Origin of the sequence: Paenibacillus sp. FSL L8-0663 (assembly GCF_038008125.1) — a bacterium.
GTDB classification, from domain to species: domain Bacteria; phylum Bacillota; class Bacilli; order Paenibacillales; family Paenibacillaceae; genus Paenibacillus; species Paenibacillus polymyxa_D.
The window spans coordinates 300,344-415,686 of sequence record NZ_JBBOYM010000001.1 but is presented as its reverse complement, the minus strand read 5'-3'; the positions used below and the strand labels follow the sequence as shown (position 1 = coordinate 415,686).

Sequence of the window (115,343 nt, the reverse complement as noted above, 5' to 3'; positions counted from 1 at the left end):
TTCCACAGGCATGGGAATTACCATCATTCCAGACGCTGGCTTGGGACAAGAATACGGGGACAGATTTCGCACACTCTCCATTAAGGAGCCGTTCCCCTTCACACGGCCTGCCGTCGTATGGCGCAAGGATCGTTATTTATCCAATGCAGCTCGCAAATTGGTTGAACTGCTACAAGCTGAAAACACAAAAAAGACTGTTCCCGAGTAGATGCTCTACCGCTCTACTCCTGAAACAGTCTGATGCTGGATAAACTTCCTTCATTCGGTCGTTGATATCGCCTTACTTGACTCCCTGATGTCGATACTCGGTTGGAGTCATTCCACATTTGCGCCGGAATACCTGTGTAAAATGCCGCATATCCTGATAGCCGATCCGCTCTGAAATATCAGCCAGCCGCAAATGAGGATCACTGAGCAACCGCTTCGCCTCCTCCATACGCAAGGAAATGACGTAATCCTTATAGCCTTGTCCCGTCTTTTGCTTAAATAACTGGCTAAAATACACCGGATTTAAAAATACAATTGAGGCCACTTTTTCAAGTGACAGCTCCTCTGTAAAGTGAGCCCGAATGTATTGCAACGCCACATCTACCGTATGCATGCCTTTGCGGAGACATTCTCCTGTATCCGTTGCTGCGGCTGCAATCTCCTCTGGCGTACGTCTTAGCCGCGCCACCTCTTCAGGTATGGAAGCAAAATTGTGATGAACACCCGAACGTGTAATTTGTAGGGGCACCTTCACATAACGCTTCAAATGGGATTCGAGCAACGTCTCTAGCCGTGCGGCCTCTGCCTCACTCCTTAGCCTTGCAATGCCCAGCAGACTATGGCGGTCTAGACTAACGACAAAGCCGCTGCCCCCTGCCTCAACGAGTTCGGACAGTACATTTTCAATCATAAAATGCTCCAGATGTGTCTGCTTGTGATCAGGTTCCATACGAACCATGAAGAGATGGAATTCCGGATAATTTTCGACAAAAGGCTGTATATCCAGCTTACCTGTATCCAGTCCAAGGGCATAGCGTTGGAAAACGGCTTCACGCAAATAAACCATATTGGATTTGAGAAGCCTACCCTCGTTCGCCTGCTGCGAGGCCACAAGTGCCTCGGCTGCCAACATTTCAATGCATTCCAGCAGCTTTCTTTTACCAATCGGCTTTAACAGGTAGTCTTTGGCACCCAGCTTTACTGCTCTTTGTGCATAATGGAAGTCGGAATGGGCCGAAATGACAACCCACTGCAGATGAGGATGCTTTCGCTTAGAAATACGCATGAATTCCAGACCATCCATGCCAGGCATCAGGATATCAGTTAATACAATATCTACAGGATGCTCCGCCAGAATGCCTGCTGCTTCCTCGGTGGAAGCAGCGAGATGAATGCCGCAGGTGGGTAGAGCTTGGCCAATGGTACGCCGAATCCCCTGCCGTATCATACTTTCATCGTCAGCTATCAGAATATTCATGTTTCTCCTCCTTCTGTGGCAGAGGCACACTTACAGTGGCTGTTGTTCCGGCCCCAGGTGCGCTAGAGATCCGTAGGCCGTATTCTTCTCCGAACATGTGCCGTAGCCGTAAATTTAGGTTTTGCAGGCCGATGCCTCCCGCCTGCCCGCTGCCCGCCTGTTTGCCGGGTTCTGCCAAAGCGACCTGGACCACCTCCCATCGTTCGTACTCCATCCCTGCACCGTTGTCGATGATGTGCAGGCTCAATACACCCTCATATTCCTCCGCTCTGACGAGCAGCTTGCCACCTGTATTCGCATGAAGAGGCTCCAGTCCGTGCTTCACCGCATTTTCAATCAAGGGCTGTAAGGTCATTTTTGGCAAGCGGATATCCATCCATCGTTCATTAATGCTAATGTCTACAGATACCCTGCCCTCCAGCCGAGCTTGAATAATGGTGAGATAGTGGCCAACCTGCTCCACTTCTTCACGAAGGCTTACATCAGCCCCCTCTTCCCAATAGCTACTGTAACGGAACATATGGGATAAGGAGAGAATCACCTCTCCGAGCTGATCCTGTCCCTCTTCGTCCAGCATCCAATAGATCATATCCAGCGTATTATACAGAAAATGTGGATTGACCTGCGTCTGTAGCGCGTGTAGCTCCGCATTTTTTTCACTGACCGATGATATACGCACCAGTTCGATTAGCTCTGCAATTCGTCTTACCATATGGTTAAAGGAAGTAGCTAACTGATTGATTTCTTCATAGGATTTGGTGTTTACCGTATGGCGGAAATTCCCTGTCTCTACTCGCTTCATCTCCCGAATGACTCGCTTGAGCGGAAGGGAAATGCTTCTGGAGACGATGGACGCAATTAACGCCGACACAATAATAAGTATAGGTGCCACGATAAATAGGTACCTTTGATTTTGCACCAGCTCCACGTTCAGATCCTCACTAGGTGTCACACTAATCACAGACCAGTCGGCAAACGGCAACTTGGAAGCGATTACAACATTCTCATTACTTCGATTTACAATAACTTCCCCCTCTGGCACCTGCTGCTCTAGATTTCGCAAATCCGGTGGCGGATCAGGGGAAGTGGCCGACACAATTCGATTTTCATGACCCAGCAGATATACCTGACTATTGGTACCTAACCGCAAATTGTGGAGAGCCGACAAAACAGAACCCGGCTCAGCCTCAAACAGGACAATACCAATCGGCTTGTGCTCATCCAAATCATAGAGCTGCCGTCCAAACGCAAACACGGGTCTGGTTTCCACCTGATCAATGACAGAGTGAGGATACACGCCCAGCCATGCAATTTTTCCCGCCGACTTTCGAATTTCCTTATACCATTCCGTCTGTTCGTAATGAGTATCAATGACATTCATATAATTGCCATAGTTATATACCTTGCCTGTGTCTGTGATGACATGGATGCCAATCAGATCTTCACGCGAATAATAGATAGCCCCCAGAATATTCGTAATCGTACGTTCGTTGATGTAATTGACAGCAGGTAAATCACTATTATCCGTCGTCAACAGACGAACCAAATCCATATTGTTGCTGATTGATTTGGAGAGACTATTATAGCTGCCGAGCAGCAATTCGAACAGTCCTGCCGTCTGGGATACATTTTTACGCGCCAGCTCGCTGACCTTATCATGGAACTGCACCGTAGTACGATTGTAAAATAATAGACTGACCGCCAGCACAATGCCCGACATGCTTAATAGGAACAGAACAAACAAGCGGTATTGAATGGATTGAAAACGGCGCATCATACCTCCCTGCGCTCCTTTCGCATCGGCCGCCTATCCTTTAACCGCTCCCGCAACCATGCCCTTGGTGATATTTTCGGACAGAACAAAATAAATAATAATGACCGGTAAGGCACCCATGACTAGAAAAGCACCAATATTACCGTAGTTCACAGAATACTGGCTGACGAACGTATATACGCCGAAAGGGAGAGTTTTGAGCTTCTCGGACGAGATAAAGGTGGCAGCCATAATGTATTCATTCCAGATATTAATGAAAGTTAAAATACATACCGTCATGGTAGGCGGAATCGAGATGGGTAAGATTACACTGCGGAAAATACGATAAATGCTCGCTCCGTCAATGTAAGCGGACTCTTCAATTTCGTGGGGAATGGACCGCATAAAGCCGGATAGGATGAAGACCGCAATCGGTGTCTGAAAAGCAATGTAGGGTAAAATCAGTGAGAAATACGTATTCAGAATATGGACGTTTTTAAACATCACCATCAGCGGCAGCAGTGTAGCTTGCATCGGGATCATCATCCCGATCAGAAACATGGTCAGCACAACAGCCCCGAAGCGCCAACGAAAACGTGTAATCGCATAAGCAGTCATCGAGCTTAATAAAATGACGAAAAGCATCGTAACCCCGGTTACCAGCACACTGTTTCCTAAATAACGCAAGTAGCTCCCTGATTCATAGGCTTCCTGATAGTTGTGCCACTGAGGCACTTGAGGGAGTGCAAAGAAGCTTGAGCTCAATATCTCTTCATTTGTCTTCAACGAATAGGTCAGAAGCCAAAAGAGTGGATACAGCTGCGTGACCATTAAGATTGCCAATAAGGAAAAGACTCCCGTTTTTTTCAAGGCATTCAACAGTTCCATCTCCTTTAGCTTACCTTATTTTCGATTCGTTTGAAAACAAAATTTATCACAATTGTAAATGACAAGCAAATCACTACGAGAATTGAAGCCAATGCACTGCCATATCCGTATTTCATCGATAAAAAGGACATATTGTACATATACGTAGATACTGTATCCGTCGCATGGGCTGGTCCTCCCCCCGTCATCACCCAAATCAAATCAAACGATTGCAGGGAGCCGATAAATGCTAATACAATTGATATCTTGAAAATTGGTACAATGAGCGGCAGCGTAATATAGCGGTCTGCTTTGAATCCTTCAGCTCCATCAATTTTGGCTGCTTCGTACAGCTCATTCGGTATATTTTGTACCCCGGTAAACTGGATAAGCAAATGATAGCCAAAATACTGCCATAACGATACAAAATAGAGGGCGTACATCGCGATCTGCGGTTCCGTCAGCCATGAGCGTGTCCAGCTTTCCAGCCCAATCGCCAGCAAAATACCGTTCAGCATTCCACCCATCGAGGCTGGATTATAGATCGTCTTCCACAGCTGCCCGATAATGACCACCGACAGAATAACCGGCAGAAAATACATCGTTACCAGCGTATTGGCCTTACGCACATAGCGATTAAGCAAGATCGCCAGCAGCAGACAGAACGGAATTTCCAGCATGGAAAACACAGCGAACATCATAGTCCGTTTCACGGACGGCCAGAACACTGAATCTGATGTGAAAATCCGCTCAAAATTAGCCACCCCCACAAACTTTGCCTCGGCGATTCCGTTCCAATCCAGCAATCCGCAATATACCGACACCAAAATTGGAACAAATACCATACAGGTATACAACAACAGGCAGGGTAGCACGAAAACGGCAATGGTACGTGCTGGCACCTTCAGTACATTCATGCTCTAATCTCCTTTATGTTGATTCTGAACATCTTCTGAGGATGTACAACCTACATGATTTCCAATCAGGGAAGAAGCATTCCGCCCCCTCCCTAGTGCCTGCTACTTCGGGATTTTGCAAAATTCCATTCCAGTCACTCCAAAGTGCAATATCTAGATGAACTGGGCCATTTCGATCTATATACTGTTCATCGGAAGTCGCTTACTGGATTTTTGTAAAATCCTCACTTATTTATTCGCTTCAAAAGTGTTTTGATGTTCCTTGGCAACTTGTGCGGAGTCTTCTTTTTGTACGAACAGGTTTTGAATGCTACTCAGATGCGCCTGCGCAATAGCCGGATTCATCGTATTATCAAAAGCGAGATCGCCCCCTTTTACATTCTTGAACAGCTCATTAAGACTAATCGCTAACTCGGAGTAGCCCGCTTCCTTCAGATCACCTTTCATTTTCTGACCGCTGCCAATCGCATTTTTCAGATCAAACTGAATTTTGGGCATCTCCTTAACAAAATAATGCAGAAAATCCTTCGTCTCCTGTAAATGTTCACTGTTCGCAGATACCGCAAATGCGCTGCCCGGCGCAATTACATACTCATTCACATCACCCTTGCCATTCACCGTAGGGAATTGAAACGCTCCTACCTTACCCGCTACTGAAGAAGCATCAATTGACCCCGTTTCCCATGTACCCATGATATACATCGCGGCTTTTCCTGTTTTAAAAATATTACCACCTGCATTGTAGTCAATAGACGTAGCTCCATCCGGGAAAGCTCCTGCCTGCACCAATTCCTGAAATGCATCCACCGCTTCCACAAAAGCCGGGTCGTTAAACGTCTTCTTACCGTCCAGTACATCATTGAGAAAATTTGGTCCTTCATTCGTACGTAACAAAATGTTCATAAAAAGGAGGGACCCCGTCCATGAATCCTTTTCCCCAATGGCAATCGGGGTAATTCCCTTCGCCTTCAGCGTTTTGACCGTCGTAATCAGCTCGTCAAAGGTGGTCGGCAACTTCTGGATTCCCGCCTGCTTGAACAGTTCCTTATTGTAAAACACCACTTCTAAATTGTTGCCGTCCGGAAAAGCGTAGAGCTTATCATCGAAGCTATAGTAATTAAGAAGTCCATTCTGGAACGTATCTTTTAACCCCTCTTTATCAGCCACATCGTTTAATGGAGCTAGCAGCCCGGCATCTACGAATGGCTTCATCTGTGCAGCAGGGTTTACAATCGTGATATCAGGCACTTCCTTCGCCGCTGCCTGTGTTTTCAGCTTAAGCTTTTGTTGATCTGTATTTAGCGAATCCAATTCAATTTTGACATGAGGATGATCCTGCTCGTATTGACCTACAATTTGCTTAATCATTTTGTACGAAGGGGTGCTCGGATCAGGATTGATGTTCTGAAAGGTAATCGTAACATCTTTCGTTGCGGTGCCTTTGCTCGGTTCTCCTGAATTTCCCGGACTTGCGCTTTGTCCGTTATTACAAGCTGCCAGCGTCAATGCCAAGGCGCTCGCCATCATAATAGCAAACGCTTTCATTTTTGTTCTGCTCATGGTCCTTTTCCTCCTCTTGTTGAAGCATTGCGCAATTTGCCCTCCTTATTGGTGGACACTCAATGCCCGCTTGTTCTTTTCATTATGTTCCATAGAAAAGACGTGAACAATGCGTGAACTTAAGGAGAAGGGTTTGTTTTTTCAAGCCCTCATTTGCGTGCTTCAAAATTCATTCATATCATAACTTGCAATTTATCTAGAACACAGGCATAATATGAATAAGATTGTTTTTTGATAATGATTATCATTATTAAATGATAAATACACATAGACTTTAAAGGAGGCAGGACCACAGTGAAAGAAACTTTTAGTAAAACCTCCCTGCATATTGATGATTATTTGGACCTTCTCAATCTTGCCGTACAAGTCGGAGATACCAAGTGGCAAAAAGAAATTACCCGTAAACTTCAAGCCTTGAGTGTCCTTCAGACAGAACAGGTTGAAATAGATTAACTGCCCCAGTTAATACTGTCCTCAGTTAAAAATGCTGACTAGGCACCACTATATAAAGGACAACCAAGATACCATAAAACTTTTGACCGAATCCATAATGGTGATCTTTCAGGTGAATGATAAATAAATCGGTTATAGGAAAAAGAGCACAGCCTTAACGGGCTGTGCTCTTTTTATCGTGCTTGGCGACGTCCTACTCTCCCAGGACCCTGCGGTCCAAGTACCATCGGCGCTGGAGGACTTAACGGTCGTGTTCGGGATGGGTACGTGTGGAACCCCTCCGCTATCGCCACCAAACATGAATTTGCTACGCAAATTCTTCCGTAAGGTTATTCGGTTCATCACTTATTGTGTGAATGAATAGCCATGCGCTTGTCGTATGTCACTTGTACATACCTTCAAGGTTACACCCTGAAAACTGGATCCGAAACTCATTGCGCTTTATCTTTAGGATAAGCCCTCGACCGATTAGTATTGGTCAGCTCCATGCATTACTGCACTTCCACCCCCAACCTATCTACCTCGTCGTCTTCAAGGGGTCTTACTAATTGGGAAATCTCATCTTGAGGGGGGCTTCACGCTTAGATGCTTTCAGCGCTTATCCCTTCCGTACATAGCTACCCAGCGGTGCTCCTGGCGGAACAACTGGTACACCAGCGGTACGTCCATCCCGGTCCTCTCGTACTAAGGACAGCTCCTCTCAAATTTCCTACGCCCACGACAGATAGGGACCGAACTGTCTCACGACGTTCTGAACCCAGCTCGCGTACCGCTTTAATGGGCGAACAGCCCAACCCTTGGGACCTACTTCAGCCCCAGGATGCGATGAGCCGACATCGAGGTGCCAAACCTCCCCGTCGATGTGGACTCTTGGGGGAGATAAGCCTGTTATCCCCAGGGTAGCTTTTATCCGTTGAGCGATGGCCCTTCCATGCGGTACCACCGGATCACTAAGCCCGACTTTCGTCCCTGCTCGACTTGTAGGTCTCGCAGTCAAGCTCCCTTCTGCCTTTGCACTCTTCGAATGATTTCCAACCATTCTGAGGGAACCTTGGGGCGCCTCCGTTACTCTTTAGGAGGCGACCGCCCCAGTCAAACTGCCCACCTGACACTGTCCTCGCACCGGATTACGGTACCAAGTTAGAACCTAGATACGATCAGGGTGGTATCCCAAGGATGCCTCCCTTCAAGCTGGCGCTCAAAGTTCGACGGCTCCCACCTATCCTGTACAGATCGTACCCAAATTCAATATCAAGCTGCAGTAAAGCTCCATGGGGTCTTTCCGTCTTGTCGCGGGTAACCTGCATCTTCACAGGTATTAAAATTTCACCGGATCTCTCGTTGAGACAGCGCCCAAGTCGTTACGCCATTCGTGCGGGTCAGAATTTACCTGACAAGGAATTTCGCTACCTTAGGACCGTTATAGTTACGGCCGCCGTTTACTGGGGCTTCGGTTCATAGCTTCGCCCGAAGGCTTACCACTCCCCTTAACCTTCCAGCACCGGGCAGGCGTCAGCCCGTATACTTCGCCTTGCGGCTTCGCACAGACCTGTGTTTTTGCTAAACAGTCGCTTGGGCCTTTTCACTGCGGCCCCCTCGGGCTATTCACCCTACCGAGGCACCCCTTCTCCCGAAGTTACGGGGTCATTTTGCCGAGTTCCTTAACGAGAGTTCTTCCGCGCGCCTTAGAATTCTCTTCTCGCCTACCTGTGTCGGTTTGCGGTACGGGCACCTTCTCCTGGCTAGAGGCTTTTCTTGGCAGTCTGAGATCATGACCTTCGCTACTATAATTTTCGCTCCCCATCACAGCCCAGCCTTAACGATGTGCGGATTTGCCTACACATCAGCCTCACTGCTTAGACGGACATCCATCAGTCCGCGTCACTACCCTACTGCGTCACCCCATCGCTCATAACGGATTACGGTGGTACAGGAATTTCGACCTGTTGTCCTTCGACTACGCCTATCGGCCTCGCCTTAGGTCCCGACTTACCCTGAGCGGACGAACCTTCCTCAGGAACCCTTAGGCTTTCGGCGGATCTGATTCTCACAGATCTTTTCGTTACTCATACCGGCATTCTCACTTGAATGCAGTCCAGCGCTCCTTACGGTACACCTTCAACCCGCATTCAACGCTCCCCTACCCCTGATGCAAGCATCAAGCCATAGCTTCGGTGGTGTGTTTAGCCCCGTTACATTTTCGGCGCAGAGTCACTCGACCAGTGAGCTATTACGCACTCTTTCAATGGTGGCTGCTTCTAAGCCAACATCCTGGTTGTCTGTGCAACTCCACATCCTTTCCCACTTAACACACACTTGGGGACCTTAGCTGATGGTCTGGGCTGTTTCCCTTTCGACAATGGATCTTAGCACTCACTGTCTGACTCCCGGAACTAAATCTATGGCATTCGGAGTTTGACTGAGCTTGGTAACCCTTGCGGGCCCCGCACCCAATCAGTGCTCTACCTCCACGATTCTTCTTTCCGAGGCTAGCCCTAAAGCTATTTCGGGGAGAACCAGCTATCTCCGGGTTCGATTGGAATTTCTCCGCTACCCCCACCTCATCCCCGCATTTTTCAACATGCGTGGGTTCGGGCCTCCAGTGCGTGTTACCGCACCTTCACCCTGGACAGGGGTAGATCACCCGGTTTCGGGTCTACGTCCACGTACTCATTCGCCCTATTCAGACTCGCTTTCGCTGCGGCTTCAGCTCTTCACCTTAACCTTGCACGGGAACGTAACTCGCCGGTTCATTCTACAAAAGGCACGCCATCACCCATAGATCGGGCTCTGACTTCTTGTAAGCACACGGTTTCAGGATCTATTTCACTCCCCTTCCGGGGTGCTTTTCACCTTTCCCTCACGGTACTGCTTCACTATCGGTCGCCAGGGAGTATTTAGCCTTGGCAGATGGTCCTGCCGGATTCATACGGGGTTTCACGTGCCCCGCACTACTCGGGATCCGTCTCGGAGAGAACAAGTTTTGAACTACAGGGCTTTTACCTTCTCTGGCGGGCCTTTCCAGACCTCTTCATCTAACCGGTTCCTTTGTAACTCCATGTGAGACGTCCCACAACCCCAAGGAGCAAGCTCCTTGGTTTGGGCTAATCCGCGTTCGCTCGCCGCTACTGACGGAATCACTATTGTTTTCTCTTCCTCAGGGTACTTAGATGTTTCAGTTCCCCTGGTCTGCCTCTCACTCACCTATGAATTCAGTGAGTAGTGACTGTCGATGAAGACAGCCGGGTTTCCCCATTCGGACATCCCCGGATCAAAGCTTGCTTACAGCTCCCCGAGGCCTTATCGTTGTTCGCCACGTCCTTCGTCGGCTCCTGGCGCCTAGGCATCCTCCGTGTGCTCTTTGTAGCTTAACCTAGACTTTTCTTTCACAGAAAGAAAATGTCGATGTTCGATAAAGAATGATTTTTGCCAAAAGCAAAAGATCTTTCCTTACCTGCTACCTTTATTTCACTTGTTTACACAAGATCATCTTAAAGGAATATTCTAAAACGCAATTTCGTTTCGGTATCCAGTTTTCAAGGTGCAATTCGCTTCATCGAAGCGAAACCCGATGAATATTTCGGTTCCACACGGATGTGTGAATGAAGTATTCGTCGAAGTTTGAGAGTTTGAGCTCTCAAAACTGAGCAACGAGTGAGTAACAGGCCTAAACCTGAGTTTTGAAGCTAATGCTTCATATTTGAATGTTTCCATTACAGGAAACGATTCTCCATAGAAAGGAGGTGATCCAGCCGCACCTTCCGATACGGCTACCTTGTTACGACTTCACCCCAATCATCTACCCCACCTTCGGCGGCTGGCTCCCTTGCGGGTTACCCCACCGACTTCGGGTGTTGTAAACTCTCGTGGTGTGACGGGCGGTGTGTACAAGACCCGGGAACGTATTCACCGCGGCATGCTGATCCGCGATTACTAGCAATTCCGACTTCATGTAGGCGAGTTGCAGCCTACAATCCGAACTGAGACCGGCTTTTCTAGGATTGGCTCCACCTCGCGATTTCGCTTCCCGTTGTACCGGCCATTGTAGTACGTGTGTAGCCCAGGTCATAAGGGGCATGATGATTTGACGTCATCCCCACCTTCCTCCGGTTTGTCACCGGCAGTCTGCTTAGAGTGCCCAGCTTGACCTGCTGGCAACTAAGCATAAGGGTTGCGCTCGTTGCGGGACTTAACCCAACATCTCACGACACGAGCTGACGACAACCATGCACCACCTGTCTCCTCTGTCCCGAAGGAAAGCCATATCTCTACAGCGGTCAGAGGGATGTCAAGACCTGGTAAGGTTCTTCGCGTTGCTTCGAATTAAACCACATACTCCACTGCTTGTGCGGGTCCCCGTCAATTCCTTTGAGTTTCAGTCTTGCGACCGTACTCCCCAGGCGGAATGCTTAATGTGTTAACTTCGGCACCAAGGGTATCGAAACCCCTAACACCTAGCATTCATCGTTTACGGCGTGGACTACCAGGGTATCTAATCCTGTTTGCTCCCCACGCTTTCGCGCCTCAGCGTCAGTTACAGCCCAGAGAGTCGCCTTCGCCACTGGTGTTCCTCCACATCTCTACGCATTTCACCGCTACACGTGGAATTCCACTCTCCTCTTCTGCACTCAAGCTCCCCAGTTTCCAGTGCGACCCGAAGTTGAGCCTCGGGATTAAACACCAGACTTAAAGAGCCGCCTGCGCGCGCTTTACGCCCAATAATTCCGGACAACGCTTGCCCCCTACGTATTACCGCGGCTGCTGGCACGTAGTTAGCCGGGGCTTTCTTCTCAGGTACCGTCACTCTTGTAGCAGTTACTCTACAAGACGTTCTTCCCTGGCAACAGAGCTTTACGATCCGAAAACCTTCATCACTCACGCGGCGTTGCTCCGTCAGGCTTTCGCCCATTGCGGAAGATTCCCTACTGCTGCCTCCCGTAGGAGTCTGGGCCGTGTCTCAGTCCCAGTGTGGCCGATCACCCTCTCAGGTCGGCTACGCATCGTCGCCTTGGTAGGCCATTACCCCACCAACTAGCTAATGCGCCGCAGGCCCATCCACAAGTGACAGATTGCTCCGTCTTTCCTCCTTCGCCCATGCAGGAAAAGGATGTATCGGGTATTAGCTACCGTTTCCGGTAGTTATCCCTGTCTTGTGGGCAGGTTGCCTACGTGTTACTCACCCGTCCGCCGCTAGGTTATGTAGAAGCAAGCTTCTACATAACCCCGCTCGACTTGCATGTATTAGGCACGCCGCCAGCGTTCGTCCTGAGCCAGGATCAAACTCTCCATTAAAGACCAACCGAAGCTGGTTTATAGAAAGAGCGATAAGCTCATGTTGAAACTGACGAGATAAAAAATATCTCTTGTTTGATTTTGCGAACAAAATCGTTTTACTCACTCGTTGTTCAGTTTTCAAAGATCAAACATTTCTCTTTCGCTGCGTTTTTCAGCAGCTATAAGATCATATCATGTTCGTTTCAAAAATGCAAGGGCTATTTTTTTAAAAAAGATCATTTCACCCAAGCTTTTCGCTTTTGAAACTGCTGTTTTGTTGTCAGCTCAAATAATATATCATTTTCAGCCAGAGAAAGCAACTTGTAAAAATACCCTTTTTTTTAAAAAAAACATGGGCTCCCTTCCTCCTTTTATTCAACCATTATTAGAATTAGCTCCACTGTTACTTCAAAACGGTTGGTTCATAAAATGTCATGCATTCAGTTCCATTTAATATATATACCTTATTGCTAATTAGCCGCTATACGACGTTAATTAGTTATTTGGTAATCTATGTTGTTCGTACCCCATGCGCTAGATTGCTATAAGACCTGCGGCAAGGCGAAGTCTCTTGGACCCCGCCTAATGGTATTCATATATTAGAGGCGACAAATTTCATGGGCACATTGGCCGTACGAAGGACAGCAGCACATGCCACGTAATACCTTGAGATCGTGAATGACAATCTTTCCATCCCTTGTATCTAGGGTTCCCTGCTCTTTCAGCGCGCTCAGCATCCGGTTCACGCTCTCGCGCGTCGCTCCAATCATCTCACCTAATTCGGAGTGACTTAGCTTCATATTTAATAAAATGCCATCCTTCACAGCCACGCCACATGTATTGCTAGCACGGATCAATGTAGACGCTAACGCTCCAGTTTTACCATACAACAGTAAGTCCCGAAAACGCGATTGCATAATGCGTTGCTTCATCGCCATCCACTGGATGAACTGAAGCGCCATTTCCCCATTTTTGGACAAGAGCGACTCCAGATCCTTAACAAGCACGACGCCTAACTCACACACATCGGCTGTTTCCGCAGTGCAACTATACTCTTCTCCATCTATTCCGCTAAATTCCCCAATTAAGTCGCCTTGATGCTGAATGGTCAGAATCAGTTCTTTACCATCTTCTGTCGATTTACGAAGTTTGACATGACCTGAATGTATATAATAAAGCTGCTCTGCATCATCGCCCTCTCGGAAAAGCATAACGCCTGCCTTTACCTTCTTCCAGGACATAATATCTTTTAGCAGATCAAAATGCTCATCTGTCAAATAAATCTGAATTCCCGTGCGTTCCGCTTCGTCCCCAAACCGTTCCATACAAGTGGCTTGCATGTTAGCGTCCTCCTCGTGTTTACCTGATATCTATATCATAATGTTTTAACGCCTGGGTTGTTATCGGGAGAACACCTGATTTTATACCTTCCTACTCCCTGATTTGCTGTGATAAATATCACTTCTGAAGTAAGCTAACGCCCCATTTATCGACCATTTCCCTACTCCTTATCCGACCAGATGAAAAGTCAGTGTTTCCTGCGCCTATAGATCAGGGGGTTCCCCGATCTACTTTTGCAACTGTCGAAACTACAATGAACTAGAGATATAGTTTGGTTATGAAAAAGGATGTGTCTTCTATGCTACAAATAACGGATGAAATGCGAAAAGAACTGAACCAGTTGAGAGATACTATTTATGGTGATCTCACTGCCCTTGCATTTATGTCCAAGTCAGGTGGTAAGTTGCATTGGTATTACGCCTCTGGTAGCCGAAGCAATCGCTATCGCCTTATTTCTTTTAAGATTGGCCATGGTATTGCCGGTATGGCTGTTCGCTTGGGGCGTACCGTAACTGTAAGTGCTTTGCTATCAGGTAGTATACGTCTGCGTCAGGAATGTGCACTAATGCTGGCCGAGCAGCTTCACTCTGCTGTTGCCATTCCCTTTTCCAGCACAGGAGATCTGCCCAACGGTGTGCTGCTTCTTGGTAATCGTGATGTGAGGATGTTCACAGAGTCTGATATAGCCGAGGCTACTCAAGTAGCTCAACGCCTTAGCCAACTATGTGCTTACCCTCTCACTCCATAGCTCAACAATGTTTCTATAGATAATGATCCTCATCAGATACTTGATATAGCTGTCCCTAACTATCTTTGTTGATTGAAATCCCTAAAATTTGCTATGATTATGACAAAACGTACGGTTTTTTACCGTTCGAGGGGATGACAAATTGATTCGTATACTAGTAGTGGATGATCACGTTGTCGTACGTTCTGGCCTCATGGCCCTATTGGACGGCAAAAACGGTATTAAGGTAGTAGGAGATGCAGCAGACGGGGATGAGGCAATCCGCAAGGCAGTGGAGCTACAACCTCATGTTGTGCTCATGGATTTTAGCATGCCACCTGGAAAAGATGGTCTCACAGCAACCACTGAATTAAAAAAACAGCTGCCCGATACAGAAGTCCTTATTTTAACGATGCATGACGATGAAGAATATCTGTTCCGAGCCATTCAAGCTGGAGCATCCGGATATATTTTAAAAAGCGCACCTCACGAGGAGTTACTCGCTGCCATCCAGTCTGTGGCCGAAGGTAGTGCCTATTTGTACCCGAATGCAACCAAACGACTGATGAGTGAATATCTGGACAAAATCAAACAGGAAGGCATAGCCGGACCCTATGAATCCTTGTCTGAGCGGGAGAAAGAGATTCTATCCTGGGTAGCCAAAGGTTATGCCAACAAGGAAATTGCCGAGCATCTGGTGATTAGTGTCAAAACCGTAGAGTCCCATAAAAGCAATCTTATGGAGAAGCTTAACTTGAAAACACGACCTGAGCTAGTCAAATTTGCACTAAAAAAGGGGCTGCTCCATTATGAATGAACCTTCTAACCCTTTACTGCAGCATGCCTTTGGTGAATCAACCGATAAACTGCTGAATGATCTGGAAATTTATATACCAGAATCCCCTTTTCTTCATGCGCTGCGTAACTCACTCCACCAATTATCCAATCTGAAATTTGCTCTAGATACGTCTTCCATCGTTGCTTTGACCGATCATCGAGGTATTATTCAGTACGTAAACGACAAGTTCTGTGAGATTTCGCAATACAGCCGTGAAGAGCTGATCGGTCAGGATCATCGTCTCATTAATTCAGGCTATCATACCCCCGCCTTCATGAAAAACCTGTGGACTACGATCCGTTCAGGTGAGGTATGGCAAGGAGAAATACGTAATCGTGCTAAAGATAACAGCTACTACTGGGTGAATACTACGATCGTTCCGTTTATGGACGAGGAAGGTAAACCCTATCAGTACTTAGCGATCCGCAATGAGGTCACTAAACTGAAGAGAGTAGAAGCTGAACTTCAGTCTATGATGACACAAGTCATGCAAATACAGGAAGAAGAACGTAAACGCTTTTCAAGAGAGCTGCATGATGGGATAGGGCAAAGCTTGTTTTCACTTATTATCCAATTGGATAGCCAACTTGCCGAACAACCTAGTGCAACTCTGGAGAATCTTCGTTCGCAGGTGACCGACATCATCAAAGATGTTCGTGGTCTAGCGTGGGAACTTCGTCCCTCAGTTCTGGATGATCTGGGTGTCGTCCCAGCCATAAGAACCTATATTGAAAACTTCTGTTCTCATTACGGGATTGAGGTGCATTTTCAATGCAATCTACGTAAACGGGTTGATATTCGCAAGGAAATTGCAATTTATCGGATTGTACAAGAGGCATTAACGAATGTAGCCAAATACGCAGATGTAGCAGAGGCATATGTCGACGTTGAGGATCAAAATGAAATGATACAAGTGACCATTCGGGATAAAGGCATTGGATTCTCTGGAAAGTCCCAAGGAGAGGGAGTTGGATTGTTCAGTATGGAAGAACGAGCTAGAGGGGTAGGGGGATTTATGAGCATAACCTCTGCTCCAGACGAGGGAACCTCCATCCAGCTGACCATTCCCGTGTAAAAACTGTCCACTAGATCGGTTATCGGTGTATACCAGTTGCATGATCAGAACGATATACACCGATACCGAAGATTATGGATAATCAACACATTGTGGATTACATGAGGATAAATACAAAAAAAGAGAGAGCTCTGTCCCCAGACAGGCTCTCTTTATTTATAAGGTGTCACCACTGAGGCAACAAGAATCCGCTATAGCAAAAAGCGGGTGATGGGAATCGAACCCACGCTACCAGCTTGGAAGGCTGGAGTTCTACCATTGAACTACACCCGCAAAACAGTATCGGGATGACACGATTTGAACATGCGACCCCCTGGTCCCAAACCAGGTGCTCTACCAAGCTGAGCTACATCCCGACATTATACATTTTTTTAAGAAATGGCGCGCCCTGAGAGATTCGAACTCCCGACCTTTTGATTCGTAGTCAAACGCTCTATCCAGCTGAGCTAAGGGCGCATATTAAATTCCATAATGAGTAGTCAAGGCGCCACCCAGATTTGAACTGGGGATGAAGCTTTTGCAGAGCTTTGCCTTACCACTTGGCTATGGCGCCGTATGGATAATGGAGCGGACGACGGGAATCGAACCCGCGACCCTCGCCTTGGCAAGGCGATGCTCTACCGCTGAGCCACGTCCGCAAAATATGGTGCGGTCGAGAGGACTCGAACCTCCACGGGGGGTTAGCCCACACGGACCTGAACCGTGCGCGTCTGCCAATTCCGCCACGACCGCAAAATAATTATAAATGGTGAGCCATGAAGGACTCGAACCTTCGACACCCTGATTAAAAGTCAGGTGCTCTACCAACTGAGCTAATGGCTCTTAATGGCTGGGGATATAGGATTTGAACCTATGCATGACGGAGTCAAAGTCCGTTGCCTTACCGCTTGGCTAATCCCCAATAAATTAAGAATAAAGGGCGGCCGATGGGGCTTGAACCCACGAATGCCGGAGTCACAGTCCGGTGCGTTAACCACTTCGCCACGACCGCCATATGATTATGAAAAGACTGGTGGAGGATGATGGATTCGAACCACCGAACCCGTAAGGGAGCAGATTTACAGTCTGATGCGTTTGGCCACTTCGCTAATCCTCCAAAATGGTGCCGGCGAGAGGACTTGAACCCCCAACCTACTGATTACAAGTCAGTTGCTCTACCAGTTGAGCTACACCGGCACATTACTCATTTCCCACTTGAAAGGTGGCTCGGGACGGAATCGAACCGCCGACACGAGGATTTTCAGTCCTCTGCTCTACCGACTGAGCTACCGAGCCATATTAAATTTTATTACTACATCATATAATCCGCACTATATATGCCAATTATATATGAAGCTAAAATGGCGGAACTGACGGGATTCGAACCCGCGATCTCCTGCGTGACAGGCAGGCATGTTAGGCCTCTACACCACAGTTCCAGAGGCATTTCCAATAGGAAATTAATTGCGGGGGCAGGATTTGAACCTACGACCTTCGGGTTATGAGCCCGACGAGCTACCGAACTGCTCCACCCCGCGACATTAAAAAGCATTTCTCAAATTTTCTTATGGTGGAGGCTGAGGGGATCGAACCCCCGACCCTCTGCTTGTAAGGCAGATGCTCTCCCAGCTGAGCTAAGCCTCCATATTATGACCCGTAGGGGATTCGAACCCCTGTTACCTCCGTGAAAGGGAGGTGTCTTAACCCCTTGACCAACGGGCCTTGCAAAATAAGTTCTGGTCTCAATAAATTTATGGCGGAGAGAGAGGGATTCGAACCCTCGCACCACTTTCGCAGTCTAACCCCTTAGCAGAGGGTCCCCTTATAGCCACTTGGGTATCTCTCCGAGTAGCGGCAGAGGGGATCGAACCCCCGACCTCACGGGTATGAACCGTACGCTCTAGCCAGCTGAGCTACGCCGCCACCTTAATATATAAAAGTCAGAAATATTCAAAATATGGCTCCCCGAACAGGACTCGAACCTGTGACAACTCGATTAACAGTCGAGTGCTCTACCAACTGAGCTATCAGGGAATATTGGTGGAGCCAAGCGGGATCGAACCGCTGACCTCCTGCGTGCAAGGCAGGCGCTCTCCCAGCTGAGCTATGGCCCCAATCTTTTTGTTATTCTAGAAGTGGTGGGCCTTAGTGGACTCGAACCACCGACCTCACCCTTATCAGGGGTGCGCTCTAACCAGCTGAGCTAAAGGCCCTAACATGTAAAAATTTATCATCCTCTAAAGGATATCGCTTGGCGACGTCCTACTCTCCCAGGACCCTGCGGTCCAAGTACCATCGGCGCTGGAGGGCTTAACGGTCGTGTTCGGGATGGGTACGTGTGGAACCCCTCCGCTATCGCCACCAAACATGAATTTGCTACGCAAATTCTACCGTATTGAAACTCGGTTCATCACAGCTGTGTGAATGAATTTCAATGCGTATTTCGTATGTATTTCTACATACGTTCAAGGTTACACCCTGAAAACTGGATCCGAAACTCTTTTGCGTTTTATCTTAGGATAAGCCCTCGACCGATTAGTATTGGTCAGCTCCATGCATTACTGCACTTCCACCCCCAACCTATCTACCTCGTCGTCTTCAAGGGGTCTTACTAATTGGGAAATCTCATCTTGAGGGGGGCTTCACGCTTAGATGCTTTCAGCGCTTATCCCTTCCGTACATAGCTACCCAGCGGTGCTCCTGGCGGAACAACTGGTACACCAGCGGTACGTCCATCCCGGTCCTCTCGTACTAAGGACAGCTCCTCTCAAATTTCCTACGCCCACGACAGATAGGGACCGAACTGTCTCACGACGTTCTGAACCCAGCTCGCGTACCGCTTTAATGGGCGAACAGCCCAACCCTTGGGACCTACTTCAGCCCCAGGATGCGATGAGCCGACATCGAGGTGCCAAACCTCCCCGTCGATGTGGACTCTTGGGGGAGATAAGCCTGTTATCCCCAGGGTAGCTTTTATCCGTTGAGCGATGGCCCTTCCATGCGGTACCACCGGATCACTAAGCCCGACTTTCGTCCCTGCTCGACTTGTAGGTCTCGCAGTCAAGCTCCCTTCTGCCTTTGCACTCTTCGAATGATTTCCAACCATTCTGAGGGAACCTTGGGGCGCCTCCGTTACTCTTTAGGAGGCGACCGCCCCAGTCAAACTGCCCACCTGACACTGTCCTCGCACCGGTTCACGGTACCAAGTTAGAACCTAGATACGATCAGGGTGGTATCCCAAGGATGCCTCCCTTCAAGCTGGCGCTCAAAGTTCTACGGCTCCCACCTATCCTGTACAGATCGTACCCAAATTCAATATCAAGCTGCAGTAAAGCTCCATGGGGTCTTTCCGTCTTGTCGCGGGTAACCTGCATCTTCACAGGTATTAAAATTTCACCGGATCTCTCGTTGAGACAGCGCCCAAGTCGTTACGCCATTCGTGCGGGTCAGAATTTACCTGACAAGGAATTTCGCTACCTTAGGACCGTTATAGTTACGGCCGCCGTTTACTGGGGCTTCGGTTCATAGCTTCGCCCGAAGGCTTACCACTCCCCTTAACCTTCCAGCACCGGGCAGGCGTCAGCCCGTATACTTCGCCTTGCGGCTTCGCACAGACCTGTGTTTTTGCTAAACAGTCGCTTGGGCCTTTTCACTGCGGCCCCCTCGGGCTATTCACCCTACCGAGGCACCCCTTCTCCCGAAGTTACGGGGTCATTTTGCCGAGTTCCTTAACGAGAGTTCTTCCGCGCGCCTTAGAATTCTCTTCTCGCCTACCTGTGTCGGTTTGCGGTACGGGCACCTTCTCCTGGCTAGAGGCTTTTCTTGGCAGTCTGAGATCATGACCTTCGCTACTACAATTTTCGCTCCCCATCACAGCCCAGCCTTAACGATGTGCGGATTTGCCTACACACCAGCCTCACTGCTTAGACGGACATCCATCAGTCCGCGTCACTACCCTACTGCGTCACCCCATCGCTCATAACGGATTACGGTGGTACAGGAATTTCGACCTGTTGTCCTTCGACTACGCCTATCGGCCTCGCCTTAGGTCCCGACTTACCCTGAGCGGACGAACCTTCCTCAGGAACCCTTAGGCTTTCGGCGGATCTGATTCTCACAGATCTTTTCGTTACTCATACCGGCATTCTCACTTGAATGCAGTCCAGCGCTCCTTACGGTACACCTTCAACCCGCATTCAACGCTCCCCTACCCCTGATGCAAGCATCAAGCCATAGCTTCGGTGGTGTGTTTAGCCCCGTTACATTTTCGGCGCAGAGTCACTCGACCAGTGAGCTATTACGCACTCTTTCAATGGTGGCTGCTTCTAAGCCAACATCCTGGTTGTCTGTGCAACTCCACATCCTTTCCCACTTAACACACACTTGGGGACCTTAGCTGATGGTCTGGGCTGTTTCCCTTTCGACAATGGATCTTAGCACTCACTGTCTGACTCCCGGAACTAAATCTATGGCATTCGGAGTTTGACTGAGCTTGGTAACCCTTGCGGGCCCCGCACCCAATCAGTGCTCTACCTCCACGATTCTTCTTTCCGAGGCTAGCCCTAAAGCTATTTCGGGGAGAACCAGCTATCTCCGGGTTCGATTGGAATTTCTCCGCTACCCCCACCTCATCCCCGCATTTTTCAACATGCGTGGGTTCGGGCCTCCAGTGCGTGTTACCGCACCTTCACCCTGGACAGGGGTAGATCACCCGGTTTCGGGTCTACGTCCACGTACTCATTCGCCCTATTCAGACTCGCTTTCGCTGCGGCTTCAGCTCTTCACCTTAACCTTGCACGGGAACGTAACTCGCCGGTTCATTCTACAAAAGGCACGCCATCACCCCTAGATCGGGCTCTGACTTCTTGTAAGCACACGGTTTCAGGATCTATTTCACTCCCCTTCCGGGGTGCTTTTCACCTTTCCCTCACGGTACTGCTTCACTATCGGTCGCCAGGGAGTATTTAGCCTTGGCAGATGGTCCTGCCGGATTCATACGGGGTTTCACGTGCCCCGCACTACTCGGGATCCGTCTCGGAGAGAACAAGTTTTGAACTACAGGGCTTTTACCTTCTCTGGCGGGCCTTTCCAGACCTCTTCATCTAACCGGTTCCTTTGTAACTCCATATGAGACGTCCCACAACCCCAAGGAGCAAGCTCCTTGGTTTGGGCTAATCCGCGTTCGCTCGCCGCTACTGACGGAATCACTATTGTTTTCTCTTCCTCAGGGTACTTAGATGTTTCAGTTCCCCTGGTCTGCCTCTATTCTGCCTATGTATTCAGCAGAAAGTGACTGTCGATGAAGACAGCCGGGTTTCCCCATTCGGACATCCCCGGATCAAAGCTTGCTTACAGCTCCCCGAGGCTTTATCGTTGTTCGCCACGTCCTTCGTCGGCTCCTGGCGCCTAGGCATCCTCCGTGTGCTCTTTGTAGCTTAACCTAGTATTTACATCGTAAATACGATTTGCTTTGAATTTCGGTTCAACACTTACGTGTGAATGAAATTCAAGGCAGCTACCTTTATTTCACTTGTTTACACAAGATCAGCTTAAAGGAATATTCTAAAACGCAATTTCGTTTCGGTATCCAGTTTTCAAGGTGCAATTCGCTTCATCGAAGCGAAACCCGATGAATATTTCGGTTCCACACGAATGTGTGAATGAAGTATTCGTCGAAGCTTGAGAGTTTGAGCTCTCAAAACTGAGCAACGAGTGAGTAAGTTCGGGATATTCATTTCATTCACACGAATGTGATGAACCGAATTGAATATCCGGTCGCAGGTACGTTATACCTGCTAATTTGAATGTTTCCGTTGCAGGAAACGATTCTCCATAGAAAGGAGGTGATCCAGCCGCACCTTCCGATACGGCTACCTTGTTACGACTTCACCCCAATCATCTACCCCACCTTCGGCGGCTGGCTCCCTTGCGGGTTACCCCACCGACTTCGGGTGTTGTAAACTCTCGTGGTGTGACGGGCGGTGTGTACAAGACCCGGGAACGTATTCACCGCGGCATGCTGATCCGCGATTACTAGCAATTCCGACTTCATGTAGGCGAGTTGCAGCCTACAATCCGAACTGAGACCGGCTTTTCTAGGATTGGCTCCACCTCGCGATTTCGCTTCCCGTTGTACCGGCCATTGTAGTACGTGTGTAGCCCAGGTCATAAGGGGCATGATGATTTGACGTCATCCCCACCTTCCTCCGGTTTGTCACCGGCAGTCTGCTTAGAGTGCCCAGCTTGACCTGCTGGCAACTAAGCATAAGGGTTGCGCTCGTTGCGGGACTTAACCCAACATCTCACGACACGAGCTGACGACAACCATGCACCACCTGTCTCCTCTGTCCCGAAGGAAAGCCATATCTCTACAGCGGTCAGAGGGATGTCAAGACCTGGTAAGGTTCTTCGCGTTGCTTCGAATTAAACCACATACTCCACTGCTTGTGCGGGTCCCCGTCAATTCCTTTGAGTTTCAGTCTTGCGACCGTACTCCCCAGGCGGAATGCTTAATGTGTTAACTTCGGCACCAAGGGTATCGAAACCCCTAACACCTAGCATTCATCGTTTACGGCGTGGACTACCAGGGTATCTAATCCTGTTTGCTCCCCACGCTTTCGCGCCTCAGCGTCAGTTACAGCCCAGAGAGTCGCCTTCGCCACTGGTGTTCCTCCACATCTCTACGCATTTCACCGCTACACGTGGAATTCCACTCTCCTCTTCTGCACTCAAGCTCCCCAGTTTCCAGTGCGACCCGAAGTTGAGCCTCGGGATTAAACACCAGACTTAAAGAGCCGCCTGCGCGCGCTTTACGCCCAATAATTCCGGACAACGCTTGCCCCCTACGTATTACCGCGGCTGCTGGCACGTAGTTAGCCGGGGCTTTCTTCTCAGGTACCGTCACTCTTGTAGCAGTTACTCTACAAGACGTTCTTCCCTGGCAACAGAGCTTTACGATCCGAAAACCTTCATCACTCACGCGGCGTTGCTCCGTCAGGCTTTCGCCCATTGCGGAAGATTCCCTACTGCTGCCTCCCGTAGGAGTCTGGGCCGTGTCTCAGTCCCAGTGTGGCCGATCACCCTCTCAGGTCGGCTACGCATCGTCGCCTTGGTAGGCCTTTACCCCACCAACTAGCTAATGCGCCGCAGGCCCATCCACAAGTGACAGATTGCTCCGTCTTTCCTCCCACTCCCATGCAGGAAAAGGATATATCGGGTATTAGCTACCGTTTCCGGTAGTTATCCCTGTCTTGTGGGCAGGTTGCCTACGTGTTACTCACCCGTCCGCCGCTAGGTTATGTAGAAGCAAGCTTCTACATAACCCCGCTCGACTTGCATGTATTAGGCACGCCGCCAGCGTTCGTCCTGAGCCAGGATCAAACTCTCCATTAAAGACCAACCGAAGCTGGTTTATAGAAAGAGCGATAAGCTCATTTTGAAACTGACGAGATAAAATATCTCTTGTTTTGATTTTGCGAACAAAATCGTTTTACTCACTCGTTGTTCAGTTTTCAAAGATCAAACATTTCTCTTTCGCTGCGTTTTTCAGCAGCTATAAGATCATATCATGTTCGTTCCAAAAATGCAAGGGTTATTTTTTTCTTTTTTTTAAAAAATCATTTCACCCAAGCTTTTCGCTTTTGAAACTGCTGTTTTGTTGTCAGCTCAAATAATATATCATAAACCCCAGCAACTTAGCAAGCACTTTTTTTGTTTTTTTTATTTTAGAATAAATCCACTCATCTTTCAGCTCATTTAAAATCAGTCGAGGGGCTAGTTGCCCCTTCATTAGCTGATGACTTCCTCTGGCTCAAATACCTCTGCAGGCCAGTGCAGTTCCACACCTTGGCGAAGAAGAACATTTTGAAAACATCCAAGATGCTCTGCTGATCGGCTCACTTCAATGGGATATACTTCGTTGGAGACACAGTAAGCCGCTAGACTTCCTGATGATTCTCCTATATTCCATTCTGTAGGATGCAATCGATAGCAGCCATTGGCTATTTGGGTCATCCCTATATTTTTGCAGGCAGGAAGTAAATTGCGCACCCTCACCGGAATAAGTGAGCCCAATGGAATTTCATAAGGATAGTTAGGGATGTAGAATGTTCGCTGAGATACCGTAGTTGGATGAAGATCCAAATGATAGCTACCTACACCTACACTATCTATATATCGCTTGGGTCCCTCTTCTCCCCGAAGCTCACGACTTACATCAAACTCAGATATCATATACTTGGCCTGAATTCGGCGTGACTCGCGAATATAAGCCGTTTTAGCCAGACCGTCAGATGTGCCGAGAACATCACCCCGTAGTCGAATTCCCGGATAGCCGAACCCTCCATCTAACCGGGGCGCTTCGGTTTGAAGCCAATATATTAATGAACGAGTCAACTCACGCGCTCCTTCTCGATGTTTTGCCTGCTCCTGAGCAGTGACACCGATCAATGGCCCAAGGTAATAATCATTTTGCGCCCAGTTTAAAAGAGTTACCTCACCATCATTTAGCGGTTTGCTCCATATCGAGGGATCTACAATACGACGATAATCCCATAAGGATACAATGCCCTGATCGTTAGGAAACAATGTGAACTGTTTTAGTTTACTGGTATCATCCGCGTCAGTAGCAAACCAGCTCAAAATCGGAAAACGGGAAAAGGAAGGAATATAATTTCTCCAGAAATCATATTGTTGCGGCCGCTCTATAATGAAGCTTTCCTGGGGAATATAGTCTACGGCAGCCACATGTGTGATAGATTGCATATCAAAAGGGTTAGCACACTCCAGTGCATGAGGCTCACCCGTAGCAGCCCGCGACTCCGCTCCACTCGTATGCTCCACTCCTGCCATTGGAAGGAGATCACCACACTCTGTTGCATCCAGATAAAACGCTCCGTGCAGCACTCTAAATCCACACTTATGATCAGCGCTATTCGAGGTACGGACAGTTACAGAAGTAATACAGTCCCCATCCGTCTGAACGGCAATAGGCACGGTGTGATAGTATACATGAACGCGCCCCGTATTCAAATAGGGAGCGAGCATATCTTCAAGCACCCGCAGAGCTACCCGTGGTTCATGGGCCAGACGGCTTACCCAACCGTTCCCAGGGTTGAGAATGGGATTATTTCGAGCTTCTTCGGTTAACGGATAGTTCTGACGGTAATAGTCACGTACACGATTACGGAACTCACGGTATGTTGCTGTGCAACCAAATTGTTCGATCCATCGATGCTCATCTGGGGGAACCGCCTGTGAAGTTAACTGCCCCCCTAACCAGTCCGTCTCCTCTGTCACGATGACTCTCATGCCAGCCTTCGCCGCCGCGAGAGCTGCCGATGTCCCCCCCAGGCCTCCGCCAATCACAACAATGTCGGTATCAAGCCGTTTTTGCGTCATGGTTCGTTCCCCTTTCATTCTTGTACTAGGACTCGGTCATTTCGAAGGCAAGCCGTGCAGCACCGATAATTCCAGCGCGATTGCCCAACAATGCCCGACTTACTTCCGTTTGAACTCTAAATTGGTGCAGATGCTTTTCCAGCATGGGCCACCAGACCTCTCCCGTGTCCGATACTCCTCCGCCTACAATGATCCTCTCAGGATCAAGAGTCACTGAGATGTTAGCTAGAAGTACAGCTAAATCTGCGGTGTAATCATCCAGCACCTGAATTGCCTCCTGGTTACCGTGAACGGCCTCTTTCACAATCTCGTTTCCCGAGCGGTACAATTTACCGACGTGTTCCCTACCTCGACGTAAGAGGGCGCTCCCCGATACATATTGCTCGGCGCACCCTTTTCTTCCGCAATTACAGGGGTGTCCTCCGGGGAATAGAATACTGTGCCCCCAATCACCGCCGCTCCAATGAGCCCCTCTGCACAAGAGGCCATTTTCCATATATGCACCTCCGACACCTGTTCCCAACGTGAGCATCACCAAGCGTCGCTTGCCCTTCCCCGCTCCCTGCCACGCTTCTCCAAGTAAAGCGGCGTTCGCATCATTATCAGCAACCGCTCGTAAAGCCAGTTTTTCCCTAGCCCATGTTACTAAGGATGTACCTTGCCAGCCAGGTAGGTTATCTGTGGCATACACAACTTCGCCGCTCTCCACATTTACTCTGCCAGCAGTAGCAATGCCAAGAGCGCCTACATCTATATGGGCACCGAGGCTGGTATCTCCAAAAGAACGCAACAGTCCGAGCACAGATTCTGACACCTGCGACAATACCCATTCACGTCCCCGGGAAGCGTCCGTATCCAGCCGGATTTCATCAAGCACCGATCCGTCCCGTGCCACTATGGCGGCCTTCACCGATGTGCCCCCAATGTCGATTCCAATGACTCTGTTCACAGCAGCTGCCACCACACCAACCTCCTTGTTACCCTACATAAAAGCTTACTAGCTCTTTGTACAAACCTTCTATTAATAGCAATACATGAAATAGCCATTCATAAGCACCACAAACACAAGTCATTGAACCTGTCGAAACGCACAGTTTTCAATTCACAACTGAAAAATCTCAATAGCTTCGTTCAATAACGGCCCTCGCTGTTTTTTCCTTCATCTGTTTGGTGTGACTCGTGTGCTTGCGAGCAAGCCCTTCGCAGATGAGGTCAATCACGAATAGTTGTGAGATTTTAGCACCGATTGAACCACCTTCTATCGGCGCTTCTTTGCCCGCTGTTAGCAACACGATATCTGCAATGGAGGTAATGGGTGATTTCGCATAATTTGTAATTGCGATAACAGTTGCACCGTTTTGCTTGGCTTTATACAGCATATCGTTCGTATCCAGCGTACTTCCTGATACACTAATGCCGATAGCCACATCACCCGGGTTCATGGACACCGCCATCATCGACTGAATATGTCCGTCTGCCACAGCCTCGGCGCGACGCCCGATGCGTAAGAAACGGTTTTTAGCATCCTGCGCGGAAATCCCCGAAGCACCTACGCCGAAAAATTGAACATAGCCCGCTTGATCGAGACACGCAATCGCACGACCAAGCTCTGAATGGTCCAGCAGCCCCATACTGGAGTGCAAAATATCGAGCATGTTGTGATACACCGTACGCGTAATATCTTGTTCGTCATCTGGGTCGATGTTCTCCTCGCCCATATCAGTTTTACGATAAGTCTGGTTTTGCGCTAGGGACAGTCGGAAATCCTGATAACCTTTGAAACCAATCTTCCGACAAAAGCGCATGACGGTCGTTTCGCCTGTACCTGCAAAATCCGCCAGCTCCGTCACAGAGAAATATATGATGTCTGCGGGATGCTCCAGTACGCACAAGGCAACTTTCTGCTCCGATTTCGTTAATGAAGGATAATACGTTCTAATTCGGTCGTTCATCTCCATAGATGCATTTCACTGCCTTCCTTGCGGCATCGGCAAACCGCTGCGTAATCAATTGGGGTCTGGTAATCGCCGAGCCTACAACCACTGCATGTGCTCCCATTCGGAATGCTTCCTCAACCTGCGCTGGATCATAGATTTTGCCCTCTGCAATTAAAGGAACGGGAACCAGTTCCGACGCTCTCCGAACCAGCTCCAGATCAGGACCCTCAATCTGAGCAGAGTACGGCGTATACCCGGATAACGTGGTGGATACGCAGTCTGCGCCAAGGGAGGCCGCATGAAGTGCCTCCTCCAGTGTCGATATATCTGCCATGGAAGTGACTCCCTGCTCATGGGCATAATCTATGAGCCTCTTCAGCTTGCATCCCGCTGGGCGCGGTCGTAATGTGGCATCCAGCGCAATGATATCCGCGCCTGCCTCCACCAGTTCCTCCATTTCACGAAGGGTAGGCGTAATGTAAATATCAGAATCATCATAATCCCGCTTAACCAAGCCAATCACTGGTAGAGAAATTGCCTGTTTAATCGCACGTACATCCGATGCGCCATTGGCGCGTATCGCCACAGCTCCACCCTGCTGTGCGGCAAGCGCCATTTTGACCATAGAATCTGCTCCATGTAACGGTTCGCCTGGTAGCGCCTGACAGGACACGATCAGTCCGTGCTGAACTTTGGATAATACACCTTCCATTCCCATAGGAATCACCCTCTCTTCTCAGCATGATGCCGTACGGTTAATGCGACTTCAAAGGTGCGGTTCCACGGCATGTAGCAATCTATAATTTCCACGCGGCCTTCCGGCCCGTTCACATATTCATTGAGCGCCTGCTCCAGCCGTCCGCGAATAACCGCAGCTACCGAGCCTCTCGGTCCATCGAGCATAAACTTGGTAAAACCCATCTGCTCCACAATTCCGTTATTCATAGCCGTACGTACCACAGCGCAATAACAGGCATCCTCGGCGTAGCGCAGCGACAGAAAATCCAAATGTTCCTCCGTAGAGCCATAGTGGGTATACAGCATGGACTGGGCAATGACGGTGCCCAGCGTGTTAGAACTGGTATTCCAGCCTGCATAACCCGCCAGCTTAAAAAGCAGTCCTTTTTGCTTCAATAGTCTAAGTAGCTTGAGATCTGCGCCGTTGGCGTAGCCCACATCAGCAACTGCAACATTTTGACCTGCATATTGCAGCATATAAGAACCGTACTCAACCAGCTCTACTACATTCCGATGCACATCATATCCGGTCATTGCACGCTGCTGGGATGAAGCCTCTGCCATCGTGTCACCAGGTGTGTTAGCCAACAAAATCAAATCAGCCTCCGTTGCTGAGGAAGCGATCAGCCCACCTGCCGCCATAATCTGATATTTTAAGGTTTCGTAAAAATAGCGATCTTCAAAAAGCGGTACTACGAATGCCCCCTGCAAAGCAGACAATCGGGGATACACCAGTGGGACTACATTATTCATCTTGTTAACCCAACGAGCCAGCAACGTACAACCCACTTCATCTGCCCCCGGGTACATGTATACATTCAAATCCAGCCCAAGCTCAGAAATACGACTTCTTAGCCGCTGCTGATCCTTGGCGGTATAGCCGTAGGGAGCCGAATCATCCTGTGGGATGATCATAAAATCAATGATACCTTCTGCTACGAGATCCAGCGCAACTTCATTGGCCTCCAAATTCACATGGCGACGCCCTAGGTAATCATCCAATATTTCCATTGGCAGACGCTCGTTGATATCAGCTAATTCGAGTAACTCTTCTGCGGTAGCAATCCCCAGCTCCTGACGATGCTCAATGAAGCCCTTTCTGAATATCTCACGACCCCAATCGGCATAGTAATCCGGTTCTTCATCAGCCAAAGAATATTGCGGACAGCGCATAATCAGTTGAAATGCATACAGGGTCAGTTGCGGATATAGCTGTTTTAGCCTGCGAAGCCGATTCACTCTATCTTTGACCTGCTCGCTCGACATACTGTGTAGTCGAGAAGGTACGATTCCTCCGTACAGCAACGTATCCATCGCAACAATGGCTCCATCAGCCGCCGCTGCGCGTTCTTCGAGCCATGCCCATAGTCTGGTCGTATCGCCAGGGGTTTTCTTTTGTCCCATCCATTCTAATGGGGGCCGCTCCATCTCAAAGTCTGTACCCTGTGCCAGTAAATAAGGAAATTGATAATTACAGGGCCGCTCATCCAGCGGTATAAAAAGTAATCGGGTTTTGGGCTTCACCATACGTTCCACCTCTCCTGAAAATTACCGTTATCCTAACGGCAAATGATTATTTTCAGGGCAGCTATGCTGCCTTGGTTGCTTAATCCAGCACAAATACTCACAAAATCAGCCGATATTTTCCTTGTTCGTCCTGATCGACATAACCCCACTGCGCAGCAGCACGGATCGCCGGATTGCTACCCAGCCGAGCCTCCGCTTCTAAGCAAGCAGTGATACCGCTTCGCAGTTCTCCTACGATTTCGTCTGTCAGAGGTGACGGCTCTTGCTCGTCAACAGCTTCCCTCGGCGTGCCGCTCTCCCCCGACTGTGCATCGTCCTGTCGCTCGCTGCTGAGTGCAGCTTGACGCAGCACCTGCCACAGGCTCGCATCCAGCTCGGCACGTTCCAGCCACGGTGCGGCCTGGGACACGAATCCTGCTGCTGGATCACCGGCAGGCACGCTCCGTAGGACGCTCACGGCCTGAAGCAGCCGCTCAAAGTACATATCCAGCGCAGGGATATCGCGCATTTGCAAAGCAAGGTCCACGTCCTCATACGCGTTGCCGCCTAGTCGGCTGTTCCTGTTTTGACGACAAAAAAACATCAATTCATCCGCACGCTCTCCCACTAACTCCTGCGCAGCCCATTCCCAAGATCGCTCAGGCATATACCGTTCACTGTTCCACATAAAGTGGGACATCGTAATGAGCGTCACTTTGGAGCATTCCCACTGATTCATCGGGTTGGCCACCATACCGGTATGTCCACAGTCTGGTAGCCCGGAATATCGTCCGCGCAGCGGATCAAGGAATAACCGATCATGGTCACAATCATTCACCGGGATGTTATCCCACAGCCACAGCTCATGCCCGAAGAATACATGATTATCAGCGGCGTGCTCGCGACTAATCTGTGGAGCAAAAACAAAGTACCCGGTCCAGAACACCTTAATCTCCGGATGCAGCCGCTCACGGAAATCCTTTTTGTATTCGGTATCCCAATATGACCAATATTCCGAAGGACAGACCGTCAGCGTAAATTCAGGCAGTCGTTCAGCTAGCCATGCATGCACCTTGTTCGTCAAAAAGACATGAGCGTGACCCGAGCGGCCCAGCAAATGTCGATTTCCCCCTTTGAGTACGTAGTCAATGTCATCCATTAACACAGAAAAATGACGTACGCCAATCGCAATCACGGCCGCCAGCTTTTCAGTCAATTTAAGGAAGTCTTCATCACTGCCAAAGCTCAGGTCGTTCCCTGGGCTGATACAATAATGGAAATCAACCTCATGCCGTTCGCAGGCTTCCTTTAATTCGCAAATCTGGGCAAACGTATCCTCAGGGTACGGCTCTCTCCATAGCTCACGATGATATGGATCATCCTTGGGGGCATACATGAATGTGTTCATCCGATGCGTAGCCATAAACCGAACGGCATCCAGCCGATCCGCGAAACTCCACGGTTTCCCGTAAAAGCCCTCAATAATTCCTCTGACCGGGAAGGAAGGCTCATCCCGAATAGACATCACCGGCAAAGTACATCGCTCCTGTTCCACTTGAAGCAGGAGATGCAGGGCATCCATACCGTATTTGAGCCCTCTTTTATTGGAAGCATGAATTTCAATCCGCCCGTCCTTCTGAATGTCCAACCGATATCCGTCTGCAGCAAGCATTCCGTCATATTCGAGCACCAACTGCACGCTTCCCCGTGTTTCAGTCGGTACACCCGGCCCTGGAGGCACAATAAGCTTGATCGGTCCCTCAGGGTCCAGCACACCTTCATACTCCTGATTCATTGCAAAGCGAGAGGACAGTTCACAGATCAGTCGCGGTTCGGAGATAACCAGCCTTTCCCCGCTGTCATACACATCACGAAAATAATATTGAATCTCCTGCGGTGCTAGCCCTACACTCGAATAAGGCCCCGTTCCTTCGGACAGTTCCATCGCAATCGTCTCCTTCCATTCACAGGCTCTTCGTAGCCGTGACTACTGGCTATCCTTTTACCGCTCCCGCCAAACCTTCCATATAGTAGCGCTGTGTAAACAGGAACAATATAATGATCGGCAGTACCGAAATCATTGTGCCGGCAGCAATCCAGCCGAAGTTATAGGCAAATTGACCGTTGAGATACGTGAGCGCAGCTGCTAGCGGATATAGCTCCGTATCGTTCAAAATAACGATAGGCCACAGAAAGCTGTTCCAGAACGACATCGCCTCCAACAGAGAAATTACAGCAAGCGCTGGCTTGACCAGCGGAAGCACCAGCTGCCACCAAATTCGAAACTCCGAAGCGCCGTCCATTTTACCGGAATCACGTACATCGGTGGGAATATGAATAAACGTCTGTCGCATCAGAAAAATGTTGAACACGGAGACTGCCCCAGGCAACACTACACCCAAATATGTATTGCCCAGATGAAGCCCTTGAATGGTCAGATAATGCACAATAAATGCGGTGTAGGAAGGAATAATCATCGTGGCAATCAGCAGCGTAAACACCAGATTTTTACCCTTAAAACGAAACACAGCCAAGGGATATCCTGTCAGACTGGCGAGTACCACATTGAGCACAACGCCCAACACCGTAATGATGACCGTATTCAGCATATATTTCGGGAAATTCATGAACTGCCACACCTGAACATAGTTGTCGAAATTAATAAAGGTCGGAAAAATAGCGGGCGGCGTTGAAAAAATGTTACGGCCTGGCATGAGGGATACGCTGAGCAGCCAGAGGAACGGTCCCATTAAAAAGAGGGCGAGTAGCACTAGAAGCATGTAGATGACCGTCATTCTCAGCATTCGGGCGAGACTGCGCATGCTGCGGCTACTTTCCTTTTTAGGAAGAGATGAGCATAGCAATTTGTCATCCTTTAGATTCATCAATAGGGATTGACACCACCTTTCCTATTGAATCGGAATACGATAATACTAAGTACGGCAATCATTGCACCGACAATTAAGCCAAGCGCCGAAGCATACCCAAAATTAAACTGCTCCATCCCCTTTTGAAAAATATACAAGCTCGATGTCAACGTGGCCGTTCCCGGTCCACCCTTGGTTAGTACATATACTTCATCAAATACGCGGATAGCTGACATGAGTGATATAAGGGTACAGAACAGAACGTAAGGTCTTAGCAGTGGAAGAGTAATATGAACAATCAGACGCCATCGGCTTGCACCGTCGACTCTAGCGGCTTCGTACAGATCTTGAGGAATGTTTTGTAATCCAGCCAGATAGAGCATCATATAATACCCGAGTCCCTTCCACATTGTGATGAACATCAGTACATACAAGGCCAAGTTGCTGTCCGATAACCAGTGTATGTCTTTGCTAATCAGGCCGATCTGTATGAGCAAGTAGTTCACTACGCTGTTATTGCCCAACAGCCAGCTCCAAATTAAGGCTACCGCTACCATTGAAGTCACAACAGGGATGTAGTAGGTCGTGCGGAATATTTTGATTCCCGGGATACGGCTATTCACAAGCACAGCCATCAGGATGGAGAAAATTTGGAGAAAGGGGACAATGAGCACGTACAACAATGAGTTCCAAATCGAAATAAGAAAGTTACGGTCCTTAAACGCCGCTTCAAAATTATCCAAACCGACAAAATGGGTATCTGATATGACAGAGTAGTCTGTCAATGCCAGCGGAATGCTGTAAATAATAGGCCAAAATACAAAGACGGCAAGCAATAACAGTCCCGGCGTCATAAAAGCCCAGGCCGTAAAAGACTCCGACCTCAACCATTTGATCATGCTGCATCACCACCTGATTTCGATAAATGAACAGGGGAGTATTCACTCCCCCCTGTCAAACCTATTGCTTTAAAATATCGTTTACTTCCTGCTCCAGAGCAGTTAGCGTCTCCTTCGTATCTCTTCCGTTCAATAAAATATTTTGCAAGGCTCGCGCGATGGCACTATTCACATCTTTGGCATTGGGCACACCAACCATATAATCTGTCGCCTTATCCAAACTTTGCGCGGATACTACCTTGGCTTGTGCTTCTAATGATTTGTCAGACTGAGTAAAATATGGATCCTTAATGGAGTCTTTCGTGGAAGGTAGTGTATTCGCCGCTTTAGAAAAAGCAGTTTGACTCTCTGCGTTTGTCAAGAAAACAGCAAATTTCACTGCTTCGTCCACATGTACAGACTTAGCAGGTACGACCAAGTCCATAGAGTTGGAGAGCCGCACATCGGCTTTGCCAGTTGGGACAGGGACAGCAATTGTGTTCTTATAAACGTCTGGCGCTGCCGTTTTGATAAAATTGATGAACGTGGGGCCTGCCAGCTCGAAAGCAACCTGCTCGCCGGCATAATATTTCACTTGTTGTGAGAAGTCAGCGTCTTCCTTGAGTACAACGCCATCTTCCATCTGTTTTTTTAGATTATCAATCATGGTGACTGCTTCTGGTGTATTGAACGCCGCCGCTGTCTTTTCTTTATTTAGGATAGGAATGCCGTCCACAGCGAAAAGCTTGGATACAAGCTGCTGAGCATAGCCTGCCTTGCCAATTTTTCTATTGATCTGACGGCCCCATTCAGACAATTCCTCCCGGGTTTTGGGCGGATGAGCAGGGTCCAATCCGGCGGCTTTGACCAGCTTTGTATTCATGTAAAGTACTTCTGTACCGGTATACCAGGGCAGCGCATAAGCTTTACCGTTAATGACTGTGGAATTATAAATACCCTCGAAATAAGCAGCCTTTTCCTCGGGCGACAAATGCTCATTCATATCAACAACAGCACCCTTGGAGCCCATTTGGCTAGCAAATTCTGTATTGAGATTAACTACATCCGGACTGCTGTTGCTAGCGATACTTGTCAACAGCTTGTTGGTTACTGCGTCATAAGGGTAATCCTTCCAGTCAATTTTGACATTGGGGTTCTTCTGCTCATAATCGGCAATCACCCGATTGAAATACGGGGTAAATGTAGGTTGTAGTGCAATGGTCCAAAATTGCAGTGTTACTTTCCCTCCGTCAACCTTTTCCGACTTTGATCCTCCACCACCGCAGCTGCTCAGCAGTACAACCAGCGCCAGCATAGATACAAGCAACCGTAACCTGCCTTTCGCTTTCTTTGTCACATGGTGACCCCCTTGTTCTTAGTTGATTAAGGCAAATTATAGCAGAAATACCGTTATAGAAGGAACGTTTTTTTAATAAAATAAATTTAGAAGGAATAATTTTTCTTTTATTGGATACAAAAAAGACGCCTCTTCAGCAGAGACGCCATTTCCCTAAATCAACCCATCAAAGGGTTCACATCTATTAATAGTATGGGGCCATGAAAACGTACACCAGTACCCCGGTCAAGCTCACATATAGCCAAATTGGCATCGTCCAGCGCGCAATCTTACGATGTTTTGCTACCTGCATCGTCCATCCCCATACAACCGTGAACAGTGCCAGCGGTACAATAATTGCAGCCAGTATGCTATGCGAAATCAACAATGTAAAGTAAATCGGACGAAGGATACCCACACCGCCATATTTTGCAGTTTCCGGCGAAATGTAGTGAAAGGTCAGGTAGGAAAATAAAAATAAAACGGTACTGGCAAAGGCCAGCAGAATAAAGGTTTTATGCACCTTGATGTTCTTCTTGAAAATAGCAACCAATGCAGCCACCAGGAAAATAAACGTGAAGCTGTTAAAAATCGCATTCAACCTTGGGAAAATAGTGAGATCAAAACTGACACTCCCCTGGTATCCGATCGGCGAAAAGAATAGCAGCAAAATAATCACGTTGGCTATAATGGAAACGGTGATAATCAAGGTTGTAAAATTACGATTGCTCGTTGGAACGTACTGCTTGTCCTCACTCGCTTTATTCATCATGAGCGTCTCCTTCGTTTAAATTCAGGTTTTCATTATTTTTGCGGTCATAACCATAATATATTATATAGAACTCATAGTTAGCCTGTGAAGTGACAACAGTATGAACAATTTCACAGCCATCCGGCAAGAAATGTGCTTCAACATTTGAGGATAGCCCTTTGTTTCCCTATATCAACGGTAGAATGCATTCTTTTTAAAAGCTTTATGCACACAAAAAAAACACCGGAAGAGTCTGATTACCCGCTCCGGTGTTGTGTCGGTTATGCAGTTAAGCAGCCTTGATGATCCATATTCATTGCTGCCACACGTCACTGTATTCTTTATGGCGCTTGAACAGAGCAAGTGCGTACGAGCAAGCAGGGATAACCTTTTTATGCTGATTTCTTGCCATCTCAACCACTCTGTCGATGAGCTCCTTGCCAATTTTTTGACCCCGTAACTGCTCGGATACAAATGTATGGTCAATGACCAATGAGTGGTCATCTACGGATTTATAACCTACTTCTGCAACTACCTGTCCATCATCCACCATGACTACTGCATGGTCCTCCTCGCGAATTTGTCTCATGAGACCAATCCCCTTTCTGACTGAAGAAAATCCCGTAAAACTCATGCTAACGAATTAATGCAATCACTTCATGCCGACGCTAGATATTCTTATCATTCCCCTATTTAGGGATCAGAGAAACATCACATACGAGGATTTTGCAAAAATCCCATAAGCGACTTCCAATGAACAAGATATAGATCGAAATGGTTTAGTTCGTCTATATCTTGCACTTCGGAGCGACTGGAATCAAATTTTGCAAAATCCTGATACATAAAATAAGATCTATCGTCGACACTATATTTATTCATATAAAGGCAAGGGAGGTGCTGCGTTGCGTACAGAAATAAAACCCGTCATCCCGTTTGAACCGGAACTGAGCGAAAAAGTACCTGTAGATGCAACAGGCCTTTGGCGTTACGAAATAAAATGGGACGGTACGAGAATTTTGACGTATCACAACCAGGGCAGCACACGCCTGTTCAACCGCAAACAGCACGAACGAACGCTTTTATACCCGGAGCTTGCTCTCTTCCCCTCCTACTGCAAGGCTGATTCGGTCATATTGGACGGGGAAATGATCGCACTCGGTGCCGACGGTAAACCATCGTTCCATGAAATTATGCGACGGGATCTGATTCGTCGGACGGATCGAATTCAGTCAGCCTATGAAGCTGTGCCTGCTACTTACATGTTGTTTGATATTATTTATCTGAACGGGGAGTGGGTTCATCTTAAACCGTTACAGGAAAGGCTTGAACTGCTGCATCAGATCATCATACCGAATGAACGGATTCAACTGGCTCCCGCTCATCCTGATGGACAAGCTCTATTTCAGGTTATGTGCAGCCAAGGAATGGAAGGTATTGTGTGTAAAAAGCTAGATAGTCCGTACACATTGGGCGGAAAGGACGGACGATGGCTCAAGGTCAAAAATTATGGCGATATCATTGCCGTTATCGGTGGCTATACCCTGAACGGAGGCATTATCAACGCTGTGTTGCTGGGCCAATATGATAAACAAGGAATGCTGCGCTATATCGGGCATGTGGGTACGGGCAAGCTGACTCGGGAAGATTGGCGTCAGCTTACCGAGCGCCTGCTACCACATACCATATCGGAACGACCCTTTAGCAATAAACCGGATCGGCATCAAGATGCGTTTTGGGTGCAACCCATGTATACCGCCAAGGTTCAATATAGTGAGTGGCGGTGGCAAGAAGGACGTACCCTGCGTCAGCCCTCCATACAAGCCTTTGTGAATCAGGACCTCGATCAGTGTATCGGCCCCTGGATGTGACGTTTTACAGATATATTTTCAAAAAATGCGGAACAAAGTTTGTATAAATCATTGCAACCAGTGGTTAATTAAATTACAGTTAACTAATTAACTACATCGAGGTGGATCGCATGTTCTTTTTTTTGGACTCCGAAATTCGTCAACTGGCCTATAATCTCTTTCCAGGTGGCAATAAACCAATTGGTGTTTTGGTAGATTTATTTTCCATAACTTATGAAATACGTAAAAACATGGAGAAGCGTTCACGTGAATTTGGTCTCTCCTACGGGCAATATATCGCGCTTTGTGTACTTTCAGCACAAAGAGATGAAATGTCTTCTCCTTCTGCTTTGGCTGAAAAGATGGGTGTAAGCCGGGCAGCAATCAGTTCCATGGTTATTTCTCTCGAACAAGAGGGATTCATTAATAAATATGACGATCCCAATGACAAGCGGGGAGTGTTCGTGTCCCTGAACGATAAAGGAAAAAGTAAAATTCAACAGATGGATCCCTTTTTCGTAGGGCTGGCTTCACGTCTGATGTCAGACTTTAGTGAGTCGGAAATCTGTCAGTTCCAAACCTATTTGTCACGCGTACGTTCTGCGTTTGAAGATGTCAAAGGTTCGCGTCTAACCGACTCCAGAGAGAAGAGAGAAAAATGGTGCGAAGACTGAGGCAAAAACTGTTCGTCAAACTTGCCCGCATATCTGCTGGCAGAATGGGTGCTGCGTCCGATTTCAAACCTTCGTATTCTCCCAAAGTACATCGGAAAGAAAGGATCATCCACTCCCTGTATTCTTCATTTTTCATGGTAGCGGTTTCATGATGGGCAGCGCTGAAGTTGAAATTGGCATTTGAGTTCCGCATCGGAACGTCTGGCAGAACTGAAGAAATAAAAATAAGCCTCCTGCTGCCACTGCCATTATGCAGTCGGATTCAGGAGGCTTATTATATATCCTTACAAACTGTTAAAAGCGTCAGTCAATACAGGTACAATTTGTGATTTGCGCGATACAACACCTTTTAGAACGGCCTTGTTGTCGTCCAACTGAACATTATAGGCTTTCTCAACCGCTTGTGCTTGGCTTCCTAGGGCAATACCAACGGAATCACTGTTCACAATGTCTGTTACGACGAACAGAAACAGATCGAGATTTTTGGCCTCAATGGTTTGGGATAATGCAGCTTCTAGATCAGCTTGACGCGATAACACGTCGTTGACGTCTACTGCGTTAACTTGAGCAATTTCCACTTTGCGACCATTCATCTGGAATTCTTTGGCATCCAGACTTACTAACTGTTCAATGGTATGACCACTCAAATCAGCCCCCGCTTTCAGCAAGTCAAATCCGTAGCGATCTGCATCCACACCAGCAATTTCAGCCAGTTCACGAGCAGCAGCTACGTCTTGATCCGTGCAGGTTGGAGATTTGAACAACAGGGAATCGGAAATAATCGCGGACAACATTAGACCTGCGATTTCTTTCGGAATCGCTACACCATTTTCCTTGTAGAGCTTGTTCAAAATGGTGGCTGTGCAACCCACTGGCTCAGCGCGGAAGTATAGCGGCTGGCTTGTTTCAAAGTTAGCGATCCGGTGATGATCGATGACTTCAGTTACACGTACCTTGTCGATATCAGCGGCGCTTTGCTGACGTTCATTATGATCAACCAGAATGACGTTGTCCGTTTCAGCAGCAACCTGCTCAACCAGACGTGGCGCGCTCACTTTGAAATAATCCAGTGCATACTGCGTTTCCCCGTTCACCTCGCCCAGACGAACCGGCTCTACGTCCGCACCCAGTTTGGTTTTTAAGTCTGCATAAGCAATAGCTGAGCAAATGGTATCCGTATCCGGATTTTTATGCCCGAAAATCAATGTTTTTGCCAACATAATCGACTCCTTTGCCTTAGGCATTTTACATGATTGTGAAACCTCAACAATTCCAATGCAGATTATATCATTAAATCTCGCATTCTCCCATTCCCCTTCGATTGATTTCAAAAATAATCTAGTAAATTCATAACATTTCCATGGAATCTATATGTGAAGTTAACCTTATTTTTTCTAAAAATATAAAAAACATATAGTAATATATCCCACCAATATGGTAAGATATGCCTCAAAACTGGCAAGTTAGTCACCAGTGGTCAATTCTATTATTTTAGATATTAAGGGAGGCGTGAGAACAACGGCAGTGGCTTCAAATCCTAGTATGTAGAGATATCATATTTTGATTGAAAAGAGGGAAATCTTTGAAAAAGCCGATCATTTTGCAAAAAATACCTGTCGTATCACTCGCTCTTGCCTTGACGGTAAGCTTATCTCTGCCGTCTTTCAGTTCTGCCGCTACTGCAGATCTGCAAATCAATTCATTTTTAAAAGCTCAGGAAGCATTAACTATTGAGGAGGCTCCGGCCTTTATCTCACCTGAGCTGAGTACAGACTCCTCCCGTCAGGTCAGAATCATCGTGCAGCTTGATGGTGAGCCCCTAGCTGTGGACAAATATGCCGCACGTTCAAGCGCCAAAGCTTTCACCGCTCAATCCGAGCAAAAAGCCGAATCTGCGATTGCCACCGAGCAAACTACGTTCGTGGACCAAGCCGCTGAGCATGGTATTTCTCTTCAGGTGAATTACCAGTACAACACGGTGCTTAACGGCTTGGAGGTCACACTGCCAGCCAATAAGATTCCAGAACTGGCTAAACTGCCAGGCGTAAAATCCATTCATGAAAACAAAACGTATTATTCCATCCCCGTGCAAGACCCTCCAACACTTACAGCCAGTGAAGCCACTTATGATAACGCACCGCTGGACCAAATTGGTGTTCCTGAAGCCTGGGCCAAAGGATTGAATGGCGCGGGAATCAAGGTCGGGGTTATTGATACCGGTATCGATTATGAGCATCCGGATTTGAAAGAAGCCTATAAAGGCGGATATGACTCTTTCGAACAAGACAACGACCCTTACGAGGAACCGTTCCTTGAAAAAGAGAATGACCCATACGGCACAGGTTTTAGCGGAACGACACATGGTACTCACGTCTCCGGCACGATTGCCGGTAAAGCCGCCAATAAATCCTCGGATATTGTGCAAAAGGGTATTGCCTATAAATCGGACTTATACGTGTATAAAGTGCTTGGACGCAATACCAAGACAGGTCGCTCCTCCGGTTCCTCCGCACAGGTTATTGACGGTATTGAACGTGCTGTCAAAGATGGTATGAACGTCATTAACCTGTCGCTGGGCTCGGATTCCGAAAAGGACCCGAACTCCCCGGATTCCATTGCTATTAATAATGCTGTACTTTCCGGCGTAGTCGCGGTCATCGCGAACGGTAACGCTGCACAACAAGGACCCTACTTTTATTCCATGGGTTCTCCTGCAACATCACAACTGGCGATTTCCGTTGGTGCAGCCACTTCACCGAGCCATAGCTATTCAAATAAAGCATCCGTCAATCTTGTAACCTATGGTGATGATGAAAAGCCTTTAACAGTTACATCAGATACCTATTACAATTTTAATACGATGGCTTGGCAAACTTTTCATGAGGATTTTTCTTCTATTTTGGGGACAGAAGCATTGGAATTGGTTTATGCCAATTTGGGATATCCAGATGATTTCACTTCTAAAGATGTAAAAGATAAGGTTGTGATCGTATCGCGTGGCGTCTTGGGCTTCGTAGACAAGATCGCAAACGCACAACAAAATGGTGCAAAGGCTATTATTATTTTTAATGGTCAAGCGAAATCTGGCGACAGCACACAAGCCAATCTGAGTGAAGCTATCCCTGGTTACGATGGCTACATTAATTCGAATCAAGGAGACAATGTAGATTATATCCCTACCTTTGACATGACAGGAAAAGAAGGTAGAGCACTGGCAAGACAAATCATTGAAAGCCAAAACCACAAACAAAAATTCTTTATTGCTTTTGGAGAAGAGTATCGTCGTACTGACAATCCTGGTAATACCATGGCCGGATTTAGCTCCCGCGGACCCAATGGCGATGAACTGCTGAGCATCAAGCCGGACGTGAGCGCACCAGGGGTTAGCATCATGTCAACGTACCCTGCTTTCGCCAAATTTTATCCGGATGCATCCTATGAGCAAGCTTACAAACGCAGCAACGGAACGAGTATGGCCTCTCCGCATGTGGCTGGACTTGCCGTGTTGCTGAAGCAGCAGCATCCGAATTGGACACCGTTTGATATCCGCGCTGCTCTGGCAAACACTTCGGTTACACTCTTTGATGAGGATAAAATCCAATATGATGTGTATTCCCAAGGTGCAGGCCTTGTAAACATCGCTAATGCGATTCAGACTCCAGCTCTGCTGGAAACTGTTGAAAAGATTACGATTCTCGACAAGAACTTTAATCGGCAGGAGGTTGTGAATTACAATCCGTCCGCCAGCTTCGGGGTGTTACGACCTGGTAGTGATGCGAAGCAGATTCAGCTTCAACTCAAAAACTTGTCGGCTAGCACTGTGCAATATGAAGCCAGCACCGTTTTACATGATAATGTAACCTCTGATCCAACTAAGCCGATTGCTACACCTGACGTGAGCAACATTGCCGTGCAATTGCAAGGTGTCGGCGCAAATGGTGCCATCTCGGCAGAACCGGGTAAATCGCAACCGTTCTTCCTGTCTGTGCAACCAAATTCGGGTGCAGCTACAGGTGTATATGAAGGAGAAGTTATTCTGAAAAGCGCCGGACAGCCGACACTTCATCTGCCGTTCGTCGTTCATGTGGGCAAAGAAAATCCAACGACAGGCTTTGGCTTGCAGGACCTGAGTGTTACCAACCCGATTATTTACCCAAGTCGGACAGGTGCTCAGCGCTCAACAGATTTGGCTTTCCGCCTGACCACAGATAAAACCAACCAGATCGCACTTTATGTATACGGTGTAGATGATAAATTGATCGGTCTGATTGATGGAATTACTACCTCCAAGGAACAAGGTGACAATGCACGCCTCAAACAAGGCGCATATTCCTTTAAGGGTATTGACGGAAGTTACGTCGAATTAGATGACAATGGCAAGCCTGTGCTGGATGCTAACGGTCAACCCGTGATTCAACACTTGAAAGATGGCGTGTACAAGCTGGAAGTCAGTTCTCCGGAACTGAATGAAAAGGGCGAAGTCGAACGCAATACCGATGGTCCTAAACTGTTCACTGCCACTAAAGCTATTCGTGTGGATAATAGCGCCGCATCCGGCGGTAGTGGTGGAGGCGGCGGTGGAGGTGGCGGCAGAAGCAATACCACACCTTCTGCTGCAACGAACACATCCACCCCTGTCGCTACATCTGCTCCTTCACTTCAAAGCGTAGTGAAGCAAGGACAGGCTGTTAAAACTGTGACTACAGCCGTTGCGTTGAACAATAATGTACAGTCACTGACAGTATACGATGCAGATTTGCAGGCTGCCGTGACAGCAGCAGGTTCCAGCCCAACAGCTATTGTACTGTCAGCTACTAGCCAAGCAGGCCAAACGACGAAAGCATCGCTCACTTCCGCACAACTGGTAGCGCTGGGTAAGGCTGCAGCAGGAAGCAGCTTGATTGTAAGCAATACAGGCTCTTCTCTGGCTTTGCCAGTATCCGCTCTGAAAAATGTTCCTGCTGGTGCAGGCATTGAAGTGGTTATCAGCAGCCAGACAGAGGCGAGCAGCACTTTTACAAGTAAGCTGAAAGGCTCCAATGTGATCGGCACCCCGGTAGGGTTTGAAGCTAACATTGTCACTGGTGGCAAGAGCCAACCGCTCAAAGTTGCGCCAGGACAGTTTATTAGCCGATCCTTTACCGTGCCTGGTCAAATTGATTCCAATACAGCCGGTGTACTCTATACGGCAAACGGAAATGTCTATCCCGTTCCATCCGTCTTCACCAAGCAGGCTGATGGATCTACCGTCGTCAAGGTAAGCCGTCCGGGCTTCTCGACGTATGCAGCGGCGACACGTCCCGTTAGCTTTGAAGATATTTCATCGTCGTATGCCCAATCCGAAATTCAATCGCTGGCGAACAAGTTGCTGATTAACGGCACGACCGACACGACTTTCTCACCGAAGAAGAACGTGACACGTGCAGAATTTGCAACCCTGGTAACCCGAGCACTCGGCTTGACACCAGGTACTGCTGCACCATTCAGTGATATCCCGGCAGGTAGCTGGTACTCCGGCGATGTAGCAGCCGCTTATGAAGCTGGATTGATTACGGGCCGCAGCAGCGACAATTTTGATCCGAACGCTAATATCAGTCGTCAAGAAATTGCTGTCGTGCTAGGTAAAGCTGTAGATCTGCTTCAAATCAAAGCAGCAGCCGATGGCCCAGCACGCACACCGTACCATGATGCTTCATCCTTTGCAGGTTATGCCAAGGACAGTATTGAAAAAGTAAGTGCAGCAGGTATCATCAACGGAGAAGCGATTAAAGGCTCCTCCTACTTTCAGCCGAATGCACCTACAACCCGTGAGGCATCTGCCAAGGTACTGCACGGGCTTTTACAAAAAGCTGCGCTGATTAACTAACAATTAAAAAGCCTCCCGAGCCGTTATTTAACCAAAGCTGCGGTTCGGGGGGCTATTTTTATGTTACGCCATAATTTGCAATACTATACGGTTCCCGCTAAAGGTAGCGTTACTTTGAATACACTCCCTGTTCCCGGTGTGCTTTCGGCCATAATGTTTCCGCCGTGTGCTTCCACGATAGACTGTGTAATGGCCAGACCAAGACCCGCCCCGCCTGAGCTACGTGTACGCGATTCATCTCCACGATAAAAACGCTCAAATATCCGCTCCAGCTGTTCTTTACTCATCCCTGGTCCGTTATCACGAATTTGGATATCCACCAACTTCTTGCCTGCAGACAGGTTTACCTGGATCACACCTCTTTCCATATCGGTATGCTGAACCGCATTATGGAACAGGTTGAGCACGACCTGCTTGATTTTATCTCCCTCTGCCAATACCCGTATACCTGCCGTCATATCAAAAACCACTTTACGTGTACCTGCCAGCATAAGAAGCTGCGGTTTCATTTCCAGCAGCAACGCATCTAGTGGTATGTCTTCCAGCTTTAACTCCGGTGTTCGATCCAGCTTAGCCAACAATAGCAAGTCAGAGACAAGCTTATTCATCCGCTTGGATTCACCATACATACTTTCTAATGCCGACTGAAGCTGTTTCGGATTAGATGCTGCCCCGCGAAGCAGCACTTCCAAGAAGCCGTGAATAGAGGTGAGCGGGGTGCGTAGTTCATGGGAAGCATCCGCAATAAATCGTCTCATCTGCATCTGCAATTCCCGTTCGGCAGCAAAAGAATGCTCCAGCCGTTCCAGCATCCCGTTAAATGAAACCGCCAGACGATCCACCTCATACTGCCCCTGCTCTGCGTCAAAGCGCTCGGCCAGATTGCCCGCATCAATACGTTTGACTGCCTCGACCATCCTGGAAAGGGGCACCAACGTGCGGCGCAGCACAGGCAACATAAGCGCTAACCCAATCGCAAGTGCAATCAGTGACAATAAAATAAAGGTGCGAAGCTGGTTAATCAACTGCTCTTGCATAGAAGTCGTGGATACGCCCATTTGAAGTAAACCGGAAGAACGGTCAGGTGGACCAAGCGGACGGAATACAACCAGTTGCTCTTTCCCCTGGGCATCCGTGATTAATTGATAGCCGTGACGCATGCGCTTACTCTGCTGCATTGCTTGATACTGCTGAGTGGTGAGACGCGGCGGTTTAAGTCCATTTTCATTGGACAAGCTCTGGAAGGTGCCGTCTATACCTATAGAAGCAAGCGACATATCCGGCCAAAACAGAAACGGTCCCGGTCGATTACTCCTTCGATTGGACTCATCTTGAGGAACGGTTACCCCAGCCCCGCTCTTTTCCTGCGAATCCTTAATCAATAAATCGGCAGGAATTGAATTCAGCTGTGTATTCATGGCTTCTGCCCGACTGCGATACAGAAAATCTTTCATCAGAAAATATTGTAGAAAACCAATCAATACAAGCAACAAAGCCAAAATGAGTAACGTTCTGGCCAAAAGCTGGGATCGGAGAGAACGGAGTGCATATTTTCTCCGACTTTTCCCGCCCGCCTTCATAGCAGATCCACCCGGTATCCCACACCGCGCAGCGTACGAATGACCCGGTGCTCCTTGTCTTTGAGTTTTTCACGCAAGGAGCGAATGTACACCTCAACAATATTATCCTCGCCTCCAAAATCGTACCCCCATACCCGGTCCAGAATACGACTTTTACTTAACACAATCCCGTGATTCAACACCAAAAACTTCAATAGTTCATATTCGGTAGGCGACAGTTCCAGCACCTGACTCTGATAACGGATTTCCTTCCGTCGATCATCCACTTGAAAGGGGCCGTGAACCACTTCTCCCAGCAGATCGGGGAACTGATTGCGCAAGCGCGCTTCAATGCGAGCCAGCAGCTCATTAAAACTGAAGGGTTTTACAACATAATCATCCGCGCCGAGTTTTAATCCCTTTACCCGATCGTCGACATCATCCTTGGCAGTCAGCATAATGACCGCGATGTTATCCTCCGTCTCCTTGAGACTTTGGCACACCTCAAAACCGTTCATTTCCGGCATCATCACATCCAGCACCGCTACATGCGGGCGAAACTCTTTTGCCAAATCGAGCGCTTGACTCCCGTTCTCGGCGGTTCTGACTTCATATCCTTCATTAATCAGTCCAAGCTCTAAAAATTGCAAAATATGAGGCTCATCATCTGCCAGCATAATTTTAACTCCGTGTATTGGATTCATTATTCATCTTCCCTTTCATGTTGCTGCATTTTTCTCATATAAAAGTCGATTCATTTTCACCTGTATCTAATATACCTGAATCCTGTCGCAAAAAAAGCACCCCTGCTCAGCTTTCAGCTAACGTTCAGGGAGCGCTCAGAACCAATTAAGGTAGGTCTGGCATGATAATAGCAAGCCGGTAGTTCACCGGGCCAAGATCAGAAGCGACTGGTCATTCCGCAGTCCTGAAGATAGCGGCTAGAACAACGGAATAAATACAAAGAAACTTTCACAGGGAGTGGAATGAACATGATTAAGAAATGGTTTAAGACCAGGGCGGACATCCCCCTGATCATCATTATGCTGATATCCGCATTTTTGAACGGATACAACATCTGGCAAGACAAATATGTAAACACCTACTACACGACGGCCGTAGCAAGCATGCTACAAAGCTTTCACAACTTCTTTTTCGCCTCACTTGATTCTGCCGGATCGGTAACGGTAGACAAACCCCCTGTGGTGTTCTGGATTCAGACACTAAGCGCCTATATATTCGGGCTTCACGGATGGAGCGTTATCTTGCCACAGACGCTGGCTCAAGTCGGATCGGTCTTGCTCGTTTACTTGCTCGTCAAACCGAGCTTCGGTACGATGGCCGCACGATTGGCCGCCTTCGCCATGGCAACGACACCGATAGCCGTAGCGGTTAGCCGCACGAATAACATCGACGCTATGTTGGTTCTCACACTGTTGCTCGCAACATGGCTATTGTTCAGAGGCCTTAGAAATAGCAAAACCGGGCTGATCCTTGCTGCTTTCGCAGTCGTAGGCATCGCCTTTAACGAAAAAATGTTACAAGCCTATATGATCGTTCCCGCATTGGGACTGTTCTATCTGCTGGCTTCCAAGTTTAACTGGAAGCGAAAAGCAGTAACACTGGTAGGATCAGCAGTTGTCCTCCTGATCGTATCACTCTCTTGGGCAGTCGTAGTGGACTCTACTCCTGCAGATGAACGCCCTTATATGGGGAGTAGCGGTACGAACTCTGTGCTGAATTTGGCCTTTGGTTATAACGGCCTGTCCCGTCTGACAGGAGATCAGGGTACAGGTGGCAATCGTGGCGGTGAACGCACGGATCGGAACAATAACGCTGCAACGAATAGCAGCAACACAAACACGGATCAGGCTCAGACGACCACATCATTGGACAGCACTACTTGTACGGATGACTCAGGTGCCAACAACATGGCAGCAGGCGGATTGGGTACAGGTGGTCAAATGCCACCGGGTGGATTTGGCGGCAACGGACAAGGTGGTCCTGGAGACGGGCAAGGTGGTCCAGGCGGTGGACCGGGAGGAAACTCCGGTGGCGGCATGTTCGGCACTGGCGAAAAAGGACCTTTACGGTTGTTCCAATCCTCCCTGTCAGGTCAAGCCAGCTGGCTGCTTCCATTTGCATTAATTGCTTCCGTCGGCCTGCTTGCAAGCATTCGACGTCGTAATATCACACAAAAACACAAAGAGGTCATCTTCTGGCTAGCCTGGTTGATTCCCGTAGCTGCATTTTTCAGCGTAGCAGGATTCTTTCATCATTATTACCTGATTATGCTCGCGCCACCAATTGCAGCGCTCTTTGGAGCAGGATTCGTAGAATTGTGGAAGCAGTATCGTGAGCGTTCCAACTGGCTCTCCTGGCTGTTACCCGCAGCAGTATTGGCAACCTCGGTATTTAGCTGGTTTGTTTTGCAAAATTACAACGATACCATTGGCAGCGGCTGGTCCATCACGGTATTGATCTTAGGGATCATCGGCACGGTGCTGCAGGTAGTGGCACGAATGAAATCTGAGAAGTTCACAAGGTTCGCCATCATTGCAAGTGTACTCGCTATGTTTATCGGTCCTGCATATTGGGCATTGACACCGATCATCTACGGAGGGAACAGCATGATTCCACAAGCCGGACCCACTCAATTTGGCGGCGGTGGCGGTGGCGGAATGCCGGGCGGCAATGATCGCAATAGAGGTCAGAGCGCCAATGGACAACAAGCCGAAGGAACTCAAACGAATAACCAGACCAATAATGCAGAGAATTCCAGTCCTGATGGAAATACTTCAAGCACACAAACAAGTACAGACACGGAGCAAAAATCTTCTACCCGTTCCAGAGGAATGGGAGGACCCAACGGTAGCCAAAGTTTAGATCAAAAAACGTTGAGCTATTTGCAAAAAAATAACACAGGTGAAACCTACCTTTTCGCAGCAAGTAATTATTCAACGGCTGCTCCTTACCTGGTCGAGGCCGGACAAAAAGTAATTATTATGAACGGTTTTGTATCCTCCGATCCAGTCTATACCGTCGATAAAATCAAGGCGCTGGTCGAAAGCGGACAAGTGAAGTACTTCATGATTTCTGGTGGAGGCGGCGGACCGGACGGCGGTAACTCTGAAGTCACTGCATGGATCAAAGAACACGGCAAGTTGATCCCTACAGATGAATGGAAAACAACAGCAGACGAAACAAGTACAGACGTTAAAGCCACCGAGAGCGGAAGCGACACGACGAACAGCAATGCGAACGCCCAGGATGGTCAAGGTGGCCCTGGCGGAGACGATCGTGGCGGAAGCGGTACTTTATACGAAATCACATTATAAATGAGGAGGAACTACGAATGAGTGAACCCATCCGTTATTCCATAGTTATTCCGATGTACAACGAGGAAGCTGTTATTACGGAAACCTACCGGAGGCTGAAACAAGTCATGGGCTCAATGGGTGAGCCCTACGAGCTGATCTTCGTAAATGATGGAAGTTCGGACCGCAGCGTCCAATTGATCAAGGAATTCAGTCTCAGAGATGACACCATTGTATTGATTGATTTCTCTCGCAATTTTGGTCATCAGCTAGCGATTACCGCCGGGATGGATTATGCGGTGGGGGAGGCGGTCGTCGTCATTGACGCCGACCTCCAAGACCCGCCGGAACTGATTGTTGAGATGGCTAACAAGTGGAAGGAAGGCTATGAAGTGGTCTACGCCAAACGGCTCAAACGCAATGGCGAAACTCGCTTCAAGAAATGGTCTGCCAGCCTCTTCTACCGTGTACTTAAAGCATCAACGGACATTAATATCCCGGTCGACACCGGGGACTTCCGCCTAATGGATCGTAAGGTCATAGAAGAATTGAAACGGCTGCCGGAAAATAACCGATTCGTTCGTGGACTGGTCAGCTGGATCGGATTCAAACAAACTGCTGTAGAATATGAGCGCGACGAGCGGCTCGCGGGCGAGACCAAGTATCCGTTGAAACGAATGATCAAGCTCAGTCTGGACGGGATCACATCCTTTTCGATTAAGCCGCTCAAGCTGGCAGGGTATATCGGTGCACTTCTCTCCATGTCCGGCTTCCTGTATCTGATGTACGTACTGTTTCTCAACTTTTTCACCGACTCCTACGTGATGAAGGGCTGGTCGTCTATGATTAGCATCAGCCTGATTTTCGACGGGGTGATCCTCATCATTCTCGGTATTATGGGTGAATATGTTGGACGGATTTATGACGAAACCAAAGCACGTCCGCTATACATTGTCCGTGAGCATCTGGGTGGACAATACGAAAACGGTCCGACACATGCTATGAAGGCCCCTGAACCACGCGAGTCCCTGTACATGCAAGGAGCCCGTGAAAGCCTGATTTCGGCAGGACGCACAGTGCGCGGCAACAGTGCGGTATATACCGGACCCAAATCCGGTCATGGAGCCTAAACTATGAAAAGTCGCATGGCCCAGCTGCTTCCTATGATTCGATTTGGCATTGTAGGTCTGGTGAATACAGGCGTAGATTATATTATTTTTATGCTGCTAGCTTGGGGCGGAGTGCCGGTCATTGTAGCGCAGATCATTTCGTACAGCTGCGGCACAGCCAACAGTTATATTTTGAACAGCAAATGGACATTCAACAAACAACTATCAAACGACACAAACAAGCGTCAATTACCCAAATTTATCGTCATCAACCTGGTCGTATTAGGGATAACCTCCCTATTACTGCAAGTGCTCCACACGGGAACCGAGTTGCCACTTGCTTTAGACAAGCTGATCGCCACCGCAGCCGGAATGATCATCAATTATATCGGGAGCCGATACTGGGTATTTGGTTCCCCATCCCGAAAGGAACGTGAGTTTCTATGAGAAAAATTACAAAAGCTGTTATTCCAGCCGCCGGATTAGGAACCCGTTTTCTACCAGCTACGAAAGCTTTACCGAAAGAGATGCTTCCCATCGTAGACAAGCCGGCTATTCAATATATCGTAGAAGAAGCTATCAAGTCCGGAATTGAGAGCATCATTATCGTAACGGGGCGTAATAAAAAAGCCATCGAGGATCATTTTGACAAGTCTGTGGAGTTGGAGCAGGTACTGGAGAGCAAAGGTAAATACGATCTTCTGCGTGAAGTTCAAAGCATCGGGGGTAAAGCAGTCATTCACTATATCCGTCAAAAAGAACCTCTCGGCTTGGGACACGCGGTAAGCTGCGCTCGTCAGTTCATCGGCGATGAACCATTTGCCGTGTTGCTGGGCGATGATATTATGAATTCCTCCACCCCGGCGATCCGTCAAATGATGGATGTCTACGAGGCGACTGGCAAGCAAGTGGTCGGCGTGCGCACGGTGGAAGAACAAGATGTGAGTAAATACGGCATTATTGACTCTACTCACCAGAACGGTCTCATCCACGAAGTCGGCGGGCTTGTTGAAAAACCTTCTCCGGCAGATGCCCCTTCGCGGCAGGCAGTCATTGGTCGGTATGTATTGGAGCCTTCCATTTTCTCTATATTGGAAAACCTGTCCACTGGGGCAGGCGGTGAATATCAATTGACAGACGCACTCCATCAGGTAGCATTGCAGAACCAACTGCTCGCATTGGAACTGGAAGGCACACGTTATGATATTGGAGATAAAGCTGGATATCTGGAAGCCGTGCTCCACATGGGTATGCAACGCGAAGATTTGCGTCCAATGCTTGACTCCATGATGCGCGAGTGGGCGCTTGCTTCAATGATAAAATAGGGAATTTCCCCTCCGAAATCCGACGGGTGCTGTGAAATCACGAGAGTAGATGGATGAACATGTAAACCTGTACAATGTAGGAGTACAGCAGCATTTGAATCTGCTCGGCCGCCCGGTCGAAACTAAGGAGGAAGAGGACCTATAATACCTGAGGGAAATCTGCAAAGCAACGTAGATCGTTTTAGCGGTTTTGCCGACAACTACGATCAGCACCGCCCGGAAGCACCGTCACTCGTCGTGGAAATCGTCAGCCGCTATCTGGAGCGAAACGTAGAGCTCGTTGCCGATATTGGCTGCGGTACAGGACTTTCAACTTTCATATGGGAAAACGCCGCTCGGCAAGTCGTCGGTATCGAGCCTAACTCGGACATGAGAGGAAAAGCGCAGCACAAGCTGGAGACAGCAGGAACGACAAAGGCAGGAACCATTTCCTTCAAAAGCGGGTTCTCCAACAACCTGCCCTTTGAGGACGGAACTGTAGACGTCATCACCTGCTCTCAATCCTTTCACTGGATGGACCCCGAGAGCACGCTTCAGGAAGCGGGCAGGGTCTTGGCTCAGGGCGGCGTGTTCGCAGCCTTTGACTGTGACTGGCCTCCGGTGCTGCAATGGCAGATAGAGCAAGCTTATACAGAGCTTATCACCAAAGCGGATACCCTTTTGGAACAGGAAGCCCCAGTAGAGCAGCAAGCTCATAAATGGAGCAAGGATCAGCATTTAGCTAATCTGCACCGCAGCGGGCAATTCCGATATACCCGGGAGATTGTTTTCCACAACCGTGAGCAGTGTGACGCAGCTCGTTATACAGGGCTCGCTCTCAGCCAAGGGGGTATTCAAAGTCTCTTAAAACTTGGCAATAGAACGCTTGACGGCGATGTAGCCCGCTTCGTGAACCTGGTAGAGAATCATTTTCAGGGCAGAACACTAGACATTCTGTTCAGCTATCGTATGCGGCTCGGCATCAAGTAGAAAGGAATCAAGGCCATCGTGGATGATACGCTCTTCGGCTTAGGGCAAAAAAGACTCTCCCTCGCCTCGTAAAAACGAGTGCGTACAGGAGAGTCTTTTTCTTCAATAAATAGCCACGCTCATATCCCTGCAAACCTTAGTTGCAGTTCCACTGTGTCTTCAACCTAGGAAGAGCGGACAGCCAATAAGTGCGCCAACCGATCAGGATAGTCCGTGATAATGCCGTTTACCCCGGCCTCTAGCAGACGCTTCATTTCTTCTGGCTCATTCACCGTCCATGGGTGGTAGACGACGCCTAATGCCAAAGCCTCTGATACAGCTTCTGGTGTAACCACTTGTTTGTAGGCATGAAGTGCGGTAACCCCGAATTGGGTGGCATACTCGGATGGGCGGACCATAATTTCGATATACAGCGCCCCCGTCTTGATTTCAGGAGCAAGCTGCGCACAGAGCGCCAGCGATTCGTGATTAAAGCTGGATATGATTACCCGCTGTTCTAATCCAAAACGCTTCACGGTAGCAATGACCTCTTCCTCCATTCCCGGATAGAGATAAATGCTATTTTTCAACTCTAAATTAATTATTGTATTCGAGGAGGACTGGGCTAGTTCCAGTAGCTCATCCAGCATAGGGACCCGCTCACCTCGGAATTTCTCACCAAACCAGCCGCCCGCATCCAATTTATTTAATTCTTCCAGCGTAATATCCCTTACATCCAGTGAGCAACCTGTCGTACGCTTCAGCGACTCATCGTGAATCAGCACCAGATGCCCATCTTGGGTACGCTGCACATCCGTTTCTATACCTGTTGCTCCCAGTTCCAAGGCGTGGCGGAATGCCGCCATCGTATTCTCAGGACATACACCTGAAGCTCCGCGGTGTGCGAAATTAATCACCTTTCCGGTTACAGTCACCACATAACCCCTCCTGTCATTTCACAGGAACATTATACCTGCTCATTGTTTGGGCAGTATAAAATATTCGTCACAGCTACACTTCTTCTATGCCGTTCGAACAATTTTCCCGATCCACTCGGAATAAAACGTATTCCCGTTCCGTCGATCAAAATCAGCCGCCGCTGACTCTGCCAGTGGCCTAAAATACGCAATGATTTCCGTCAATCTGCGCTCCTCTTTCCCCCATTCCAAGGAAGCCGGCAACCGGATCAACCGTTTTTCTCCCGAAGTATCCAACTTTTGCAGCAGACTCACCATCGTCGCGTAAAAATACATCTGCTCCAGCCCGCTCTCATAGTCTAGCGCCATATGTAGATGACGCTCTACCACTTCGATCCCTTGAACCGGATCAGCAATCGTCAAATATTCGATATGCTCTGCTATCGTTTTCAGAAAGTCACGGTCATCCCGGACTAGGCGATAGCCTTTACGATGCTGCTCCTTTGCCTGATCAACCTCGCCTTGACGATAAAGCGGCAATAGCACCTGCGAGAGCGTCACATGCGGCACTTCTGCACATCTCATACGACCCGACAAAATCGGTTTTGCCACGGCAAGCGCCTGCTCATCCTCTCCGGCCAAGTAGTAGAACCGCACCATCTGGCTCTGCTCGCAGGCTTCACAATCACTCATACTGTCCCGTTCGATCAAGCGGAAGGTATCCAGATATCGCCGTGCTTCTTCCAGATTTCCCATGTCCATCGCGATGCGGAACTTATAATAGTAATATGGACGCTCATTATACCCGTATTCGGCATAACGTCGGCGCATATCCTCCGCCAGATCTTCTATTTGAGTCTTCGATATATTGGAAAAGCTGCACACCTTCCCAAGTATCCATTTGTAATTCCACAACAGCTCATCTGCGTCGTATTCCTCTGGATTTTGATCAAATTGGCCCAACTGCCACGAAAAAGCAATCAGCGACTTCAATGGGTATCCGTTAAAAATAGCGCAGTCTACAATCTCTCCCCGAATTTCATAAGCGAGTTCCTTCAATCCGGAAGTGTCTGCCAAGCGAACAGCCTCTTCCAGAATCGCCAGCTTTGCCGCCCCTCCGGGCATATCCTGCGCCTGCTCCATCAATTCATATATTGTCTCTTCCATTTGAATCCTCCCTTAATTACGCAATTACGTATTCTGTCCGTTCCCTAATCCCCAATTGATAAAATGCAGTACACTCCGGTTCATCAGCCCTAGCTCACTGCGGTTCATCGGATAGTGACCCATCATAAGCGCATTCACATACATCATTTCTGTAGCAGCCGTAACCATCTGCGTATCGGTAGCTTCAAGAATTCGGGCCACCACCGGGTTGTTCAGATTAAAGTATAAAGTGGAGTAGCCCGAATTTTGCTGGACTCCTGCTTTCAGACTATCAAGCACATTGGAAAAAAGTGAGGTTGTCTCCTCAACCGTGTTTTCCATGGAGCGCAAGGTCAGTGCATCCTGAGAAATGGTATACAATACTGGCAAACTCGCAGGCTCAAAACGCTTCAACTCAGCGCGACAACGCATTGGCTGCAAAGCAGCATCCATGACACGTAGTACACCGTAATAATTCTCGCGCTCTTCCTGTGTTAGCCCGGTAAATGATAGAGATACTTCCTCAGGGCTAAGACGCTCTGTTTGCAGGTTAGGGTCAATCCAATGCAGCTTTTCCAAAATGTCTGAATCATAAATATAGCCGCCATTGATCACCAACATGGATTGCGCCGCCGCCACATGCGTAATCTGACGATACTCATCTACTGTCGATGTGTAATGCAACGGACGTCCGCCCGCCTCTCGGATCAGTTCACTCAGTTCACGCCGCCCAAATGTACTTTCGAAGGAAAACCAGCGATGCATAATCCGCAGAAATTCATCATCCTCGACCGCGAGCGCCTTCATGGACAGCTCGTGCAAACGAATCCAGTGTTGCAAACGGTCTGGTTCATATTCCGCCATGCGTAGCAGTTCTTCCCGAATACAGGTCCCCAATTCAGAACGAACCGCATCAAGCTGCTCATTTTCATAAAAATATTCACGTGATGCCGTTGGTTGCAATTCATCTGTCCAAATCAGGCTTTTAATGAAGAATGCCCATTCTGGCAATACATTTTCCGCCTTATCGGACACCAACATATGCTTCAAGTACACCCGGTGCAGCCGCTTGCTGTTCAGATTAACACTACGAGGCAAAATGAATGCAATCCCGCCTGTTCTGCCCGATGCCGTCCGCAACGGTATAAAATCACTGAAGCGCTCGCCCATCAGGCGATAGCCTAAATCTAGCACCTCACTACGGCGGCTCCGTAATTGTTCTGGGTCCTGCATCCAGCTCGTCGATGGAAGATTGACGCGCTTGGTCTCCCCGTCTACAGACAGTATGACCGGATACGGCAGCAACGCACCATAATAGAATAAAGACTCCTCTACATGCGCCGGCTCATAATAAAACTCACTTCCCGGCTTGCAGCGCAAATAAATTTGCGTTCCTACAGGCAGTTCGGTCTCCAATCGACGAATCGTATACGTCCCATCCGGCTTCCCTCTCCATTCCATGGAGACGCCTTCCTTCACCGAGCGGGTCAGCACCACAATTTCATCGCTCACCATAAAGCAGGATAGCAACCCAATCCCAAATCGTCCGATAAACGAAGTCTCAGAAGCCAGCAAATCGGCTCCCTTCTTGGAAGACTGACCGATAATCGATAAAAAACGGTGAATGTCTTCTTCTGACAACCCAATGCCGTTATCCTGAATCATCAATACCTGTTGCTCCCCGGCACCAGATAACTCTACGATGACTTTGCCTTCATAGTTGTTACTCTCAGAAGCTGTAGCTTCAAGGGTCTTGTCTTCTTTTAATACATTACTTTCAGTAGCAACCTTCCGCAGCTCCTTGCGAGCCGTGATCGCATCTGTTGCATTTTGCAGAACCTCACGTATAAACACTCGTGGACTGCTATATAAATGATTGGCCAAAATATCAATCATACCGCCCAAGTTCACTTGAAAACGATATTCGTCTGTTTGACTCATAGAGATCATTCCTTTCTCGAAATACTACAACCACCATTTGGATTTAAATAGACTGTCTTTTAAAGTATAACGTGGATTTAAGTCGGATTGCACACCCTGCATTTCAGATATCAGTACGTTGACAACGACATAATAGGGTCTTTTTTCACCTGGGAAGTCTGGCACTGGGTCTAATTAACTTCATAAAAATGTACGGAGTACGAGCACTTAGTGAATAAAGGTCATCTTTGTCTAGTTAAATTTAGTAATAAACATAATATTTATTTAAAATCCACCCTTCTCTCAGAACCCTATATCTATGGAGGGACAAATGGCTCATTTTACGCAAAAAGCTCGCATTGCCGCTCTTGTAATACTCTTACAAGAGAGAATGCGAGCTTATTTAGGTACAGTCGAAGCTGTACCCTTTTACAGAAGAGAATTAATGAGACTTAGCGAGACGGATAACGTTCCACGATGCTTTGCCCAAATGAGCTTTTACAATTCCGTCATCAAGCTTGGCGTTACCGCCGTTGTGAGGCGTAACTTTTTCACCGGCTGGACTGTTGGTCGCTTTAAGATCATCATGCTCCAATACAGTATGCTCGACAATGCGGTAGCCTTCAAAACTGCGTACATCTACTGTCAGCTCCAGCGATTCAGACAAATGACGGTTCACTGCAAAGACAGTCAGCGCGTCTCCCTCTTCATCATAAACTACAGCGCTGTCCAGATAAGGGATGTCTGTGAAGTCCTTGGAGTCGTATTTTTCCGAATCCACGACAGGCATCAGCGATATCCCACGACCATAACGGGAGGCATGCAGATACGGATAGAAGATCGTTTGTTTCCACGCCTTTCCGTTATTCTCGGTCATGATTGGCGCAATAACGTTGACCAGTTGGGCGAGACAAGCCATTTTCACACGATCCGCGTGGCGCAGGAACGTGATCAACATGCTGCCTACCAACAATGCATCCTCAAAGTTATAGATATCCTCAAGCTGCGGTGGTGCCACAGACCACGGATCAATTTTTTTGTCCGCATCATTGGAGTGGTACCATACGTTCCATTCGTCAAAGCTGAGCATCATTTTCTTCTTGCTGCGTTTCTTTGCTTTGATATAGTCACAAGTCGAAATGACCGTATGGATAAAATGATCCATATCCATAGAGCGTGCCAGATAATTAGCCGTATCATTGTCATGATTGCCGTAGTATTGATGCAAGGAAATATAGTCGGCTACCTCATAGGTATGATCCAATGTGGTTGCTTCCCATTCCGGGAACGTTGGCATCGTGGAACTGGAGCTGCCACAGGATACAAGCTCAATGTCAGGATCAATCAGCTTCATAGCTTTTGCAGATTCAACAGCCAGACGGCCATATTCTTCTGCTGTCTTGTGACCAATCTGCCATGGGCCATCCATCTCGTTACCAAGACACCAAGTTTTAATCTTATGTGGTTGCTCAACCCCGTGACTACGACGTAGATCACTCCAATAGGAGCCGCCTGTGTGGTTGCAATATTCCACCAGATTACGCGCAGCATCAATTCCGCGTGTACCCAGATTAACCGCCATCATGACTTCGGAACCTACATCCTTGGCCCACTTGAAAAATTCATTCGTACCCACTTCATTCGGCTCGACTGTTCTCCACGCCAGCTCCAACTGTCTAGGTCTGGACGCAACAGGACCGACACCGTCCTCCCAATTGTAACCGGATACAAAATTGCCTCCCGGATAGCGTATAATAGGAACATCAAGCTGTTTTACCAACTCTTTAACATCATTACGGAAACCGCTTTCATCACTAGTTGAATGAGTAGGCTCGTAAATGCCACCATATACGGCACGCCCGAGATGCTCTACAAAAGAGCCATAAATGCGTTTATCGACTTCAGCAATACGAAAAGATTTGTCTACAATCATCTTTGCTTTTACAGCTGCTGCCACCTAAACCATCCTCTCTGAATGCGAAAATAAAATCCTTTCTACCACCAAGATTAAGAAGCCGTTTTATTTACGGTTTTAATATAACACACCCTATTTATTATAGTCAATATTATCATTAAATACTTAATATATTCATTAACATTTATAATAAACGATAAGCAATTGGTTACGTATTTCTAAATATTTTGTTTTATAAACAAACTTATTGAGTGAATAACCACTTTACCAAATAATAATAGTTGTCCTGCTGTTCATATTTCCATTAGAGTAAACGGAGGTGCTTCTTTGAACGATAGCGTTCGTCTGAAAGCACCCTCCTAATTTCCGTACTATACACATAATAGCCCGATCAGACAGCAATGTTCACCTTCACACCTGCAGTCTTAGCTTTGTCTTTAGCTGAGTCCATATAGGCATGGAGCTCTTGTTCAGTCCACCTCCTACCAACCTCTATACTTGCTTCCTTCTCATCCTTTGGTTCATCTCGATCTGTTATCGTAGGTTCCTTATTCACTGCTTCACTAATGCGCTCGTTGATGTTCAAGGCAATCTCCATAATTTTACCATCAAGGCCTTCTGCCTTCTCACGTAAAGTAGCTGATCTTGCAGGATTAGTATTTTCCCAACCTTTAGCTTCGCTTTTCAACGTAATTTGTGCCATTTTATTGATTTTCGAATTCTTTAACTCGTTGTTTGCTGACACAATACTATGCATCGTATATGTGATTAGACTTTGCTTTTGCTCCTCTGCAGTCTTGTGCGTATATTGTTCCTTTTTACCTTCCTGAGCTTCTCTTTTACTTTCCTCATCCATGCTAAAAGCTTTTTTTTGTTCTTCCATTAACTGTTTCTGAATGTTCTCGTCAATTTGTTGAATCTGCATATCTATCTTTTCCATTTCAGCTTTTACAGCCTCCGGACCGAGGCCACGTTTTAGAGCATTACTTATATAGTCCGAACGCCTCTCCACCAAATTTTGCTTTTGCTCTGTCAATTGTTGAATAACCTTGTTTTGCGGTTTACCTATACTCTTCCTTTCAGTCTGACTAGAAAGGGGATGCCGTGATTCAAGTGGGTTGTTATCTGCGATGCGGAACGGCGATTGCTGAGATGATGTAAATGATACATTCATCCTAAAACCTCCAATTCTTTTCTGATAAGTGATTCTAGAAATATATCGGTTTATTCTGTATGTTTTTTCATTATTTTCACAAATACTTTATTCTTTCTTGTTTCACTGCTAAGCAGTACCTTATCGTTTCGTATAAGCTGTCATATATAAGCAAATTAACTTACTTTTGTAGACAACTGTTTAAAGGCCAATGAGATTTCGACAGCTGATAATATAGGGGTTGGATATATTCACTACAGGAGATATATAACGAAACTTTGATTATAGGACAAATAAGCCCTACTTCCATTAAGCAAGATGCTATACGCTCTTCAAAACAATTTTATCTAACACAACAAAACGGCGGAATCTCTTTGGTTTAAAACCAAGAAACTACGCCGTTACTATGTTCAGTCTATAGTTCGTCACTACACGATTACTTAATCCCCGAAATCGTATAGTTCTCAATAATATACTTTTGGAAAACAATGAAGATAATCATGATCGGAACGACCATGAAGGTCGAACCTGCCATTTGCAGCGCAAATTGGCTTTCGTTCTGTCCCTTAAGCAGTGACAGTCCGACGGACAAGGTGTACAGCTTCTCATCGTTCGCAATAATGAGTGGCCACAAGAAGCTGTTCCATCCGCCGATGAAGGTCAGGATGGCCTGTACTGCGATAATTGGCGTCGAAATGGGCAGCACAATTTGTAAAAAGGTGCGGAACTCCCCTGCTCCATCCAGACGTGTCGCCTCCAGCAGTTCTTCCGGGATATCGGACATGAACTGCCGGAACAGGAAGATCGCGAACGCGCCTACCAATCCAGGCAGGACAATCCCCAGCATGGAATTGGTCAATCCCATCTGGTTCAGAATCAAATAGACGGGAATCATTGTCACTTGACCTGGAATCATCATCGTTGCCAGTACCAGATAGAACAGAAACCCTTTGCCTTTAAATTGGAATTTGGCAAAGCCATAACCCGCCATGGCATTCAGGAATAATCCGAAGAAAGAAGCTAAAACAATGATCAGCGTATTCGTCAGATAGGTTCCAAAAGCCATGCTATCGAATAGTAATTTAAAATTATCCAGTGTAAAATGCTGCGGCCAGATGGTCGGGGGAATTTGGGTTACCTCGCCCTCAGTCTTAAAGGAGGATAAAATCATCCACGCAAAAGGCAGCACCATCAACAGACCTCCCACGGTCAGGAGAGTCGCCACGAACCATTGAAATGTTTTTTCACCACTGCGCGTATTGGCGCGGGCTTGCTGAACAGCTGTTTTCACGTTCATCACCTCTCTCTATCAGGACTCCGCTTTATTTTGCAAACGGAACTGAATCAGCGTCACCGCAATGATTGCGAAGAACAGAATGAACGATCCCGCCGCGGCATACCCGAATTTACTAAATTGGAAGCCGTTATTGTAAATGAACAGGGATGCCGTCAGTGTGCCATCGAGCGGTTTCCCTTTGGTCATGACAAACGGTTCCTCGAAAAATTGCAGCCAGCCGATCATCGTCGTGATGGACACGAAGAAAATAGCGTAACGAAGCTGCGGAAGCGTAATATAACGAATTTGCTGCCATGTATTGGCACCGTCAAGCTGAGCCGCTTCATAATAAGAACCCGGAATCCCTTTAATAGCCGCAATAAAGATAATCATGTTTAAGCCGATGCCCCGCCAAACTGCTAACACAATTAACGAAACTTTCGCAACTGTTGGATCGGTCAACCATGGGACGGGACCTAAATTCATCAAACCAAGTACATAGTTGAATAATCCAAGCGTCGGATTATACAAGTAGCTCCAAACGACCGCGACCGCAACTACATTCGTTACGGACGGTAGATAGAACACGACGCGGAATACTTTGAAAGCACGTGATTTACCCATGTTAATCAGAATCGCGATGCTAAGCGAAAATATCAGCACCAACGGAACACCAATGATGACGAAGAACAGGGTATTACCAAGGGACTTTATAAAGGAAGGGTCCAATAGTACGTTTGTATAATTTTCGAGACCTATAAAGCGAATACTATCATAATTAACGAGTCCGGACAGATCCATATCCGTGAAGCTGATCACGAGCGCCAGTAGTATCGGCAACAGCGAAAACAGCGTTAACAGGATGATGGAGGGACCGATAAACAAGTATGGCGCAAGCTTCTGCGAGCTTCCTTTCATGCCTTCACTCCCTTTGACAATGGCGGATATGGATCATTATTTTTTCATAATACTTGCAGCCTGCTGATTAAAGTCATCCATTTCCTTCTGTACATCGGCATGACCGCGGTAAATACGCTCGAAGCTCTTGATAAATTGTTGAGAAACCTCTTCCCATGCAGCCAGTTGCGGCAATGCTGCGGAATGATCTAGCTGTTTGCGAATCGTCCGAAGCATCGGATCACTCTTCAGTTTGGCATCTTCCCACGATTTAGTAGTCGCAGGCAAGTTACTGGACAGATCCATCCATTTCAGCTGCGTTTCTGGTTTGCTCATGTAAGCCAGGAATTTGGCTGACTCCTCTGGATGCTTGCTGAATTTCATAATTGAAAGGTTGGCTCCACCCAAAACGGACAGGTTGTTTACTTTTCCAGGAAGCTCCGCTATATTCCACTTACCTTCCAGTTCTGGTGCCTTGCTCTTGATTTCTTTAATCATGAAAGGACCGCTGATAAACATTGGAACGATCCCCTCGCCTTGCAAACCTTGAACGGAGTCAATTCCAATATCCACTGCGTTAGAGCCATTTTGGAAAAAGGTATTTACATACTTCACAGCATCTACAAACGGTGGTTGGTTGAACAGCGGATTGCCCTGCTCGTCAACCAGTTTGGAACCGTTCTGGAGAGCAAACATAAAGCCCATAGACTGCTCCTTTGCACTAAAGGAGATACCATATTTGTCTTTGCCCCGAGCCGCCAGCTTTTGGGCAGCATCGGAAAGCTCTTCCCACGTTTTAGGTGCTTCATTATATCCGACTTGTTTCAGCAGGTCAGAACGGTAGAACAGAACTCTCGTTTCAGTGTACCAAGGCACACCGACCGGTTTTCCTTCAAATTTTGTCGTACCTACAGCACCCTCGAAGAAATTCTTCGATTCCAGCTCAGGATACTTGCTGATATAAGGGGTAATATCCGTCAATGCACCCGCAGACGCAAGTTCTGGAACCCATGATGTACCTAACTGAACCACGTCCGGACCGGATTTTGAAGCAACTGCTGTCAGCAGCTTATCGTGAGCGTTATCCCAAGGCAACGCCTGTACCTCAACATGAATATCCGGATTTTCCTTTTCAAAACCTTTCACAATTTCAGGCAACAGCTTTCCTTCCGCTCCCATACCCCATAAGGTGATGGTCGTCTTGCCATTCGCATCTTTGCCAGACGAATCATCCTTGGACGAGCAGCCCACCAGCGCGCCCCCCAGTAATAAGGTACTTGCCAAAATGATCCCTAACGTTCTTTTCATCATACGAATTCCTCCCGAGATGACCGGTTTACCGATCATGCAATATGATAACGGATTCAAATACGAGGACTTTGCAAAAATTCAATAAGCATCTTCCAATGAACATTATATAGAACGAAATGGTTTAATTCGTCCATATATTGCACTTTGAAACGACAAGAATCGAATTTTGTAAAATCCTGATGCATGTAAATACCTAGCGATTAAAGCATACCGCTATAACACTTATGTTCAAAGCACAAGGACCATACCCCTCAATAGAAACGTTTCGATAGTCATTATAGAACAAATTGAAACCGTATTCAATAGGAATATTATTTTTTATTTGCTCAGAATACCGACTCTTTTTCATATATATCATCTTTATTACGTTATTTAACCTATGAAAAGACCCTGAATTGGATTTGACTCTGTATTTGAAAGCGTATATAATCCAACTGAGTTCAATAATAGAAACGTTTCGATTAATAATACGACAGAACATTATGCTTCTATACTAGCTATTAGCCTTTTTAGCACTTTTTTGAATCATCTTTATCCAAAAAATCTCATGAATCTGAAAAAGAGAGCTGTCCACCAACAATACAGCTTATGGAGGATTATGATGGAACAACACCTGAATTCCTATTTAGAAAGCATGACGCTTGAAGAAAAAGTTGATCAACTGCTACAGCTTGTAGGTGCCTTCTTTGAAGAAGCGGGAACAGATAGTCAAATTACCGGCCCTATGGCTTCTCTTGGCATCACAGAGAAAAATGTCCATAACGTCGGTTCCGTGCTTGGCATCGCAGGGGCCAAGGAAGCAATTCGTGTTCAGCAGGCTCATTTGAGTAAAAACCGTCTGGGTATTCCGCTTTTAATTATGGCAGATATTGTACATGGCTTCAAAACGATTTTCCCTATACCGCTGGCTATTGGTTGCTCATGGGATATGCAGCTGGCAGAAGAGAGCGCTACCATTGCTGCCCGCGAGGCGGCTGTATCCGGTGTTCACGTCACATTCGCCCCTATGGTCGATCTGGTGCGTGACCCGCGCTGGGGCCGTGTGATGGAATCTACTGGGGAAGACCCTCATCTCAACAGTCAATTTGCCCGTGCGTTTGTGCGCGGATTTCAGGGTAAAGATCTGACGAACGATACCGACCGGGTGGCCGCATGCGTGAAGCATTTTGCCGCATATGGAGCTGGTGAAGGCGGACGGGATTACAACACTGTAGATGTATCCGCATGGCAGCTGCGAGAGTATTATCTCCCCTCCTACAAAGCTGCCTTAGATGAAGGCTGCGAAATGGTGATGACGTCCTTCAATACCGTAGAAGGCGTAGCCGCAACGGGCAATAAGCGCCTGATGCGTGATTTGCTTCGTGATGAATGGGGCTTTGATGGTGTACTCATCTCGGATTGGGCCGCCATCAAGGAGCTTATCCCTCACGGCATCGCCGAGGATGAGCGCGAGGCAGCGAAGAAAGCACTGCTGGCTGGCGTAGATATTGAAATGATGACCTCCTGCTATAACGGGCATCTGCCTGAACTGGTTCGCAGCGGACAGCTGGATGAAGCGCTCATTGATGAAGCAGTAATGCGTATATTGAAGCTCAAGCAAAAGCTGGGCTTGTTCGAAAATCCGCTACGCGGCGCAGACCCTGAGCGTGAACGTGAAGTTGTGTTCTGTGAAGCTCACCGTACGGTTGCCAAAGAATTAGCTATTAAATCTTGCGTGTTGCTCAAAAATGATTCCATTCTTCCATTGAATCGCAATCAACATATTGCGTTGATCGGGCCTTTTGCAGAGAGTGGTGATATCTTGGGCTCTTGGTCGTGGAGCGGTTCGCAAGAGGAAGCTATTCGCGTTGTTGACGGGTTCCAATCGAAAATATCCTCCTCGCTGCTCACGGTTGCGACAGGTTGCTCTATCGACGATATAACTGAGGAGCAATATGCAGAAGCTCTGCAAGTTGCCAGCCAAGCAGAGGTTATCGTGTTGGCGCTTGGAGAGCGCTCGGATATGAGTGGTGAAGCAGGCAGCCGTTCCAATATTCGCCTGCCACAAGCCCAGTTGGAACTGGTGAAGCGCCTGAAGACGCTGAACAAGCCAATGGTAGCCGTATTATTTAATGGTCGTCCGTTGGATCTGCACGGTGTTATTGAAGAAGCAGACGCTGTACTGGAAGCCTGGTTCCCTGGTGGCGAAGGCGGCGTGGCGATTGCCGACTTGTTGTACGGTGATGCCGAACCTACGGGTCGCCTGACCATGTCATTCCCGCAATCGGTCGGACAGGTGCCCGTGTACTACAATCATTTTAATACAGGACGCCCGCAGTTAGATCCGAATACAAAAGAACGTTATGTGTCTCAATATCTAGACGTACCGAACGAACCTTTATTCCCGTTTGGCTATGGACTGAGTTATACCGATGTCGCTTATGATAGCGTACAGCTTTCCGGCGATACCCTTATACCTGGTCAGGAACTGACCGTGAAAGTGCAGGTAACGAACACAGGAACACGTCCAGTCGAAGAAACCGTCCAGTTCTATGTTCGTGATATCAGCGGTGATACGGTTCGCCCAATGAAAGAACTGAAAGATTTCTGCAAAGTCCTTCTTGCCCCAGGCGAAAGCCGGGAAGTGGAATTTGCATTGACCGAGCCTCAGCTGCGCTATCATCATGCAGATTTGAGCTTCAGCAGTGACAGCGGTGAATTTGCCGTCTTTACAGGACCTAACAGCCGAGATACCAGCGAAAGCCGTTTTCGGTTAGTGAAATAAACAAGAAAGTGAGGCGTTCCCTTTGATGAATACAAGTCTGGATCAAAATATTTTGCTGCGGGCCGGCGACCTGTCTTTTACCTTCTTGAGCAGCGGTGATGTGTATAAGATCGCCCATGGCTCAACGATGATCAACCAGCTGTTGACCAATTCAGTCGATGGTTCCCTGAACAATCTGTACTTGAGATTGTACCGTCCATCCGGTGTAAGTATCACTCCCCTGCTTGGAGTTCGCTCACCGGGAGTAATTCGACAAACAGATCAGCAGATTATTTGGGAAGGTTTCACCGCTGGTGTAGGCTATCAGGTGACCTTCACGCTAAGCCGCCTGGGAGTATGGTTCTGGGATGTAACCCTACAGGGCGATGACGTGGAAGCAGATGTCGTGTACGGTCAGGATATCGGCATTGCTGATACCGCTGCTGTACGCAGTAATGAAGCTTATTTGTCTCAATATATTGACCACACCGTCTACCATAATGAACAAAGAGGCTATACCGTTTGCTCACGTCAAAACCAGCCTCAAAGTCAGACATTCCCATACATTCAACAAGGCTCGTTAACCCGCACTGTTGGTTACTCGACTGACGGTTTTCAGTTCTTTGGACTATCGTACAAGGAAACGAATGAGCCGGAAGCACTCCGTCGCGACTCGCTCGCCAATGAAGTATACCAATACGAATTCGCCTATACCGCATTGCAGTCCGAGCGAGTGGAACTTGCCGGGGAAGCTCGCTTTACTTTTTACGGTCTTTTCCAGCCCAATCATCCAGCCGCAGTGACAAAGCTGGAGTATCAGGAACTGGTGACAAAGGCACGCGACGAAGTAACTGCCGTTCTAGCAGACGCCTCTGAGACCAGCATACCGACACACGCGGCAAGTGATCTTCAGGCAGGGCGTGTGGCTCCAGCTCAAACCATCGGTGAGCCGCTGCGTACGCTGGACTTCACCGATGCCGAAGTGAATCAACTTTTCCCCAAACGGCAGGAAGAAGAACGGGATGGCAATAAACTCCTTTCCTTTTTCACGGACAGCTATGAGCATGTTGTACTCAAATCCAAAGAGCTTCGTGTAGAGCGTCCCCACGGGCACATTTTAATGGGCGGGCATTACTCAGGAGGTAAGGAAGAAACCATTACAACCACCTCCTATATGTACGGGGTGTTCAATTCCCAGCTCGTAATCGGCAACACGAATTTCAACAAAATGATTACCAACGCGCGTAATGCGCTCAATATTCCCAAGACATCCGGTCAGCGCATTTATGTCGGAATCCAAGGGAAATACCGCCTGCTCACGATGCCTTCCCTGTTCGAGATTGGCTTTAATTATGTGCGCTGGTACTACAAAACGGCTGACGATACATTCATGATTACAAACTATACGAATGCCGATAGCCCAGAAGTACGGCTTCACATGCGTGCGGCAAGTGGCCAAACCTATCCGTTCCTCATCACTCAGCAAATGTCTATGCATGTGAACGAATATGAGCTTCCGTTTCATATGGAACGTGAAGGCGACGCCCTACTCTTCCGGGCAGACTCTGCTTCCCTGAGTGCCGAAGCCTATCCCGACCTGCTGTACCGAATGCACATAGAAGGCGCTCCATTACAGCATGTGAGCGACGCTCACGCACTGCTACAGGGTAATGCTTCCCCTGATGCATCTCTGGTTGTGCTAGAGCTGGGTGACAGCAGCGAATGGACCTGCACCGTGCAGGGTTGGCTGAATGGACTTACAGCCGGGCAAGAATCAGCGCACAAAGAGCGTCACGTTTCCTTTGAAGATGTACGCGAGCACTATCGGGCATATTTTGCCGAGCTTATGAACGGTTTCCATCTATCGCTGGGTCAACATGAAACAAGCGAGCTGTTCCGTGTGAACGCAGTGGCTTGGTGGTACACCCATAATATGCTCGTTCACTATTCTGTACCTCACGGTCTGGAGCAATACGGCGGTGCAGCCTGGGGAACACGCGATGTGTGTCAGGGGCCTGTGGAATATTTCTCAGCTGTGCAAAAGTTCGATGAGGTTCGTTCCATTCTGCTGACTGTTTTCAGCCATCAGTACGAGGACAGCGGAAACTGGCCGCAATGGTTTATGTTTGACAACTATACTCACGTGCAGCAAGAAGAAAGCCATGGGGATATTATCGTCTGGCCGCTCAAGGTACTGGGCGATTATTTGACCGCTACCCGTGATTACAGTATTCTGGAAGAAAATGCACCTTACACCCATCGACATACTTTCGATTATACCAAGCAGACCGCGACTCTCATGGAACATGCCCTGAAGGAAATCGAATACATTCGGGATAATTTCCTGCATGATACGTATTTGTCGGCCTATGGCGACGGCGATTGGGACGATACCCTCCAGCCAGCCAATGCACAGCTGAAGCAATACATGGCGAGCAGCTGGACGGTTGCACTCACCTACCAAGTTATTAGTAACTTTGCTGCAGCTTTGGAGCAGGCCCCCGCGGGTGTAGTAAGCGAAGCCGACAAGATTGCACAAGATCTACATCAGATGGCCAATGGCATCCGTAAAGACTTTAACCGCTACATGCTGGAGAGCGGAATTATTCCGGGCTTCGTGTATATGGAAGAGCCCGGTCAACCTAAGCTGATGCTCCATCCATCTGACACTGAGACGGGAATCCATTACCGCTTGCTGCCGATGACGCGCAGCATGATCAGCCAGCTGCTCACGCCTGAGCAAGCATTGGCTCATGAGCAACTCATCCGTGAACAGTTCCTCTGCCCGGATGGTGTGCGTCTGATGAACCGTCCTGCACAGTATGATGGCGGTGTGAGCTCGCACTTCAAGCGCGCAGAGCAAGCGGCCAACTTTGGACGTGAGGTCGGACTGCAATATGTGCACGCCCATATCCGCTTTGCGGAAGCGATGGCCAAATTGGGACGCAAGGATGATGCCTGGCATAGCTTGAAGCTCATCAATCCGGTCGGCATCCGTGCGTCCGTACCGAATGCCGAATGGCGCCAAAGCAACGCCTATTTCAGCAGCTCGGACGGTAAATTTAATAACCGCTATGAAGCACAGGAACGGTTTGGTGAATTGCGTGAGGGAGCTGTACCCGTCAAAGGCGGTTGGAGAATCTATTCCAGTGGTCCAGGAATCTATATGAATCAGCTTATATCGAACGTCCTTGGTGTTCGTCAGTCGGGCGAAGATCTGATCCTAGACCCCGTGCTGCCGGATCATCTCGACGGATTGGAATTTGAATTTTCCTTTGCAGGAAAACCAATTACCTTCGTCTACCGCATGCTGCAAGAGCATACTGGCGGTGAGCAGGGCCGTACAGTATTGAACGGAACACCACTGGAAAGCGTGCCAGCCGATGATAATCGCTACCGCTCCGGTGCCTTGCGCATCAAACGCGAGATTTTCGAGCAAGCCTTGGCAGAACATGACGGTGTACACCGTCTGGAGATTATTTTATAAAGCGTTTTTAATGCTAAATCTGGTATAGGCAACAAAGGGATGGCGATCTTGCGGGATCGCCCTTTGCTGCTTAGGTGTAGGACTACGACATTTGGAATAGATATGTGGTTAATAATGAATATACAATAGCAATTATAAGATGGACGACAAGGAGGTGACGATGTGGTCAGCATTAAAGATATCGCCAAACAGGCGGGCGTTTCCATATCTACCGTTTCATATGCCTTGAATGGTAGCGATAAGGTAACAGAAGAAACTTGCGCACGTATTTTAGCCATTGCCAAAGAGCTTAACTATGTGCCCAATGCCGCCGCACGTAATCTCAAGAAAAGGCAGACCAAAATTATTGGCGTTTTCCTAACTGATTTCCGTGGAGACGTTTATGGAGATTTACTGTATGGCATCAAGGAAATTTTGAACCGCAAGGGCTATGATCTCATCGTATGCAGCGGTAAGCAGTCTCACCGAATGCTGCCGGAACGCATGATCGACGGCGCCATTGTGCTGGATCAGACGTTTGATAGTCAGGAGCTACTGAACTACGCCGAGCGAGGACATAAAATTGTCGTGTTGGACCGTGAACTGAACCATCCTAACATTAACCAGGTGCTGCTGGATAACAAAGCGGGCGCCGCTCTCGCAATCGAACATTTATTGGAATTGGGACACCGTAAGCTATATGTGGTTACCGGACCAGAAGGTTCTTACGATTCATGGCAACGGATGCAGGCGGTCAAGCAGACCATTGAGCGTAGCGGCGTGGCTGAAATGATCGAAATTGACGGCGATTTTGAGAAATCGGGCGGTGAACAGGCGGCTGAGATCATTTTGCAGCAACAAGTTGGCCCGGGTTTGGAACCTGTAGCCGTATTTTGTCTCAATGATGAAATGGCAGTGGGCTTTTACAATCGAATGGCTCAGTCAGAGCTGACGATTGGCAAGGATATTCATATCGTCGGCTTTGATAATATCGAGCTGGCGCAATATATTCAGCCCCGTCTGACAACGATTGACTACTCCAAACGTAAATGGGGCGCTGTAGCTGCCGAACAAGTTCTCAAAATCATTGCCGGGGAAGACGTGGAGCATGAACGTTTATACGTTACGCTTGTCCAAAGAGAATCAGCAGGCGTAGCATTCATCACCCAAGATCAACAGAATCTGTGATGAGCAACGCAGAAGTAACCTGCTCGCCGACCTCCAAAAAAAGAACTTCCACAGTCCCAGTACACGGGTTGGAAGTTCTTTTGGTTATACTTTTTAACCTAACAAGTCCTCAATTGAATTCGACAACGACCGTAAGGGATTACCAATCGTTTGCCCCGTCTCCAGCTCCACTTGTAACGCAGCATCAACCATAGACAACTGTGCTACAGCCAGCCCTCTGCTTGGATCAGCCTCCCTTAGCTCATACAGCGAACGAACCAGCAGTTCCTTATACTCGTCTTCACGTCCCTGCATAATCAATTCAAAAGCGTCCTCCACCACCTTGACCTCTATCAAAGGAGAGATATCCGGTTTGCCTAACAGAGCAGCCGTATGATAAAGACGCTTCATCGTTCCCTCTACAGTAGCCGGATTCGTGAATACCAAGGTCCGTGGCCGCAAATCATCGCATATCTCATGAAAAAAGGGCTCATCCAGCGCAATTACTGGTGTAGACAGGGGCAATTGAGCCTTTTCTGCCAAAACAATATAATTCGTGCACGTTATCAAAATAACGTCTATATCGCTTTGGGCAATCCATCTCAGTTGCTCTTCTACCTTGCGACTGGCATCGTCCGCAGAAAAATGCGGGTCTGACGAGATCCGGCGCATAAGCCCAGGGTCCACAAAATGTATCAGCTCCACCTCATAAGAAGCAAAAGCTCGTTCCACATAGGCTATGTTCGAGTGATGTGCATGCAGGCAGCCCACACGTTGCTTCAAGCCTTCCATCGTCCAACCTCCTGTTATAAGTTTGCATCATTTTAACAGGAAGAGGACGATTAGGAAAGCATGCCAATCACGCCATACCACAAATGCACTTTCTTAAAACTTGCCGTTTGTATTTTTCCACTCTGTTTTAGCTGGAACCTCCTGAACTACGTCCCAATGTTCCGCTACCTTGCCGTTCTCTACCCGGAACAGATCATAGACAGCGGCTGAAGTTCCCTTAGACGATGTCAATTCACTCACAACCAGCACAAAGTTGCCTTCTCCAATGACCATGTGAACCTGATCATATCCAAAGGGAGAACCCTGGCTTCCCGCTGCGGAAAATGCTTGTTTCAAATTGGATACACCGTCACCAAAAAGAGGATTATGCTGAATGTAATGGTCACCGTTATAGTAGCTTTCCAATGCAGCACGATTTTTGCCAACCAGGACATCATCCACAAACTTGCGGATCAGTGTTTTGTTCGTCTCAGTTTGGTTGAGATCCGTGATCTGTGTTGTTCCGTCAATCATGGTATGTCCGCTTGGATTGGCTGGAGCCGAGTCCTGTATGTTGTCCCAATGCTCGACAATTTTACCGTTGCTATCGAAGCGGAAAATATCAAACACAATGCTCGTTTTCCCTGCAATGGACTTTTTATAATGAACCGCTACATAATTGCCATCCTGAATAACACGTTGGATTTCAACCTGTACATTGGCTCCCTTCAATTGGCTAATCCCTTGCAGCAAGGCATCTCTCCCGCTAGCAAAGCTCGGATTGTGCTGAATGTACTGATCCTTGCTGATCCAAGTCTCGACCGCTTTCGTATTTCCGGTTTCAAAGCTTTTCAGAATCTCTATAACCTTATCCTTATTACTCACCCCGATTTGCACCGTTTTGCTGGTCGGGTCCCAAATCACTTGCTTGCCCCATGCTTCTTTGATGACATCGACCGGTACATAGGTTACCCCTTGTTTAGTCAAGATGGGTGAGGTGGACAGCGGTACCTTAATCCCGTTGATTTGCGCTTCCGGGCTGCCCGACACCAGTACAACCGTCGCCTGATCATAACGAATGGTTGTGCTTTGACGCGCCGTATTGAACGTAATATGCTTGGAATCCAGTGGAATCCCCAAACTGGAAGCCAATTGTCTCAAAGGAATCAAAACCTGCTGATTTTCCACGATAGGAGCAATCTTGTAAGCCTCTTTCTTGCCATCTACCCAAACCTGGATACCTGTAGCGGGTTTTGCTTCGGCCGCCAAGGCCGGTACAGCAGAAGATAGCACGAGCAAACCAGCGAGTGCGGCAGTAACCGTATGTTTTTTCATGAATGTGAACCCCTCTCAACATGTAAAATAAAATGTGGAAAACATTTTCCTTTTATGTAACTAATATAGTTACACCTAATCGCAAGAAGCAACTTTTCCCCGCATACCTAACTTTAAACCCCATTTAAATCTTTTGAAACCTCAATACCCCCCCTTTCAAAATTTATATTTGTACTGCTACAATGCAAGCCACAAGCCTTAGAATAAAGGATATGGGGAGCAATAACAATGTGTGATAACTTGCTAATGCCGAAACTCAAAAAAGCGGCTCCTATCGGCAAGCGAATGAACGCTTTTTGAATAGTAAGCCGCTGTTAACCCCATTGCTATTGTTATACGGATAACGTTCTCCGAAACTTGATAAAGCTCCCGATTCGCCAGATCGAGATATACACCAACGCCATCGTAATTGCCAGCATGCTAATTTCGGACGTACCCAAACTACTAAGGTACTGGGTCAAAACAACGCGAATCAGGATAATAGCGATAATAATATATTTAAAATATGGGTTCGGCTTGGGATAAATAAGACCGTCAGACCGTCTTTCATACGCTGTATGCAGCAAAATAACATAGCCAAACAGAGCCCCTAATAGCCCGGCAGCCAGCAGTTCCCAAAAGGCGGGGGGCGCGTACGTTTGACCGGGAATATGCATTAATTGGTACACAGACATCATCATAAGCGGGAATACGATAAACAAGGGGAGGAGAATCCGTGTTCCGTTTCCCTTTATCGGCCCCCTTCGTCTCTTGGTTCTTAACCAGATCATCAGGCCCACCAGAACAGCTACCAATGCATATATGAATATCGTCGTCATGGTGTAACTCCTTCCTCATAGATCCTATAGATACGCTAGTCTAAATCGACAGCTTTTTGTCCAACAAATAAGCGTTCAAGCGGATTAATATATACGCAGCAATCCAACTGATCAACACCGCAACCGGGAAATGCCAGGTAAAAGAAAACCACTGTCCTGTCTGAGCATGATCAAACTGCTCATAAAGCCCATGATCGCCCGACCAATAAAAGACACTCCCGCCACCCATCAAAAGAATCCACAGTATCGGGCTAAGCGGCCGCAAGGTACTGTATTTGGTACTGGCAGTCAGAAGGCCCAGCGCAATAACAAAAGGTGTGAAAGCGATAATCATCACAAACCAGTTCAATCCAGCTACAATAAAGCACGCTGCATCCGCGAGCGTATAAGGCTGTATCGTTGATGAGATGAACAATGCGTACAGAGAACCCACCACAAACAGGAACAATATCACGACAATGGTTTGTAGAATTGCCGCAATCCATTTGGCGCTAATCAGCCACATGCGCGGATAGGGAAGGGTCAGCCACCATCCGTAGGTGTCATTTTCCCATTCTCGTCTCAAACTTCCCACACCCATGAAAATGATCATGTACGGCAAGCCCAGGGTCACATACCACAGCCTTGTCAATTCCAGTTGGTTGTGAAGCGCGAAGTACAAGGAAATAGCGAACGCCGCAATGAGAAATAGTGAGAAATACACAAGTCTCCACGATCTCGGTAGTCGATTGCGGCTCTGTTTTCTCCAGCTTCCTTTATTTCGAAATTCATGGCGTATTAAATCTTTGAACAGCCCTGATGAATTCACGCCTTCCACTCCTTTTTGTACAAATTGCGGAACACCTGATTCAGCGAGCCATGCTCTGCACGCAGATCATCCGAATCACCAGACCATAGGATCCGTCCGCGGCCCATCATGACCGTGTAGTCAAACAAGCCTTCCACTTCCTGAATATCATGCGTGCTAATGAGTATAGATTGCTGCCGACCCTCCAAATAATCAATAATCCCGGCCACAATCGCCTCTCTGGAGAGGACATCAATACCTGCGAACGGTTCATCCAGAATCATGAGTGGAACCTCACGTGCCAGACATAAAATCAGTAGCACACGCGCCTCCTGCCCGCGACTCAACCCGGCCATTTTCAACTCCAACTCCACGTCCATATGATCAGCAAGTTTATAGGCATCTTTTATATTGAAGCCAGGCAAAAAGGACTTCCCCCATTCCAGCGTCTGCTGAACTGTATGATTGGGGTACCAGCGTGCCCGGTCAGGAAGATAGGATATATCCCGGTTGGTTTCCCAACCAGGCTGTCGGCCCAACACCTGAAGCTCGCCCCCATCTGGCTGAATCAATCCAGTGATCGCTCGAAAGAAGCTGGACTTCCCACAGCCATTGGGTCCAAGCACGCCTACTATGCGTCCTGCCGGAATGACAACATCCAATTGATCCAACGCTTTTTTACTGCCATATTGCTTCACCAGATGATTCGCAACCACAACAGACTCCGTCATGCCTTATCGCCTCCTTCCTTCTCATTTCCGTCCTGTTTGCTTCGTATATACTGCTGAACATCTCCCCAGGATAGTCCCAGGCTGCTCATTTGTCCGAGAAACTGATCTATATACGTCATAGCCAGTTGTTCCCGAAAGCTGGCAATCCGCTCACTGGATGACGTAACATAAGTGCCTAGACCACGCCGTTTCTCAGTCAATCCGTCCCGCTCCAGCTCCTGATACGCTCGCATCACAGTATTCGGATTCATGCGTAATTCCTGCGCCAGATCACGAACAGACGGCATTTTGCTTCCCATTTCGATCTCCCCTTTAGCAATGGAGCTTCGTACTTGATTTAATATTTGTTCATATAATGGCTGGCTAAAATCAATTAAAAATCGGAACGAGCCAACCCGTTGCTCTTCCATGGGTGTTTCCCCCTAATCGGCTGCATCTATCGTGCCTGTAGTGTATTATATCACTTAATACACATAATACAAGTACTCTATTAGCTAAAATGTCAGTTAGTCACGCTCTCCAAATTCATTCAGTAAATGCTCAGCTTACACTCAGATAGCATTCAAGTTGATCCCTTATGATGTACCACGTACCAAACACCCCATTACTGAAAGGTGGAAAATGAAGATGAAGAGCACCAAAAAAGCAATTTTAGCTGGAACGATGGCGTTAGCATTTTTAGGAGGCGGAGCACTGTACTCCACAAGCGCAGCTCATGCTGCTTCCACTACACCTGAGAAGGCTCCCCTTGCAGACAAAGCACAGGCACCTAAGGGTAACCCAGGCGATGCTAACGGCCCTAAAATCGCAGGAGGAAACTATGCTGAGAACAAAGCTCTCCTGAAATTATTAAAATTATCCTCCAGTCAATTGGATACACAGCTGAAAGCAGGTAAATCCCTTGCTACAATCGCCAAAGCACAAGGCGTAAGTGTAAATTCTGTTATTGATGTGATGGTTTCGAATATGAAAGCGAAACTGGCTACGGAAAAACAAAACGGCAAGATTACGGCAACTGAATATAACCAACGCGTCTCTAATCTAAAACAAATGATGACAGATATGGTGAATGGCGTGAAACCATCCAAGCCACCAGTAGATGGCGGTAAAGCGGATGCAGGTAAAACTCCTGCTCAAGGAGATGCCAAGGCTCCTGCTAAAACCAATACAGCTAAAGCCTCTACTAAGCAGAAATAGCTACAGCTCCCGTTTGGGCACATCCACTCATGTATAATAAATCTCCGTCCGGCTTCCCTGTACGGATAGAGACGACAATAAGCCTGTCCCCTGCTGCGATACAACAGAAGGAGACATGCTTATTTATCATGTAAATAAGATAATATGGTAGACTAACATGATCCAGAATTCATTTTTCACTCTAATCCATAAAAAGGAGAACCTAATGAAAATAAATCAACAGGAATTTGATGTGCAAGGAATGTGCTATACGATCAGATCAGCCATGATTCAAGATGCGAAGAATTTGTCTGAAATCCGTTTGCTGATTGATGGAGAAACTGAAAATTTAGACAGAGAGAAGGGAGAAGCATTTATAAGTACATCCGGTTTTGAACAGCTCATCGAAACGGATACAGAGAATAACAGAAACCTATTTTTAGTTGCAGTAGTTCATGATAAAATCGTCGGATTTTCAAGATGTGAGGGCCATGTTCTGAGCAGATTCTCTCATAAAGTTGATTTCGGCGTATGTGTACTAAAGGATTTTTGGAGTTACGGGATCGGGACGAATCTTTTAAAAAAATCTATTTCCTGGGCTGAATCCAATGGCATCAAGAAAATGACTCTACAAGTTTTGGAAACGAATGATAAAGCCATTGAGCTTTATAAAAAACATGGTTTTGAAATCGAAGGGTTATTAAAAAACGATAAGGTTCTTTCAGATGGCAAATACTACAACACCATTATCATGGGGAGATTTCATAAATAAAAAAAGACCCTGTTCAACAGGATCTTTCATCTTCGTATCAATCACTTACCCTAGTAGCGATAATCATCATAAGGATTGCGATTACGATACTGATCACGCGGCTGCTGAGCTGCGGTAATCATCAAAAATATGCCTGAGAGCAAATGCATCAACCAGCCCACAATCGGAATCCATCCAATAACCGAGGTCACGATCCCTAAAATAGATCCATAATAAGACTCTCTATTCGTCACCGATAGTACCAACGTAACAATGTGGAAAATCAGCATAAAGAACAATATAGTATACGCGGAATTTACGACGAGCAGCCCGCCCAAAACGGGAATAGCTAAAAATAGCTCCAATCCGCCTGTAATCCATTTTAATGTTTTTGATGGTGTCATTGTTCCACTCTCCCGATGCTGTTTCATTCCATAATTATATCCTATCCCTATACAGGATGACATACATTTTTTGACATATTATATGCTTATATCGTGACAGACTCATCCCTTTTTCGAATGAGCTAAGCCCTGGCTACATATATGTGAGAGAGAATGAAATGACGTGATTTCTAGAGGGGTGAACACGATGGGATATTATATTGAGGTGGAACGCGGCGTGAAGCTGTATGTCGAGGTTATTGGAGAAGGCATCCCTGTTCTGATGGTGCACGGCTGGCCGCTGGATCACCGAATGTACGAATACCAGGTCGCCTTGTTGCCTGCTTACGGGTATCGCTGTATTCAGGTTGATCTTAGGGGGTTCGGCAAGTCTGATCGACCATGGCATGGATACAATTATGATCGATTGGCGGACGATCTGCTGGCTGTTATGCAGGCGCTTCAGTTAAACCAGGTACGGCTAATCGGGTTTTCCATGGGAGGAGCTGTGGTCACACGCTATATGAGCAGGCACCGGGGATTTGGTGTCAATCAGTTGATCTTGATCGGAGCAGCTACACCCCGGTTCACCCCAACCAGCGACTTCCCTTATGGTACTCCTGACAGAGGTAGATAAACTCATCAAACAAGCCTATACAGATCGTCCACAACTGGTAACTTCTTTTGGCGAAATGTTGTTTGCTAATCCCGTCAGCCAGAGCTTACGCGACTGGTTACGTGACCAGGGCTTTGCGTCAACAGTTCATAGCATGGCTTGTACTTTGTACTCACTACGTGACTCTGATTTGCGCCCTGATTTGCCATGTATACACGTGCCCACCTGGATTCTACACGGCAAGCTGGATCGGGTCTGTCCTTTCCCCCTGGCTTGTCCAAACTCAAAAAGGAATTGCCGGATCAAGACTTATTCCTTTCGAACGAAGCGGCCACGGTGTATTTTACGAAGCGCTACCTGAATTTAATTCTATCTTACTGAGCATACTAGCCCCATCCTCCACACCATAATTGAAAGCCTGTTCATACTTATGTATAATTTATATTTATAAAAAACAAAAAGACGCCTCAGCGCCGTTAATGGCTATGGGGCATCTTTCACTACAAACATTAATCCGCTTAGGATTGTTTGGTATGATTGAAGCTCGTATTATTTAAAACAGCCAGCTTTTTCTCGCCCTTCACCATGGCAGAACCGCAAATGGGGCATGTCGGCTCGACAGAAAAAGCGAAGTTATCTCGCATCCAGCCGTTACATGTATCGCTGGCGCAATTCCAGACAGTTGTAATTTCCTCAGGAATCTCATCCATTGGCTTTTTCCGTGAATTGTACATAAACATCCCTCTTTCTTCATGATTTATAAAGCGATAAGATGTAATCAGTTCAAAAACGGTCTTATGAACAGATAAAAACAAATGCCCCAAACGCTATGTTCGGGGCATCTGAAGTAGGCTGTAATTTAAAATTACAGTTTTACAACGTTCTCAGCTTGTGGTCCACGGTTTCCTTCAACTACGTTGAATTCTACGCGTTGGCCTTCGTCCAAAGATTTGAAACCTTCGCCTTGGATTGCGGAGAAATGTACGAATACGTCGCTTCCACCTTCAACCTCGATGAAACCGAAACCTTTTTCTGCGTTAAACCATTTAACTGTACCTGTTTGCATGGAATTACCTCCAAAATGTATTTATATGACCTTTATTTTTTACAAATAAAAATTCACATATTGCACAAGGTTATTTCAACCTAAAACAATAGCCCTCTACAATATGCGAATCTCAGGTCACAATCTCAATATACTCATATTACCATAAGTGTATTGAAAACGCAAGCACTGGTGAATTTAATTTATGCAGAGTGCTTATGTTCTCTATTGCTGCTTCAAAGCTGTGTTCATTCGGCGGGAGCGAGTCATTAACGCCTACTTAAAACATTATATCCGCAGTTGCTACCTATTATACCAGCAATCAAGAAATAAATATACAAAACATTGCGCAGGAGACGAACTTCTTAATAAAAGCCCATCTCCTGCGTTTATTTGCTTATTTTGAACTACAATTCTGCCAGTGCTTTAATTTCCTCTGCTGTCAGCGCTTTGTTATACAATTGAACTTCATCCAGGCTGCCATTGAAGTAAGCATCGGCGGCAAAGCGGCTTTTGCCGAGATAAGCCTCGCTCGTCAGCAACTCATTGGGATTAAAGGTAATACCGTCATTAACAGCTACTTCCTCACCATTTACATACAATTTCCCTGTATTCCCTTCCAGTGTAACCGCTACATGTGTCCACTGGTTTAGCGGTAATGATGATTTGGAAAGCAAGCTTTGATCCGTACCTTCATGGATTGTAAACTGGAGTACACCGCTACCTTGGGAAGGGGTAAGAAACATATGCCGGGCTTGGCCGTTGCCGAAGTCAAAAATCCGTTGCCAAGCTGCACCGCCCTTCCAGTTCACCCAAGCGGAAAAGGTAAAATCCTTCGCATCTGTTACTGTATTTGGTAGTTGCACGTAACCATCCTTACCGTTTAGGACAAGCGCACCGCCAAGCTTCCCGTCTTTATCCCATGCAGCACCACCATAGGTCTTACCATCAAATTGATTGTATGTGCTGTCGACAACCGTAGTTCCTTGATCTTCATTCCACGAATAGCGTGCGAGCTGAGGACCTTGGGCCTGCCCGGGAACAATGGCTGTAAAGCTTTTCTTAGCGGTGGCTTTGTCCTTTTTAATGGTCGCCGTCAATGTAACTTTTACAGGCTGAGAACCGGCTTCTGGACGGTATACATCACCTGTCACAGAAATATTCTCCGGGTGGGTGGACTCCCATGAAATAGTGGTATCTTGTGCTGCTTGAGTAGGTAGCGTCAGATTATAAAGAACATTGCTCGTATCGCCCAGACTAAGGTCCTTCTGCACAGCAGTTACAATCTTGCTGGCCTTCAGGTCAGGCTTTAGCGAACCCCATACCGCAACACCCTTGGAGGACAACGCGGTAAAAGCAAGCGTCTTGGCACCTGTGTCTGGATCACGGTGCCGCAGGAATACACCTTTGTACTTCGTGCCCTCTGCTGTAATTTCCAACTGATTGTCTGCCCCCAACTTCCATGTACCGTTCACTCCACCAGACAGTTTGCCACCGCGATCCAGATTGACGATAACAGCTTGCTTAATATTTGCCGAAATTTCCTTTCCATGATTTACATACGAGTATTGACCGAGGACATCCTTTTCTGACAGCCTTTTCAGTGAATCCTCATCTCCCGAATAACGATAAGGAGCAACCACAGGCCAACCGTCAGCGTTCATGAACATTTCATGTACCCGCACTTCAAACTGTTCGCCTCTCCCAGGGAAACGTGAATGAAAAATGACAAAATGCTTTTTCGTCTTGGGATCATAATAAGCCGAGTTGTGTCCGGGCGACACATAGCCTGCACCCAGTCCTGTACCCGGATCACCAATTTCTCTTGGAATCAGGTAATTACCTATCAGTTTGACACCGTATGGTTCAATGGAAGCGTCATCAAAAAGTGGTTTGTCCGGATTCGCCTTGACCTTGATCATATCGTTGCCTTCAGCATCGTAGAAAGGACCATCCGGTGTTTTGGACCGAGCCACCCGCAGGTTGTATCCGCCATCCGCTGACAATCCACCATACGATAGGAACAAGTAATAGTAGTCCGTTTGCGGACTGTATTGTATGTACGGCCCTTCCATACGAGCATGGTTGCCGCCTGTCAGCTTTTTCCCGTAGCCTTGACCTGGGAGCGGCTTCCCTGTTTTTTCATCCATCTGCATAATGAAGATGCCTCCTGAGTAGGAGCCATATACCATCCACAGCTTGCCGTTCTTATCGTAAAAGGTGTCCGGGTCCACGGCGTTCGGATGCTTGGTTGCGTCATAGATCGTCCCATCCTCACTCGGTTGGTCCCACATACCGGATTTTAGAAAAATCCCTTTATTCTTATACGGCCCTTCAATTTTATCAGCAACTGCTAGGCCCATTGCTGAACGCGGGGAGTCACCTTTACAAGCGTTATAATACATATAGAACTTGCCATCTGCCAGTTGAATGACATCAGCTGCCCACAGCGTGTCTGTCTGCGCCCAATCCAGTGCTTCCTTTAATTCTTCTTTAACGTTGGGAATTAATGCATTACCATTCGCCACTCCTGTAGCAATCGTATCCCAATTCATGAGGTCTTTGGACTTGGCAGCCGCAAGATGGGAGCCAAAAATGTAAAATGTGTCTTTCACTTTCAGGATGGATGGATCATGTACGGAAGTCTCCTTGAAGGAAACGGCCTTTTTACTTTGGATTGAAAGGTTCCCCATATCTTGAGCTTGAAGGGAAGTTTGACCCACACTTTGAGCCTCAACTGTATCTAAATTGAGTGTTTGCTCGGCGCCTACCAAAGAAGCAGGCAACAACAGCGCACCCGCAAGTGAAGCTGCCGTTACTTTACGAACAAATAAATGCTTCATAAATTAATCTCCTCTCGTTTTGAACATCCCTGATAACATAAAACAATTTTGGGAAAGCGGTCAGGATTATGTTTGTATTAACTTCTTCGCCTCGAATTTAAAGTTACTTATCCCTCCTGTCCAATTTAAAGCGCTTTCAATAGATTTGAAAAATAAAAGCACCTTCTGTTAAGAAGGCCAGAGTGTCGAGAAAGTCCAACGGACTTTCCGGCACTTTATTTTTTATTTGGGGAAACTCAACTTTTAAAACAAAAATCGATTTAAAACGATCTGAGGACCCATTTTTATTTGATCAAAGTGGCCATTTTAAACCTGATTAAAAAACAGGGGGTTTCTCGACAGCCTGACCTTCTGTTAAGAAGGCCTATTCAAACCTGACGGTTAACCGTACCTCTATATTATTCAATGGATATGGAAAATTCAATATGTATTTTTATATTTTTATAAATTATTCACTTTATTATTAACCACAATAAATGTGTTGCTTAAATACAATTTCACAATAACAAGATAAAATGCTTGCATACTTAAAAAAAACAACTTTTAGTAAGTACAAAAACCTTCTCTATCATTTTCAAATATTTTTTCCTAACTATTTACAAAATAAATCTTATATTGGTATAATGATCATTAACACCACAAAAAAGGGGATGATATTCAATTTTTGAAAAAATTATCAAGGTTATATCTGTAATACTCCTATTTTCTTATGTATTTGATTGGCATTTATACTTTCACATTAATTCAAAAGTATTAGCAGTAATTACAACAGCTCTTGTATTACTTATTTTCATTCTTGACATTAAAAATAAAAGGAGAATTAAAAAATGAAATTATGTAGAAAGCTTCTAATTCCTTTTGTCATCACTGCTATTTTTTTTAGTACTTTAGGATTTGGTAAATTTGCAATTGCAGCCCAACAAGTTCAAGCAGACAGTTCTGAAGAAAGTATAATCTTGGAAATTGTCAAATCGGACCTTGAAGAAAAAACATATGTAGTAGATGGAAAAGTATTTAATGGATTCACTAATTATAAAGAAGCAGGCGTGAGTGAAGAGGCTTTTGAAAAGTTCAAAGAAATAATTACTTTCACTAATGAAAACATAGAGCAAGGCAACATTACAGTAGGTACAAACATTAAAGATATAAAAGCAAATATTGTTGATAAAAATTGTGAATGCAGCGCTGCAAAATCTACAACAATCAATCCCGCTATCTCGACTAACAACATATTATATAGTACTTATAAAATTGATGGTAATACAGCATCTAAAATTGGAAAAGTTCTTGCTGGAGGTGGAGGAGCAGCAGCAGTGGCTTCCATGTTTGGATTACCCGCAGCAGTAGCGGCAGTTCTATCTGCACTATACGGAGCTAATGAACTGTGTAATTGGAATAACAACGGATATACTATCTACTACACTACTTTGTTGGGAGGAGTACCACAAGGATTCTGTGTACCAAATTAATATCTCTTTTAATAGAAACTGAAAGTTAGTCTATATATAGAATGTTCTCTTGTGCTAATAAACTCATTTTTGCTTCCTTTAGTTAGGTCAATTATTTTGATTGTATTCTTCTGCCAAGACAGTCAGCCTAGCGACAATAAGTATGGAAAAAACCCTAAATTGTAATGGTTGTAGATGTCTAAAACCTCTTTCACTTTTGTGAAGGAGGTTTTTTTCATATCCGGCAGAATCCAAAGGGTAAATTACTTCCATTATTCACATCCGTGAATTTTTTTAGCTTTACCTGTTTACATTCCCCTCTTTTAGTTTATTTTAAACGAGTATTAAGCTGGCGCTAAGATTGGGTGTGTATGATGTATATTAGAATCTGGTAACTACATAAGCCGGATCGGCTAAAGGCATAAACATTACTCCCGTTGGATATCCATATAAGGCTCCACTCTGTCAGAAATTGAATGAAACACAAAGGAGATTTTACACTTATGAATCGAAAACGAATGTTGGTCATCTGTACACTGTTGCTGGCGTTGTCTATTGGGCAATCTTCTACTTGGGGAAGTCGGGCTAATGCTGCTACACTGGCTCCAGAGAGAGCCCCTCAGGTACAGGATAATGAAGCTTCCAAGGATGATGAACTGTTGAAAACATTGGGCGCATCCTCGGATGAGCAATTATATGAAGCGTTGTATAACGGTCAAACCTTGGCAGATATTGCACACACCAATAATCAGGATGCACAGGCTGTCGTTGATTTACAAGTAGCTCAGTTAACGGAGCAGTTGGATCAACGACTGGCTAATAAGAGCATTACGCCTGAGCAATATCAAGCCCATAAAGCAGAATTGACACAAGTCGTTGCTAAAAGTGTGTTCGGGCTGTAAGTCAGTGACGTACGTGGCCAGCTATACGCCGTAGTTCATGACACCCTCAGAGGTGCTTCTTAATTCATGTCAAAAAGGCGCTCCCCCGACGGGATGGCGCCTTTTTGCTGTCTATATTTTGTTGTAAATTACACTTGGTATACTCGGATCAAGTTAGTGGTGCCCGCCTCAGCGACTGGAACACCCGCCGACAGGACTACAGTGTCACCTTTATGGATATATCCTGCATTCAGAGCGTTACGGATGGAGGATTCGAACATTTCATCCGTTGTAGCTACTTTATCCCCTTTGATCGGGAACACACCGGATAACAGGCAAATTTTAGCGAATACCGTATTATTCGGAGTAACCGCAATAATAGGCGCCTTCGGACGATATTTGGATACCATACGTGCCGTGAATCCACTGGCAGTCGAGGTAATAATCGCTTTGGCATCCAGCTCCAGAGACGAACTTACCGCACCCTGACTAATCACTTCGGTAATGTTGGTGCTCTGACGTGCTCTGCGCTTATCGAACTGCTCCTGATAATCCAATTGTGATTCTGCACTGGCAGCTACCGCAGCCATGGTCCGTACAGACTCGACAGGATATTTACCTGCAGCAGATTCACCTGACAGCATAACAACATCGGCTCCTTGCATAACGGCATTAAACACGTCACTAACTTCAGCTCTCGTCGGACGCGGGTTCACCTGCATGGATTCCAGCATGTGGGTAGCTACGATAACGGGCTTGCCGACCAGATTACACTTGTCGATCATTTCTTTTTGCATCACAGGCACATCTTGAATCGGCACCTCGACGCCCAGATCGCCACGGGCTACCATAATGCCATCGGAAGCTTCGATAATATCATCCAGGTTTTCCATGCCTTCAGCATTTTCAATTTTGGAATAAATTTGGACATGCTCCGCATGATGGCCCTTCAAAATCTCACGGATTTCGCGGATATCGTCGCCTTTACGCACAAAAGAAGCCGCAATAAGCTCAACGCGCTGCTCCACCCCAAATTGGATGTGTCTCACATCTCGCTCCGTCACGCCTGGAAGGGTTGTATGAATCCCTGGCAGGTTTACACCTTTTCTCGGCTTCAAAATACCGCCGCTTACAATATTACAAATCATTTCCGTACCTTCGATGGAGGTTACAGTCAGATCAACCAAACCGTCGTCAATGAGAATGCGGTCGCCTGGTTTGATGTCCTTCGGCATATCCGGGTAATTCACTGAAATACGATGCTCGTCCCCTAGAATCTCTTCTGTGGTCAGAATGAGCTGGCTACCTGGCTTCAGCAGACAAGATGCCTCTCTCAGCTTGCCAATCCGTATTTCCGGTCCTTTAATATCCATCATGACAGGGATAAAGGTATTCATTTCCTTCGCAGCCTGACGCACATTTTCGATACGTTTAACGTGATCTTCCAGCTCACCGTGAGCCATATTCAAGCGGGCTACAGTCATACCAGCCTGGATCATTTCTTTTAACAAATGAATGGAGTCACAGGCAGGTCCCATAGTACAAATAATTTTCGTTTTAAGCATAGTAATGTCATCCTCCTGAATGTCTTTACTGTATGGTTTTCTATTCCACTTTGCTTCTCTATCTACATTAAACTTATATGGCTCTATTCTACCTGTACCCGTGCACCAAGACTATGAACTATAGTATGATGAATGTACTACAGTATAATGAATGTTGAAGACATCGGGGAGTGAGTTTCGTGATTACATTGGTAGATATACGGCAGGACAACGGAGTGGACTGGTATGAAAAGGCTAGTGCAAATAGCGACAACGATGACTTACTGTTCATTTTGGTCACCTTTGGCAAATGTGTATATTGGGTGAACGATTGCAAATTCATTCTCGGTAAAGGTGAAACACTGCTTTTACCCAGTCATCTGGATTACTATGGCAAGAGCATTCCTACGCTTTTTCATACCAAGTATGTGATACATTGCCGCAAAACATGTACGAACAGCACACTTCCCATCCTGAATACTGACAAGCCGTTGTTGATCAAGCCCGGATGCTACGACATGCTGCATGAACGGATCAAATCGATGTACTATCAATGGACTGAACACCCAAGCTACTACACCATGATGGCTGACTGTCTGCTGACCGAGGCCATGATATATATGAATCAGGAATGGGACAAAGGCGCCATTTCTTGCGATCGAGAGCGACATGTGGAACATATGAAACAGTATATCCAGAACCATTACCGGGAAAAGGTAACCAAGGAGGAGCTTGGCGACGCCATCCGTAAAACCCCCAATTATGCCGCGACGCTGCTGCGTGAGGTAACACGCCAAACGATCAGCGAGCATGTACATACGCAACGTATTAAAACCGCCATCTACATGCTGACCGAGTCCCGGCTAACGATTCGTGAAATTTCGGAGTATGTGGGATATAGTGATGTGTCCTATTTCCATCGAATCTTCAAACGGTTAACAGGCTGCTCACCGTCCGAATTTCTGGATGAACGTTCCTCCATCGTTTAGAACTACAGAAATAGGATTATGGGAAGATGATACAAAGCAATTTTGAATTTGAAGCTAGAAAAAAGAACGCTCATTTTTTTGAGCGTTCCTGGGAAAATCAGTTTTCTTCCTCTTTTTTTTCGTAGGTGAAATTTCTTAAAATGACCTGTTTTGTTTTAGAAGTTATTTCTTCTCCCTTATTATCCAAATTTGCAACCTGATCACTTTGGTACTTGTTTGGAACCTTAACGGGATAAAAATCTCCGTGCTCAGTTAACAGGACATGGGGTTGTTTAGATTCAGCTAGATGAGTTAGTTCTTTCTTTCTCTCTGGTGAGAGCTGGTTAGAATCATCGGTTGCCTTAGTCTCAGTTTTGGTTACACTGGTTTTAGAATCGCCGGTTACCTTAACCTCAGTTTTAATTTCATTAGCAAAAGTTTGGCTTTGAATGACGGTTATAACCCCTCCGATAAGAACAGTTAGACCTAAGACAACAACACTTGTTCTTAATCGCTTGTTCACACGCACACACCTCCCTTCCCAAAAGATGTATTACATATTTTAGAAAATATTAGTATTATAACGAGTTCATAAAAAACATAATAATCGTTAAATAAAATAGTATTAAAACGTAACGTATCCATTTCCTGAAATCGTATAATCATTGAGGTTAAGTACCATTATCTGATATTCTCCAAAACCTGGAGCTTTAATTTGAAAATCCCTATTTTCATCTGTATATCTTCCATAAACGGCAAAAACCTCTCCCAAATAATTTTTGTTCACAAGCAGGTAACCTACTTCAGGGCTGGACCAAGAACTACCATCTGCCCATTGTACTACATGGAAATTCAGGATAGCTGCGTTATTAACCGAAAACTTATTAGAGTAAACAGCCCCATCGTCTCGAGAATGGTGACTAAATGACCATGCTCCCAATGACATAGGAGAAATCTTTTGATCGAGTTGAGTCTTTTCTTTTTCAACAGCAATTGATTCTATGGGTTTCGCATTTTTGATAACTTCATTATATTCTTCAGGCGTCAAACCGCTCAATAGTGAATTCGAATTAGCAATTGAAGAATATGGTGGGAAGTCCATTTCATTGAGATGCTCTGAAACCATTGCGTTATGAGCCGACGTTGGCCAAAGCCAAATTACGTATCCGGATACGTAATGATAAAGTCTATAAAAAACGGTCTCCCCACCTGGAAGCTTCTCTAGCATCCCTTTTCAACAAGGGCCAAGAGCGCTCCAAAGTAGGGCGACCGTTATAGTTCATTTATATGCGAATCTGTGCTTATTCCGAAATCATATTAAGTTGAAGAACCCGCTGTTTTGACCTCTTCCAGCATTTTATCGTTATAGCCAAACATCCAGGTCAGGACAAAGGCTACAACCATGGCAGCCAAGTTGGCCAAAATGTAAAGCGGAAGCTGATGGTTCATGTAGAGCAACGTGCCTGGAATGACTGTAACTGCCATACCTGTAGCCGCCAAATGGAAGAGTGAAGCGATAAAACCGCCAACCGCACCACCGATAAGCCCCATGACAAAAGGCTTCATGTATCTCAGGTTGACCCCGAAAATAGCCGGTTCCGTAATCCCCAGAAAAGCAGACAACGAGGAAGGAAGTGCCAACGCTTTCAGCTTGCTATTCTTCGTTTTCAGTCCAACCGCCAGACAGGCAGCACCTTGAGCAGCCATAGCGCAGGTAATGATGGCGTTAAAGGCGTTCGCGCCGTTCTTTTCAAGCAGTTGAATCTCCAAGAAATTAAAGATATGATGCACACCTGTAACAACGATAATCTGATGCAAGAAACCGATGACAATCCCTGCAATACCGAAAGGCAAATCCAGCACAAACGTTGTTCCGTGCAGCACCCATTCTTCGAGTGAATGGAAAATCGGACCGATGGCAAACAATCCCAAAGTGATCATGATCAACAGTGTTAAAAACGGTGTAAGAATCAGATCTAGCGCTTCAGGCACCCGTTTGCGCAGCGCCCGCTCCAGCTTGGCTCCGATCAAGCCCACGAAGAAAGCTGGCAATACCGAGCCTTGATAGCCCACCACAGGAATGAATCCGAACATCGTCAACGGGTGGGCTGAGCCGTCCGCAACACTATAAGCGTTGGGCAAGGCCGGGTTTACCAGCATCAGACCGAGAACGATACCCAGCACTGGACTACCACCGAATACTCTAAAGGCTGACCATGCGACTAACGCTGGCAGAAAAGCAAAGGCCGTATCTGTTAATACTTGTGTGTACAATAGAAAATTGGGTGAAATGTCCTGTGGCGTCATGCCAAGTAGAGCGAGAATTTGCGGCTGAGTGAGCAAGCCACGTAGCCCCATGAACAGCCCTGTAGCGACCAGCACAGGAATAATCGGTACAAACACATCACCAAAGGTACGGATGGAGCGCTGGAAGACGTTCCCTTCCTTTTTCGCCTGACTCTTCACCTCTTCTTTAGATGAACCGGTTACGCCAAGCTTTTCGACCTCTTCGAAAATTCGATTTACCGTACCTGTACCAAAAATAATCTGATATTGCCCGGAATTGAAGAAAGCACCCTTGACCTTGTCGATCTCCTCAACTTTTTTCTGATCAATTTTCTCCTTGTCATGCACCATAATCCGCAAGCGTGTCGCGCAATGAGCAAAAGATGCAATATTTTCTTGCCCGCCGATTGCCTGGATCACTTCTTTAGCTATTTCTCTGTTCTCCGCCATGATGTTCATCCTCTCGTTGATTCCGTTATGTTTGATGATTAACGATCCACTTGATGTTTTAGCGTACTCATGTAAAATCCCATTTCACCGCCTGGAAGAGAGCCTCTCCCTTGTCGGCAAAAAAGCGTATTTCGTCACTCTCTGGATGCGGAAAAATACGACTGGTGAACACCTCTTCCCCATCATTGACGAAAATCTCAACCGAAGACGTATCTACAAACAAATGAAGTTTGATATGATCTTTATCCCATGAACACTGCCGTATCTCACCATACGAAGTGGCTATAGGCTCACCTGATTGCGAACGATCCAATACAAGTTTGCGACTGATGGCATCATATTTAATCACCGTTTTCTCAGTCTCACTCGCACGGAATTCAATACCAAACATCTTAGCGCTTAAAAGATCTACCTCACAGATCAGCTCATAGGCCGTACCTGTAAATCCTTCATAGGTTTTGCTCTCTGAGAATAACGTGTCAGCTACCCGATCCTCACGATTTCTGCGTAGCGTAGTCAGCTCAGGAATTGGCCGCTGCAAGAGTTTGCCCTCATGAAGCGTAAGCTCCCTTGGTAATGTCAGACAATGAGCCCATCCGTTCGGATCTGTGGGATAGTCGATATCCGGCAGACCCATCCATGCCACCATAATACGCCGCCCCTGCGGGTCAATCATCGTCTGTGGCGCATAGAAGTCAAAGCCTCTATCGAGCTCGTGGAATGCGCCGTGCTCCAGTGTTCTTGTCCCGGTATCTAACGGCTTGCCGATTACGTAGCCCGATTGATAAATATTGTGATTTTCATCCCCGGAAGGCTCCAAGCCCTGAGGAGAAAAGATCAAGACACCCGCTTCGTTCAGTTCAAAATAATCCGGACATTCCCACATGTAGCCAAACGACTCCAGCTCTGTGCGCAATTCTCCCTCAAACTCCCATGAATGAAGGTCGGTTGATCGGTAGAGGACGGCGCAGCCTGTTAAATTCGTTCTTTGGGCACCAATCACACAGTAAAAGCTATCGCCGTCTTTCCATAGCTTGGGATCACGAAAATGGTCTGTATACCCTTCTGGCACATTGGAAATAACGGGGTGCTTCCATTTAGTAATGCGACCGTTCTCGTCCATAACAGCCATGCATTGATAAGGATGTCTGATCCAATCTTCATCTCGTGCATTTCCCGTATACAGCATATATAATTTGCCCTCATGCTCCAGTGCGCTGCCTGAGTAAGCCCCATGTGAATCAAAATAATCCCCAGGTGCAATGCCAATGCCCGCACTATTCCATGTGGCCAAATCTCTGGATTTCAAATGATACCAGTATTTCATCCCATGATCCGTTCCGAGTGGAAACCACTGATAAAATAAGTGGTATTCACCTTGGTAATACGAAAAGCCATTGGGGTCATTGAGCAAACCTGTCGGTGGCTGGATATGAAACCCCTGCCGCCAGTGACATTGCTCCACTTTCTCCTCCAAGCTGGCTATTTCACCGGGCTCTGCCTGCTCGATCATTCGATACTTTTGTTCTCTTGTCATTTTCATAGTTGTACCTCATTTTTATTAAAACTTCGCCTCAGGAACCGGTTCCAAATTAGTGAAAAAATATTCTTTCGGAACCGGTTCCCATACGATTAAAAAAATGCTCATCCATGGATTTGCAACCGATTCCATTTATGTCCGTATACTATGGAACCGGTTTCGAAGAAATTATAATCCACTTGTTCAGCGTTTGTCAACGCTTTCTCTTTCGATAAGGGAATAATTCATGACCGTCACTTTTTCTACCGATTTATGTTCTACCAGCCGCATAATATTTTGCGCTGCTACACGTCCAGCATCCATATACGGATATTGAACGGTTGTCAGCGCAGGGTGAATGACCTCCGTAATATCGTATCCCCCAAAGCCAGTTACCGACAAATCCGACGGAATGACAATCCCTCTGGAATAAGCAGCATTGATTACGCCCAGCGCAATATTATCCGTAGCACACACCATTAACGTTGGCTTGAAATTGTCCAAAATAGCGGATGCAGCAATTCGTGCATCGGACATTTTAAATCCGGTCTCATAGTATCTGATATCATACCCTGCTGCTTGCATCGCATCGTCCGTACAAGACTCAGTAGGCAATGCATCGCGTACAGCCTGCCTAAATCCCTCCTTGCGCTGCACACCGACGGCAACATCCTTTTCAGTAACACCAACGTAGGCAATTTCGCGGTGTCCCTGAGACAAAACGTACGTGCCAATATCATATCCTGCACGATAGTCATCATGGATAAGGCTATGAAGCTGCTCGTGCTGCTGGCCCACCAGCAACACTGGAATACCGATGTCACGAATCGCGGTCAGATGGTCGTCTGTAATTTGAGCAGCCAGCAAAATGATACCCGAAATCTTTTGTCGGCCCAGCTCATAAATGGCTTCGATTTCACGCTGTACATCCTGGCTCGTATTGGAGATCAGCATCTGATAATGCTGAGAACGCAGTTCCTCATCAATCCCCATCAGCGTATGAGATGTCGCAAAAGAATCCAGACGCGGCACAACGGTGCCGATGATGTTGGTCCGCTTCGCCTTAAGACTCTGGGCAAAGGCATTGGGCACATAGCCCGTGGCTTTAACCACTTTTTCAATTTTTCGTTTCGTATCCACGCTGACAGACCCGCCGTTCAAAAAACGAGATACCGTGCTCTTGGATACACCAGCCATTTGGGCTATATCTGCAATCGTCTTATTCATGAAGTCCCCCGGAGATTTTTCGTATTCACAAGCTTCCAAAACGTCTCTTTTCACATAACCCTATAATACCATATGGCGGGATTGGATTGCTGTGGCTCCAGACCCATCATGCAAAAACGCCGTCCCTTCAGTGAAGAAGGAAACGGCGTCTCATGATGAACGTAATTTTAAAAATCAAAGTTATCCGGATCTGGACCTACCCGAAGATCGGCATTTAACGCCTGAATTCGATCCATATCCTCGCGCGTCAGTTCGAAGTCAAAAATATCGGCATTTTCGACGATCCGATGCGCCTTGGTAGACTTGGGAATGGTGACAACTCCCTGCTGCACATCCCAGCGTAAAATCACTTGCGCCACCGATTTACCGTACTTGGTCGCTATGTCTTGCAGTACCGGATGATCCAGCAATTGGCCTTGCATTAACGGGGACCAGGCTTCCATTTGAATGTCGTTCCTTTGACAGAATTGCAACAGCTCGGTTTGGGTTAATTGTGGATGGAACTCCACCTGATTGATCATTGGCTTGATTTCAGCATCTTTCATGAGATCTTCCAAATGATGAATCTGGAAGTTGCTGACTCCAATTGCCTTAATCCGTCCTTCTTTATACAAGGATTCCAACGCTCTCCAAGCTTCTTTATACTTTCCCTGAACTGGCCAATGAATCAGATATAGATCCAGGTATTCCAGACCCAGCTTATCCAGACTGGCTTCATAAGCTGCTCTTGTCTCTTCATAGCCTAAATCTGCATTCCACACTTTGGACGTGACGAACAGTTCTTCTCTGGACAGATTATTTCCCTGAAGGGCTTCCTGAATAGCCTGCCCTACACTGCTTTCATTCGCATAGATTGCAGCTGTATCTATACTGCGGTAGCCATGCTTTACAGCAGCCTTTATAGCATCGACCAGCTCCGAACCTTCCTCCACTTTAAATACCCCGATGCCAAACCAAGGCATACGAACTCCGTTGTTTAACAATGTTGTGCTTTGTAAGTTTTGTGTCATTTTGTATCTTCCTCTCTATTTTTTAAAAGCTTTAACCTGTAATGGTAGTTGTATCCCTTTTTTCGAGCATACGACTCCAGCCTGTGAGCAGGACCGCAACGAAAACCATAATGCTCCCGATCCAGGCTGTATGAATGAGACCGAGTGAATCCGTTACAATCCCGCCTACATAAGCTCCGATGGCTATCCCTGCGTTGAAAGCAGCAATATTAACAGCAGAGGCAACATCGACAGCTTTGGGTGCAAACCGTTCGGCTAACATGACTACATATACCTGTAACCCGGGCACGTTCATAAACGCAAGCAATCCCATAAAGAAGATCGTAATCAGTCCTGCCGTTTTAAAAGGTGCCGTGAACAACAGGAGAAAAAGGATCACTGCTTGAATCAGAAACATGTAAAACAAAGCTGAAAGCGGCTTACGGTTTGCTGCTTTTCCGCCAATGACATTCCCGATGGCAATCGCAATTCCATACAGCAAAAGAATAAACGTTACCGTACTTTGCTGAAATCCGGTTATGTCGTGGAGTAATGGAGATAAATAAGTAAACACCACAAATGTGCCTCCATACCCCAAAGCTGTAATGATAAATGCAAGTAGCAAGCGACCATTGGTAACCAGTTTGACCTGCTCGCGGAAAGGAGTCTTGTTCCCTTTGCGCAGTGTAGATGGCAGCAGAATCAGATTGGCGATGAGTGCCACTACACCGACGACCACAATCGCCATAAATGCAGCCCGCCAACCCCATTGCTGCCCAATATAGGTACCCAAAGGTACACCTGTGACTGTGGCTACGGTCAACCCGGAGAACATAATGGAAATCGCACTCGCTCGACGATCATCCGGCACAAGATCGGCCGCGATGGTGGAACCGATGGACATGAACACCCCATGGGCGAACGCCGAGATCACACGTGCAATCAGCAGCAAGGCAATTCCACTAGAGACCGCAGCAAGGCTGTTACCTGCAATAAATATAATCATGATCCACAGCAGCAACGTTTTACGGGGAACACTTGATGTTAATGAGGTCAAGACAGGTGCCCCGATGGTAACTCCTAATGCATACAGCGTTACAGTTAGTGCGGACATCGTTACAGATATGTGCAAGTCTTCAGCAATGAGGGGAAGCAGTCCCACGCTGATGAACTCAGTTGTCCCAATCGCAAAGGCGCTTACGGCTAGAGCCAGTAATGGCCATATACTTCCTTTTGATTCTGGCGACATGTTTTTCCCTCCTATCTATAGAAATCTTCAACCAACAGATGTTATTATGAGTTATTCAAGCAATTATGAACAGTACGTACTTTTTAGTGATATAGGTACCAAAAAGTACCCTAAATAAAGTTCTTTTTGATTAAAACAGGCTGTTAAGGTATGTATAACAGAAAAGCGATACACATGGAGGGATCGGCATTGGGGAAGAAAAAATACAATATCTCTGTTGAGGCGACGTTAGAGGTGATCGGGGGGAAGTGGAAATGCGTGATTTTGTGTCATTTGACACATGGAAAGATGCGGACAAGCGAATTAAAACGGATGATGCCTTCCATAACACAAAAAATGCTGACTCAGCAGCTTCGTGAATTAGAGGAAGACGGCATTGTCAATCGGATTAGCTATAATCAGGTTCCACCCAAAGTGGAGTACGAGCTTAGTGAATATGGATGTAGTCTGAAAAGCATTTTAGATTCTCTTTGTGCCTGGGGAGAAAGACATATCATCAAAGAATATGGGGATAAATCTGCGGTTTTGGAAGATAACATTCTGAATAAGCTGTAAAGCCAAAAAGAGCGCCTGCAATACATCAGCAGGCGCTTCCTCTCTCTGAATTCCAAGGGTTACCAATTCGATTTCATTTTATTTTGTGAAATCAATGACCATGCGCCCTTGGATTTTGCCATGCTCCATCTCCTCGAAGATCTCATTAATGTCTTCGAGCGGACGTTTTTGTACAAGAGGGACGACTTTACCTTCTGCAGCGAACTGGAACGCTTCTTTAAGGTCTTCACGAGTGCCGACCAAGGAGCCAATAACTTGAATGCCGTCCAGAACCAGACGAGGAATGTCCAGATCCATCTTATCGGTTGGAAGACCTACAGCTACAACACGCGCGCCAGCTTTTACAACGTCGATGGCCTGGTTGAAAGGTGTTTTGGCAACAGCAGTAACTACGGTTGCATCCAGACCAGAACCGTTTGTTAACTCCTTGGCTCGGGCGACCGGATCTTCTTTCATACTGTTAACGGTATAGTCAGCACCAATTTGTTTGGCCAGTTCTAGTTTTTCATCACTGATATCAAAGGCTACAACTTTAGCATTGAATACATTTTTGGCATATTGCACCGCCAGGTTACCCAAGCCGCCAATGCCGAAGATACCGATCCATTGGCCTGGTTTGATTTCACTTACTTTAACTGCTTTATATGTTGTAACCCCTGCACAAGTTACACTACTTGCAGCGGCAGGATCAAGACTATCTGGTACCTTGACCGCGTAGTCAGCTGTGACAATACATTGCTCTGCCATTGCACCGTCTACCGTATATCCGGCATTTTTAACTTCACGACACAGCGTTTCCCGCCCAGTTAGGCAATATTCACAATGACCGCAGCTTTCGAACATCCAGGCAATACTTACGCGATCACCAATTTTAAGACTGGTTACTCCTTCACCTAATTCAATGACTTTTCCAATACCTTCATGCCCTAGAACTCTGCCTGTGACATCACCGAAATCTGCATTTTTCACATGTAAATCTGTGTGGCAAACTCCGCAGTATTCAACTTGGACTAACGCTTCTCCATGCTTCAAGGAACGCAAAGGTCTCTCTTCTATACTGACTTTCTTGTCTTTTGTAACAATTGCTGCTTTCATGTAGATCTCTCCTTTAAATAGATATGGAATTATTTTGTAATGTACACTCATTATTATAGTAATTTTTGCCCAAAAAGGACAAATATAAATCTAACTTAAAACTATTTAATCCAAAAACGCTTCTTTCTAAGTCCTTGGACCCTTGTAGGAACTTTGTACAATAATTTACAATGTAAAAAGTTTCACATATTCTATTTTGGAAGAAGGATAAAGAAACATGAAAAAAAACTGGAAAGGTTGCCTGTTCAGCATATTTGCCATTATCTTGGCTGTATCGGTAACAGGATGCAATTCACAGCCCGCCATTTCTAGTACCACTAGCACTTCATCCTCATCAGTTAACAACGCTCATGCAGTTGTTCAGAAAGGCCCACACTGGTCCTATGAAGGAGATCAGGGACCGGAACATTGGGGAGAGCTGGAAAAAGATTTTGTTGCTTGTGGTAACGGCCACGAACAATCTCCTGTCAATATAGAGCATACCCATCTGGAAGCATCGCAAACACAGCAACCGCTGCAAGTTCATTACACTAAAACGAAAGCATCCATTTTGAATAATGGGCACACTGTGCAAATCAATGTTGCCGATGCCAGCAATAACATCATGCTGGACGGTACTAAATTCACTTTAAAGCAGTTTCACTTTCACCACCCGAGCGAACATCAAATTGATGGTAAAAATGCTGAAATGGAGCTTCATTTTGTCCATCAAAGCGACAACGGAAGCACAGCTGTCTTAGGGGTCCTTATCCAAAGTGGCAAAGAAAACAAGGCTTTCAACCGCATTTGGTCCAAACTGCCGAAGGATATTTCCCAAGAAGCGGCTCTGGATGAAGAAATAAATCTCGCTGCGCTGCTGCCAAAAGACCTGCACTCCGTTCGCTACAACGGATCGCTGACTACCCCGCCATGCACAGAACATGTAAATTGGACAGTGCTGGAGCAGCCTATTGAATTGTCCGCAGACCAAATCAACCAGTTTGCTGCCATTTTCCCCGATAACCATCGTCCTGTACAACAACTGGGAACCCGGGAACTGACTGCTGATAAATAATAAAATAAAGTGCCGTAAGATGTAAGGTGCATTCTATATTTGAATACCAAAATAAGACCCCTCTGTTCAATCTAGTTAGAGGGGTCTTTTCGGTATTAAATTTACTACTCATTACAAGCGCACCAGTTCCTCCACCTTCACTGGCTGACCTGTACGCATAGAGCGGTTGGCGGCGATGCCAGTTAAAATGGACCATGCACCGTCGATATGTGAGGCCGCACGATGAAACCGATCCTCTGCCGGCTTATCAAAAATATCCCGCAGCATAACTGGATCTCCTCCGCCATGACCACCTACGCCTTCTTCTACCTCGACCTCATAAGGTGCTGCAAAGTGGGGATAGATGGTGATAGTCTTCTCTTTGAGCGCACCCTCATCTGCCTTGCTGCCACCGGAATTAACATAGGATTGCTCGGATACCCGAACCTCCATCCGTCCCTTCGTGCCATTAAATACGATGATAAAGCCCTCCCAAGGCATATAAGCATTCAGTGAATAGTTCATCACCGTCTTGTTCTGATACTTCACCATGACACTCAGCGTGTCTTCTATGCTGATATTGTCGCCAAATACGCTTTGATCCCGCACATAGCCATCCTCATGCTCAGCATCCAGATACATACTTTTTAGATGCTCATTACGGTCCAGGTGTAGCGCAAAGGGGTCATTCTCCGCTGCCTTGCTGCCGTAAGCCCGTTGATAAAACTCCGTCACGCCACGCTGCTCCGCATTTTCCCGGCCGTAAAATTTCAGATCTCCCATCGCATACACCGTCTCCGGTTTCGAGCCAAGCCAGAAGTTCATCAGATCAAAATGATGCGTCGATTTATGCACTAGCAGACCACCGCTATTGCGCTTGTCACGGTGCCACCGACGGAAATAATCTGCGCCATGCTGTGTATTCAGCAACCACTCGAAATTGACTGACAGCACCTCTCCGAGCGTTCCGTCCATAATAATCTCGCGGATTTTCGTATTATGCGGCGCATAGCGGTAGTTAAAGGTGACGCGCAGCTTCCGTCCCGTGCGGTCTATGGCATCCAGAATGTCTTGGCATTTGTCCTCATCCACCGTCATCGGCTTCTCAGAAATGACATCACAGCCCAGCTCCATCGCCCGAATAATATACCGATGATGCACCCGGTCAATGGTCGTGACAATGACGATATCCGGCTTCGTTTCCGCGATCATCCGATCAAACTCGTGTGCTTTATAGGTCGCAATCGGCTCATGCTCGTATTTCTCCTGTAACAGCTGATTGGCATAATCCATTCTCGTCTGATTGACGTCACAGAACGCGATCAGCTCCGAGGTATCTTTGAAAACGGTAACAACTTCACCGTAAAAAAATTCGGCTCTTCCTCCGGTACCCACAAGTGCATATTTGATTTTAGCCAATTGGTTCACACCCTTTACATGAATTGCTTTTATTTTATAGTATAAGAAAGAGCGAAATCTTCGCTTTTATTATGATTTTTCCCGTAAAATATACATATATTATCCTTATGTAATCTTTCATTAAAGGAGACTATCGCTATGATCGCTACCCCCCGCTTTGCCATCGAGCAAGCGCTGCGGACGGTGCCATTCAGCATGTCCGCCGACCATGTCCACCAAGCGCACGAAATCTATTATTTGCTGGCAGGAGAGCGCTACTACTACATTAATCAGCGGGTATACGCGCTCCAGAAGGGCGATCTGATTTTGATCAGCAAACATGATTTCCACCGTACGAGTAACAAGGGTAGCGGTAGCCATGAACGGATTTTGATTAACTTTGATGAAGAATTTGCAGCCTCGTCAATGACTGTCTCTCCCTCCAGCGATCAGAACCAGCCTCTTCTGCCAGAAAAAAGCTTTCTGCTTCGCCCCTCCGCGGAAGAACAATGCGAGCTGGAGCATCTATTCCAGCAAATGCTGGATGAATACTACCAAGAACATGCCTACCGCCAACTATATCTCCAAAGCTTGCTACTCCAGCTCCTTATCCGCATCCGACGCATACAATCAGCCACTGCCGATACCATTGCACCGGAACGTAGCGAAAAGCAGCAACGCGTGTACTCAGTCATTGCATACCTGCATGCTCATTATGCCGAGAGCCTGTCGCTAAATCAGCTGGCTGAGCATTTTTATATTAGCAGCACGTATTTGTGCCGTATTTTCAAGCAGACAACAGGTTTTACCTTAGTAGAATATCTTCAGGATGTGCGGGTCCAGCAGGCTCGTGTGTACTTGAGAGAAACAAACTGGAAAGTGACTTCCATTGCTGAAAAAACGGGTTTTGACAGCATTGCTCACTTTGGTCGTGTATTCAAGCTTCTTACCGGGCACACCCCGCTACAGTACCGAAAAAAATACAAAAAGGAGTAGCCATACGAAAAATCGGCATCTCCTGTTCCAAAGGTTCTCGGAGTTTTAAAACCCGAAGGGTTGGTGTAATCCAAAATGTGCGTTACATCTCCCTTTACATTACGATAATAGCTGTTACTATAGAGCCATGATCCCTTACTGATTTCAATCAGTAAGGGATTTGGAGCGGAATACCCATTTGAGGTATACCATGTTTCATGATCTTCCCATTTGAGTCCTATCAAAGTCATGTGGAGTGCGTAGCTCGGATGGACTTTATCGGAAAAGGCTGAAAACCAAAACTTGTGATGGTTTTCAGCCTTTTCACACCGCCTTTTGATTAGACACACTCCCGGACATTACGTCAAAAGCTATATGCAGGTCTTCAAGCTGGAATATGTGCATAGCTCGACCGCAGAGACGCTTTGAACGCTACTTTTTTCAATGCGAGAGGATCATGCGGCTCTTGTTTTATAAATTCAGTCCACTTAAAGCGGCTGGGAGGTATAAATATGCTAAAAACGATATTAGTTGTAGACGACGATGAAGAAATCGTAAAACTCATCACAAAGAGTTTAAGATACGAGCAATTTGCAATAATTTCGGCATATTCTGGGAAAGAAGCCTTATCCGCATTGGAAGAAAATCACATTGATTTCATCGTTCTTGATATAGTGATGCCTGATATGGATGGACTTGATGTCTGCAGAAGTATCCGAAACTCTTATAATGTTCCAATTTTGTTTTTAAGTGCGCGTGATAAGGACATTGATAAAATCGTCGGGCTCGAAATAGGAGCAGACGATTACATGACCAAACCTTTCAGTATTCAGGAGCTTGTCTCCAGGATAAAGGCTCACTTCAGAAAAGTGGACAGGCTTTTTAAAGAGTGGGATGAACTTAGTCCCAGTAACGAAAAGGCGGATTCTCCGCTCATTTTGAACGATAAGACGTTTGAAGCATTCCTGAATAGCAGGAAGCTCGACTTATCAACGAAGGAATTTCAGATTCTGTCTATCCTCATGCGCCACCCCAATAATGTATTGACTCGTGAGCAGATATATGAAAACGTCTGGGGAGACGAATACGGAGAAATAAATACCGTAACGGTTCATATAAAAAATATCCGTAAGAAACTTGGTCCTGAATATGACTTTATTAAAACAATATGGGGCATAGGATATAAATACACGGAAAGAGAGCAATAGTATGAAACTGAAAATAAAGCTTCCTCTTTTGTTCCTGCTGATGTTAATAACATTCATGTTTTCTATTGGAATGTACCTGAAGCTTGTCTTTGCAGTATATTCCCCTATACGCAGTTCATTGCTGGACTCGCGATATATAGCATTGCTCCTGCCCATATTTGCAATTGCCTGTTTCATATTTATTATTCTAATTATCTATATTCATTTTTGCATAGAGAAACCCATTCAGCTTCTGAATACCAGGCTTGAAGAAGTAAATATTGTACATCCACTGCCTCCGCTAGCTCTGAGAAGTAATGACGAGATCGGAGAACTTTATAAACACTTCAATAAGATGGAGCACCGGCTTCAACTCGCGCACAAAGAGCAGATCGATATGATCGCGGCAATTGCCCACGACTTGAAAACACCCTTGACATCTATTAATGGTTTTACTGAACTGCTGGCTACGCACAAGGATTTACCAGAAACTGAAAAGCAGGAATATTATGATTTGATTCAAAAGAAGTCAGGATATATGGTTGAACTCATCAATGATTTTTCCAGCTTCACCAAAGAAAAACTGGAGTTGGAATCTATGGTAGCTACACCTGTAAAAGCATCAAAATTATTTGAAAACATTGCCCTTGAATATGAGTATGAGTTGGCAGGACTTGACAACGAGCTTACTTGCCGCCATTCATTTACGGAAAATATATTGCTGATGGTCAATGAACCGATGATACGTCGGGTTTTCGGTAACCTCTTTAGCAATGCTGTAAGATATGGAGGGAAAAATAAGCTGAAAGTGTATATGACCGGATACCCGCTAGGACAGTATGCCTTTTTTCAAATCGAGGATAATGGAATTGGAGTGCCGGAAAAGGATATATCTTCTCTGTTCCTCAAATTTTTCACTGTGGATAAATCGCGGCAAATCCAAAAGGGCGGACTGGGGCTGGGGCTTGCAAGCTGTAAATCCATTATTGAACATCATAGGGGCGAAATTTGCGCCTACCCTTCCGAATATGGCGGTTTGGGGATAAGATTCAGCCTTCCCTTGGCTGCACAACACTGATTTTATTTGTGCACATTTTCTTTTACTACAGGAGTTAAAGGCTACTGCCAGCTGTGAACACCCAGGCAGCAGCCTTTTTTGTTTTTTCAGCGGTTTATAGTTTTTTATATTCTCTTTACAAACATTTATTTTTCTTTTAACGAAGCTTTATCTTTGTGTTGTAAAAATTACTTGTAGTAAAAAAACTACAATCACTAGAACTGGAAAAGGAGGATGTTACAATGTCAATTGAGTTCAGCCGTTGGCCCAATCACTACATGATGTCATACCAAGTCACCAAAGCTTTAGGTATGGCAAGCCTCGGTGCTACGGACGTCACCGAGATCTACGAGGCCTGCAAAAAAATCGACCCCGATGACAAGGACACGTGGCACAGGGAATGGCTCATAACGGCTCAGGCATTGGAAAGACACGGCAAGGAGGCCGAAACGGCTGGAAACTGGTATACAGCACGAAACTGCTACATTCGTGCCTGCAATTACTACAGAATTGCGGAATATTCGGTGATGGATGATGACACCGAGAAAATCCGTGTATTTAAGAAAGTAAATGAACTCTTCGAAGCTGCCGGAAAGTACTTCGATGTCCAACCGGAGAAGATCCAAATCGATTACGAAGATGTCAAGCTGGATGGTTACTTCTTCTCCCCTTCCTGGATAAAAGGTCCGAAGCCGACCCTTTTTGCTCTCAACGGTGGCGACGAGTGGTCCATTGAAAACTATTTCTGGCTAGGTCCCGCTTTTATTTCGTGTGGATATAACTTTCTGGTCTATGACCAGCCTGGCACCGGCCTCTCGCTGTACGAAAAGGGAAAAGGAAGACGAGCGGACAGTGAGGCTTTCCATTCCCGAGCAATCGACTTTCTTCTAACGCGGCCGGAAGTCGATCCCGATAAGATTATCGTGCACGGTGAGAGTTTTGCAGCTTACGACTCTTTGCGATTCGCTTCGTTCGATCACAGGATTGCTGCCGTCATCTCCGACGGCGGTACGCACGCCTTTGATTGGGATGCAATGCTTAAATGGATGCCATCGAGTCTGGCCGCACATGGCATGAGAATTCTGGGGGCAAAAAGCTTGGAGGACTTTGCGGGTAATCCGCGTTTTGCCTATGATCTTGAGGGCGTGCTCCACCAGATAGAATGTCCGCTTCTTGTAATGCACGGAGCGGAAGAGGTATTGGTTCAGCCAAATCCGCTGACACAAGCCTTGAAAAATTATGAGCAAGCGGGTTCGAAAAACAAGACGTTCTTCCCGATAGAGGATAGACGACTTGGCGGATTAGAACACTGTCAGGTAGACAACATCAACGTGCTGCATGAGGTAGCGCTGAATTGGCTCTGCTCAATTGGGCTTGGGCCAGCCGCACCTCGCCCTGAGTGATTGCCAAGACGTCATAACGTAAAAGTCTATTTCACTCGCATTCTCCTTTCGTAGTTTTGAATATGAGTCAATCGTTTCTTCTGTTGTGTCTAGATTAACAAATAGTACAGAAGAAACTTCAATGGACTGGCGTAGATAGTATGTTGATGACGTAAACAGCATGAAATACGAGTACATTTCCGTCCGGACAACTAAAAGAGGGTGTCGCAAATCAGCTGTAAATTAGCTGTTTCGCGGCACCCTCCATTCATTTGGGCATGCCTCTCTGATGATTCATAATATTCACGGCAATACATCATCTGAGTATACCTCAAGCAGGTTATTAATATAATTTCTGCTCACGGGAAGATTGGTAATCTCATGACCATTAAAAATATCGACGTTCCTTGCTTGTTTATAAGGCCCCCACAGCGCTTGATGCTTTTTCTGCATCTGGTCACCTTCCTCCCCGGCCACGGGTCATCCCGTGCCTACTTGACCGCCTTGGATATGATCTGATTCAACTTTTCAATGGTTGCCGCAGCATCCTGCTTGCCCAAGAACATCAGGTCGATGGTCTCCGTGATATCCGAGTTCAACCCCGGCACCTGAGCATCATAGGCCAATGCAGATCCATGAGCATGCCCTATGTTACGTCCCTCGGTCAAATAGCTTGAATGCTCAATGGTCGCCTTTTTCATAATGCTCTCATCTGCGGCAGCAAGCGTACCCATGGCATTCCCACCTTCAACCAGCCGCGCCTCCTGCCCCTTCACAGAGACGTAGAATGCTGCCAGCTTCATGGCCTCTTGCACATGCGGACTATTTTTATTTACAGCTACATAGGCAACCGGAATGGCAACGGGCTCATTCTTTCCGCTATTGGATGGCCAGTAGATATAATCAAAGTCGAGGCTTTTATTTTGATTAAACAAGGGCTCCAGCCATCTTCCCGCCGCCAGCATACCGACTTGATTGGACATGAACATCGCGTCAGCCCCTTGCCCTTTGGGAAGTGATCCGAGATATACGGCATTTCCCCTTTTCACCATATCGTACATAAAACTGAAGGCTTCCTTGCCCTTTTCATTGTGGTCCAGCACATATTTGCCTTGTTCATCAAAAATCTGACCGCCATTCGACCACACCCATGAATACCAGTGAGCCCACCAGTTTTCCGCAATATAACCCTGTTTTCCGGCTGCCTTCAGCTTGGAAGTAGCCTCCTCAAAGGCATCCCAGTTCCACTTGCCTTCGTCATAGTATTCTTGCGGCGTCTTCACGCCTGCTTCCTTGAATACCTTTTTGTTGTAATACATGACCATCGGGTTTGAGTCGGGAGTGACCCCATAGATTTCCCCATCACGCTTTGCCGGTCCCCACAATCCTTCTGGAAAATCCTCAGCCTTCACATCACTTGCATCACTTTTTAAAAACTCACCCAAAGGCTGTACCTGCTTCGCCCCGATCAAACGCGCAATCGTCGGTTCATACGAATAAAACACATCCGGTCCGCGACTTCCCTGAAGCTGTGTCAACAGCTTTTGCTCATATTGGTCTCCCGGTACAGGCACCAGCTTAACCTCGATATTCGGGTTTTCCTTTTCAAATGCATCGAGTGCCCGCTGATACACCTTTACCTCCGCAGGATTACCCCAAACCTGCATCGTAAGCCGCACTTTCTGCCCGTCTGTGTTCTCTATTTTGGGAGAGGTACTGCATGCCGCTGCAAGTAAAAACAGAACGATGAGGAAAAATCCAATCTTTATCCAGCTCATGTAATCGTCCACTTTAACCGCCTCCTGTAGCTTCACTTGGTTGTATGCCTTCCTATTTTAAAACGCTTACAAAACTTCCCTATCATCATATGTAGAAGGGTGAGACACGATATCCCCATTTTCATTTTCATATAAATTTTCTCTTTTGGAGGACTCTGATATGACAGCGATCAAGGGAAAGTAAAGGCTGTACAACAAAAAAAGAAGAATGCAGATCACCTGCTTCCTTCTTTCGTATTCCTTGAGCTATAATTCAGTTTTCTAAATCTTTATTAGCATCTTTTCAAAAGTATTATAGCCGTTCGTTTCGCCTATATACGTATAACCGCATTGTCTGTAAAACTCGCTAAGCTTGTCATTGCCCGCAATACAGTCTAAACGGATTCGATCCTTGCCTGTAAAGTGGATACCTTGTTCAATCCATTGCATCAGCTCACGGCCTAGACCCTTCCCGGTGCTATCGCGATCCACAACCAAACGATGCAGATATACTGAGGTTCCTCCCTCAGAATCCGTTTCGTCTAATCCCCACAACTTACAGTCCCATGCACTGGGCTGCTGCTGCAAGATCACTGCGCCTGCCAAGCCATGATCCTCTGATGCTCGGAAAATAATCACTTCTCCACGTGCAATAGCGCCGCCCAGGTTGTGATCATCTTTTCCTTTTAGTAAGCGTCCCCATTGCGTAGAGCCTTTGCTGTGCAGCCACCTGGCCGTCTTCAAAATTAACTCCTGCACCTCAGCCTGATCTTCAGCACTTGCTTGAAAAGCCATTAATCCTGGTTTGACGGATGATTCGACAATATTCATTGATGTCATGCTGCACCTCAACTCTCAAATTTTCCTTATGTATAAAATATAGCATAAAAAATGAGCGTCTGATGATCTGGCGGAGCACCTATGATAACAGTGCCAGTGGTCTGGCAAATGTCGTTCAGAATCTACTGCTTTCAAGCAGAGAGCTTCTTTTCCATTCTCTCCACACCATAAAGATCAAAAAGGGTATGCCGATACAGGCCAGTACTGGGGTTACGGGAAACCCAACCGGCTCGTTGATTCTAGCGGAAATGACTTTGGCCAGCATTAACAGACCGCCCCCCCAAAAGACGGAGCCCAAAATGAGAAGCCGTGGACGGTTTCCGATCATACAACGCATGAAATAAGGCACAATAAGTCCTATATATCCGATGGTACCACATGCCCACACAGTAACGGCGGTCAACACAATCGCAAATGGAAGGTATAACGGACTTAGCTGCTTGGGGAATGCAAACACAGATCCCGCAACGAGAATTGTAAGCAATGCAAGCCAAAACGTGAATGATCCTTCTCTTATTCCCCAACCTCCCTGAGAGATTGCCCACTCTTGCTGATATCCTCCATATTCTCCAAGTAACATAATAAATCCCGACGCTGAACGAAGGACAACATCAATAATGAAACCAATTATGAATAAATGAACTCCCGCAGACCGTCCTCGAATGAAACGGATTTTATTCAATGTAAATACAATGAATCCCCCAAATACTGCTCCTGCAATACAAAGAGCCATACTACCAAAGGAATCTATGTCCATCCCAAGTAAAAGGACAACACATAGCCCTACCATTGCCCCAGGCATAAGTCCGGTTAAGGTTGGTGATGCAAAGCGATTAGCTGTTCGTAATTGTAAAAGAGTGCCTGAAACAGCCAGACATCCACCAAGCAACAACATATCCAATGCAAATGGCATACGAATTTGATATACAACTTCCTTTAATGTGGGATCGGGATTTGAAGAAAAAAGCACTTCCAATACCTCTGTATAGCTGATAGGAAATATACCCGTGATTAGCGTTAGAAACAAACCAAGGATCAATAAAGCAAATCCTGTAAACAACGTCAAAACAATTCTTCGTGGGCGTAGTGGAGCTGCGTTCGGCTCAGCGGTGATCGTCCCACCTCCACATTCACCCACATGTATTTCTTGTTCACTCATCAGATTTAAAAGATCCCCTTTCCTCATTTACCATAAAATATGAATACTACTATACTCTTATCGGTCATTTATGGTGAAAAATGTAACCTTTCTAATCTTTTCAACCGATGATATCCGTATGAGAACAGTTGGAAAGGTTGTGAATGAGGTGCCAAGCCGTAATCCATATCTCCTCAAAAAGATATTTGGCATGAACAAAGAACGTATACTCATTTTCGCGCTGCTGCTGATCCCGGCTATCGCCGCCTTTATTGGAACACGGCCTATGCCTGCACAGTATATTTTGCAAGGAGAAATGCATCCGGTCAAAGATCTTGGCGTTCAGGGAAGCGTGTTTTTTTCGTCTGTTCAAACGGGTATTGCTAACAATCTCCTGGAGCGTTGGAATGTATATTCCAGTGAAAATGTATCCGGGGGTGCGATTAAGTTTGAACCCATTGCCCCTGATGAAGTGGACTCTTATTTGAAGGACCTTTCAGAGACGGACACGCTAAAATATTCTGCTATGCAAGCTGTACATGCAGCGACGGAATTAAGTGTTGACAGCGAAACAGGTGGTGATTCAACACCTTTCTCGAATCTTAGCAAATTGGAAGATGCTCGCTATGCGGAGCTATTGACTCATTTGCAGGATCTTGCAGGGAATTCCTCGGGTCTGATGACAGGCATCGGACTGTATGAGGAAGCCAATAACATCGACTTTTCAGATGGCGGACGTCACAAAATTGCAGGCACTGGCACGATGGAAGAATACGGAGATGTTGGATCGGTCGGTGGGCTGGAGCAAAAGCTGCTGGGAGCCGAGGCGGCAAAGGTTGATCTATTTTTCGTACCGGCAGATTATGAATGGTATGGGGAGGAAGGCAACGAAGCAGAGGCTGCCCGAGTCCAAAAGGAACATGGACTCAAGCTGCGCATTATCCCCGTAGAAACACTGGAGGATGCTATCGTGTATTTGAAGCAACTAGACTGGGAGGAAGTACATCTTGAATGAATCAGATTCCAAAGCATTTCCATCCAAGACAGCTGGCAGCGTACACCAAGCCTTGCTAGCGGTGGGCACTATAGGTGAATTTATTATCCTTATTTTTACGTTAGTGTATATTTACGCAAATGATTTTTATTATGATCATCTATACGAATTGGAGCAAAAATTTACAGTCTTTAGCTTTGTTCTGTACTACATGTGTTTTGTAACCTATCTGATCTGGCTAGTTCAAGTACATAAAGCCATCCGGCAAAAACATTCCGATTATCCGATTCGTACCGTGGGAGCCATTGCGCGCATGATTCCTTTTATTAACTTGTGGGGATTCTCCAATACATTCACCCATATTTATAGGTACTTTGCGCTCCACCCCGAATTGGAGCGTAAAGCTCGTTATATTCAAAAGATGATTGTTCCGCTATATTTTGTCTGGTTTGGTGAAGGAATTATTAACCGGATTCTTATCTTACATTTCTCCCAAATGGAATCGATGTCCATGTTGTTGGGAGCTATTATGCAAACCACCAGAATGGCCTTCTTTTACTGCATGACACGAATCATTCACAATAGTCTGGTTATGCTGAGTAAAAAAGATGAAGAAGGATTGCAATAAAAAAACGAGCTGGCCTCCACGTCAGCTCGTTTCAATTTCTGGTAAAGTATATTACTTCATCCCCAGGATTTAATGCGTCTGTGAAGCAGGTACAATTCGGTATAATCCTGAAGTCTCGCCCTCCGCGGGACGTACTTCCTGGATGACCCAGCCTAATGAAAGTACCCGTTCTAGCCGATCATACTCAGCCTTCGTCAGTTCGGATGTAACGGCTTCGCTTCCTTCCTCCAGTGACAGCTCAGGCTCCCGCCCGAACGCAACGGCAATCCACGAACGAATGCCCCGGATCGTATTGTACTTGATCTGATATCCGTCCGTTACCGCGCTGACAAACACCTCCGGCTCTTGGGACGCCAGCCCAGTGACAAGCTCTGTATAATCAAAATCGGATGGTCCGTCCGTTGGCAGCTCATTTTGCTGCACCCGACGGATTAATTCCTCTTGGGACCAGCCTAAAGAGCGTAATGATTCCAGCAAGAGCGCGTCCCATTGGGAAATACGTACTCTTTTCGTCGATTCAGTCATCGTTTTTTGCCTCCTTTGGGTCATGCACATCGTACAACCGATCTTAACCCTAACGGTTAACCGGGTATGCTACATAATGGCCGGGACTGATTTCTCTCAGCTCGGTTGCACTGTTGTTATCCTTGTCCCATACTAATGAACCGTCTGGTTGGGCCAAGCTTCCCCCCAGTCCCTCCCGCTCTCCGACTGCTCTCGGATCAGGCACAGGGATGGAGGACAGCAGCGCCTGCGTATAAGGGTGAGCGGGCTGCTCATATAATTCATCTGCATCGGCTACTTCTACCAGTCGGCCATGGTACATCACACCGATTCGGTCTGAAATATGCCGCACCATCGACAAGTCATGGGCGATGAACAGGTACGTCAGCCCGAACTCCTGCTGGAGATCCTCCAGCGTGTTAATGACCTGCGCCTGGATGGACACATCGAGTGCCGAAATCGGCTCGTCACAGACGATGAACTCTGGGTTCACAGACAGGGCACGAGCGATGGAAATCCGCTGGCGTTGTCCGCCGCTAAATTCATGCGAATAGCGGTACAGATGCTCTCGCTTCAGCCCTACCTTCTCCAGTAAAGCCACTACGGCATCCTTACGCTCACTCCCCTGATGCAATCTGTGAATATCCATCGGCTCACCGATCAGATCAAGCACGTTCATACCCGGATTAAGAGAGGAATATGGGTCTTGAAAAATGCTCTGAATGCGCCGACGCAGCGGCTTGAGCTGTTTATCGTTCAGCTTGGAAATATCCTGGCCGTCAAAGCGTACCGTACCTTCTGTATAATCGTATAACCGTGTCAGACAGCGTCCAACCGTTGATTTGCCACTACCTGACTCACCGACCAGTCCGAACGTCTCGCCACGCTTGATTTGAAAGCTTACGCCATCCACCGCCTTGAGCACCTCAGAGCTACGCCCTAACAAATCCTTTGCGGTCACAAAATGCTTCTTAAGCTGGTGTACCTCTACCAAGGGCTGATGCTCGCCCAATACATTATGTGCTTCACTCAAGGTCATTCCCCTCCTCTGCACGGCCCGCTTCGGGCGTCTCATGGGCTCCGGCAGGCACAGCGTCCGGATCGTTCAACCAGCAGGCTGCTCGCTGATCCGGGCGCAGCTCTACCATCGGCGGCCGCTCCACACAGCGGGCAAACGCATGCGGGCACCGTTCCATGAACGGACAGCCCGATGGCGGGTTCAGCAGGTCCGGCGGCGTGCCCTCAATCGGCACCAGCCGCTCTCGGAAGCCGTTCGTACGCTGGGGCACAGAACGCAGCAGGCCCTGCGTATACGGATGACCCGGACGATAGAAGATGTCGTCCACGCGCCCCTCCTCCATCACCATACCGCCGTACATGACGATGACACGGCTACACACCTGGGCGACGACGCCCAGGTCATGGGTGATCAGAGCAATCGACATGTCGGACTGCTGCTTCAACGTCTTGAGCAGCTCCAAGATTTGCGCCTGAATCGTCACGTCCAGCGCTGTAGTCGGCTCATCTGCAATCAGCAGCTCCGGGCTGCACGAGAGCGCCATGGCAATCATCACCCGCTGGCGCATCCCGCCGCTGAATTGATGCGGGTATTGGTTCATTCGGCGCTCCGGCTCGGTAATGCCTACTTGTCGCAGCAGTTCTACAGCTGCTTGCGTAGCCGCTTCCTTGCTCAGTCCTCGATGTCTGCGAATCACCTCGATCAGGTGATAGCCAACCTTTTTGACCGGATTCAGCGAGGTCATCGGGTCCTGAAAGACCATCGCAATCTGGTTTCCACGTATTTTGCGCCATTGCTTTTCCGTCAGAGCGGTCAGACTTTGTCCCCGATAACGGATATCGCCGTTCAGCCGCTTGCCCGGCGGGGCAATCATCGACATGATCGCTTTCGCTGTCACACTTTTGCCGCTGCCGGATTCTCCTACGATTCCTACCGTTTCTCCAGCATCAATATGAAAACTAACCCCTCGAACTGCCTGATTCTCCCCCTCACGAGTGAAAAACGAGACCTCCAGCTGTTCGACGGACAGTAGATGTTCTGTCATTGTGTTTTCGCTCCTTCCTGTCGCTCCTGGAGCCATTTGTAATGGGCCTGTACTATGAATCTATGAAACTATAAATCATCGTTTTACTAATTTGGGTTCAAAGCCTACACGCAGCACATCTCCCAAAACATTAAAGCTCAACACAGTCAGTAAAATAAGCAAACCCGGGAATAATGCCATATATGGGGCCTGTGCAATATATCCTTGGGCATTATTCAGCATACTGCCCCACGTAGCGTTCGGCAGTTGAACACCAAAGCCGAGAAAGCTCAGTGACGATTCCATCATAATCGCTGAAGCGATATTGTTCGTCGCCCCTACGATAATTACCGGAATCAGATTCGGTACAATGTGCTTCATAATAATACCAAACGTACTTTGTCCCGAGGCTTTGGCGTATAGTACATACTCCCGTTCACGCAACGTCATTGTCTCTGCCCGCACCACCCGGGCAATGTTCATCCACATGAGCAAGGCGATAATGACAATGATATTGCCGACGCCCGGCTTCAAAAACACACTTAGCAGCAAAATAACCAAGAAAGACGGAATCGACATGATCAGCTCCAAAACCCGCATAAGCAGATTGTCGATCCATCCTCCAATATACCCGCTCACAATACCTACCACTGCACCAATACTGGTCGCAATAATCATGGACGCGAAGCCTACCAGCAATGATACACGTCCGCCGTACAGTGCTCTTGTAAAATAGTCCCGCCCATAATCATCCGTTCCAAACCAGTGTGCCGCTCCCGGTGGTTGGAGACGCTCCAGCACGTTCAACTTATTCGGGTCCTGCGGCGATAAAAATGCGAAAATCGCCCCTAACGAGAATACGATCAATAGTATGAGGGCGACGGCGCCCATTTTGCTCGTCATCAGCTCAATCCCGATGTTGCGCCATTTGCTCCGATTCATGAATTCACCTCGTTGATTTAATTCTCGGGTCCGCAATGCTGTACAAGATATCCGCAAGCAGATTACCCAGGATCAGCAGCAGAGCGGAAAATAAAGTAATCCCCATGATGACAGGATAATCCATCCCTTTCACCGCCGTCATGCCCAGCGAGCCAATGCCCGGCCAGGAAAATACCGTCTCCGTCACAATGGCTCCAGCCACCAGGTCCGCAACCGACATTCCGAGCAGCGTAATGATGGGCAGCAGCACATGCTTGAGCACATGTCGAAACAAAACCAGTCTTTTTCCAGACCCGAACGCGTATTGAATCTGCACATACTCTTCCTTGAGCTGCGTAATCGTGCTGGAACGGATGTACCTCACATACACAGACAGAAAGCCGAAGGCCAGTACAAAACATGGTAAAATTCCATGCTTGATCACATCCAGCACCGAGTCCGTACCGATGGTACGCATCCCTGTACTCGGAAGCCAATGCAGATAAATCGCAAACAAATAAATAAGTAAAATACCGAGCCAAAACAGCGGAACAGAAATCCCGATGTACGACATCAGATTAATGAGCTTGTCGATCCAGCGATTCCGATTCGCCGCAGCCGTCAAACCGAGTGGAATGGCAATCAGAACAGCCAGTATGATGGAGGCGCCCATCAACCCGGCTGTTGCCGGGAGACGATCGAGAATCTGATCCAGCACGGGCTGGTGATTAATTAGCGAGTAGCCGAGATCACCCGTTAGACTCTTTTTAAGCCATAATATGTACTGCACATAAGCGGGCTGGTCCAGCCCCAAGCTATGCCTCATTCGTTCAATGTCTTCCAGATGCATATTCGGTGTAACAAAAGAGAGAACTGGATCACCTGGAGCCAGCTTGATCAAGCCGAAGCAGACGATGGACACAAAAAATAGCATCGGTATAACTTGCAGCAACCTTCTGGCGATGAGTTGTCTCATACGTTTCCCTTCCCCTTGCTGTTTTCGAAAAAAATAAGCTGGTTAGCCCAGCTTATTTTTGAAAACCCTGTCTTATTTGTGATAAATTTTGGACAAATCCTCGAAAATCACGACCGGCTTCAGCACAGCCTGATCAATACCGCCATACTGCTTGTCGAAGGCTACAATAGTCTTGGTGTAAGCAATCGGATAGATGACAGCATCCTCAGCCAGCAGCTCTTGTACCTTTTTATAAATTTCTCCACGTTTATTCGTATCCGACTCACCCGCGCCCTCTTCCAGCAGTTTATCCACTTCTTTATTTGAATAATGCGAATAGTTGGAGGACGATCCGGTGCTATACAAAATACGATACGCGTCAGGGTCATACCCCATGATGTAGCCGCTGATCGCCAGATCAAAGTCCTTGGCATTCGTATCGACGAACTTTTGCGACCATGCCGATGAATCCATGCTGTTCACGTCCAGCTGAACGCCTATGTCCTTTAACTTCTGCTGGATATAGAGTGCTTGTGCTTCCTGTACCTTGTTACCGCCCGGAATGATAATGCGCAGTTTCAGTCCTTCAGCTCCAGCCGATTTCAGCAGCTCTTTTGCTTTGTTCACATCATTATTAAAAAATGCAACGTCGTTCGTGTGATACAGTACGTCCTGTGTCAGAGCAGATTTTGCAGTGTCTGCATAATCCTTGGAGCCATAGGAAACTTGAATCAACTCATCCTGATTTAATGCATAAGAAAGCGCCTGACGCACTTCTTTTTTGTTCAGCTGCTTCGTATCACTGTTTTCATTAAACATCAGATAAGCCAAGCGACCTTCGCTGTAAGGGAAAATGTCAAACTTATCTGTTGCTTTAATGGTCTCCACATTTTGCGGATCGAGATAGTTTACATTAATCTCACCATTTTGAAGGGCCAAATTCGCAGCATTTGAATCTTTAACAATCCGGTATGTTACTGAATCCAGATGCGGCTTTCCGCCAACATAGTTATCGAACCGTTCGAGTGTAACGTACTCACCGGTTTTGTACTCTTTAAATTTGAAAGGACCTGATCCAATCGGGGAGTTGTTTTTCGTGCTTTTCTCAATATCCACTTCATTCTCGAAAATGTGCTTCGGAATCGGGGATACCTGTACCAGTGCTGCCTCAAAAGCAGGAGCTGGCTGAGGAAGCTTGAAATCCACCGTTGTATCATCAACCTTGCTCGCCTGAACCGGTTTGCCATTAACCATAAAATTACTTCTCAAAAAGCTGTGCTGCTTCTCGTCCAAAATTTTGTTAATGGTGAAAACAACATCGTCAGCTGTCAGCTTCTCGCCATCATGCCAAGTCAGATCTTTTTTCAGTTTTAGTCTATAAGTCAGCTTGTCTGCTGAAGGAGTCAGACTGTCTGCCAAATAAAATGTCTTTTTGCCATTGTTCACTTGAAATAATGGTGCGAATATCGCCTGGTCTATCGTCAGACTTACCCGATCACCCGCATAGTTCGGATTCAGCACCACCGGATCAGCTTGTACGCCAATGATCAGGCTGCCGCCGTCTTTTGGCTGTCCGTTATCAGCTGTTGTGGTAGCTGTACCGGGTGTATTCCCATTCGTCTCAGACGTAGATCCAGAATTCCCGCCGGAGCATGCACTTACAACCAACATCAATACAATGAATACCAATACACCAGTCAAATTACGACGCATCGCTCTAGCCCCCGTGTCCTCTTAGTATGTAATAAATTTATTATAAATCGGAATAGTCGGATTTACAATCGGTCAAAAACTGTTTATTCCCCTTGTCATTAGCATTCCAGACATTATGTGATCGAATCTAGAAAAAAGACACCCGTTAAGAGTGTCTTCAGAATATCCACAAACTGATTAGTGCCAGGATGGCAGGCAGACCTTGCTTTAATAAAATAGACTTGTTGGCAGTTAATGCACCATATACCGCAGCCACTACCACACAAATGACAAAGAATAATTGGATTTGCCGCCCGATTACAGGTTCCGGATAGAACAAGCCCCACACCATTCCGGCTGCCAGAAATCCGTTATACAGCCCCTGATTTGCTGCCAGGGATTTGCTTGCTTCCGCCAGCTCCTTCGAGGTCCCGAACGTACGCATCGCCCGCGGAGTCGTCCACAGAAACATTTCCAATATTAGAATGTACACATGTTCCAGAGCTACAATTCCGACCAATATTGAACTAAGTAAGCTCAAGGTATGTTCCTCTTTTCCACATAAAGTTACTATGAGGTGATTTTTAGATCGATCCTCAAAAAGTATAGTTCATCTTCCAAAAACAGTAAAGAGACCGCGCCTAAGGCCCGGCCTCATTTCTACATGAAGCCTTACATCGTTCTCGCGAAATCCAACAAAGCTTTGGACATGCTGTTGATCTCGTCTGTAGATGCATTCACTTGCTGCGTTAGCGCGGCTTGTGTTTGTGTCAGCGTAGACATATTTCCGATATTGTGAAGAATACGCTCGATGAGTGTCTTCATTTCGTCCAGACTGGTCTCGATATTTCCGGTCGCATCAGCACTGTGAATAGCGAGTTTTCTCACTTCATCTGCGACTACCGCAAAACCCCGCCCCTGCTCGCCCGCACGCGATGCCTCAATGGCGGCATTCAGACCCAGCAGATTTGTTTGATTCGCAATCTCTTTAATGAAGTTGGAAATGTTTTGCGTCTCTTCTGCACTGACTTTGGCTTGATTCGCTGCCTCTGTCGATTGCTCCTGAGCCGTAGCCAGCTCCTGCGCCTGGTTACTAACCGAGTTAACGCCGTTCACCATTTCCGTAATGGAATCGGAGAGATGCTGGATCTTGAGC

The 115,343-nt window shown here is 46.9% G+C and carries 89 protein-coding genes, 21 tRNA genes, 6 rRNA genes and 1 pseudogene (2 of these 117 running past the window's edge); 30 read left to right on the top strand and 87 right to left on the bottom strand.

Annotated elements, in window-relative coordinates; genetic code table 11:
* Positions 1 to 208 carry the 3' end of a LysR family transcriptional regulator gene (locus tag MKY75_RS01850; RefSeq protein WP_029514655.1) on the top strand. It extends 698 nt beyond the left edge of the window, so the window shows 208 of its 906 coding nt (coding positions 699-906); its start codon lies off the left edge, out of view; it ends in the stop codon at positions 206 to 208.
* Between the two features lie 72 nt (positions 209 to 280).
* Here MKY75_RS01850 and MKY75_RS01845 read toward each other — a convergent pair whose 3' ends face one another.
* The 5 genes from MKY75_RS01845 to MKY75_RS01825 form a co-directional block, all read right to left on the bottom strand.
* On the bottom strand, positions 281 to 1,465 hold the full coding sequence (locus MKY75_RS01845; RefSeq protein WP_029514654.1) for a response regulator: 1,185 nt from the start codon (positions 1,463 to 1,465) through the stop codon (positions 281 to 283).
* Complete coding sequence (locus tag MKY75_RS01840; RefSeq protein WP_029514653.1) at positions 1,446 to 3,242, bottom strand: cache domain-containing sensor histidine kinase; 1,797 nt, start codon at positions 3,240 to 3,242, stop codon at positions 1,446 to 1,448. The genes MKY75_RS01845 and MKY75_RS01840 overlap by 20 nt, the downstream gene beginning before the upstream one ends.
* A 30-nt stretch (positions 3,243 to 3,272) precedes the next feature.
* Positions 3,273 to 4,106 (bottom strand): carbohydrate ABC transporter permease, encoded by an 834-nt coding sequence (locus MKY75_RS01835; protein WP_413466309.1) that lies wholly within the window; start codon positions 4,104 to 4,106, stop codon positions 3,273 to 3,275.
* Positions 4,107 to 4,111: 5 nt separating this feature from the next.
* A complete protein-coding gene (locus MKY75_RS01830; RefSeq protein WP_340884120.1) occupies positions 4,112 to 5,002 on the bottom strand; it encodes a carbohydrate ABC transporter permease in 891 nt (296 codons plus the stop codon).
* 228 nt (positions 5,003 to 5,230) lie between these two features.
* The gene (locus MKY75_RS01825; RefSeq protein ID WP_340884118.1) at positions 5,231 to 6,562 is read right to left on the bottom strand and encodes an extracellular solute-binding protein; all 1,332 of its coding nucleotides are present in this window, start codon (positions 6,560 to 6,562) and stop codon (positions 5,231 to 5,233) included.
* 294 nt (positions 6,563 to 6,856) lie between these two features.
* On the opposite strand from MKY75_RS01825, the gene MKY75_RS01820 reads away from it, so the two are divergent.
* On the top strand, positions 6,857 to 7,015 hold the full coding sequence (locus tag MKY75_RS01820) for a hypothetical protein (RefSeq protein ID WP_165147892.1): 159 nt from the start codon (positions 6,857 to 6,859) through the stop codon (positions 7,013 to 7,015).
* A gap of 180 nt (positions 7,016 to 7,195) precedes the next feature.
* Here MKY75_RS01820 and rrf (MKY75_RS01815) read toward each other — a convergent pair.
* The 4 genes from rrf (MKY75_RS01815) to MKY75_RS01800 all read right to left on the bottom strand — a co-directional run bounded on the left by rrf (MKY75_RS01815) (position 7,196) and on the right by MKY75_RS01800 (position 13,629).
* Positions 7,196 to 7,312: ribosomal RNA gene (gene rrf, locus MKY75_RS01815) — 5S ribosomal RNA — on the bottom strand.
* A gap of 151 nt (positions 7,313 to 7,463) precedes the next feature.
* Positions 7,464 to 10,389, bottom strand: a 23S ribosomal RNA gene (locus tag MKY75_RS01810).
* A 362-nt stretch (positions 10,390 to 10,751) separates the two neighbouring features.
* A 16S ribosomal RNA gene (locus MKY75_RS01805) occupies positions 10,752 to 12,307 on the bottom strand.
* Together the 16S, 23S and 5S rRNA genes form the textbook arrangement of a ribosomal RNA operon.
* Before the next feature lie 581 nt (positions 12,308 to 12,888).
* Positions 12,889 to 13,629, bottom strand: a complete 741-nt coding sequence (locus tag MKY75_RS01800) for a Crp/Fnr family transcriptional regulator (protein ID WP_029516024.1) — start codon at positions 13,627 to 13,629, stop codon at positions 12,889 to 12,891.
* Between the two features lie 299 nt (positions 13,630 to 13,928).
* Between MKY75_RS01800 and MKY75_RS01795 the strand changes: the two genes are divergently transcribed.
* The 3 genes from MKY75_RS01795 to MKY75_RS01785 all read left to right on the top strand — a co-directional run bounded on the left by MKY75_RS01795 (position 13,929) and on the right by MKY75_RS01785 (position 16,270).
* Positions 13,929 to 14,378, top strand: a complete 450-nt coding sequence (locus MKY75_RS01795) for a GAF domain-containing protein (RefSeq protein WP_029516025.1) — start codon at positions 13,929 to 13,931, stop codon at positions 14,376 to 14,378.
* Positions 14,379 to 14,520: 142 nt separating this feature from the next.
* Positions 14,521 to 15,174: a response regulator gene (locus tag MKY75_RS01790; RefSeq protein ID WP_029516026.1), complete on the top strand. Its 654-nt coding sequence runs from the start codon at positions 14,521 to 14,523 to the stop codon at positions 15,172 to 15,174.
* Positions 15,167 to 16,270 (top strand): PAS domain-containing sensor histidine kinase, encoded by a 1,104-nt coding sequence (locus MKY75_RS01785; protein WP_029516027.1) that lies wholly within the window; start codon positions 15,167 to 15,169, stop codon positions 16,268 to 16,270. The genes MKY75_RS01790 and MKY75_RS01785 overlap by 8 nt, the downstream gene beginning before the upstream one ends.
* 202 nt (positions 16,271 to 16,472) lie before the next feature.
* Here the strand turns inward: MKY75_RS01785 and MKY75_RS01780 are convergent.
* From MKY75_RS01780 to MKY75_RS01610, 35 genes are all read right to left on the bottom strand, one after another.
* A tRNA-Gly gene (locus MKY75_RS01780) sits at positions 16,473 to 16,543 on the bottom strand.
* A gap of 9 nt (positions 16,544 to 16,552) precedes the next feature.
* Positions 16,553 to 16,626, bottom strand: a tRNA-Pro gene (locus MKY75_RS01775).
* Positions 16,627 to 16,649: 23 nt separating this feature from the next.
* A tRNA-Arg gene (locus MKY75_RS01770) sits at positions 16,650 to 16,726 on the bottom strand.
* Positions 16,727 to 16,752: 26 nt separating this feature from the next.
* Positions 16,753 to 16,823: transfer RNA gene (locus MKY75_RS01765), tRNA-Cys, on the bottom strand.
* A 10-nt stretch (positions 16,824 to 16,833) separates the two neighbouring features.
* Positions 16,834 to 16,908, bottom strand: a tRNA-Gly gene (locus MKY75_RS01760).
* A 6-nt stretch (positions 16,909 to 16,914) separates the two neighbouring features.
* Positions 16,915 to 17,002: transfer RNA gene (locus tag MKY75_RS01755), tRNA-Leu, on the bottom strand.
* Positions 17,003 to 17,016: 14 nt separating this feature from the next.
* A tRNA-Lys gene (locus MKY75_RS01750) sits at positions 17,017 to 17,092 on the bottom strand.
* Positions 17,093 to 17,096: 4 nt separating this feature from the next.
* Positions 17,097 to 17,171: transfer RNA gene (locus tag MKY75_RS01745), tRNA-Gln, on the bottom strand.
* A 17-nt stretch (positions 17,172 to 17,188) separates the two neighbouring features.
* Positions 17,189 to 17,261: transfer RNA gene (locus MKY75_RS01740), tRNA-His, on the bottom strand.
* Between the two features lie 19 nt (positions 17,262 to 17,280).
* Positions 17,281 to 17,366, bottom strand: a tRNA-Tyr gene (locus MKY75_RS01735).
* 4 nt (positions 17,367 to 17,370) lie between these two features.
* Positions 17,371 to 17,446: transfer RNA gene (locus MKY75_RS01730), tRNA-Thr, on the bottom strand.
* A gap of 26 nt (positions 17,447 to 17,472) precedes the next feature.
* Positions 17,473 to 17,545, bottom strand: a tRNA-Phe gene (locus MKY75_RS01725).
* Positions 17,546 to 17,611: 66 nt separating this feature from the next.
* Positions 17,612 to 17,688: transfer RNA gene (locus MKY75_RS01720), tRNA-Asp, on the bottom strand.
* Positions 17,689 to 17,713: 25 nt separating this feature from the next.
* Positions 17,714 to 17,787, bottom strand: a tRNA-Met gene (locus tag MKY75_RS01715).
* A gap of 30 nt (positions 17,788 to 17,817) precedes the next feature.
* Positions 17,818 to 17,893 (bottom strand) — tRNA-Val (locus tag MKY75_RS01710).
* A gap of 6 nt (positions 17,894 to 17,899) precedes the next feature.
* Positions 17,900 to 17,971: transfer RNA gene (locus MKY75_RS01705), tRNA-Glu, on the bottom strand.
* A 32-nt stretch (positions 17,972 to 18,003) separates the two neighbouring features.
* Positions 18,004 to 18,095, bottom strand: a tRNA-Ser gene (locus MKY75_RS01700).
* 3 nt (positions 18,096 to 18,098) lie between these two features.
* Positions 18,099 to 18,172: transfer RNA gene (locus tag MKY75_RS01695), tRNA-Met, on the bottom strand.
* Between the two features lie 35 nt (positions 18,173 to 18,207).
* Positions 18,208 to 18,283: transfer RNA gene (locus tag MKY75_RS01690), tRNA-Asn, on the bottom strand.
* 4 nt (positions 18,284 to 18,287) lie between these two features.
* A tRNA-Ala gene (locus tag MKY75_RS01685) sits at positions 18,288 to 18,363 on the bottom strand.
* Positions 18,364 to 18,385: 22 nt separating this feature from the next.
* Positions 18,386 to 18,462: transfer RNA gene (locus MKY75_RS01680), tRNA-Ile, on the bottom strand.
* Positions 18,463 to 18,498: 36 nt separating this feature from the next.
* Positions 18,499 to 18,615: ribosomal RNA gene (gene rrf, locus MKY75_RS01675) — 5S ribosomal RNA — on the bottom strand.
* Between the two features lie 149 nt (positions 18,616 to 18,764).
* Positions 18,765 to 21,690 (bottom strand): 23S ribosomal RNA (locus tag MKY75_RS01670).
* Between the two features lie 395 nt (positions 21,691 to 22,085).
* Positions 22,086 to 23,641, bottom strand: a 16S ribosomal RNA gene (locus MKY75_RS01665).
* 396 nt (positions 23,642 to 24,037) lie between these two features.
* A complete protein-coding gene (locus MKY75_RS01660; RefSeq protein WP_318628207.1) occupies positions 24,038 to 25,648 on the bottom strand; it encodes an FAD-dependent oxidoreductase in 1,611 nt (536 codons plus the stop codon).
* A 25-nt stretch (positions 25,649 to 25,673) separates the two neighbouring features.
* Positions 25,674 to 26,609 (bottom strand): ROK family protein, encoded by a 936-nt coding sequence (locus tag MKY75_RS01655; RefSeq protein ID WP_318628206.1) that lies wholly within the window; start codon positions 26,607 to 26,609, stop codon positions 25,674 to 25,676.
* Positions 26,610 to 26,766: 157 nt separating this feature from the next.
* Positions 26,767 to 27,606 (bottom strand): MurR/RpiR family transcriptional regulator, encoded by an 840-nt coding sequence (locus MKY75_RS01650; RefSeq protein WP_340884115.1) that lies wholly within the window; start codon positions 27,604 to 27,606, stop codon positions 26,767 to 26,769.
* The gene (locus MKY75_RS01645; protein ID WP_029516815.1) at positions 27,584 to 28,303 is read right to left on the bottom strand and encodes an N-acetylmannosamine-6-phosphate 2-epimerase; all 720 of its coding nucleotides are present in this window, start codon (positions 28,301 to 28,303) and stop codon (positions 27,584 to 27,586) included. Before MKY75_RS01645 ends, MKY75_RS01650 begins: the two co-directional genes overlap by 23 nt.
* 5 nt (positions 28,304 to 28,308) lie before the next feature.
* Positions 28,309 to 29,850, bottom strand: a complete 1,542-nt coding sequence (locus tag MKY75_RS01640; RefSeq protein ID WP_165149166.1) for a DUF4127 family protein — start codon at positions 29,848 to 29,850, stop codon at positions 28,309 to 28,311.
* Between the two features lie 97 nt (positions 29,851 to 29,947).
* A complete protein-coding gene (locus MKY75_RS01635) occupies positions 29,948 to 31,774 on the bottom strand; it encodes a protein O-GlcNAcase (RefSeq protein WP_318628203.1) in 1,827 nt (608 codons plus the stop codon).
* 49 nt (positions 31,775 to 31,823) lie between these two features.
* Positions 31,824 to 32,714: a carbohydrate ABC transporter permease gene (locus MKY75_RS01630; protein WP_029516818.1), complete on the bottom strand. Its 891-nt coding sequence runs from the start codon at positions 32,712 to 32,714 to the stop codon at positions 31,824 to 31,826.
* Complete coding sequence (locus MKY75_RS01625; RefSeq protein ID WP_318628202.1) at positions 32,714 to 33,595, bottom strand: carbohydrate ABC transporter permease; 882 nt, start codon at positions 33,593 to 33,595, stop codon at positions 32,714 to 32,716. The genes MKY75_RS01630 and MKY75_RS01625 overlap by 1 nt, the downstream gene beginning before the upstream one ends.
* A gap of 61 nt (positions 33,596 to 33,656) precedes the next feature.
* On the bottom strand, positions 33,657 to 34,931 hold the full coding sequence (locus MKY75_RS01620; RefSeq protein ID WP_029516820.1) for an ABC transporter substrate-binding protein: 1,275 nt from the start codon (positions 34,929 to 34,931) through the stop codon (positions 33,657 to 33,659).
* 184 nt (positions 34,932 to 35,115) lie between these two features.
* Positions 35,116 to 35,679: a DUF420 domain-containing protein gene (locus MKY75_RS01615; RefSeq protein ID WP_029516821.1), complete on the bottom strand. Its 564-nt coding sequence runs from the start codon at positions 35,677 to 35,679 to the stop codon at positions 35,116 to 35,118.
* Between the two features lie 295 nt (positions 35,680 to 35,974).
* Positions 35,975 to 36,250: a GNAT family N-acetyltransferase gene (locus tag MKY75_RS01610; RefSeq protein WP_029516822.1), complete on the bottom strand. Its 276-nt coding sequence runs from the start codon at positions 36,248 to 36,250 to the stop codon at positions 35,975 to 35,977.
* A 313-nt stretch (positions 36,251 to 36,563) separates the two neighbouring features.
* Here MKY75_RS01610 and MKY75_RS01605 point away from each other — a divergent pair, with 313 nt between their 5' ends.
* Together MKY75_RS01605 and MKY75_RS01600 are read left to right on the top strand one after the other, a co-directional pair.
* Positions 36,564 to 37,529 carry an ATP-dependent DNA ligase gene (locus MKY75_RS01605; RefSeq protein WP_029516823.1) on the top strand — a complete coding sequence of 322 codons (966 nt, stop codon included), beginning with the start codon at positions 36,564 to 36,566 and terminating at the stop codon, positions 37,527 to 37,529.
* Positions 37,530 to 37,639: 110 nt separating this feature from the next.
* Positions 37,640 to 38,182, top strand: a complete 543-nt coding sequence (locus tag MKY75_RS01600) for a MarR family winged helix-turn-helix transcriptional regulator (RefSeq protein WP_029516824.1) — start codon at positions 37,640 to 37,642, stop codon at positions 38,180 to 38,182.
* 284 nt (positions 38,183 to 38,466) lie between these two features.
* Here MKY75_RS01600 and MKY75_RS01595 read toward each other — a convergent pair whose 3' ends face one another.
* Positions 38,467 to 39,402, bottom strand: a complete 936-nt coding sequence (locus tag MKY75_RS01595; RefSeq protein WP_340884113.1) for a manganese-dependent inorganic pyrophosphatase — start codon at positions 39,400 to 39,402, stop codon at positions 38,467 to 38,469.
* Between the two features lie 362 nt (positions 39,403 to 39,764).
* On the opposite strand from MKY75_RS01595, the gene MKY75_RS01590 reads away from it, so the two are divergent.
* On the top strand, positions 39,765 to 44,048 hold the full coding sequence (locus MKY75_RS01590) for a S8 family serine peptidase (protein ID WP_340884111.1): 4,284 nt from the start codon (positions 39,765 to 39,767) through the stop codon (positions 44,046 to 44,048).
* Positions 44,049 to 44,131: 83 nt separating this feature from the next.
* Here MKY75_RS01590 and MKY75_RS01585 read toward each other — a convergent pair whose 3' ends face one another.
* Together MKY75_RS01585 and MKY75_RS01580 are read right to left on the bottom strand one after the other, a co-directional pair.
* Entirely contained in the window at positions 44,132 to 45,628 is a 1,497-nt protein-coding gene (locus MKY75_RS01585; protein WP_340884110.1) for a sensor histidine kinase, read from the bottom strand.
* Positions 45,625 to 46,311 (bottom strand): response regulator transcription factor, encoded by a 687-nt coding sequence (locus tag MKY75_RS01580; RefSeq protein WP_029516829.1) that lies wholly within the window; start codon positions 46,309 to 46,311, stop codon positions 45,625 to 45,627. The genes MKY75_RS01585 and MKY75_RS01580 overlap by 4 nt, the downstream gene beginning before the upstream one ends.
* Positions 46,312 to 46,599: 288 nt before the next feature.
* Between MKY75_RS01580 and MKY75_RS01575 the strand changes: the two genes are divergently transcribed.
* The 5 genes from MKY75_RS01575 to MKY75_RS01555 all read left to right on the top strand — a co-directional run bounded on the left by MKY75_RS01575 (position 46,600) and on the right by MKY75_RS01555 (position 52,327).
* Complete coding sequence (locus MKY75_RS01575) at positions 46,600 to 48,945, top strand: glycosyltransferase family 39 protein (RefSeq protein WP_340884108.1); 2,346 nt, start codon at positions 46,600 to 46,602, stop codon at positions 48,943 to 48,945.
* Between the two features lie 17 nt (positions 48,946 to 48,962).
* Positions 48,963 to 50,054, top strand: a complete 1,092-nt coding sequence (locus MKY75_RS01570; RefSeq protein WP_029516831.1) for a glycosyltransferase family 2 protein — start codon at positions 48,963 to 48,965, stop codon at positions 50,052 to 50,054.
* Positions 50,055 to 50,057: 3 nt separating this feature from the next.
* The gene (locus MKY75_RS01565) at positions 50,058 to 50,480 is read left to right on the top strand and encodes a GtrA family protein (protein WP_165149174.1); all 423 of its coding nucleotides are present in this window, start codon (positions 50,058 to 50,060) and stop codon (positions 50,478 to 50,480) included.
* Positions 50,477 to 51,358, top strand: a complete 882-nt coding sequence (gene galU, locus MKY75_RS01560) for a UTP--glucose-1-phosphate uridylyltransferase GalU (protein ID WP_023986636.1) — start codon at positions 50,477 to 50,479, stop codon at positions 51,356 to 51,358. The genes MKY75_RS01565 and galU overlap by 4 nt, the downstream gene beginning before the upstream one ends.
* Before the next feature lie 141 nt (positions 51,359 to 51,499).
* The gene (locus MKY75_RS01555; protein WP_029516833.1) at positions 51,500 to 52,327 is read left to right on the top strand and encodes a class I SAM-dependent methyltransferase; all 828 of its coding nucleotides are present in this window, start codon (positions 51,500 to 51,502) and stop codon (positions 52,325 to 52,327) included.
* 164 nt (positions 52,328 to 52,491) lie between these two features.
* Here the strand turns inward: MKY75_RS01555 and MKY75_RS01550 are convergent, their stop codons facing one another.
* The 8 genes from MKY75_RS01550 to MKY75_RS01515 form a co-directional block, all read right to left on the bottom strand.
* Positions 52,492 to 53,241, bottom strand: coding sequence for a glycerophosphodiester phosphodiesterase (locus MKY75_RS01550; RefSeq protein ID WP_209949951.1), 750 nt, complete (start codon positions 53,239 to 53,241; stop codon positions 52,492 to 52,494).
* A gap of 87 nt (positions 53,242 to 53,328) precedes the next feature.
* Positions 53,329 to 54,390, bottom strand: coding sequence for a hypothetical protein (locus tag MKY75_RS01545; protein ID WP_340884107.1), 1,062 nt, complete (start codon positions 54,388 to 54,390; stop codon positions 53,329 to 53,331).
* Between the two features lie 24 nt (positions 54,391 to 54,414).
* Positions 54,415 to 56,310 (bottom strand): HSP90 family protein, encoded by a 1,896-nt coding sequence (locus MKY75_RS01540; RefSeq protein WP_165149180.1) that lies wholly within the window; start codon positions 56,308 to 56,310, stop codon positions 54,415 to 54,417.
* A 421-nt stretch (positions 56,311 to 56,731) separates the two neighbouring features.
* Positions 56,732 to 58,246 (bottom strand): arabinosylfuranosidase ArfA, encoded by a 1,515-nt coding sequence (gene arfA, locus MKY75_RS01535; protein ID WP_039274274.1) that lies wholly within the window; start codon positions 58,244 to 58,246, stop codon positions 56,732 to 56,734.
* Between the two features lie 349 nt (positions 58,247 to 58,595).
* A complete protein-coding gene (locus tag MKY75_RS01530) occupies positions 58,596 to 59,378 on the bottom strand; it encodes a muscle M-line assembly protein unc-89 Uncoordinated protein 89 (protein WP_340884105.1) in 783 nt (260 codons plus the stop codon).
* Between the two features lie 415 nt (positions 59,379 to 59,793).
* Positions 59,794 to 60,654, bottom strand: coding sequence for a carbohydrate ABC transporter permease (locus MKY75_RS01525; RefSeq protein ID WP_370682672.1), 861 nt, complete (start codon positions 60,652 to 60,654; stop codon positions 59,794 to 59,796).
* Positions 60,655 to 60,666: 12 nt separating this feature from the next.
* Positions 60,667 to 61,551, bottom strand: a complete 885-nt coding sequence (locus MKY75_RS01520; protein ID WP_013308374.1) for a carbohydrate ABC transporter permease — start codon at positions 61,549 to 61,551, stop codon at positions 60,667 to 60,669.
* Between the two features lie 36 nt (positions 61,552 to 61,587).
* Positions 61,588 to 62,841, bottom strand: coding sequence for a sugar ABC transporter substrate-binding protein (locus MKY75_RS01515; RefSeq protein ID WP_340884103.1), 1,254 nt, complete (start codon positions 62,839 to 62,841; stop codon positions 61,588 to 61,590).
* 601 nt (positions 62,842 to 63,442) lie between these two features.
* Here MKY75_RS01515 and MKY75_RS01510 point away from each other — a divergent pair.
* The 3 genes from MKY75_RS01510 to MKY75_RS01500 all read left to right on the top strand — a co-directional run bounded on the left by MKY75_RS01510 (position 63,443) and on the right by MKY75_RS01500 (position 70,238).
* On the top strand, positions 63,443 to 65,605 hold the full coding sequence (locus MKY75_RS01510; RefSeq protein ID WP_340884102.1) for a glycoside hydrolase family 3 N-terminal domain-containing protein: 2,163 nt from the start codon (positions 63,443 to 63,445) through the stop codon (positions 65,603 to 65,605).
* Between the two features lie 25 nt (positions 65,606 to 65,630).
* Positions 65,631 to 69,071 (top strand): GH36-type glycosyl hydrolase domain-containing protein, encoded by a 3,441-nt coding sequence (locus MKY75_RS01505; protein ID WP_340884100.1) that lies wholly within the window; start codon positions 65,631 to 65,633, stop codon positions 69,069 to 69,071.
* Positions 69,072 to 69,233: 162 nt separating this feature from the next.
* Positions 69,234 to 70,238, top strand: coding sequence for a LacI family DNA-binding transcriptional regulator (locus tag MKY75_RS01500; RefSeq protein ID WP_165149206.1), 1,005 nt, complete (start codon positions 69,234 to 69,236; stop codon positions 70,236 to 70,238).
* A gap of 93 nt (positions 70,239 to 70,331) precedes the next feature.
* On the opposite strand, the gene MKY75_RS01495 is transcribed toward MKY75_RS01500, so the two are convergent.
* From MKY75_RS01495 to MKY75_RS01470, 6 genes are all read right to left on the bottom strand, one after another.
* A complete protein-coding gene (locus tag MKY75_RS01495; RefSeq protein WP_340884099.1) occupies positions 70,332 to 71,009 on the bottom strand; it encodes a hypothetical protein in 678 nt (225 codons plus the stop codon).
* Positions 71,010 to 71,102: 93 nt separating this feature from the next.
* On the bottom strand, positions 71,103 to 72,323 hold the full coding sequence (locus MKY75_RS01490) for a stalk domain-containing protein (RefSeq protein ID WP_165149210.1): 1,221 nt from the start codon (positions 72,321 to 72,323) through the stop codon (positions 71,103 to 71,105).
* A gap of 332 nt (positions 72,324 to 72,655) precedes the next feature.
* Complete coding sequence (locus MKY75_RS01485; RefSeq protein WP_165149212.1) at positions 72,656 to 73,141, bottom strand: CcdC protein domain-containing protein; 486 nt, start codon at positions 73,139 to 73,141, stop codon at positions 72,656 to 72,658.
* Positions 73,142 to 73,181: 40 nt separating this feature from the next.
* Positions 73,182 to 73,949 carry an ABC-2 transporter permease gene (locus MKY75_RS01480; protein WP_029516853.1) on the bottom strand — a complete coding sequence of 256 codons (768 nt, stop codon included), beginning with the start codon at positions 73,947 to 73,949 and terminating at the stop codon, positions 73,182 to 73,184.
* Complete coding sequence (locus MKY75_RS01475) at positions 73,946 to 74,659, bottom strand: ABC transporter ATP-binding protein (protein ID WP_069010117.1); 714 nt, start codon at positions 74,657 to 74,659, stop codon at positions 73,946 to 73,948. The genes MKY75_RS01480 and MKY75_RS01475 overlap by 4 nt, the downstream gene beginning before the upstream one ends.
* Complete coding sequence (locus MKY75_RS01470; RefSeq protein ID WP_029516855.1) at positions 74,656 to 75,069, bottom strand: GntR family transcriptional regulator; 414 nt, start codon at positions 75,067 to 75,069, stop codon at positions 74,656 to 74,658. The genes MKY75_RS01475 and MKY75_RS01470 overlap by 4 nt, the downstream gene beginning before the upstream one ends.
* A 217-nt stretch (positions 75,070 to 75,286) precedes the next feature.
* On the opposite strand from MKY75_RS01470, the gene MKY75_RS01465 reads away from it, so the two are divergent.
* Positions 75,287 to 75,856: a hypothetical protein gene (locus tag MKY75_RS01465; protein ID WP_318628188.1), complete on the top strand. Its 570-nt coding sequence runs from the start codon at positions 75,287 to 75,289 to the stop codon at positions 75,854 to 75,856.
* A gap of 205 nt (positions 75,857 to 76,061) precedes the next feature.
* Positions 76,062 to 76,607 (top strand): GNAT family N-acetyltransferase, encoded by a 546-nt coding sequence (locus MKY75_RS01460; protein ID WP_340884096.1) that lies wholly within the window; start codon positions 76,062 to 76,064, stop codon positions 76,605 to 76,607.
* 50 nt (positions 76,608 to 76,657) lie between these two features.
* On the opposite strand, the gene MKY75_RS01455 is transcribed toward MKY75_RS01460, so the two are convergent.
* Positions 76,658 to 76,990 carry a hypothetical protein gene (locus MKY75_RS01455; RefSeq protein WP_029516858.1) on the bottom strand — a complete coding sequence of 111 codons (333 nt, stop codon included), beginning with the start codon at positions 76,988 to 76,990 and terminating at the stop codon, positions 76,658 to 76,660.
* Between the two features lie 187 nt (positions 76,991 to 77,177).
* On the opposite strand from MKY75_RS01455, the pseudogene MKY75_RS01450 reads away from it, so the two are divergent.
* Positions 77,178 to 77,995: pseudogene (locus MKY75_RS01450) on the top strand (alpha/beta fold hydrolase).
* A 108-nt stretch (positions 77,996 to 78,103) separates the two neighbouring features.
* Here the strand turns inward: MKY75_RS01450 and MKY75_RS01445 are convergent.
* From MKY75_RS01445 to MKY75_RS01435, 3 genes are all read right to left on the bottom strand, one after another.
* A complete protein-coding gene (locus tag MKY75_RS01445) occupies positions 78,104 to 78,319 on the bottom strand; it encodes a cold-shock protein (RefSeq protein WP_013308357.1) in 216 nt (71 codons plus the stop codon).
* Positions 78,320 to 78,450: 131 nt separating this feature from the next.
* Positions 78,451 to 78,651: a cold-shock protein gene (locus tag MKY75_RS01440; RefSeq protein WP_007428290.1), complete on the bottom strand. Its 201-nt coding sequence runs from the start codon at positions 78,649 to 78,651 to the stop codon at positions 78,451 to 78,453.
* Between the two features lie 386 nt (positions 78,652 to 79,037).
* Positions 79,038 to 81,473: a LamG-like jellyroll fold domain-containing protein gene (locus tag MKY75_RS01435; RefSeq protein ID WP_340884095.1), complete on the bottom strand. Its 2,436-nt coding sequence runs from the start codon at positions 81,471 to 81,473 to the stop codon at positions 79,038 to 79,040.
* Between the two features lie 827 nt (positions 81,474 to 82,300).
* Between MKY75_RS01435 and MKY75_RS01430 the strand changes: the two genes are divergently transcribed.
* Positions 82,301 to 82,942, top strand: coding sequence for a hypothetical protein (locus tag MKY75_RS01430; protein ID WP_340884092.1), 642 nt, complete (start codon positions 82,301 to 82,303; stop codon positions 82,940 to 82,942).
* A 482-nt stretch (positions 82,943 to 83,424) separates the two neighbouring features.
* A complete protein-coding gene (locus MKY75_RS01425) occupies positions 83,425 to 83,823 on the top strand; it encodes a hypothetical protein (RefSeq protein ID WP_029516862.1) in 399 nt (132 codons plus the stop codon).
* Between the two features lie 128 nt (positions 83,824 to 83,951).
* Here the strand turns inward: MKY75_RS01425 and pyk are convergent, their stop codons facing one another.
* The gene (pyk, locus tag MKY75_RS01420) at positions 83,952 to 85,367 is read right to left on the bottom strand and encodes a pyruvate kinase (protein WP_029516863.1); all 1,416 of its coding nucleotides are present in this window, start codon (positions 85,365 to 85,367) and stop codon (positions 83,952 to 83,954) included.
* A 179-nt stretch (positions 85,368 to 85,546) separates the two neighbouring features.
* Here pyk and MKY75_RS01415 point away from each other — a divergent pair, with 179 nt between their 5' ends.
* Entirely contained in the window at positions 85,547 to 86,335 is a 789-nt protein-coding gene (locus MKY75_RS01415) for a helix-turn-helix domain-containing protein (protein ID WP_029516864.1), read from the top strand.
* Positions 86,336 to 86,432: 97 nt separating this feature from the next.
* Here the strand turns inward: MKY75_RS01415 and MKY75_RS01410 are convergent, their stop codons facing one another.
* The 7 genes from MKY75_RS01410 to MKY75_RS01380 all read right to left on the bottom strand — a co-directional run bounded on the left by MKY75_RS01410 (position 86,433) and on the right by MKY75_RS01380 (position 94,034).
* Positions 86,433 to 86,837 (bottom strand): hypothetical protein, encoded by a 405-nt coding sequence (locus MKY75_RS01410; RefSeq protein WP_069010127.1) that lies wholly within the window; start codon positions 86,835 to 86,837, stop codon positions 86,433 to 86,435.
* Between the two features lie 102 nt (positions 86,838 to 86,939).
* The gene (locus MKY75_RS01405) at positions 86,940 to 87,542 is read right to left on the bottom strand and encodes a hypothetical protein (protein ID WP_340884089.1); all 603 of its coding nucleotides are present in this window, start codon (positions 87,540 to 87,542) and stop codon (positions 86,940 to 86,942) included.
* A gap of 89 nt (positions 87,543 to 87,631) precedes the next feature.
* A complete protein-coding gene (locus tag MKY75_RS01400; RefSeq protein ID WP_029516869.1) occupies positions 87,632 to 89,050 on the bottom strand; it encodes a sucrose-specific PTS transporter subunit IIBC in 1,419 nt (472 codons plus the stop codon).
* Positions 89,051 to 89,117: 67 nt separating this feature from the next.
* A complete protein-coding gene (locus MKY75_RS01395) occupies positions 89,118 to 90,593 on the bottom strand; it encodes a glycoside hydrolase family 32 protein (protein WP_340884087.1) in 1,476 nt (491 codons plus the stop codon).
* 180 nt (positions 90,594 to 90,773) lie between these two features.
* A complete protein-coding gene (locus tag MKY75_RS01390; protein ID WP_029516871.1) occupies positions 90,774 to 91,796 on the bottom strand; it encodes a LacI family DNA-binding transcriptional regulator in 1,023 nt (340 codons plus the stop codon).
* 167 nt (positions 91,797 to 91,963) lie between these two features.
* A complete protein-coding gene (locus MKY75_RS01385) occupies positions 91,964 to 92,806 on the bottom strand; it encodes an aldo/keto reductase (protein ID WP_340884084.1) in 843 nt (280 codons plus the stop codon).
* A gap of 31 nt (positions 92,807 to 92,837) precedes the next feature.
* The gene (locus MKY75_RS01380; RefSeq protein WP_029516873.1) at positions 92,838 to 94,034 is read right to left on the bottom strand and encodes an MFS transporter; all 1,197 of its coding nucleotides are present in this window, start codon (positions 94,032 to 94,034) and stop codon (positions 92,838 to 92,840) included.
* Positions 94,035 to 94,223: 189 nt separating this feature from the next.
* Between MKY75_RS01380 and MKY75_RS01375 the strand changes: the two genes are divergently transcribed.
* Complete coding sequence (locus MKY75_RS01375) at positions 94,224 to 94,589, top strand: winged helix-turn-helix transcriptional regulator (RefSeq protein ID WP_013368959.1); 366 nt, start codon at positions 94,224 to 94,226, stop codon at positions 94,587 to 94,589.
* A 78-nt stretch (positions 94,590 to 94,667) separates the two neighbouring features.
* Here the strand turns inward: MKY75_RS01375 and adhP are convergent, their stop codons facing one another.
* Positions 94,668 to 95,684, bottom strand: coding sequence for an alcohol dehydrogenase AdhP (adhP, locus tag MKY75_RS01370; protein WP_318628177.1), 1,017 nt, complete (start codon positions 95,682 to 95,684; stop codon positions 94,668 to 94,670).
* 217 nt (positions 95,685 to 95,901) lie between these two features.
* Between adhP and MKY75_RS01365 the strand changes: the two genes are divergently transcribed.
* A complete protein-coding gene (locus MKY75_RS01365) occupies positions 95,902 to 96,738 on the top strand; it encodes a carbonic anhydrase (RefSeq protein ID WP_069010134.1) in 837 nt (278 codons plus the stop codon).
* Positions 96,739 to 96,849: 111 nt separating this feature from the next.
* Here the strand turns inward: MKY75_RS01365 and MKY75_RS01360 are convergent, their stop codons facing one another.
* Positions 96,850 to 98,136, bottom strand: a complete 1,287-nt coding sequence (locus tag MKY75_RS01360; protein ID WP_029516876.1) for a Gfo/Idh/MocA family protein — start codon at positions 98,134 to 98,136, stop codon at positions 96,850 to 96,852.
* A gap of 138 nt (positions 98,137 to 98,274) precedes the next feature.
* Between MKY75_RS01360 and MKY75_RS01355 the strand changes: the two genes are divergently transcribed.
* The 4 genes from MKY75_RS01355 to MKY75_RS01340 all read left to right on the top strand — a co-directional run bounded on the left by MKY75_RS01355 (position 98,275) and on the right by MKY75_RS01340 (position 102,737).
* Entirely contained in the window at positions 98,275 to 99,111 is an 837-nt protein-coding gene (locus tag MKY75_RS01355) for a helix-turn-helix transcriptional regulator (protein WP_340884083.1), read from the top strand.
* A 491-nt stretch (positions 99,112 to 99,602) separates the two neighbouring features.
* Positions 99,603 to 100,298, top strand: a complete 696-nt coding sequence (locus tag MKY75_RS01350; RefSeq protein WP_322252986.1) for a response regulator transcription factor — start codon at positions 99,603 to 99,605, stop codon at positions 100,296 to 100,298.
* A 1-nt stretch (position 100,299) separates the two neighbouring features.
* Positions 100,300 to 101,355, top strand: coding sequence for a HAMP domain-containing sensor histidine kinase (locus tag MKY75_RS01345; RefSeq protein ID WP_340884081.1), 1,056 nt, complete (start codon positions 100,300 to 100,302; stop codon positions 101,353 to 101,355).
* Between the two features lie 221 nt (positions 101,356 to 101,576).
* Entirely contained in the window at positions 101,577 to 102,737 is a 1,161-nt protein-coding gene (locus tag MKY75_RS01340) for an alpha/beta hydrolase family protein (protein WP_340884078.1), read from the top strand.
* A gap of 282 nt (positions 102,738 to 103,019) precedes the next feature.
* Here MKY75_RS01340 and MKY75_RS01335 read toward each other — a convergent pair whose 3' ends face one another.
* From MKY75_RS01335 to MKY75_RS01320, 4 genes are all read right to left on the bottom strand, one after another.
* Positions 103,020 to 103,169, bottom strand: a complete 150-nt coding sequence (locus MKY75_RS01335; RefSeq protein WP_322252990.1) for a hypothetical protein — start codon at positions 103,167 to 103,169, stop codon at positions 103,020 to 103,022.
* A 38-nt stretch (positions 103,170 to 103,207) separates the two neighbouring features.
* The gene (locus MKY75_RS01330; protein WP_318628171.1) at positions 103,208 to 104,506 is read right to left on the bottom strand and encodes an ABC transporter substrate-binding protein; all 1,299 of its coding nucleotides are present in this window, start codon (positions 104,504 to 104,506) and stop codon (positions 103,208 to 103,210) included.
* Between the two features lie 249 nt (positions 104,507 to 104,755).
* Complete coding sequence (locus tag MKY75_RS01325) at positions 104,756 to 105,313, bottom strand: GNAT family N-acetyltransferase (protein ID WP_340884076.1); 558 nt, start codon at positions 105,311 to 105,313, stop codon at positions 104,756 to 104,758.
* A gap of 115 nt (positions 105,314 to 105,428) precedes the next feature.
* Positions 105,429 to 106,472 (bottom strand): iron ABC transporter permease, encoded by a 1,044-nt coding sequence (locus MKY75_RS01320; protein ID WP_165149259.1) that lies wholly within the window; start codon positions 106,470 to 106,472, stop codon positions 105,429 to 105,431.
* A gap of 118 nt (positions 106,473 to 106,590) precedes the next feature.
* Between MKY75_RS01320 and MKY75_RS01315 the strand changes: the two genes are divergently transcribed.
* Both MKY75_RS01315 and MKY75_RS01310 read left to right on the top strand, forming a co-directional pair.
* Positions 106,591 to 107,466, top strand: coding sequence for a S16 family serine protease (locus tag MKY75_RS01315; protein WP_340884075.1), 876 nt, complete (start codon positions 106,591 to 106,593; stop codon positions 107,464 to 107,466).
* The gene (locus MKY75_RS01310) at positions 107,459 to 108,073 is read left to right on the top strand and encodes a hypothetical protein (RefSeq protein WP_340884072.1); all 615 of its coding nucleotides are present in this window, start codon (positions 107,459 to 107,461) and stop codon (positions 108,071 to 108,073) included. Before MKY75_RS01315 ends, MKY75_RS01310 begins: the two co-directional genes overlap by 8 nt.
* Positions 108,074 to 108,142: 69 nt before the next feature.
* Here MKY75_RS01310 and MKY75_RS01305 read toward each other — a convergent pair whose 3' ends face one another.
* The 8 genes from MKY75_RS01305 to MKY75_RS01270 form a co-directional block, all read right to left on the bottom strand.
* Positions 108,143 to 108,598 (bottom strand): hypothetical protein, encoded by a 456-nt coding sequence (locus tag MKY75_RS01305; protein WP_029516885.1) that lies wholly within the window; start codon positions 108,596 to 108,598, stop codon positions 108,143 to 108,145.
* A gap of 49 nt (positions 108,599 to 108,647) precedes the next feature.
* Positions 108,648 to 109,616: an ABC transporter ATP-binding protein gene (locus tag MKY75_RS01300; RefSeq protein ID WP_340884069.1), complete on the bottom strand. Its 969-nt coding sequence runs from the start codon at positions 109,614 to 109,616 to the stop codon at positions 108,648 to 108,650.
* Positions 109,603 to 110,640, bottom strand: a complete 1,038-nt coding sequence (locus tag MKY75_RS01295) for an ABC transporter ATP-binding protein (protein ID WP_340884067.1) — start codon at positions 110,638 to 110,640, stop codon at positions 109,603 to 109,605. The genes MKY75_RS01300 and MKY75_RS01295 overlap by 14 nt, the downstream gene beginning before the upstream one ends.
* A gap of 75 nt (positions 110,641 to 110,715) precedes the next feature.
* A complete protein-coding gene (locus MKY75_RS01290) occupies positions 110,716 to 111,561 on the bottom strand; it encodes an ABC transporter permease (RefSeq protein ID WP_029516888.1) in 846 nt (281 codons plus the stop codon).
* A 4-nt stretch (positions 111,562 to 111,565) separates the two neighbouring features.
* Positions 111,566 to 112,516 (bottom strand): ABC transporter permease, encoded by a 951-nt coding sequence (locus tag MKY75_RS01285; protein WP_023986565.1) that lies wholly within the window; start codon positions 112,514 to 112,516, stop codon positions 111,566 to 111,568.
* A 72-nt stretch (positions 112,517 to 112,588) separates the two neighbouring features.
* A complete protein-coding gene (locus MKY75_RS01280) occupies positions 112,589 to 114,208 on the bottom strand; it encodes an ABC transporter substrate-binding protein (protein ID WP_340884066.1) in 1,620 nt (539 codons plus the stop codon).
* Between the two features lie 157 nt (positions 114,209 to 114,365).
* Entirely contained in the window at positions 114,366 to 114,728 is a 363-nt protein-coding gene (locus MKY75_RS01275; protein ID WP_340884064.1) for a DUF1304 domain-containing protein, read from the bottom strand.
* A 131-nt stretch (positions 114,729 to 114,859) separates the two neighbouring features.
* Positions 114,860 to 115,343, bottom strand: partial view of a methyl-accepting chemotaxis protein gene (locus MKY75_RS01270; RefSeq protein WP_318628165.1) — the final stretch only. It continues 1,028 nt past the right edge of the window; only the last 484 of its 1,512 coding nucleotides appear in the window; its start codon lies off the right edge, out of view — the gene reads right to left on this strand; the stop codon is at positions 114,860 to 114,862.

Bases quoted from the DNA above. Each gene is read 5' to 3' on its own strand.
- MKY75_RS01845 (WP_029514654.1), bottom strand. From the start codon at position 1,465: ATGAATATTCTGATAGCTGACGATGAAAGTATGATACGGCAGGGGATT.
- MKY75_RS01840 (WP_029514653.1), bottom strand. From the start codon at position 3,242: ATGATGCGCCGTTTTCAATCCATTCAATACCGCTTGTTTGTTCTGTTC.
- MKY75_RS01835 (WP_413466309.1), bottom strand. From the start codon at position 4,106: ATGGAACTGTTGAATGCCTTGAAAAAAACGGGAGTCTTTTCCTTATTG.
- MKY75_RS01830 (WP_340884120.1), bottom strand. From the start codon at position 5,002: ATGAATGTACTGAAGGTGCCAGCACGTACCATTGCCGTTTTCGTGCTA.
- MKY75_RS01825 (WP_340884118.1), bottom strand. From the start codon at position 6,562: ATGAGCAGAACAAAAATGAAAGCGTTTGCTATTATGATGGCGAGCGCC.
- MKY75_RS01800 (WP_029516024.1), bottom strand. From the start codon at position 13,629: ATGCAAGCCACTTGTATGGAACGGTTTGGGGACGAAGCGGAACGCACG.
- MKY75_RS01795 (WP_029516025.1), top strand. From the start codon at position 13,929: ATGCTACAAATAACGGATGAAATGCGAAAAGAACTGAACCAGTTGAGA.
- MKY75_RS01785 (WP_029516027.1), top strand. From the start codon at position 15,167: ATGAATGAACCTTCTAACCCTTTACTGCAGCATGCCTTTGGTGAATCA.
- MKY75_RS01660 (WP_318628207.1), bottom strand. From the start codon at position 25,648: ATGACGCAAAAACGGCTTGATACCGACATTGTTGTGATTGGCGGAGGC.
- MKY75_RS01650 (WP_340884115.1), bottom strand. From the start codon at position 27,606: ATGGAGATGAACGACCGAATTAGAACGTATTATCCTTCATTAACGAAA.
- MKY75_RS01645 (WP_029516815.1), bottom strand. From the start codon at position 28,303: ATGGGAATGGAAGGTGTATTATCCAAAGTTCAGCACGGACTGATCGTG.
- MKY75_RS01640 (WP_165149166.1), bottom strand. From the start codon at position 29,850: ATGGTGAAGCCCAAAACCCGATTACTTTTTATACCGCTGGATGAGCGG.
- MKY75_RS01635 (WP_318628203.1), bottom strand. From the start codon at position 31,774: ATGGAACTGTCCGAAGGAACGGGGCCTTATTCGAGTGTAGGGCTAGCA.
- MKY75_RS01630 (WP_029516818.1), bottom strand. From the start codon at position 32,714: ATGAATCTAAAGGATGACAAATTGCTATGCTCATCTCTTCCTAAAAAG.
- MKY75_RS01625 (WP_318628202.1), bottom strand. From the start codon at position 33,595: ATGATCAAATGGTTGAGGTCGGAGTCTTTTACGGCCTGGGCTTTTATG.
- MKY75_RS01615 (WP_029516821.1), bottom strand. From the start codon at position 35,679: ATGAATAAAGCGAGTGAGGACAAGCAGTACGTTCCAACGAGCAATCGT.
- MKY75_RS01610 (WP_029516822.1), bottom strand. From the start codon at position 36,250: ATGAGACAAATTCGCGAGGAGGACCATGCAGTAGTCATGGTGGATGAT.
- MKY75_RS01600 (WP_029516824.1), top strand. From the start codon at position 37,640: ATGTTCTTTTTTTTGGACTCCGAAATTCGTCAACTGGCCTATAATCTC.
- MKY75_RS01595 (WP_340884113.1), bottom strand. From the start codon at position 39,402: ATGTTGGCAAAAACATTGATTTTCGGGCATAAAAATCCGGATACGGAT.
- MKY75_RS01585 (WP_340884110.1), bottom strand. From the start codon at position 45,628: ATGAAGGCGGGCGGGAAAAGTCGGAGAAAATATGCACTCCGTTCTCTC.
- MKY75_RS01580 (WP_029516829.1), bottom strand. From the start codon at position 46,311: ATGAATCCAATACACGGAGTTAAAATTATGCTGGCAGATGATGAGCCT.
- MKY75_RS01575 (WP_340884108.1), top strand. From the start codon at position 46,600: ATGATTAAGAAATGGTTTAAGACCAGGGCGGACATCCCCCTGATCATC.
- MKY75_RS01570 (WP_029516831.1), top strand. From the start codon at position 48,963: ATGAGTGAACCCATCCGTTATTCCATAGTTATTCCGATGTACAACGAG.
- MKY75_RS01565 (WP_165149174.1), top strand. From the start codon at position 50,058: ATGAAAAGTCGCATGGCCCAGCTGCTTCCTATGATTCGATTTGGCATT.
- galU (WP_023986636.1), top strand. From the start codon at position 50,477: ATGAGAAAAATTACAAAAGCTGTTATTCCAGCCGCCGGATTAGGAACC.
- MKY75_RS01545 (WP_340884107.1), bottom strand. From the start codon at position 54,390: ATGGAAGAGACAATATATGAATTGATGGAGCAGGCGCAGGATATGCCC.
- MKY75_RS01540 (WP_165149180.1), bottom strand. From the start codon at position 56,310: ATGAGTCAAACAGACGAATATCGTTTTCAAGTGAACTTGGGCGGTATG.
- MKY75_RS01530 (WP_340884105.1), bottom strand. From the start codon at position 59,378: ATGAATGTATCATTTACATCATCTCAGCAATCGCCGTTCCGCATCGCA.
- MKY75_RS01525 (WP_370682672.1), bottom strand. From the start codon at position 60,654: ATGAACGTGAAAACAGCTGTTCAGCAAGCCCGCGCCAATACGCGCAGT.
- MKY75_RS01520 (WP_013308374.1), bottom strand. From the start codon at position 61,551: ATGAAAGGAAGCTCGCAGAAGCTTGCGCCATACTTGTTTATCGGTCCC.
- MKY75_RS01515 (WP_340884103.1), bottom strand. From the start codon at position 62,841: ATGATGAAAAGAACGTTAGGGATCATTTTGGCAAGTACCTTATTACTG.
- MKY75_RS01510 (WP_340884102.1), top strand. From the start codon at position 63,443: ATGGAACAACACCTGAATTCCTATTTAGAAAGCATGACGCTTGAAGAA.
- MKY75_RS01505 (WP_340884100.1), top strand. From the start codon at position 65,631: ATGAATACAAGTCTGGATCAAAATATTTTGCTGCGGGCCGGCGACCTG.
- MKY75_RS01495 (WP_340884099.1), bottom strand. From the start codon at position 71,009: ATGGAAGGCTTGAAGCAACGTGTGGGCTGCCTGCATGCACATCACTCG.
- MKY75_RS01490 (WP_165149210.1), bottom strand. From the start codon at position 72,323: ATGAAAAAACATACGGTTACTGCCGCACTCGCTGGTTTGCTCGTGCTA.
- MKY75_RS01485 (WP_165149212.1), bottom strand. From the start codon at position 73,141: ATGACGACGATATTCATATATGCATTGGTAGCTGTTCTGGTGGGCCTG.
- MKY75_RS01475 (WP_069010117.1), bottom strand. From the start codon at position 74,659: ATGACGGAGTCTGTTGTGGTTGCGAATCATCTGGTGAAGCAATATGGC.
- MKY75_RS01470 (WP_029516855.1), bottom strand. From the start codon at position 75,069: ATGGAAGAGCAACGGGTTGGCTCGTTCCGATTTTTAATTGATTTTAGC.
- MKY75_RS01465 (WP_318628188.1), top strand. From the start codon at position 75,287: ATGAAGAGCACCAAAAAAGCAATTTTAGCTGGAACGATGGCGTTAGCA.
- MKY75_RS01460 (WP_340884096.1), top strand. From the start codon at position 76,062: ATGAAAATAAATCAACAGGAATTTGATGTGCAAGGAATGTGCTATACG.
- MKY75_RS01455 (WP_029516858.1), bottom strand. From the start codon at position 76,990: ATGACACCATCAAAAACATTAAAATGGATTACAGGCGGATTGGAGCTA.
- MKY75_RS01445 (WP_013308357.1), bottom strand. From the start codon at position 78,319: ATGTACAATTCACGGAAAAAGCCAATGGATGAGATTCCTGAGGAAATT.
- MKY75_RS01440 (WP_007428290.1), bottom strand. From the start codon at position 78,651: ATGCAAACAGGTACAGTTAAATGGTTTAACGCAGAAAAAGGTTTCGGT.
- MKY75_RS01435 (WP_340884095.1), bottom strand. From the start codon at position 81,473: ATGAAGCATTTATTTGTTCGTAAAGTAACGGCAGCTTCACTTGCGGGT.
- MKY75_RS01430 (WP_340884092.1), top strand. From the start codon at position 82,301: ATGAAATTATGTAGAAAGCTTCTAATTCCTTTTGTCATCACTGCTATT.
- MKY75_RS01425 (WP_029516862.1), top strand. From the start codon at position 83,425: ATGAATCGAAAACGAATGTTGGTCATCTGTACACTGTTGCTGGCGTTG.
- pyk (WP_029516863.1), bottom strand. From the start codon at position 85,367: ATGCTTAAAACGAAAATTATTTGTACTATGGGACCTGCCTGTGACTCC.
- MKY75_RS01405 (WP_340884089.1), bottom strand. From the start codon at position 87,542: ATGCTAGAGAAGCTTCCAGGTGGGGAGACCGTTTTTTATAGACTTTAT.
- MKY75_RS01400 (WP_029516869.1), bottom strand. From the start codon at position 89,050: ATGGCGGAGAACAGAGAAATAGCTAAAGAAGTGATCCAGGCAATCGGC.
- MKY75_RS01395 (WP_340884087.1), bottom strand. From the start codon at position 90,593: ATGAAAATGACAAGAGAACAAAAGTATCGAATGATCGAGCAGGCAGAG.
- MKY75_RS01390 (WP_029516871.1), bottom strand. From the start codon at position 91,796: ATGAATAAGACGATTGCAGATATAGCCCAAATGGCTGGTGTATCCAAG.
- MKY75_RS01385 (WP_340884084.1), bottom strand. From the start codon at position 92,806: ATGACACAAAACTTACAAAGCACAACATTGTTAAACAACGGAGTTCGT.
- MKY75_RS01380 (WP_029516873.1), bottom strand. From the start codon at position 94,034: ATGTCGCCAGAATCAAAAGGAAGTATATGGCCATTACTGGCTCTAGCC.
- adhP (WP_318628177.1), bottom strand. From the start codon at position 95,684: ATGAAAGCAGCAATTGTTACAAAAGACAAGAAAGTCAGTATAGAAGAG.
- MKY75_RS01365 (WP_069010134.1), top strand. From the start codon at position 95,902: ATGAAAAAAAACTGGAAAGGTTGCCTGTTCAGCATATTTGCCATTATC.
- MKY75_RS01355 (WP_340884083.1), top strand. From the start codon at position 98,275: ATGATCGCTACCCCCCGCTTTGCCATCGAGCAAGCGCTGCGGACGGTG.
- MKY75_RS01350 (WP_322252986.1), top strand. From the start codon at position 99,603: ATGCTAAAAACGATATTAGTTGTAGACGACGATGAAGAAATCGTAAAA.
- MKY75_RS01345 (WP_340884081.1), top strand. From the start codon at position 100,300: ATGAAACTGAAAATAAAGCTTCCTCTTTTGTTCCTGCTGATGTTAATA.
- MKY75_RS01340 (WP_340884078.1), top strand. From the start codon at position 101,577: ATGTCAATTGAGTTCAGCCGTTGGCCCAATCACTACATGATGTCATAC.
- MKY75_RS01335 (WP_322252990.1), bottom strand. From the start codon at position 103,169: ATGCAGAAAAAGCATCAAGCGCTGTGGGGGCCTTATAAACAAGCAAGG.
- MKY75_RS01325 (WP_340884076.1), bottom strand. From the start codon at position 105,313: ATGACATCAATGAATATTGTCGAATCATCCGTCAAACCAGGATTAATG.
- MKY75_RS01320 (WP_165149259.1), bottom strand. From the start codon at position 106,472: ATGAGTGAACAAGAAATACATGTGGGTGAATGTGGAGGTGGGACGATC.
- MKY75_RS01315 (WP_340884075.1), top strand. From the start codon at position 106,591: ATGAGAACAGTTGGAAAGGTTGTGAATGAGGTGCCAAGCCGTAATCCA.
- MKY75_RS01305 (WP_029516885.1), bottom strand. From the start codon at position 108,598: ATGACTGAATCGACGAAAAGAGTACGTATTTCCCAATGGGACGCGCTC.
- MKY75_RS01300 (WP_340884069.1), bottom strand. From the start codon at position 109,616: ATGACCTTGAGTGAAGCACATAATGTATTGGGCGAGCATCAGCCCTTG.
- MKY75_RS01295 (WP_340884067.1), bottom strand. From the start codon at position 110,640: ATGACAGAACATCTACTGTCCGTCGAACAGCTGGAGGTCTCGTTTTTC.
- MKY75_RS01290 (WP_029516888.1), bottom strand. From the start codon at position 111,561: ATGAATCGGAGCAAATGGCGCAACATCGGGATTGAGCTGATGACGAGC.
- MKY75_RS01285 (WP_023986565.1), bottom strand. From the start codon at position 112,516: ATGAGACAACTCATCGCCAGAAGGTTGCTGCAAGTTATACCGATGCTA.
- MKY75_RS01280 (WP_340884066.1), bottom strand. From the start codon at position 114,208: ATGCGTCGTAATTTGACTGGTGTATTGGTATTCATTGTATTGATGTTG.